Annotated in this window: 90 protein-coding genes and 2 pseudogenes (2 of these 92 cut by a window edge); 43 read left to right on the top strand and 49 right to left on the bottom strand. The window is 36.0% G+C overall.

Features of this window, described 5'->3' with window-relative positions:
- The 3 genes in view from ABD692_RS04760 to ABD692_RS04750 are tightly spaced (at most 8 nt apart) and all read left to right on the top strand, a layout consistent with a single transcriptional unit that may run on beyond the window.
- Positions 1 to 4,190: the 3' portion of a translocation/assembly module TamB domain-containing protein gene (locus ABD692_RS04760; RefSeq protein ID WP_344765390.1), read on the top strand. Its footprint begins 805 nt before the window's first position; 4,190 of the gene's 4,995 nt are visible here — the last part of the coding sequence; the start codon falls outside the window, past its left edge; the stop codon is at positions 4,188 to 4,190.
- Positions 4,174 to 6,489: a translocation and assembly module lipoprotein TamL gene (gene tamL / locus ABD692_RS04755; protein WP_344765389.1), complete on the top strand. Its 2,316-nt coding sequence runs from the start codon at positions 4,174 to 4,176 to the stop codon at positions 6,487 to 6,489. The genes ABD692_RS04760 and tamL overlap by 17 nt, the downstream gene beginning before the upstream one ends.
- Before the next feature lie 8 nt (positions 6,490 to 6,497).
- On the top strand, positions 6,498 to 7,514 hold the full coding sequence (locus ABD692_RS04750; RefSeq protein ID WP_316763393.1) for a YihY/virulence factor BrkB family protein: 1,017 nt from the start codon (positions 6,498 to 6,500) through the stop codon (positions 7,512 to 7,514).
- Positions 7,515 to 7,868: 354 nt separating this feature from the next.
- On the opposite strand, the gene ABD692_RS04745 is transcribed toward ABD692_RS04750, so the two are convergent.
- Positions 7,869 to 9,737 carry a DNA topoisomerase IV subunit B gene (locus ABD692_RS04745; protein ID WP_316763390.1) on the bottom strand — a complete coding sequence of 623 codons (1,869 nt, stop codon included), beginning with the start codon at positions 9,735 to 9,737 and terminating at the stop codon, positions 7,869 to 7,871.
- Positions 9,738 to 10,081: 344 nt separating this feature from the next.
- Between ABD692_RS04745 and ABD692_RS04740 the strand changes: the two genes are divergently transcribed.
- The 3 genes from ABD692_RS04740 to ABD692_RS04730 all read left to right on the top strand — a co-directional run bounded on the left by ABD692_RS04740 (position 10,082) and on the right by ABD692_RS04730 (position 14,628).
- Positions 10,082 to 11,419, top strand: a complete 1,338-nt coding sequence (locus ABD692_RS04740) for an APC family permease (RefSeq protein ID WP_344765385.1) — start codon at positions 10,082 to 10,084, stop codon at positions 11,417 to 11,419.
- Positions 11,420 to 11,783: 364 nt separating this feature from the next.
- Positions 11,784 to 13,121 carry an MFS transporter gene (locus ABD692_RS04735; protein ID WP_344765383.1) on the top strand — a complete coding sequence of 446 codons (1,338 nt, stop codon included), beginning with the start codon at positions 11,784 to 11,786 and terminating at the stop codon, positions 13,119 to 13,121.
- A gap of 202 nt (positions 13,122 to 13,323) precedes the next feature.
- Complete coding sequence (locus tag ABD692_RS04730) at positions 13,324 to 14,628, top strand: DEAD/DEAH box helicase (RefSeq protein ID WP_344765381.1); 1,305 nt, start codon at positions 13,324 to 13,326, stop codon at positions 14,626 to 14,628.
- 131 nt (positions 14,629 to 14,759) lie between these two features.
- Here the strand turns inward: ABD692_RS04730 and ABD692_RS04725 are convergent, their stop codons facing one another.
- From ABD692_RS04725 to ABD692_RS04690, 8 genes are all read right to left on the bottom strand, one after another.
- Positions 14,760 to 15,794: a DUF2157 domain-containing protein gene (locus tag ABD692_RS04725; protein WP_344765379.1), complete on the bottom strand. Its 1,035-nt coding sequence runs from the start codon at positions 15,792 to 15,794 to the stop codon at positions 14,760 to 14,762.
- Between the two features lie 101 nt (positions 15,795 to 15,895).
- Positions 15,896 to 18,109, bottom strand: coding sequence for a cation:proton antiporter domain-containing protein (locus ABD692_RS04720; RefSeq protein ID WP_344765377.1), 2,214 nt, complete (start codon positions 18,107 to 18,109; stop codon positions 15,896 to 15,898).
- 506 nt (positions 18,110 to 18,615) lie between these two features.
- Positions 18,616 to 19,614 (bottom strand): bifunctional riboflavin kinase/FAD synthetase, encoded by a 999-nt coding sequence (locus ABD692_RS04715; RefSeq protein WP_344765375.1) that lies wholly within the window; start codon positions 19,612 to 19,614, stop codon positions 18,616 to 18,618.
- Between the two features lie 166 nt (positions 19,615 to 19,780).
- Positions 19,781 to 20,641: a YitT family protein gene (locus tag ABD692_RS04710; RefSeq protein ID WP_316763371.1), complete on the bottom strand. Its 861-nt coding sequence runs from the start codon at positions 20,639 to 20,641 to the stop codon at positions 19,781 to 19,783.
- A complete protein-coding gene (gene truB / locus ABD692_RS04705) occupies positions 20,638 to 21,369 on the bottom strand; it encodes a tRNA pseudouridine(55) synthase TruB (RefSeq protein ID WP_344765373.1) in 732 nt (243 codons plus the stop codon). Before truB ends, ABD692_RS04710 begins: the two co-directional genes overlap by 4 nt.
- Before the next feature lie 26 nt (positions 21,370 to 21,395).
- Positions 21,396 to 22,190: an undecaprenyl-diphosphate phosphatase gene (locus ABD692_RS04700; RefSeq protein WP_344765371.1), complete on the bottom strand. Its 795-nt coding sequence runs from the start codon at positions 22,188 to 22,190 to the stop codon at positions 21,396 to 21,398.
- 79 nt (positions 22,191 to 22,269) lie between these two features.
- A complete protein-coding gene (locus tag ABD692_RS04695; protein WP_316763364.1) occupies positions 22,270 to 22,497 on the bottom strand; it encodes a DUF3098 domain-containing protein in 228 nt (75 codons plus the stop codon).
- Complete coding sequence (locus tag ABD692_RS04690; RefSeq protein WP_316763361.1) at positions 22,497 to 23,375, bottom strand: cell division protein FtsX; 879 nt, start codon at positions 23,373 to 23,375, stop codon at positions 22,497 to 22,499. Before ABD692_RS04690 ends, ABD692_RS04695 begins: the two co-directional genes overlap by 1 nt.
- Before the next feature lie 201 nt (positions 23,376 to 23,576).
- On the opposite strand from ABD692_RS04690, the gene ABD692_RS04685 reads away from it, so the two are divergent.
- The 3 genes from ABD692_RS04685 (at position 23,577) to ABD692_RS04675 (ending at position 28,770) form a co-directional block, all read left to right on the top strand.
- The gene (locus tag ABD692_RS04685) at positions 23,577 to 23,981 is read left to right on the top strand and encodes a hypothetical protein (RefSeq protein WP_316763359.1); all 405 of its coding nucleotides are present in this window, start codon (positions 23,577 to 23,579) and stop codon (positions 23,979 to 23,981) included.
- 344 nt (positions 23,982 to 24,325) lie between these two features.
- On the top strand, positions 24,326 to 27,112 hold the full coding sequence (gene leuS, locus ABD692_RS04680; RefSeq protein ID WP_344765366.1) for a leucine--tRNA ligase: 2,787 nt from the start codon (positions 24,326 to 24,328) through the stop codon (positions 27,110 to 27,112).
- Positions 27,113 to 27,276: 164 nt separating this feature from the next.
- Positions 27,277 to 28,770 (top strand): NAD(P)H-hydrate dehydratase, encoded by a 1,494-nt coding sequence (locus ABD692_RS04675; RefSeq protein WP_344765364.1) that lies wholly within the window; start codon positions 27,277 to 27,279, stop codon positions 28,768 to 28,770.
- A gap of 150 nt (positions 28,771 to 28,920) precedes the next feature.
- Here ABD692_RS04675 and ABD692_RS04670 read toward each other — a convergent pair whose 3' ends face one another.
- The 4 genes from ABD692_RS04670 to ABD692_RS04655 form a co-directional block, all read right to left on the bottom strand.
- The gene (locus tag ABD692_RS04670; RefSeq protein ID WP_344765362.1) at positions 28,921 to 29,781 is read right to left on the bottom strand and encodes an anti-sigma factor; all 861 of its coding nucleotides are present in this window, start codon (positions 29,779 to 29,781) and stop codon (positions 28,921 to 28,923) included.
- A 2-nt stretch (positions 29,782 to 29,783) separates the two neighbouring features.
- Positions 29,784 to 30,335, bottom strand: a complete 552-nt coding sequence (locus ABD692_RS04665; RefSeq protein WP_316763353.1) for an RNA polymerase sigma factor — start codon at positions 30,333 to 30,335, stop codon at positions 29,784 to 29,786.
- A 128-nt stretch (positions 30,336 to 30,463) separates the two neighbouring features.
- The gene (lipA, locus tag ABD692_RS04660) at positions 30,464 to 31,357 is read right to left on the bottom strand and encodes a lipoyl synthase (protein ID WP_344765358.1); all 894 of its coding nucleotides are present in this window, start codon (positions 31,355 to 31,357) and stop codon (positions 30,464 to 30,466) included.
- A 269-nt stretch (positions 31,358 to 31,626) separates the two neighbouring features.
- Positions 31,627 to 32,922 carry a hypothetical protein gene (locus tag ABD692_RS04655; protein WP_344765356.1) on the bottom strand — a complete coding sequence of 432 codons (1,296 nt, stop codon included), beginning with the start codon at positions 32,920 to 32,922 and terminating at the stop codon, positions 31,627 to 31,629.
- A 389-nt stretch (positions 32,923 to 33,311) separates the two neighbouring features.
- On the opposite strand from ABD692_RS04655, the gene ABD692_RS04650 reads away from it, so the two are divergent.
- Positions 33,312 to 34,820: a malate:quinone oxidoreductase gene (locus ABD692_RS04650; protein WP_316763346.1), complete on the top strand. Its 1,509-nt coding sequence runs from the start codon at positions 33,312 to 33,314 to the stop codon at positions 34,818 to 34,820.
- A gap of 71 nt (positions 34,821 to 34,891) precedes the next feature.
- On the opposite strand, the gene ytxJ is transcribed toward ABD692_RS04650, so the two are convergent.
- The 6 genes from ytxJ to ABD692_RS04620 all read right to left on the bottom strand — a co-directional run bounded on the left by ytxJ (position 34,892) and on the right by ABD692_RS04620 (position 40,034).
- Entirely contained in the window at positions 34,892 to 35,254 is a 363-nt protein-coding gene (ytxJ, locus tag ABD692_RS04645; protein WP_344765354.1) for a bacillithiol system redox-active protein YtxJ, read from the bottom strand.
- A gap of 59 nt (positions 35,255 to 35,313) precedes the next feature.
- Entirely contained in the window at positions 35,314 to 35,436 is a 123-nt protein-coding gene (locus ABD692_RS04640; RefSeq protein WP_255352363.1) for a hypothetical protein, read from the bottom strand.
- 52 nt (positions 35,437 to 35,488) lie between these two features.
- Positions 35,489 to 35,980 (bottom strand): 6,7-dimethyl-8-ribityllumazine synthase, encoded by a 492-nt coding sequence (gene ribH / locus ABD692_RS04635; RefSeq protein WP_344765351.1) that lies wholly within the window; start codon positions 35,978 to 35,980, stop codon positions 35,489 to 35,491.
- Between the two features lie 64 nt (positions 35,981 to 36,044).
- Positions 36,045 to 36,719, bottom strand: a complete 675-nt coding sequence (locus ABD692_RS04630; protein ID WP_344765349.1) for a LytR/AlgR family response regulator transcription factor — start codon at positions 36,717 to 36,719, stop codon at positions 36,045 to 36,047.
- Between the two features lie 277 nt (positions 36,720 to 36,996).
- Positions 36,997 to 38,496, bottom strand: a complete 1,500-nt coding sequence (locus tag ABD692_RS04625; RefSeq protein WP_344765347.1) for a S41 family peptidase — start codon at positions 38,494 to 38,496, stop codon at positions 36,997 to 36,999.
- 38 nt (positions 38,497 to 38,534) lie between these two features.
- Positions 38,535 to 40,034 (bottom strand): sensor histidine kinase, encoded by a 1,500-nt coding sequence (locus tag ABD692_RS04620; RefSeq protein ID WP_344765346.1) that lies wholly within the window; start codon positions 40,032 to 40,034, stop codon positions 38,535 to 38,537.
- Between the two features lie 238 nt (positions 40,035 to 40,272).
- Between ABD692_RS04620 and ABD692_RS04615 the strand changes: the two genes are divergently transcribed.
- The 3 genes from ABD692_RS04615 to ABD692_RS04605 all read left to right on the top strand — a co-directional run bounded on the left by ABD692_RS04615 (position 40,273) and on the right by ABD692_RS04605 (position 43,534).
- Positions 40,273 to 40,620 carry an arsenate reductase gene (locus ABD692_RS04615; protein ID WP_316763328.1) on the top strand — a complete coding sequence of 116 codons (348 nt, stop codon included), beginning with the start codon at positions 40,273 to 40,275 and terminating at the stop codon, positions 40,618 to 40,620.
- Positions 40,621 to 40,688: 68 nt separating this feature from the next.
- The gene (locus tag ABD692_RS04610; RefSeq protein WP_344765343.1) at positions 40,689 to 41,429 is read left to right on the top strand and encodes a hypothetical protein; all 741 of its coding nucleotides are present in this window, start codon (positions 40,689 to 40,691) and stop codon (positions 41,427 to 41,429) included.
- A gap of 104 nt (positions 41,430 to 41,533) precedes the next feature.
- The gene (locus tag ABD692_RS04605; protein ID WP_316763323.1) at positions 41,534 to 43,534 is read left to right on the top strand and encodes a M1 family metallopeptidase; all 2,001 of its coding nucleotides are present in this window, start codon (positions 41,534 to 41,536) and stop codon (positions 43,532 to 43,534) included.
- Between the two features lie 152 nt (positions 43,535 to 43,686).
- Here the strand turns inward: ABD692_RS04605 and ABD692_RS04600 are convergent, their stop codons facing one another.
- From ABD692_RS04600 to ABD692_RS04565, 9 genes are all read right to left on the bottom strand, one after another.
- Positions 43,687 to 45,438 (bottom strand): ATP-binding protein, encoded by a 1,752-nt coding sequence (locus ABD692_RS04600; protein WP_344765341.1) that lies wholly within the window; start codon positions 45,436 to 45,438, stop codon positions 43,687 to 43,689.
- A 78-nt stretch (positions 45,439 to 45,516) separates the two neighbouring features.
- Entirely contained in the window at positions 45,517 to 46,635 is a 1,119-nt protein-coding gene (locus ABD692_RS04595) for a sensor protein KdpD (RefSeq protein ID WP_344765339.1), read from the bottom strand.
- Positions 46,636 to 46,729: 94 nt separating this feature from the next.
- Complete coding sequence (locus tag ABD692_RS04590) at positions 46,730 to 47,800, bottom strand: porin (RefSeq protein WP_344765337.1); 1,071 nt, start codon at positions 47,798 to 47,800, stop codon at positions 46,730 to 46,732.
- Positions 47,801 to 47,983: 183 nt separating this feature from the next.
- Positions 47,984 to 48,544, bottom strand: coding sequence for a K(+)-transporting ATPase subunit C (locus ABD692_RS04585; RefSeq protein ID WP_316763313.1), 561 nt, complete (start codon positions 48,542 to 48,544; stop codon positions 47,984 to 47,986).
- A gap of 167 nt (positions 48,545 to 48,711) precedes the next feature.
- The gene (kdpB, locus tag ABD692_RS04580) at positions 48,712 to 50,739 is read right to left on the bottom strand and encodes a potassium-transporting ATPase subunit KdpB (protein ID WP_344765334.1); all 2,028 of its coding nucleotides are present in this window, start codon (positions 50,737 to 50,739) and stop codon (positions 48,712 to 48,714) included.
- A 124-nt stretch (positions 50,740 to 50,863) separates the two neighbouring features.
- On the bottom strand, positions 50,864 to 52,582 hold the full coding sequence (gene kdpA / locus ABD692_RS04575; protein ID WP_316763307.1) for a potassium-transporting ATPase subunit KdpA: 1,719 nt from the start codon (positions 52,580 to 52,582) through the stop codon (positions 50,864 to 50,866).
- A 68-nt stretch (positions 52,583 to 52,650) separates the two neighbouring features.
- On the bottom strand, positions 52,651 to 52,728 hold the full coding sequence (gene kdpF / locus ABD692_RS20925) for a K(+)-transporting ATPase subunit F (protein ID WP_410478693.1): 78 nt from the start codon (positions 52,726 to 52,728) through the stop codon (positions 52,651 to 52,653).
- Positions 52,729 to 53,072: 344 nt separating this feature from the next.
- A complete protein-coding gene (locus ABD692_RS04570; RefSeq protein WP_344765331.1) occupies positions 53,073 to 54,653 on the bottom strand; it encodes a M1 family metallopeptidase in 1,581 nt (526 codons plus the stop codon).
- A 66-nt stretch (positions 54,654 to 54,719) separates the two neighbouring features.
- Positions 54,720 to 56,057 (bottom strand): sigma-54-dependent transcriptional regulator, encoded by a 1,338-nt coding sequence (locus tag ABD692_RS04565; protein ID WP_344765330.1) that lies wholly within the window; start codon positions 56,055 to 56,057, stop codon positions 54,720 to 54,722.
- 273 nt (positions 56,058 to 56,330) lie between these two features.
- Here ABD692_RS04565 and ABD692_RS04560 point away from each other — a divergent pair, with 273 nt between their 5' ends.
- The 7 genes from ABD692_RS04560 (at position 56,331) to ABD692_RS04530 (ending at position 63,943) form a co-directional block, all read left to right on the top strand.
- Positions 56,331 to 56,945 (top strand): N-acetyltransferase, encoded by a 615-nt coding sequence (locus ABD692_RS04560; protein WP_344765328.1) that lies wholly within the window; start codon positions 56,331 to 56,333, stop codon positions 56,943 to 56,945.
- 5 nt (positions 56,946 to 56,950) lie between these two features.
- Entirely contained in the window at positions 56,951 to 58,060 is a 1,110-nt protein-coding gene (locus ABD692_RS04555; protein ID WP_344765326.1) for a M20/M25/M40 family metallo-hydrolase, read from the top strand.
- A gap of 76 nt (positions 58,061 to 58,136) precedes the next feature.
- Complete coding sequence (locus tag ABD692_RS04550; RefSeq protein ID WP_344765324.1) at positions 58,137 to 60,605, top strand: PIG-L family deacetylase; 2,469 nt, start codon at positions 58,137 to 58,139, stop codon at positions 60,603 to 60,605.
- Between the two features lie 101 nt (positions 60,606 to 60,706).
- Complete coding sequence (locus tag ABD692_RS04545) at positions 60,707 to 62,398, top strand: sodium:solute symporter family protein (RefSeq protein WP_344765322.1); 1,692 nt, start codon at positions 60,707 to 60,709, stop codon at positions 62,396 to 62,398.
- 35 nt (positions 62,399 to 62,433) lie between these two features.
- On the top strand, positions 62,434 to 62,964 hold the full coding sequence (locus ABD692_RS04540; RefSeq protein ID WP_316763288.1) for a DUF2911 domain-containing protein: 531 nt from the start codon (positions 62,434 to 62,436) through the stop codon (positions 62,962 to 62,964).
- 234 nt (positions 62,965 to 63,198) lie between these two features.
- Complete coding sequence (locus ABD692_RS04535; protein ID WP_316763285.1) at positions 63,199 to 63,390, top strand: hypothetical protein; 192 nt, start codon at positions 63,199 to 63,201, stop codon at positions 63,388 to 63,390.
- Positions 63,391 to 63,748: 358 nt separating this feature from the next.
- Entirely contained in the window at positions 63,749 to 63,943 is a 195-nt protein-coding gene (locus ABD692_RS04530) for a hypothetical protein (RefSeq protein ID WP_344765318.1), read from the top strand.
- 189 nt (positions 63,944 to 64,132) lie between these two features.
- Here the strand turns inward: ABD692_RS04530 and ABD692_RS04525 are convergent, their stop codons facing one another.
- Together ABD692_RS04525 and ABD692_RS04520 are read right to left on the bottom strand one after the other, a co-directional pair.
- Positions 64,133 to 64,510 carry a DUF779 domain-containing protein gene (locus tag ABD692_RS04525; protein WP_344765316.1) on the bottom strand — a complete coding sequence of 126 codons (378 nt, stop codon included), beginning with the start codon at positions 64,508 to 64,510 and terminating at the stop codon, positions 64,133 to 64,135.
- Between the two features lie 64 nt (positions 64,511 to 64,574).
- On the bottom strand, positions 64,575 to 66,080 hold the full coding sequence (locus ABD692_RS04520) for an aldehyde dehydrogenase family protein (protein WP_344765314.1): 1,506 nt from the start codon (positions 66,078 to 66,080) through the stop codon (positions 64,575 to 64,577).
- A gap of 154 nt (positions 66,081 to 66,234) precedes the next feature.
- On the opposite strand from ABD692_RS04520, the gene ABD692_RS04515 reads away from it, so the two are divergent.
- Positions 66,235 to 67,161, top strand: a complete 927-nt coding sequence (locus ABD692_RS04515; RefSeq protein WP_344765312.1) for an AraC family transcriptional regulator — start codon at positions 66,235 to 66,237, stop codon at positions 67,159 to 67,161.
- Here ABD692_RS04515 and ABD692_RS04510 read toward each other — a convergent pair.
- Positions 67,153 to 68,253 (bottom strand): DNA alkylation repair protein, encoded by a 1,101-nt coding sequence (locus ABD692_RS04510; RefSeq protein WP_344765310.1) that lies wholly within the window; start codon positions 68,251 to 68,253, stop codon positions 67,153 to 67,155. The two genes, ABD692_RS04515 and ABD692_RS04510, sit on opposite strands and share 9 nt — an antisense overlap.
- A 98-nt stretch (positions 68,254 to 68,351) precedes the next feature.
- Here ABD692_RS04510 and ABD692_RS04505 point away from each other — a divergent pair, with 98 nt between their 5' ends.
- Complete coding sequence (locus ABD692_RS04505) at positions 68,352 to 69,209, top strand: NAD(P)-dependent oxidoreductase (RefSeq protein ID WP_344765308.1); 858 nt, start codon at positions 68,352 to 68,354, stop codon at positions 69,207 to 69,209.
- 289 nt (positions 69,210 to 69,498) lie between these two features.
- Here the strand turns inward: ABD692_RS04505 and ABD692_RS04500 are convergent, their stop codons facing one another.
- Positions 69,499 to 70,866: a hypothetical protein gene (locus ABD692_RS04500; RefSeq protein ID WP_316763262.1), complete on the bottom strand. Its 1,368-nt coding sequence runs from the start codon at positions 70,864 to 70,866 to the stop codon at positions 69,499 to 69,501.
- Positions 70,867 to 70,956: 90 nt separating this feature from the next.
- A complete protein-coding gene (locus tag ABD692_RS04495; protein WP_316763259.1) occupies positions 70,957 to 71,979 on the bottom strand; it encodes a glycosyltransferase family A protein in 1,023 nt (340 codons plus the stop codon).
- Between the two features lie 130 nt (positions 71,980 to 72,109).
- Here ABD692_RS04495 and ABD692_RS04490 point away from each other — a divergent pair, with 130 nt between their 5' ends.
- From ABD692_RS04490 to ABD692_RS04475, 4 genes are all read left to right on the top strand, one after another.
- Positions 72,110 to 72,502: a BlaI/MecI/CopY family transcriptional regulator gene (locus tag ABD692_RS04490; RefSeq protein ID WP_344765305.1), complete on the top strand. Its 393-nt coding sequence runs from the start codon at positions 72,110 to 72,112 to the stop codon at positions 72,500 to 72,502.
- A gap of 28 nt (positions 72,503 to 72,530) precedes the next feature.
- Positions 72,531 to 74,480 carry a M56 family metallopeptidase gene (locus ABD692_RS04485; protein WP_344765303.1) on the top strand — a complete coding sequence of 650 codons (1,950 nt, stop codon included), beginning with the start codon at positions 72,531 to 72,533 and terminating at the stop codon, positions 74,478 to 74,480.
- A 37-nt stretch (positions 74,481 to 74,517) separates the two neighbouring features.
- On the top strand, positions 74,518 to 76,971 hold the full coding sequence (locus ABD692_RS04480) for a TonB-dependent receptor (RefSeq protein WP_344765301.1): 2,454 nt from the start codon (positions 74,518 to 74,520) through the stop codon (positions 76,969 to 76,971).
- 354 nt (positions 76,972 to 77,325) lie between these two features.
- Positions 77,326 to 77,649 carry a hypothetical protein gene (locus ABD692_RS04475; RefSeq protein ID WP_344765299.1) on the top strand — a complete coding sequence of 108 codons (324 nt, stop codon included), beginning with the start codon at positions 77,326 to 77,328 and terminating at the stop codon, positions 77,647 to 77,649.
- Positions 77,650 to 77,663: 14 nt separating this feature from the next.
- Here ABD692_RS04475 and ABD692_RS04470 read toward each other — a convergent pair whose 3' ends face one another.
- Both ABD692_RS04470 and ABD692_RS04465 read right to left on the bottom strand, forming a co-directional pair.
- Entirely contained in the window at positions 77,664 to 80,210 is a 2,547-nt protein-coding gene (locus ABD692_RS04470) for an ABC transporter permease (protein WP_344765297.1), read from the bottom strand.
- Positions 80,203 to 80,892, bottom strand: a complete 690-nt coding sequence (locus tag ABD692_RS04465; protein ID WP_344765295.1) for an ABC transporter ATP-binding protein — start codon at positions 80,890 to 80,892, stop codon at positions 80,203 to 80,205. Before ABD692_RS04465 ends, ABD692_RS04470 begins: the two co-directional genes overlap by 8 nt.
- A gap of 104 nt (positions 80,893 to 80,996) precedes the next feature.
- Here ABD692_RS04465 and ABD692_RS04460 point away from each other — a divergent pair, with 104 nt between their 5' ends.
- A complete protein-coding gene (locus tag ABD692_RS04460) occupies positions 80,997 to 81,677 on the top strand; it encodes an arylesterase (protein WP_344765293.1) in 681 nt (226 codons plus the stop codon).
- Positions 81,678 to 81,756: 79 nt separating this feature from the next.
- Here ABD692_RS04460 and ABD692_RS04455 read toward each other — a convergent pair whose 3' ends face one another.
- Positions 81,757 to 82,947 (bottom strand): glycosyltransferase family 87 protein, encoded by a 1,191-nt coding sequence (locus ABD692_RS04455; protein ID WP_344765291.1) that lies wholly within the window; start codon positions 82,945 to 82,947, stop codon positions 81,757 to 81,759.
- Between the two features lie 273 nt (positions 82,948 to 83,220).
- Here ABD692_RS04455 and ABD692_RS04450 point away from each other — a divergent pair, with 273 nt between their 5' ends.
- Positions 83,221 to 84,423 (top strand): GAF domain-containing sensor histidine kinase, encoded by a 1,203-nt coding sequence (locus ABD692_RS04450; RefSeq protein ID WP_344765289.1) that lies wholly within the window; start codon positions 83,221 to 83,223, stop codon positions 84,421 to 84,423.
- Positions 84,424 to 84,432: 9 nt separating this feature from the next.
- On the opposite strand, the gene ABD692_RS04445 is transcribed toward ABD692_RS04450, so the two are convergent.
- The 4 genes from ABD692_RS04445 to ABD692_RS04430 all read right to left on the bottom strand — a co-directional run bounded on the left by ABD692_RS04445 (position 84,433) and on the right by ABD692_RS04430 (position 88,735).
- Complete coding sequence (locus ABD692_RS04445) at positions 84,433 to 85,722, bottom strand: gluconate:H+ symporter (protein ID WP_344765287.1); 1,290 nt, start codon at positions 85,720 to 85,722, stop codon at positions 84,433 to 84,435.
- Between the two features lie 2 nt (positions 85,723 to 85,724).
- Entirely contained in the window at positions 85,725 to 87,215 is a 1,491-nt protein-coding gene (locus ABD692_RS04440) for a gluconokinase (protein WP_344765285.1), read from the bottom strand.
- 64 nt (positions 87,216 to 87,279) lie between these two features.
- The gene (locus ABD692_RS04435; RefSeq protein WP_344765283.1) at positions 87,280 to 88,386 is read right to left on the bottom strand and encodes a fatty acid desaturase family protein; all 1,107 of its coding nucleotides are present in this window, start codon (positions 88,384 to 88,386) and stop codon (positions 87,280 to 87,282) included.
- Between the two features lie 139 nt (positions 88,387 to 88,525).
- Positions 88,526 to 88,735, bottom strand: coding sequence for a hypothetical protein (locus ABD692_RS04430; protein ID WP_316763222.1), 210 nt, complete (start codon positions 88,733 to 88,735; stop codon positions 88,526 to 88,528).
- A gap of 251 nt (positions 88,736 to 88,986) precedes the next feature.
- On the opposite strand from ABD692_RS04430, the gene ABD692_RS04425 reads away from it, so the two are divergent.
- The 4 genes from ABD692_RS04425 to ABD692_RS04410 all read left to right on the top strand — a co-directional run bounded on the left by ABD692_RS04425 (position 88,987) and on the right by ABD692_RS04410 (position 92,150).
- Positions 88,987 to 89,448, top strand: a complete 462-nt coding sequence (locus tag ABD692_RS04425; RefSeq protein WP_344765280.1) for a PA2169 family four-helix-bundle protein — start codon at positions 88,987 to 88,989, stop codon at positions 89,446 to 89,448.
- A 284-nt stretch (positions 89,449 to 89,732) separates the two neighbouring features.
- Entirely contained in the window at positions 89,733 to 90,959 is a 1,227-nt protein-coding gene (locus ABD692_RS04420; protein WP_344765278.1) for a cation:proton antiporter, read from the top strand.
- 595 nt (positions 90,960 to 91,554) lie between these two features.
- Positions 91,555 to 91,800 carry a DUF3253 domain-containing protein gene (locus tag ABD692_RS04415; protein ID WP_344765276.1) on the top strand — a complete coding sequence of 82 codons (246 nt, stop codon included), beginning with the start codon at positions 91,555 to 91,557 and terminating at the stop codon, positions 91,798 to 91,800.
- A gap of 140 nt (positions 91,801 to 91,940) precedes the next feature.
- The gene (locus ABD692_RS04410; RefSeq protein ID WP_316763213.1) at positions 91,941 to 92,150 is read left to right on the top strand and encodes a YtxH domain-containing protein; all 210 of its coding nucleotides are present in this window, start codon (positions 91,941 to 91,943) and stop codon (positions 92,148 to 92,150) included.
- Between the two features lie 287 nt (positions 92,151 to 92,437).
- Here the strand turns inward: ABD692_RS04410 and ABD692_RS04405 are convergent, their stop codons facing one another.
- Complete coding sequence (locus tag ABD692_RS04405; protein ID WP_344765271.1) at positions 92,438 to 93,745, bottom strand: peptidoglycan DD-metalloendopeptidase family protein; 1,308 nt, start codon at positions 93,743 to 93,745, stop codon at positions 92,438 to 92,440.
- A gap of 564 nt (positions 93,746 to 94,309) precedes the next feature.
- Here ABD692_RS04405 and ABD692_RS04400 point away from each other — a divergent pair.
- Positions 94,310 to 94,840, top strand: coding sequence for a hypothetical protein (locus ABD692_RS04400; RefSeq protein ID WP_344765269.1), 531 nt, complete (start codon positions 94,310 to 94,312; stop codon positions 94,838 to 94,840).
- Positions 94,841 to 94,937: 97 nt separating this feature from the next.
- Here the strand turns inward: ABD692_RS04400 and ABD692_RS04395 are convergent, their stop codons facing one another.
- The 8 genes and pseudogenes from ABD692_RS04395 to ABD692_RS04360 all read right to left on the bottom strand — a co-directional run bounded on the left by ABD692_RS04395 (position 94,938) and on the right by ABD692_RS04360 (position 100,074).
- Entirely contained in the window at positions 94,938 to 95,483 is a 546-nt protein-coding gene (locus ABD692_RS04395; RefSeq protein WP_344765267.1) for a M949_RS01915 family surface polysaccharide biosynthesis protein, read from the bottom strand.
- Positions 95,484 to 96,062: 579 nt separating this feature from the next.
- Positions 96,063 to 96,479, bottom strand: coding sequence for a VOC family protein (locus tag ABD692_RS04390; protein ID WP_344765266.1), 417 nt, complete (start codon positions 96,477 to 96,479; stop codon positions 96,063 to 96,065).
- A gap of 34 nt (positions 96,480 to 96,513) precedes the next feature.
- Positions 96,514 to 97,337, bottom strand: a pseudogene (gene arsB / locus ABD692_RS04385) (ACR3 family arsenite efflux transporter).
- Between the two features lie 233 nt (positions 97,338 to 97,570).
- Positions 97,571 to 97,990, bottom strand: coding sequence for an arsenate reductase ArsC (locus ABD692_RS04380; RefSeq protein ID WP_344765264.1), 420 nt, complete (start codon positions 97,988 to 97,990; stop codon positions 97,571 to 97,573).
- A gap of 11 nt (positions 97,991 to 98,001) precedes the next feature.
- Positions 98,002 to 98,370, bottom strand: a pseudogene (locus ABD692_RS04375) (GNAT family N-acetyltransferase); the annotation flags it as partial.
- A 126-nt stretch (positions 98,371 to 98,496) separates the two neighbouring features.
- A complete protein-coding gene (locus ABD692_RS04370; protein ID WP_344765262.1) occupies positions 98,497 to 98,964 on the bottom strand; it encodes a DUF6428 family protein in 468 nt (155 codons plus the stop codon).
- Between the two features lie 54 nt (positions 98,965 to 99,018).
- Entirely contained in the window at positions 99,019 to 99,348 is a 330-nt protein-coding gene (locus ABD692_RS04365) for an ArsR/SmtB family transcription factor (RefSeq protein ID WP_344765260.1), read from the bottom strand.
- A gap of 558 nt (positions 99,349 to 99,906) precedes the next feature.
- Positions 99,907 to 100,074 carry a hypothetical protein gene (locus ABD692_RS04360; RefSeq protein WP_344765258.1) on the bottom strand — a complete coding sequence of 56 codons (168 nt, stop codon included), beginning with the start codon at positions 100,072 to 100,074 and terminating at the stop codon, positions 99,907 to 99,909.
- A 693-nt stretch (positions 100,075 to 100,767) separates the two neighbouring features.
- Here ABD692_RS04360 and ABD692_RS04355 point away from each other — a divergent pair.
- From ABD692_RS04355 to ABD692_RS04310, 10 genes are all read left to right on the top strand, one after another.
- Positions 100,768 to 102,111 (top strand): sugar MFS transporter, encoded by a 1,344-nt coding sequence (locus ABD692_RS04355; RefSeq protein WP_344765257.1) that lies wholly within the window; start codon positions 100,768 to 100,770, stop codon positions 102,109 to 102,111.
- Between the two features lie 224 nt (positions 102,112 to 102,335).
- A complete protein-coding gene (locus ABD692_RS04350) occupies positions 102,336 to 105,464 on the top strand; it encodes a SusC/RagA family TonB-linked outer membrane protein (RefSeq protein WP_344765255.1) in 3,129 nt (1,042 codons plus the stop codon).
- Between the two features lie 20 nt (positions 105,465 to 105,484).
- Complete coding sequence (locus ABD692_RS04345; protein ID WP_344765254.1) at positions 105,485 to 107,065, top strand: RagB/SusD family nutrient uptake outer membrane protein; 1,581 nt, start codon at positions 105,485 to 105,487, stop codon at positions 107,063 to 107,065.
- Between the two features lie 129 nt (positions 107,066 to 107,194).
- Positions 107,195 to 107,833 carry a carbohydrate-binding family 9-like protein gene (locus ABD692_RS04340; RefSeq protein ID WP_344765252.1) on the top strand — a complete coding sequence of 213 codons (639 nt, stop codon included), beginning with the start codon at positions 107,195 to 107,197 and terminating at the stop codon, positions 107,831 to 107,833.
- 44 nt (positions 107,834 to 107,877) lie between these two features.
- Entirely contained in the window at positions 107,878 to 109,077 is a 1,200-nt protein-coding gene (gene nagA, locus ABD692_RS04335) for an N-acetylglucosamine-6-phosphate deacetylase (protein WP_344765250.1), read from the top strand.
- A gap of 10 nt (positions 109,078 to 109,087) precedes the next feature.
- A complete protein-coding gene (locus ABD692_RS04330; protein WP_344765248.1) occupies positions 109,088 to 109,855 on the top strand; it encodes a 6-phosphogluconolactonase in 768 nt (255 codons plus the stop codon).
- Positions 109,856 to 109,913: 58 nt separating this feature from the next.
- Complete coding sequence (locus tag ABD692_RS04325; protein ID WP_344765247.1) at positions 109,914 to 110,729, top strand: phytanoyl-CoA dioxygenase family protein; 816 nt, start codon at positions 109,914 to 109,916, stop codon at positions 110,727 to 110,729.
- Between the two features lie 3 nt (positions 110,730 to 110,732).
- Positions 110,733 to 111,566, top strand: coding sequence for a sugar phosphate isomerase/epimerase (locus tag ABD692_RS04320; protein ID WP_344765246.1), 834 nt, complete (start codon positions 110,733 to 110,735; stop codon positions 111,564 to 111,566).
- A gap of 10 nt (positions 111,567 to 111,576) precedes the next feature.
- Positions 111,577 to 114,444, top strand: a complete 2,868-nt coding sequence (locus ABD692_RS04315; protein ID WP_344765244.1) for a glycosyl hydrolase — start codon at positions 111,577 to 111,579, stop codon at positions 114,442 to 114,444.
- Positions 114,445 to 114,460: 16 nt separating this feature from the next.
- Positions 114,461 to 115,343, top strand: partial view of a glycoside hydrolase family 28 protein gene (locus tag ABD692_RS04310; protein WP_344765243.1) — the 5' portion only. The gene runs 584 nt beyond the window's last position; the window shows 883 of its 1,467 coding nt (coding positions 1-883); its start codon is at positions 114,461 to 114,463; its stop codon lies beyond the right edge, outside the window.

The following is a 115,343-nucleotide window of genomic DNA, read 5'->3' as shown; positions in this document are numbered from 1 at the left end:
CAAATGTTAATGAACTGGGTTTGGTTAATTTAAAAGTCGATTTAACAAATAGCAAATATACTGTAGATGATGCAAAGTTGAATAAATCGAACATTCTATTCGCTTTTAAACCAGCTCCAAGTAACGATTTAAAGAAAGTTAAAGATACTGTAGTTGTAGAAAAATCGCCTTTAGGTTTACTCATTAAAAACATCAGCCTTGCAGAAAATAATGTACAGTTTGATAATTTAGGTGCAAAGCCCGCTCCAAAGGGAATGGATTTTAATCACCTAAAAATTACTAATTTAACCTTTGGGGCAGCCGATGTTAATTATAGCGCAGCTGGAATTACAGCAAACGTTAAAAATGGATCGCTAAAAGAAAAAAGTGGTTTTGCGTTAAATGAGCTAAAAGGAAATGCCATTTATAATGATAAACAGATAAAGCTGAGCAATTTCGTTTTAAAAACACCTAATACAACAATAGAAAACGCAACGGAGTTAAATTTTACTTCTATGGAAGATTTAACAAAACATCCTGAGCGGGTAAAAATGGCCTTGAGCTTAAAAAACACAACTATTGGCTTAAAGGATGCAGGTTATTTCAGTAGTGCTATCCCAGCAAATTACCGTAATGAAAAAATTAAAATAAATGCAGAGGTAAATGGATATTTAAACAATTTAAACATTCCTCGCTTGCAAGTAAGTGGATTGAAAAATACACAAATTGATATCAGCGGAACAGCTAAAGGCTTGCCGGATATTAATAAAACTTTTCTCGATCTAAATATCAAAAAACTATATGTAACTAAGAGTGATATTTTGGTTGCTGTACCTAAAAAGTCGTTGCCACCATCAATCGAATTGCCAAATGTAATTAATGCAAAAGGTAATTTCAAAGGTTCAATGACTGATTTTAACACCAATTTAAATATTCAGACGGATATGGGCGGTGCGATTTTAGTTGCAGGAATGAAAGGTGCAAAGGGTAAAGAAAGTTACAAAGCAGATATCAATTTAAACAATTTTAATGTTGGCCGATTGTTAAAAATGCAGCCAAAGCTTGGTCGTGTTTCGGTAAAAGCTAATGTTGAAGGAACTGGCCTTGATCCTAAAAAGATAAATGCAAAGTTTAACGCAAAAGTTTTAAGCGCATATTACAATAAATACACTTACCGAAATTTAAATGTTGCTGGTACTTATGCCAATCAAAATGTTTCGATAAAAAGTAGCATGCCAGATAGCAACGCCAATTTTGCTTTAGATGCAAAAGTAAGCTTAGCAGGGAAATACCCTTCGGTTAAAGCCGATTTGAATCTGAAACAGGTTAACCTGCAGGCGTTAAATTTCAGTCCGACAGTATTAAGTGCTGCTGGTATTGTAAAAGTTGATTTGAAAACTGCAGATGCAGATTATTTAAACGGAACAGTTGATATCACGGGTTTACAAGTGGTTAAAGATGCACAAAAAATAGATGTTGATACAATTTCCGTTTTTGCAAAAACAACTGAAACAACAAATGAGCTTACGTTAAAATCAGAAATTCTTTCGGCTAAAATTGACGGAAAATATCAGTTAACGAAAGTGAGCAATGCAATTATTAATGAGATTAATAAATATTATGCTTTTGGAGAGGTCACAAAAATCCCCGATCAACGATTGAGATTTGCTGTACAGATTTATGATTCCAAATTATTAAAACGATTTGTGCCAGAGCTAACAGTGTTTAAGCCTTCTCAATTTTATGGCTTAATTGATACACAAAAAGATAGCCTGCAGATTAAGGGAAATTTCCCACAAATCGTTTATGGCGATTTCAAGGTAGATACAACTGTACTTAACATTAATAATGATAATAATAAATTAGCGTACGGTTTAACTGTAAAAGCATTGCAAAGTCCGTCTATTGCTCTATTTAATACCGAAATTAGTGGTGATGCCGCAAATAATTTATTAGGTGTAAATATCTTTCTTCGAGATAGACAGCGTAAAGATAAATACGTAATTGGTGGAAATTTTCAATCTATAAATAAAGATTTCAAGTTTACTTTAGATCCACAGAAACTACTTTTAGATTATCAAAAATGGGTAGTATCTCCAGATAATTATATTCAGTTTGGCGCATCGGGCATATTGGTTAATCAATTCCAAATTAGCAATAGCGGGCAATCTTTATCAATAAATAGTAACCCAACGCAACCAAACGCACCTTTGGCGGTCGAGTTTAAAGACTTTCAATTAGAAACTTTAACCAAATTTGCCGAAACGGATACAACTTTAGTTGGCGGTCGTTTAAACGGAACGGCTAATGTTAAAGATCTAGCTTCTACACCGAAATTCGAAGCTAACTTAACTATAGATCAGTTACGCTATCAAAAAGATGAGCTTGGAACCTTACGTTTAGCGGTAAATAATAACACACAAAATGCATTTGAAGTGAATGTTGCTTTAAGTGGCGTACATGAATTACGTGCTAATGGATTTTACTATACTGCACCTCAAAGCGCTTTAGATTTAACTGTTAATATTGATAAAATTGAGATGAAAAACATCGAAAGCTTATCACAAGGTCAATTAAAAAATGGAAGTGGAACCTTAACTGGTGCACTTACAGTAAAGGGTGCTTTAACTGCTCCAAAAATATTGGGCGATGTTACCTTCAATAATGCAGGAATCAATGTTGCTTATGTAAACTCGTACCTACGCATGCCAAACGAAAAAATTTCGTTTACCAACGAAGGCATAAGCTTTAATAACTTCACCATACTAGATTCACTTAATCAAAAAGCAACCATCAACGGAAAAGTATTAACAACCGATTTTAAAAATTACCGTTTTGCACTTGATATCCGCACAAATAATTTCAGGGCTATCAATTCTACTGCTGCTGATAACGATATGATTTATGGCACAGTGTTTTTAACCAGTAATATTAAGGTTCGCGGTGATTTAAACCAACCCGATGTTAATATGGATATCACCATAAACAAGGGAACAAAGTTTTTCTTCGCTTTGCCAGCAAATGATCCAGCAATTATCGATCAGGAAGGAATTGTTCAGTTTATCGATGCTGATGCACCACCATTTAATGGCCAAAAAGCGTTGAAAGTAGATAGTATAAGTAAATCTCCAATAAAGGGAATAAATTTGGTAGCTGCAATAAAAATTGACCCAGAAGCGGAGTTAAATGTCGTTGTTGATCCTGCCAATGGCGATGCTTTAAACATTAAAGGTGATGCGGATTTAAATGCGACAATGGACGCCAGCGGAAAAATAAGCTTGACTGGTAGATATGAAGTTATTGACGGTTCTTACAACTTATCTGTTGGTCCGCTTGGTAAAAAAGCGTTTAGAATTGTTAAAGGTAGTACCATTATTTGGACCGGCGAACCTACGGCAGCTAATGTAAATTTAAGCGCAATGTACGAGGTGAATGCTGCACCAATTGATTTATTAAATCAGCCAGATCTTTATGAAGCTAGAACGAAATTACCATTCCAAGTATATTTAATGATGAAAGGCGAATTATTGAAACCAATCATCTCCTTTAAAATAGATTTGCCAGAAAATGAACGTAACGCTTTAGGCGGACAGGTTTACACCAAATTAATTAATGTAAATCGCGATGAAAGTGAGTTAAATAAGCAGGTTTTTGCTTTGTTAGCCCTAAATAGATTTATTGCGAACAACCCTTTCGAAAGTTTAGCTGGAGGTGGCGGCGGAGTATCTACGCTTGCCCGTTCAAGTGTGAGTAAACTGTTAACAGAGCAATTAAATAACTTAACATCAGATTTAATTCAAGGTGTAGATTTAAACTTTGGCGTAAATTCATCTGAAGATTACTCGACTGGCTCTATGCAACAAAAGACAGATCTGGAGATTGGTTTATCTAAAAAGTTATTGAACGACAGATTAACGGTTACAGTTGGAAGTTCGTTCGCTTTAGAAGGACCGCAAGCGCCTGGGGAAAAATCGACAGATATTGCAGGTAATGTAAACGTTGAATACGCATTATCTGCAGACGGAAGATATCGTTTAAGGGCTTACAGGCGTAATCAAAACGACGTTATTGTTCAGGGGCAAATTATTGAAACTGGCTTAGGTTTCACATTGGTTGTTGATTATAACAAATTCAGAGAAATATTCCAGAAAAAACGTAATAGAAGAACGAGAAACATTGAACAGAAAGCACAAGATGAAAAAACTAATTAGACCTATTTTATTTGTATTGGCCTGTTTAGTTTATGCAGGTTGCAGTAGTACGAAATCCTTAAAACCTGGGCAAATTTTATACACAGGGGCTGAAGTAAAAATCAACCCAGATACTTCGGGCAAAATTGACGACGAAAAACAAGTTAAAGCCGATTTAGAGAGCAAAACGCGTCCGCGGCCTAATAAATCTTTTCTTGGAATTAAATTTAAGTTGGGGATTTATAACTTAGCCGGCGAACCAACAAAACCGAAAGGTCTTAGAAATTGGATTAGAAAACAAGGAGAGCCACCTGTATTATTAAGCGAAGTAAAACTTAAATACAATAATGACGTGCTCAAAAGTTATTTGCTTAGCGAAGGATATTTGCAAGCTGCTGTAACTGGCGACACAGTTGTGAAAGACAAAAAAGGTAAAGCAATTTATACCGCAGTTACTGGGGAAAGATATAAAATCAATAAAATCACTTTTCCACCAGATTCTGGTGTGCTGACTAAAATTATCAACGAAAATAAAAACAAAACTTTATTAAAAGTTGGCGATTATTATGACTTGGATGTTTACAAGAATGAACGTGTTAGAATCGATAATGATTTAAAGGAAAATGGATATTTTTATTTCAGTCCTGATTATTTGATTATGCAGGTGGATAGTACAATAGGCAAAAATCTGGTTAATGTTACAGTTAAGGTTAAAGATATTGCTCCTGATGCAGGATTAAAACCTTACACAATTAAAAACATTAATATTTATCCGAATTATACGTTAAGACGCGACACTGTACTTCGTAGGTTAAAACCTCTGGAGTATCACGATTTTAATATTTACGATGATAGAAATACCTTCAAACCAAGGTTATTTGATCGATTGGTTTTCTTTCAGAAAGGAGAAAATTATAACCGTAAAGATCATAATCAGTCATTAAACAGGATGGTAAATATTGGTGCTTTTCAAGATGTAAGAGCAGAATTTTTACCTGTTGATAGTTTCAAGAATAATCAACTCGATTTAAATATTTACTTAACACCATTAAAGAAAAACTCGCTTACTTTTTCAGTTACTGGAACCAGCAAATCGAATAACTTTGTAGGCTCGGAGGTTAAAGTAACGCAAACAACCAGAAACCTTTTTAGAGGTGCAGAACAATTGGATGTGAGTGTAAGTGGTGGTTTTGAAACCCAGACCAGAGGAACTTCATTGGGTAGAAATTCGCTTTCATTAACGGCTGAGGGTAAGTTAACTTTCCCAAGATTTATTGTTCCTTTTTACAAGCCTAACAGTACAACTGCATTCATTCCTAAAACTATTGCTTCGTTATCATATCAAATGTTGAATCGTGGCTCGGAATATACTTTGCACGCCTTTAAAGGTGAGTTTGGCTATAATTTTAAAGAGAATGCTTACAAGGAACATAATTTCAATCCTATATCAGTTAGTTATATCTCAACAGGCTTTCCTTCAACAAAAATACGAGATAGTTTATATGAGGTTAATCCACTATTGAGAACAACTTTGGAGAACCAGTTTATTATTGGTAGTAATTACAACTTTACTTACACCAACCAAATGGAAACTAATCGCAGAAATAACACTTTTTTCTACGGCGCAGTAGAAACTGGAGGAAATTTATGGGGTGCTTTTGTTCCAAAAGATGATGAAGGTAAACGTTCAATTTTTAATGTACCACTCTCGCAATTTGTACGATTTGAGGCTGATTTAAGAGACTATTATAAAGTTAATAAAAATGTAACCTGGGCCAATCGCTTAAACATCGGTTATGGATATGCTTATGGAAATAGTACTTCATTACCATTTGTAAGGCAGTTTTTTGCTGGAGGAAGTAATGATATCAGGGCATTTCCTGCCAGAACTTTAGGCCCTGGAACTTATAAAGTACCAGATGATGCTGTCTTTGCAGATCAAGGCGGAGATATTAAATTAATGTTGAATTCGGAATTAAGGTTTAAATTAGTTAGCGTACTGTATGGTGCACTATTTGTAGATGCAGGTAACGTTTGGTTACGTAAAGAAGATACCGGTATTCCTGGTACAACGAATACTGGCAGACCAGGTTCAGAGTTTAAACTAAAAAATGCATTGAATGAATTAGCAGTAGGTACTGGCGCTGGTTTACGTGTAGATGCAACCATATTTGTGGTTAGGTTAGATGTAGCGTTTCCAGTTCGTAAACCATATTTACCAGAAGGACAGCGATGGGTGTTTGACAGTATTGCTTTTGGCAACAAAGATTGGAGAAGAGAAAATTTAATCTTCAATATCGGTATAGGATACCCATTTTAAATTTATAGATGAAACTAATTCATAAGATTAAACATTTCTTTATTGCCCTTTACCATCTTTTTATTGCTGCAGGTAAAGGTTTTGCTGAAGATAGGGTGATGAAGCTCAGTGCGGCGCTGGCTTACTATACTATTTTTTCGTTAACCCCATTAATTATTATTGTACTATCTGCTGCAACTTTATTCTTTGGAGAAAGAATGAAAACCAGGGATAAGTTTTTTACAGAAATTACTGAGTTAGTTGGTAAAGATGCTGCAACTCAAATTCAAGGTTTTGTAGAACATGCTAATAAATCAGGTCAGTCCACAATAGGGCTAATTATTGGTATTGGAACATTAATTATTGGAGCTACGGCAATTTTCATCGAAATTCAAGATAGTATAAACTTAATATGGAAAGTAAAGGCAATGCCAAAAAAAGGGTGGCTAAAAATGCTTACCAATCGATTACTTTCCTTCTCACTAATTGTTTCAATGGGCTTTTTACTATTAGTTTCACTTGTTATAAATAGTGTTGTGGTAGGTTTAGGCGATAAATTGGTGTCTTTACTTTCAGAAAGCAAAATAGATGATGTCATACCTGTTGCTAACGACACAATGGCATTACTTATTTATATTTTAAATAATGTGATCACTGTTGCTGCGGTAACTGCGGTGTTTACAATAATTTTTAAGGTTCTTCCTGATGTAAACATCAAGTGGAAGTCGGCAATAATAGGCGCGCTTTTTACCGCATTGTTATTTGGTTTGGGTAAGTATTTGATAGGAATTTATATAGAAAAAGGTAGTACAGTTTCAGCATTTGGAGCCGCAGGTTCAATAATTGTAATTTTACTTTGGATATATTATACTTCAGTAATTTTATATTTCGGGGCAGAATTTACACAGGCGTATGCAGAAAAATACGACGGTGGAATTACCCCAAGCAAATATGCAGTGTTCACCAAAATAACAATTGTAGAGAAAAACGTAGATGTTTTGCCTCCACAGCACCCAGAGGATACAGTTAATGCACCAAAAAGCTAAAAAATAATAATTTAGAAGATGTTTCCCTTTAAACGTTATTATTTCTTAGCTCAGAAACGCAAGCTTTTTTCTAAAAGTTTCTTCTCAGGAAAAGCGTTATAAATTCGTTCAAATCTAATTCTGAATAAATCTTGCGATCTTCTTGCATAACATCTATGGCAACACCTATAATGAGGATGATATTTTAAAAGTATTTTTTATTCTTATTTTTCAACCTATCTCTATTCCTTCCGTTTCTGGTATTTGAATGCCTTTTAAAAATAATATTGTAAACATTGCCACCTAACATACTAAAGGTGTGAGGTGAATTAATATGTGCTCAATTAATTTTTGCAATTACATCAACGCTTGTTTTTATGCTACTTCATCAATAATTTTAGGTTCTTCGGCTACCTGATCTTTTTCCACTCGTAGATTTCTGATAATGTGTTGCTGTCTATCTGGAGTATTTTTTCCCATATAATATTCAAGCAAACTTTTTATAGTCTGGTCTTTTAAAATAACTGGGTCTAGCCTGATATCTTTACCAATAAACAAACCAAATTCATCAGGCGAGATTTCTCCCAAACCTTTAAAACGGGTGATTTCTGGTTTATTACCTAATTTTTCAATAGCATTTCGGCGCTCTTCATCGCTATAACAATAAATGGTTTCTTTTTTATTTCGAACCCTAAATAATGGGGTTTGTAAAATGTAAACGTGCCCTGCTTTTACTAAATCAGGGAAAAATTGAAGGAAGAAAGTCATCATTAATAAACGAATGTGCATACCATCCACATCGGCATCTGTGGCGATAACAATGTTATTGTAGTGTAAACCTTCTAAACCATCTTCAATGTTTAAAGCATGTTGTAAAAGATTAAATTCCTCGTTCTCGTAAACTACTTTTTTGGTTAGCTCGTAACAGTTAAGTGGTTTACCTTTTAAGCTAAAAACAGCTTGGCAATCTACATCACGAGATTTCGTAATCGAACCCGATGCCGAATCTCCCTCGGTAATAAATAAAGTGGTTTCGTAACGTTTTTCATGTGTAGTGTTAAAATGAACTTTACAATCGCGAAGTTTTTTATTATGCAACGATGCTTTTTTTGCTCTGTCATTGGCTAGCTTTTTAATACCAGCAATGTCTTTTCTTTCTCTTTCTGATTGGTTAATGCGTTTCAACAATGCATCAGCAACATCTGGATTTTTGTGCAGATAATCATCCAGTTCCTTTTTCACGAAATCGTTAATAAACGTAGCAACTGATGGTCCTTCTGGTCCCATATTTTGCGAACCTAATTTAGTTTTCGTTTGCGATTCGAAAACAGGTTCTTGTACACGCACAGAAATTGCAGCAATAATTGATGAGCGAACATCCGATGCATCGAATTCCTTCTTGAAAAATTCGCGAACCGTTTTTACAACCGCTGCACGAAATGCCGCCTGGTGTGTTCCGCCTTGAGTTGTATGTTGTCCGTTTACAAACGAGTGGTAATCTTCTCCATACTGCTGACCATGTGTCATTGCAATCTCGATATCATTACCAATCATGTGGATAATTGGGTAACGAATTTCTTCTGGTTTATTAAATTTAGAAAGCAAATCGTATAAACCTTTTTCCGAGAAGTATTTTTGGTTGTTAAAATTTACCGTTAATCCAGTATTTAAGAAAACATAGTTCCAAACCATACTTTCTACAAAATCAGGAATGTAGTGATAGTTTCTAAAAATTGTTTCATCAGGATAAAAAGTAATAGCAGTACCATTACGCTGAGTGGTATCAATTATTGGTTGTTCGGTTACAATTTCGCCCTTAGAAAATTCTACTTTTTTAGTTTTTCCATCTCGATAAGATTGAACAACAAAATTTGTAGATAAAGCATTTACCGCCTTTGTACCTACGCCGTTTAAACCAACTGATTTTTGGAAGGCATTACTATCGTATTTACCACCAGTATTTATTTTACTTACACAATCTATAACCTTACCCAAAGGTATGCCTCGACCATAATCGCGGATGTTTACCTTTTGCTCGGAAACTGTAATTTCGATGGTTTTTCCTGTGCCCATCACAAACTCATCAATAGAGTTATCTACAATTTCTTTTAACAAAACATAAATTCCATCGTCTTGCGCAGAGCCATCACCAAGCTTACCGATATACATACCAGGGCGTAGTCGAATGTGCTCTTTCCAATCTAATGAGCGAATACTGTCGTCGTTATAAATTACTTCTGCCATAAATTTTAATTATTTATCAGGTCGATTGAACTTTACGCAATACAAAGTAGCAAGGCCGAGGGATTTTCGGAACGAGCTTTAACATTCAACATAACAAGTTTTTAGGAATGATTTGATATCGAAATTTGGTTTATGATTATTCAAATATCGAGTAGCAAAATTTATTTACAATAATAGATTTATTCTTTGAGGCTAGCAAATGAAAATTTCAACAAAAGGAGACGAAAAATGTACGAGGTAAGGTGGATGGCCTGTAAACTTAAATTCTATTTCTATCGTACATCTTCCATCAGACATCATCCATAAATTCCTTATCTTCACCCCATTATTTATAATCCATTTTAATGCAACCAAAAAAGCAACTTTCGCTCTTCGATTTATCCATGATTGTGGTTAGTTTAGTCATTGGCATGGGTATTTTTCGTACGCCAGTGAATGTAGCCGCAAAAGCGCAAATACCTGAATTGTTTTATTTGGCTTGGTTTATTGGAGGTTTTGTAGCTTTTTGCGGAGCACTTACTTATGCCGAAATTGGGTCACGATATCCAGTAACGGGTGGTTACTACAAAATTTTCTCAGCAGCCTATCATCCATCAATTGCTTTCGCCATTAATTGTATAGTAATTATTTCGAGTGCAGCTTCAGTTGCAGCTATATCTATCATAGGAGCAGAGTATTTAGGCAAAATAGTTTTACCAGTTAATATGCAAACCGATGCTTATCGAGTTGCAATAGCCATAACTACTATTTTGGTTTTCTATTTAATTAATTTACTCGGTTTAAAAGCCAGCGCTAAAACCCAAAATGTATTAACCATTGTAAAAATCGGCTTAATTTTATTGCTTATTTGTGCGGTGTTTTTCGGCTCACAATCCGAAACGGTTACACCTGTTTTTAAAACTAACAATGGCAATTTGCCAAACTGGTCTGATTATGGAAAAGCATTAGGTTTATGCCTTATAGCCGTTTCCTTCTCCTACGCTGGTTATGCGCAAACGATAAATTTTGGCGGCGAAGTTAAAGAAGCAAAAAAGGTAATTCCTCGTTCTATTATTATCGGTTTAACCATAATTGTTATTCTTTATTTAGTACTCAACTACGTTTATGTTAAAGTTATAGGTTTCGAAGAATTAAAAACAGCAGAAAGTATTGCTGCTATTTTAGCTTCAAAAATTTTTGGTCCAGCAGGGTTTAAAATGCTATCCGTAATTATATTCGTTTCGGTTATGGGTTATGTAAACGTAAATTTGTTGAGCAACCCGAGGGCCATGTTTGCTATGGGGGAAGAAGGAGCTTTGCCGAAAATCTTTAGCAAAATGAATAAAAAAACAGAGGTAATTACCGTAAGCTTAACTGTTTTTACTTTAGTTGCTGTGGTTATCATTTTCTACGCTAAAACATTCGATAAAATTTTAAATTATACAATCTTTTTAGAAAGCATTAGTATGGCAAGTTCGGCAGCTACCATTTTTATACTGCGGAAACGTACCTCACATCTCGATATAAAAACAATTTACACGGTGCCACTGTATCCTGTTTTACCAATTATATTTATTGCAGCCTATACTTTTGTTGCTTTAAGTATTTATGCTGATGATCCAAATGCTGCGTTAAATGGCTTATATATCTTCATCGGCTTTTTGGCTATTTATTTTATCAGTAGATTATTTAGCAAGAAATAATTATCTAATTTGAAAAGCAATTTTAGTGCTTATCGGTTTCGATAGCCCCGCTATTCGCTAAAAATAGGGATGTACCGCTGCTATCGGGTTTAAATAACCTAAAGCATTGCACCGTAAAACCTAAAAATAGGTTAGGAGTGGAGCATTTTTCACTGCAACCAGTGGCATAGCTTTCTGAAGCAGTTTTTTGAATTGGAAGCAACCTTTTTGATTTTGGCATTTTGTGTTAAATTGTAGCAGCAGATCAGTAAAATAAAACTGATTTGAATGATCATGAAGCGCAGCGAAATAAAATGTAAAGCAGGACTGATTTAACCAATAAAAAATAGGAACTTGCTTTACCTAATGAAATTTAAAAATCTTAATGAATAAAGCACTCTCAGGGAAACAAAAAATTGCTTACGCGGCTGGAATGATGGGCTGGAGTATTATGACGAATATTATAATCGTAATGCTCCCTTATTTCTATTTACCGCCAAATAATTCGGGGTTATCGCCTTTGGTGCCACAATTACTGCTATTTGGTGCTTTTAATCTTTTATCTATTATTGCCGCATCGGGTAGATTAATTGATGCTGTTTACGACCCGTTTATTGCCTCGGTTAGCGATAGAAGTACGAACCCGAAGGGTAGGAGATTTCCGATAATGAAATGGGCAATTTTACCTGCGGTAGTTTTTTGCTGTTTGGTTTTTCATCCTTGGGTAAAAGGCGAAAGTGTAAATAATGCCTGGTGGCTAACTGCGGTTTTGGCTGGATTTTTCATCTCGGTTACTACTTATATTATCCCATACAATGCACTGCTTGCCGAGTTAACAAATACAGCCGAAGAAAAAGTAAAGCTTTCTACTTTACAGCAGGTGGGTTTTGTTTTGGGTATGATTTTAGGTGCTTTAATTAACAATTTTGCAGATTTGATACAAAGCGGTTTTCATGTAGCGAGCCGTTTCGAAGCATTGCAATACACCATTATTGCTTTAAGTGTTTTCTCTGGTTTGGTAATGATTTTGCCAATTCTGTTTATTAACGAACGAGAATATGTAAATAGCAAACCATCTCATATTCCGCTTTTGGCGGCCATTAAAAGCACTTTTAGAAACTCGAATTTTAAATATTACCTAATTTCAGATTTTACTTACTATACGGCATTAAGTATTATGTCGAGTGGTTTATTATATTTTGTAACGGTTCTACTTGGTTTACCAGATTCTGACGGTGGAAAATTTATGGGTTTAATGGTTTTACTATCTCTATTATTTTATCCATTTATTAACTATGGCTCGAAAAGGTTTGGAAAGAAAAAACTGGTTTTGTTTGCATTCGGAATTTTGAGTTTAATTTTTGTAACCATTTTCTTTTTAGGTAAACTTCCCTTTGCACCTGCAAATCAGATGTATATTTTGGTTGTTTTTGCTTCTTTTCCGTTAGCGGCCTTAGGTATTTTGCCTAACGCTATTCTTGCCGATATTGCACAAAAAGATACGATAGAGAGTGGCGAAAACCACGAGGGTATGTTCTTTGCTGTCAAATATTTATTTGTAAAACTAGGGCAAACCATAGGTATTGCAGTTTTTGCAATGTTAACAATTTATGGTAAAGATCCAGGAAATGATTATGGTTTAAGGCTGAACGGAATTGTCGGTTTCTCGCTTTGCATTGTAGCATTGTTATTTTTTAGTCGCTTTAAAGAAGAAAATAACTGATGGTTTTAATTGTGAGATAAGTTGTATTCGTCTTGCAAAAGTTTAGATTTACGCCATCTACTTTACATTTTTACATCTTCCATATTTTATTTGTATCTTTGCGGCGAAGCAGAATTTCTTTATCATTTAAAGCAATCCGCAAGTTAGTCCTTCAATAAATGATTGTTCTAGCTTCTTCGATAAATATTACATAGAAACATACATGTTATTCAAAGAATTAAACCTCATTGAGCCAATTTTAAAGGCGCTTGAGAAAGAAGGTTATACACAACCTACACCTATACAGGAGCAATCCATCCCAACAATATTAAAAGGAAAAGATTTATTAGGCTGCGCACAAACAGGAACAGGTAAAACTGCTGCTTTTGCCATCCCGATGTTGCAATTATTGCACGAAAAGCATATTAATACTAAAGCAACTAAAAACATTAAAGCTTTAGTTTTAACCCCAACACGCGAACTTGCCATTCAAATTGAAGAAAGTTTTAAAGCTTACGGAAGTAACTTAAACTTACGTCGTTTGGTAATTTTTGGTGGCGTAAATCAACACTCGCAAGTTGAAGCTTTAAGAAAAGGCGTAGATATTTTAGTTGCTACTCCTGGTCGATTATTAGATTTAATGAACCAGGGTTTTATTAGCTTAAGCACCATCGAACTTTTTGTTTTGGATGAGGCTGATAGAATGCTGGATATGGGTTTTATCCACGATGTGAAAAAAGTGGTTGCTAAATTACCTGCTAAACGCCAAACATTATTTTTCTCGGCAACTATGCCAGATGAAATTCAAAAGTTAGCCAACACAATTTTATCGAGCCCAACTAAGGTAGAAGTAACACCGATTTCTTCTACTGCTGAAACTATCGTTCAATCTGTTTATTTTGTTGATAAACCAGATAAAAAGAAGTTGTTAATTCATCTTTTGGAAGATAAAAAAATTGAAACCGCTTTAGTTTTTACCCGTACTAAACATGGTGCAGATCGAATTGTGAAAGATTTAGCGCATGCTGGAATTAAGTCTGCCGCTATTCACGGAAATAAATCGCAAAATGCTCGTCAACGTGCTTTAACTGACTTCAAAGATAGAAAAATTCGTGTTTTAGTAGCTACTGATATTGCTGCTCGTGGCATTGATATCGATCAGTTATCACATGTTTTCAATTTTGAATTACCAAACATTCCTGAATCTTATGTACACAGGATTGGCCGTACTGGTCGTGCTGGTGCAAATGGTATAGCCATTTCTTTCTGCGATGCTGAGGAAAACGAATATTTGTTAGATATTCAGAAACTGATTAAAATTACTTTGCCTGTTGTTGATGATCATCCTTATCCATTAACTTGGGAGAGTATGCTAGCTAAGAACCAGGTTAAGCGGAAACCACAAGCGCAATCGAAAGGTGGAGGCGGTGGAGCTAAAAGAGGCGGTGGCGATGGTAACATGAGTGGTAAACCTCGTAACGCCAGCAATAATCGTCGTTTTGGTGGAAACAGAAAAAAGAGAGATTAAAAAGGCTGGAGCATTTTAAGCAAATGCTAATACATAAGCTTAGAATATATAATAAAACCCCTAATTGTAACAGTTAGGGGTTTCTTTTTTATATTTTGTTTATCAAAAATGCCAATGAATATTTAATGAAATTATTTCAAAAATTCTACATTCCAAATTTTTTCTGCTTTTCGGCCAATGAGCCAGAACGAGGCTGCAAGCACAGAAAAGAATAAAGCTTTATGCCAGCTATCCCAGAAATATTCAAAATATCGGGTGTATAAATTGATGAACAAAAAAGTAATTCCAAATTCTCTGGCAATATCATCGTTGTATTTTAAGCCAAATGCGGTGCTTGCAACACAAACCGTGGCAGATATTAAAGCCCAGTAGAACAGGCTTAATTGCCTAACTGAATACCATTCTTCTAAACTTGCAAAGTTGCCAAAAACAGATAAAGCCCAAAGTGCAATAAAAAGGTAAACCATTCCAGCTATGTAGGTAACTTGAAAGAAATTTTTCGTTTTAGTATTTACCTTCATCAGAAGAGAAGCTGCCGTTAAAATCACTCCAAATACTACGAATCGAAGTGGATAATTCATGCCAAGAAAATAATAATTCCACCGGCTTAAATAGCCGGTTTCCGTACCAAACCAAGCACCAAGAGAAATGAGGGCAAAAATCCAAATCAATCTTGAATTAAAAATATAGCCTAAAATACCATAAATGAAAACTGAAATTAAAATCAGAATGGAGAAGTTTCCTGAGCCATTATCTAAAGACTTGCCGAAATAAGCAATGGCATTTGCGGTTAAAAGAATGGCAGAAAATACAATAGCTTCGTTGCTAAATTTTAAATGACCAAGATTTTTCTTCCGTCGAAAACCCAAAATGTAAAGCCAGGCAGCTAAACCACCCGATACGATTGCAATAACAATATTTGGCGTGTTATAAACCTGCTTTAAGTAATTAAGAATGGTGTTATCTATCAATAAAGAACCTAATGCAATAAAACCGCAAGCTAATGCAACCCAAAATGCATATTGTGCTAAGCGAAGCCAATCGAAATTTTTGGCCTCATAACTTTTACGTAGCTTAGTACTTGTTTCTTCGTTAATCAAGCCATCGTTTTGCCACTGCTCAATTATATCATCAAGAAATTCGCTCTTTTCTCTGTCTACTTTCATAAGTTAGGTTATAAACGAAGATAACTTTTTTAGTCGGAAGTGAGAAAGATTGAGGCGCGGCGATATGGCTTGTAAAAACTTCTAACGCCCCACCTCAGATTTTAAATTACTTCCTTAATTTTTTTATTGTTGCCTACAATCCAAATTACATCACCATTATCAAAAACAAAATCAGATGAAGGATTTAGAATTCTATCGGCTCCGCGTTCTATCCCCACAATCAATGCTTGTGCTTTTTCTCTAATTCCAGCATTTCGAATACTTAAACCATATACAGGAGATTCGAGGTTCACAACTATCTTTTGCAAAGTCATTTCCTTATCTGGAAAACTTTTCTCCGATTCTGTTTCAGGTAAATCAACTTCCAAGATCGCTTTTACCATTGCAAGCTGATCATCTGCGCCAATAAGTAATAATTTATCATTTGGGTATAGACGTTCTTCTCTGCCAGGAGTTGGAATGGAGTTTCTGCCACGTTCAATCATAGCAATGTTAACACCATACTTTTCTCTAATCATTAACTCAGTTAGCGTTTTTCCAACCACTTCCGATTCTGGAGAAACCGTAAGTTCTGTTAAATGTGTATCCCAAGGTAAAATATCTGGTGTCTGATTTTCACGGGCATTTAAATTGAGCATAAATCTACGTTCCAGTTTATCATAAAACGACTGAAGTTTTCGAGAGAAAATTATCATTCCGAAAACAATTAATCCAAGCGCAATTCCAGCGGCGACCCAGGTATCGAAAAATTCATACATCAGGAAGCCAACAAAGAAGATACCCAGGGCAACTCTAAAAGCTTCAATGGCAATTAACGGCCCACGCGTGTACTTTTTGTTAAGCCAAAGATGCGAATAGGCCGTTCTTTGTATCCTGCGAATTGATAATGCCCATAAGAAAGGAGCCATTAATATAAATGAAACAACCAAACTAATCACCATTGATTTTATCCCGTTTACAACATTTTCTGCAATGAATGGCTGTATGTATCTGGATGCCAGAAAAATTACGGAAACGATAATAACAGAATGTATAATGGTATTGAATGCATAACTGCGTAGTAAAATTTTCCAGTCACTTAATGTCGTTATTCCTGCTGTACTGCTGCTGTATCGCTCAATCCCGTCTAACCATTTTTTTGGTAATATTCGCGTAAGAAAATTATAAAATGGTTCGGAAAGCTTGATCAGGTAGGGTGTTGTAAAAGTAGTTATTGCCGAAGCCGCTACCGCGATTGGGTATAGAAATTCACTCGTTACTTTTAGCGTTAAACCTAAGGTTGCAATGATAAAAGAGAATTCGCCAATCTGCGCTAAACTCATACCAGTTTGTACGGATGTTTTTAAAGGCTGGCCCGATAATAATGCGCCCATAGAAGAACTGAATAATTTCCCTAATATGGTTGCAAGTGTTACCACAACGATTGGCAGTGCATAATCTAGTAAAATACTCGGATCAATTAACATGCCCACCGAAACGAAGAAAACTGCAGCAAATAAATCTTTGACGGATTTGGTTAAGTGTTCTATTTTTTCTGCCTGTGTTGTTTCTGCTAAAATAGAACCCATTATGAATGCGCCTAAAGCAGGAGAGAAGCCAACTTTTACAGCCAGTAAAACCATTATTAAACAAAGTGCTAATGAAACAACGAGCATGGTTTCGTCGTTCATTAATTTTCTGGTGGCTTTTAAGAAACTTGGAATTAAAAATATACCTCCCAAAAACCAAAGTACCAGAAAAAATGCAAGCTTTAGTATAGAAATTAGCATTTCGCTACCCGCAAATTGCTGACTAACAGCTACTGTTGAAAGTAAAACCAGAAGTAATATCGCGACCAAATCTTCAACAATAAGTACCCCGAAAACCAAGCCTGCAAATTTCTTATGTTTTACACCTAATTCTTCGAATGCCCTAATGATAATTGTTGTCGAGGATACAGAAAGGATACCACCAAGGAAGATACTGTCCATAGTTTTCCAACCCATTAACTTACCTGCTGCAAAGCCAATAAGCAGCATGAAAACAACTTCTACAACAGCCGTAATTGATGCTGAACCACCAACTTTAACAAGTTTTTTAAAACTGAATTCAAGTCCTAGGCTGAATAGGAGGAATATAACTCCAATTTCGCCCCAAATATTTATACTTTTTGTATCGGTAACCGAAGGAAAGAAATCAAGATGTGGTCCAACCATCAGGCCAGCTAGAATATAGCCTAAAACCAATGGTTGTTTTATTTTTTTAAATATAAGTGTTGTTATTCCTGCTGCTGCAAGAATTAATCCTAAATCGGCAATTAGATCTGGTAAATGCATGTGTAAAACTGAGTATTGAGTAATTAAAATTTTTCAGTCAGGTTTTAAAAGCCTAACATTTGGAAAAATCTGCATCGCTGCAGTTAAAAATTAAATTACTTACCAAAAAACATGTTTTGGATAGAGCATTTTAAACAGGCACCAATAGCTAAATCTTATTGTATTGATTATAACTTTGGTATTGTTGATTTTATTTGCTGAGAGAAAAAATGCTAAAACAGCGAACAGAATAAAACAACATGTTACTGTTTTTAGCTTTGAAATTGTAATAAAGTCTTTCTCTAAACTTTCTTGATCTTGCTGAAGATGAAAGATAATTTTGGCATTCTTTTTACTCGAAACAAAGGTTTCTTTTAATTTGCTTTTTAAATTGGTTATTTCTTTTTTTGAGGTTGCGTAACCAGAAAAAGAAATAGAAACCAGAAAAAAGAATATTATGTAAAAAAGCCTCATTGCCGCTAATATAGCGAAAATGAGGCTTTTTTGAAAGTTAAAAAAACTTTAAACTATTTTTCTAAAGAAGCAAAATAGTTTAAAGTGGCTTCTTTATCTTTTTGTAGCTGAACGGTGAGCGCTTCTAAACCTGTAAATTTAACGTCGTGACGTAGGAATTTTAAAAAATTCATTTTAATATCCTGTCCGTAAATTTCGCGGTTAAAATCAAAAATATTCACTTCGATATTTCTGGTCATGCCGTTTATGGTTGGGCGTTGACCAATGTAAGCCATCCCTTTAAAAGTTAAAGGTTTAAGATTAACAGTTGGATTTTCAGAAGTCGTTTTTGAATCTGTAACTGTTAAATCTGAATTCATTTCTACCGTTACAGCATAAATTCCATCGCCAGGGATTAGCTTGTAAGTTTCTTCGACAAAAATATTGGCGGTTGGAAAACCAATGGTCCGGCCAATTTTATCGCCTTTAATTACTCTGCCGAAAATAGAAAAAGGATAGCCTAAATAATCAGCTGCTAAGCTAACATCGCCAGCTAAAAGTGCCTGTCGGATTTTGGTAGAACTTACGGCAACATCGTGGATATCCTGCTCCATGATTTCTTCGACAGTGAAACCAAAATGCAATCCTGCGGTTTTTAAATCGGCTAAATTCCCTGAGCGATCTTTACCAAAACGATGGTCGTAACCGATAATGATATGTTTGGTACCAATGTTATTTACCAAAGTATTTTTAATATAATCATCTGGTAGCTGGTTAGAAAAATCGCGGGTAAAAGGCGTTATAATTAAATGATCGACACCCAGACTTTTTAAAATTTCTGCCTTTTCATTTATGGTGTTTATCATTTTTAAATCCTGGTTTTCAGGATCAATAATCATCCTTGGATGAGGGAAAAAAGTTAGGATTACACTTTCGCCGCCATCTGTTTTGGCTTTTTCTACCAGTTGTTTAATTATTTTCTGATGTCCAAAGTGTACGCCATCGAAAGTGCCAATGGTTACAATGGCGTTATCGAGCTTAGTGAATTCGGATAGGTTGTGATATATTTTCAATGGAACAATCTTTTTTTTACGATGGGTTTTGCATGAGGGATGGAAGCGGTATCATTTTTTGTTTATCCATAGATAAGCTTAGGACGGCATAGACAAAAAATATTTAGCGTACAGCCCGACCCCTTGCGTAGCTTGGGGGCATGCCCAAATTTATTTTAATAATTTATTAATGTAAAGCATGGCGCTTAACCACACCACCTTTTAAATCGGCAATTTGTTGTTGTATAACAAAAGCATCTGCATCAATTTGTCTTATTGCAGTTTGCAGTTTGCTCATTTCTAATTTAGTAACAACTGTAAAAATAATATCGATATCTTTTTTCTCTCCGTAACCACCTTCTCCTTTATAAATGGTTACGCCACGTTTCATTTCCCCAATAATAAAGCCTTTTATAGCTTCCTGATGTTCGGAAATTATGGTTACGCCCGTGTATTGTTCTATGCCGTTTACAATAAAATCGATGGTGTAAGACGCGGATAAATAGGTTAAAATTGCATAAAGTGCCGTTTCTATATTTAGAAAATAAGCTGCAAATGCAAAAATGATGATGTTTAAAATTAAAATGATGTTTCCAACGGTAAGAATACTGTTCTTACTGATGTAGAGCGCTAAGACTTCTGTACCATCGATTACACAACCGCCACGCATGGCCAAGCCAATTCCACCGCCTAGAAATAAGCCGCCAAAAAAAGCAATTAATAACCGATCGTGTGTAATGGGTTGAAACGGGAAAATTATTAAAGCAATAGAAAGCGCTGCAATGGCAATTGCCGTTTTAATGGCGAAAGTTTTGCCAATTTGGCGATAACCCAAAATAACAAATGGAATATTTATAATAACGATTAGGTAAGATAAATTCCATTTGGTTAAGGTGCTTATTAAAAGTGAAATACCTGTGACCCCACCATCAATGAATTCGTTTGGCATTAAAAAGCTTTTTAAACCAAAACAAGCAGAGGTTACACCCGCTGCAATTAAAAGAATCTCTTTTATAAAACGGGTATTCTTGTTTCTGATGTTGTTCATACTTCGGTTTCTGCTTTAGCTTCTTCTTTCTTACTACGAATATAATTAACAAGTTCTAAAACCTCAAACGCATCAGATAGCAAAAAACTACCGCTGCGGGTGCGGGTTAGTTTCGAAAGATAAGCACCATTATTTAATGCCTTGCCGAAATCGGAAACTAAAGAACGAATGTACGTTCCCTTACTACAAACAATTCTAAAATCTATTTCTGGTAATTCTATTCTGGTAATTTCGAATTCTGGAACTGTTACAAAGCGCTTGCGTAATTCTACTTCTTCGCCTAAACGAGCTTTAACGTATAAACGTTCTCCATTTATTTTAACTGCAGAATGTGCTGGTGGATATTGTTCGATATCACCCGTAAATTGAGCAGTTGAAGCGTAAATTTGTTCATTGCTAATTTGGTTGATGTCGAAAGTTTTGTCAACCTCAGTTTCCATATCGAAAGATGGGGTAGTGGCACCTAAAACCATAGTGCCAGTATATTCTTTTTCTTCGGCCTGAAAGGTATCTATTCGCTTGGTAAGCTTGCCTGTGCAAATAATAAGCAGTCCTGTAGCCAGTGGATCTAACGTACCAGCGTGGCCAACTTTTAATTTTAGTGGTTTTAGAGAATTACGAATTTTACCAACCACATCAAAGGAAGTCCATTTGTATGGTTTGTTAATTAATAATAGTTCGCCTTCTGCGAAATTGAACTCTTTAAATTTTGAATTTTCTGTACTCACAAATCTTTTTTGCGCAAAGATACTGATTATATAATTTGCATACTGTGACCAGTAAGCAACAAGATTATAATTACCAGGCCAGCAATAATTCTGTACCAGCCAAACATTTTAAAGCCATGTTTATTTAAATAACCAATAAAGCTTTTAATGGCAAGTAAGGCAACAACAAAAGCAATAACATTACCAATAATTAAAAGATTTGTTTGCTCTGGCGTAATGGTGTGCCCTTCTTTATAAAAATCGTAAAGCTTTTTGGCTGTTGCTGCAAACATTGTGGGTACAGCTAAAAAGAATGAAAATTCTGCGGCAACTTTTCGGCTTAACTTCTGTGACATACCGCCAACAATAGTAGCTCCCGAACGAGAAACACCAGGAATCATAGCTATACATTGAAAGAAACCAATTTTTAAAGCGGTAAGATAGCTAATATCTTCTTCCTCGTTTACGGTTGGGTTGTTAAACCATTTATCTACAAATAATAAAATAACACCACCAACTAAAAGTGAAATACCTACGGCCATCGGACTTTCTAAAAGCTCATCTATTTTCTTGCTTAATAACAGGCCAAATACTGCTGCTGGAATAAAAGCAACCAAAAGTTTAATGTAAAAATTTATCGATTTAAAAAACCTTTTGAAATACAAAACTACTACAGAAAGTATGGCGCCTAATTGAATCGCAATGGTAAATAGTTTAACAAAAGGATCACTTGCAATACCCATAAAAGATGAGGCAATAATCATATGTCCTGTACTTGATACAGGTAAAAACTCGGTTAATCCCTCAATAATTGCAAGGATAATGGCTTCGAAAGAATTCATGTTTTTTTAGAAGAGTAAAAACGAAGAAAACGCTTAGTTAAAAAAATAAGCGTTTTCTGATCGTTCTGTTAGGATGAAATTATTTTTTAAGAATGGCGTAAATACCGAAGGCAAAGCCTAAAAGCACAACTAATGGCGCTAATAAAGTTCTTCTGAAATCGTAAATATCGCCTGTGGTTCCCATCATTAAAATGAAACCGACTGCTACAATTGCGATACTAATTAACAGTAACTGATAGTTCTTTTTGGTAAAAACCAATTCGCTTTTAACTTCCTTTGTAATCGGACTTGTTTTTTTTTCTGCCATTATCTATAAAGATTGTAAGATTTTAAACGTAAATATCTGCTCACTGCAAACCATGTACTAATGCCTGTAATAAAAATACCAACAATTACTAAACCGATAAACACTAAACCGAACTCCCTGTAATTATTAAGTATAATAATTTCTGGAACTTCTTTACGAGCATAAATCAATGTTGCCAATAAAATAATAATTGCAATAAATGCGGCAATTAAACCATGTAATGCAGCAAATAATAAGAAAGGACGCCTAATAAAGTTTTTCGTTGCACCAACAAGCTGCATACTTTTAATTAAAAACCTTTGTGAGTAGATTGCTAATCTTATAGTGTTGTTAATCAGTGCTATAGAAATTACCAGCAACAGTGCTGCAAATGCTAAGATTACTAAGCCAATGGTATTTATGTTTTTATTTACCATATCGATTAAAGAACTCTGGTAAACTACCTCTTTAACAACTGGATTTTTAGCAATTTTTAATTTTAACGCATCTATGCCCTTGTTGTTAGCATAATCTGCTTTTAAATACACATCGAAAGTAGATGTTAACGGATTGTAACCTAAGAAATTAACAAAGTCTTCGCCTAAATCCTGAGTTAAATTTCTTGCTGCAAGCTCTTTATTTACATATTGAGTTTGTTTTACAGCAGCTTCGGAATTCAATTCTTTTTGGAAAGCTAAGATATCGGCTTCCTTCGCACCTTCGTCAACAATAATATTTAAAACGATATTTTCTTTAACGTAGTTAGATAGGTTTTTGGCATGTACAAGTACCAACCCAAGCAGTCCTAGCATTAATAAAACCAAAGCAATACTTATAATAGTAGAGATATATACGGTTTTGGTTTTCTTAGATGCATCACTTACTTCGAATTCTTCCATGTATTTTATTTTTGTTTCTGCGAAAATATAAATTATACCTGATAAACACCAATATTAGGCATTGTTAAATGAACATTAACGCCTAAACTGAATATTTAGTTTGCCATATAATTGGGTATTTAATTTACAGATTTTTATAAAACCGTACCAAATTTCGATAAATCACGTTAATTATAGAAACTGAAACTAAAAATCACCTAAATGAAAAAACAAGTTACAATTCTGAGCCTTTTCCTTATCGTTAGTGCTACATTATTTTCGTGCAAAAAAGATACAACATCTGTAAAGTCTCGTATTATTGGAAAATGGACTGTAAATAAAATCGTGGTAAGCGGAAATACAAACGAATTACTTAATGGTACCTTTAACTATACAGCCAATGATTATTTAGATTTTAAGGCAAATAATGATGACCAGGTAGAGCTGAGTTTAACAAATCAGCGTACAATCGGGAGTTTTGTTACCTCTTTAGGTAACGAATTTAACCTGGTTTTTCCCGAAGGAACTTCTTACTGTAACATATCAACACTTAGTGCAACGCAACTTCAATTTACAGCTAAAATCGATAAAACTAATATTGTTAAAGTTTACACCTTAACCCGATAAAAATCTTAATCCCCCGATTATTTGCTTTGCGCCATTGGTTTTTATAATCAATGGCGCATTTTTTTTGTAAAAATAATATGAAAAGGTTCTTTCAGTTTTTCATCGGAAGGTGCAGTCGGGCTGTACGCTAAATCTTTTTGTTATCGTAATCTCGATATTGTCGAAGGGATGAACAAAAAAGTATATCGCTTCCATCCCGTTTATAAACGTTGGCTTGTTCACAAAAATTAAAATACCAACAGAGTAAAAATCTGTGTTTCGTTGGTAAAAAAGCGATGAAAATTATGTTTCACTAAACCCCTTAATTTCCGTAATTTTGCCCCTTTAAAAAATTAAAACTTGCAATGGATTACCAATTCAAAGAAATAGAACAAAAGTGGCAGAAATTTTGGGCCGATAATCAAACATTTAAAGCCGAAAGTAACTCTGAAAAACCAAAATATTATGTGTTAGATATGTTTCCATACCCATCGGGAGCAGGTTTACACGTTGGTCATCCACTGGGTTACATTGCATCCGATATTTTTTCAAGATACAAGCGCCTTAAAGGTTTTAACGTTTTGCATCCAATGGGTTACGATTCTTTCGGTTTACCTGCAGAGCAATACGCTATACAAACGGGTCAACACCCAGCAATTACAACCGAAGCTAACATTGCAACTTACCGTCGTCAGTTAGATCAAATTGGTTTTTCTTTCGATTGGAGTCGCGAAGTTCGCACCAGTGAACCATCTTATTACAAATGGACGCAATGGATCTTCATGCAACTTTTTAATTCATGGTATAACATCGAAAACGATAAAGCAGAAGATATTTCTACCTTAATTGAGAAATTTAATGCATCGGGTTCTGCAGATGTGAAAGCGGTTTGCGATGAAGATGTGAAATCATTTTTACCAAGCGATTGGGCAACTTTTACCGAAGAAGAAAAACAAGAGGAATTATTAAAATATCGTTTAACTTATCTACGCGAAAGTACAGTAAACTGGTGCCCAGCTTTAGGAACTGTTTTGGCTAACGATGAAATTAAGGATGGTTTTTCTGAGCGTGGCGGTTTCCCTGTTGAGCAAAAGAAAATGATGCAATGGAGCATGAGAATTACCGCTTATGCCGATCGGCTTTTACAAGGTTTGGATACCATCGACTGGCCAGAGCCAATAAAAGAAATGCAACGCAACTGGATAGGGAAGAGTGTTGGTGCGAGTGTAAAATTCCAGGTTGAAGGCAACGATAAACAAATTGAAGTTTTTACTACCCGCGTAGATACCATTTTTGGTGTATCTTATTTGGTTTTAGCACCAGAACACGAATGGGTTGCCGAACTAACAACAGCAGAACAAAAACAAGATATACAGAATTACATCTCTCAAACTAAAAAGAAATCGGAATTAGACCGCATGGCGGACACAAAAACCGTTTCTGGAGCATTTACTGGTACTTATGTAATTAATCCTGTTAGTGGCGAACGCGTTCAACTGTGGATTGCCGATTACGTACTTGCAGGTTATGGAACAGGAGCGGTAATGGGTGTACCTAGTGGCGATCAACGCGATTGGTTATTTGCAACGCATTTCAATTTACCAATTATCCAGATTTTGGATGCTCAGCAAGATATCGAAACACAAGCAGACCCAACCAAAGAAGGTAAATATATTAACTCTGGTTTTATCAATGGATTAACTTATAAAGAGGCTGTTCCGTTTTTAAATAACTGGTTAGAAGAAAAGAAAGCTGGTAAAGCTAAGGTTAACTTCCGCCAACGCGACGCGATTTTCGGTCGCCAACGTTATTGGGGAGAACCAATTCCAGTTTACTTTAAAGATGGTTTGCCATATTTGGTAAAAGAAGAAGAATTGCCTCTAATCTTACCAGAAATTGATAAGTATTTACCAACTGAAACTGGAGAACCACCTTTAGCAAGAGCCGAAAACTGGACACCAAAAGATGGCGACCATTACGAATTGAGCACAATGCCAGGTTGGGCTGGAAGTAGTTGGTACTGGTACCGTTATATGGATGCGAATAATAACAATGATTTTGCATCAAAAGAAGCTATTGAGTACTGGAAAGCAGTAGATTTATATATTGGTGGCTCTGAACACGCAACTGGTCACTTATTATACAGCCGTTTCTGGAATAAATTTTTGAAGGATTTAGGTTACACCAAAGAAGAAGAACCTTTCAAAAAATTAATTAACCAGGGGATGATTCAGGGTAGGAGTAATTTCGTTTATCGTATTAATGATGAAAACGGAAAGCCTACGAATACTTATGTTTCGGCTGGATTAAGAAAAGATTATAAAACTACAGCTTTGCATGTTGATGTAAACATTGTAGAAAACGATACGCTTGATTTAAATAAATTCAAAACCTGGAGAGAAGAATATTCAAACGCTGAATTTATTCTTGAAGGTGGAAAATACATCTGTGGTGTTGAAGTAGAAAAAATGTCGAAATCAAAATTCAACGTGGTTAATCCAGATGATTTGATTGAGCGTTATGGAGCCGATACTTTGCGTATGTACGAGATGTTCTTAGGTCCCTTGGAGCAAAGCAAACCTTGGAATACCAATGGTATTGAAGGTGTGTTTAAGTTCTTGCGTAAATTCTGGAGATTGTTCCACAACGAAGCCTGGGAATTCACCGTTTCTGATGCAGAACCCACAAAAGCAGAACTAAAATCATTGCACAAAATCATCAAAAAAGTTCAGGATGATATTGAGCGTTTCTCGTTTAATACTTCTGTTTCCAGTTTCATGATTGCCGTTAATGAATTAACGGATTTAAAATCAAACAAACGCAGTATTTTGCAAGATATGGTGGTGATTTTATCGCCTTACGCACCACACATTTGCGAAGAACTTTGGATTCAGTTAGGTAATGAAGCAGGAACCTTATCTTATGCAGAATTCCCAATTTTTAATCCTGAACATTTGGTCGAAGATGAATTTGCTTATCCAGTTTCTGTAAATGGTAAAATGAAAATGAACTTAAATTTGAGTTTAACTTTAGCGCAACCAGAAGTAGAAGCAATTTTACTGGCAAACGAGCAATTTCAAAAATTCTTGGATGGTAAAGCGCCTAAGAAAATCATCTTTGTAAAAGGAAAAATTATTAACGTAGTTATTTAATCTGAAAGGATAGATACCAAAGCGGAAAGCGCTTTACAGGATTTTATACAAGAAACCCCCGAGTTACTTATGCAGTAGCTTGGGGGTTTTGTTTTAGTCATCTTTATTGATCGAAAACCTTGCGGATCACTTTTTTGTTTTACCTAAAACCTTATCTTAGTTAAATGCAAACACTGCTTACTTCTACTCAAATGCGACTTGCCGATGAATTTACCATCGCAAATAAGCCAATTGCTTCTATAGATTTAATGGAAACAGCGGCAAGGGCATTTGTTAAAGTTTTTCTGCGAAACGAATTCGATACCAACAAAAGCGTAGCTATTTTCTGCGGAAAAGGTAATAATGGTGGCGATGGTTTGGCAATTGCCCATCTTCTGCTTAATAACGGTTACGAAAATATTAAGGTTTATGTAATTAATTTCAGTAAAAAGAAAAGTGCCGATTTTGCCATAAACTTACAGCGATTAGATGAATCAAGATGTAAGAAAGTGGTAATTGATCGAGCTACTGATTTCAAAAATATTAAAGCAGATATAATTATTGATGCCATTTTGGGATCGGGCTTGAATAAGGCTTTGGAGGGTGAATACGCAGAATTAGTAAAGCAAATTAATAACCTTAATAAAAAAGTTTATTCGGTTGATGTACCCACAGGTTTTTTTGCAGAGGGTAGGTTAACTGCAGATTATAATGGTATAGTTGCCTATAAAACTATTTGTTTTCAAAGGCCAAAAATCAGCTTTTTTTTTCCTGAAAGTAAGTTGGCCACCAAAAGTTACGAAGTTGTTGAAATTGGATTAGATGAAGACTTTGTTCAAAAGCAGGAATCAGAATTTTATCTGGTTGAAAAAAAGGATATTGAAAAAATATTAAAACCAAGAGAAAATTTTAGCCATAAAGGCACTTATGGGCACGCATTAATTATTGCAGGTAATTCCAATACAATGGGTGCGGCTTTACTTTCGAGTATGGCTTGTTTACATACTGGAGCAGGTTTAACAACTGCATGTATCCCGCAAAGCGGATTAATTGCCCTAAATGCAACTTTGCCAGAAGTTATGGCTTTACCCAGAGATGAGTACACTCGAATAGAAAATCCCACAAAATATCAAGCGATTGCTATTGGACCAGGTTTAGGTATTTCGGCAGAGCATGAACGATTACTGGAGAGCTTATTTGCAGCAAATTTGCCTTTAATTATTGATGCTGATGCCTTAAATATTTTATCTGAAAGGCCAGACTTAATTGAGAAAATTCCTGAACAATCTATTTTAACCCCACACATGAAAGAGTTTGATAGATTATTTGGCGAACATTCGAACTGGTGGGATCGGTTACAAACAGCAAAAAACCAATCGGTAAGACTAAAAATAGTTATCGTCCTTAAAAATCAGTACACCTTCGTTTGTAGTCCAAATGGTAAAGTTTACATCAATCCAACTGGTAACCCTGCAATGGCGCAAGGTGGAATGGGCGATGTTTTAACTGGTATAATCGCAGCATTTGTTGCACAAAAATATTCTTCGTTGAATGCTGCAATCCTAGCTTGCTTCGTGCATGGGCAAACAGGCGACCAATTAGCTGATGATAAATTTGTGGTAACTGCTTCGCAAGTGGCTAAAGAAATTTCTGGAGTGATTAAGACAATGGTGCCTTAATTTTAAGGTGAGTAGGACAAAAATTTGGTATCATCAAAATGAATCGATTTTTGCAAATGATATTTATGTTTTGATCTTTAAAAACGCATCAAAATAAAAAATCCTGATCGTTTTAATTATCAGGATTTGTATTTTAAAGTCTTGTATATTTTAAACGCCACCCATTACGGTTAGTTTTTCCATTGTTGGATTAACACTTCCGCCCATAGGCTCCAATGTTACTGCAAAGGCTTGTGCTTCTTGTATGGTTTGCATTTTCAAGAGAGCCTCGTTCGATGTTGAATCTGCCTTACCAAAAACACCCAAACTAACTGGTTTACCATTTACCAAAGCCCAAAGTTGATATTCGTGTTCTGCATCGGCTTTTGGTAAGTCCATAGCCACATAGTTAATTAAAACACTTTTATCCTTTTTGTTCCAATAAACATTCATTTTAGATTTAGGGCTAATTGCCTGGCCTTGCATCCTAATAGTTGCCCATTCTTTGCTATCTGCCATTTCAGCCATATTATTCAAACCCTTATTGTCATATTCTAATTTGCTAACTACACCAGCAAATTTCTGCTTATCAAGATTTAAACTTGCAATCTGCGAATGCGCATCATTTAACTTGTTATAAGTAATAAATAAAGCTGCAACACTCATCACTAATAAGGCTACACAAGCAACCAAAGCATAACGTAAAGTTCTTACTTTACCGTCACTTCCATCTAAGCGTATAATTTTAGGCTCTTCTGTATAAACAGGTTGGTTAGAAACAACTTCTTCCTGTTCCTCAAGTTCACTAAAACCTAACTTTTCAAATAATCTTGTTTCTACATCTGCAGATGGTTCTACAGCATTTTGCATAGCATATTGCTCCATAGCCTGCTCAATTGCATCTATTTCAGCTCTTACTTCTGCGTAGCGAGCAGCCATTTCTTCGACCTGCAACGTCTCTTCAGATGATAAATCACCTAAAACGTACAACTCAAGTACTCCAGATTCGATATATGCTTTTAAATTTTCCACGCTCAATTAAAGTTCCTTCTCAATTCTATAATAGCCAGTCGAATTCGGGTTTTAACCGTTCCTAAAGGCAAATCTAATTTCTCTGCGGCTTCTACATGCGTAAAGCCCTTGTAATAAACTAAATCTAGAACCGACTGTAAGTCTGGTTTAAGGTTTTGTACAAGTTGTTTAACACCAAGTATATCGGGGTTAAAAGTTACCTTGTTTTGTTCATCAACGAAACTTACGTTATTTTCTATATCTTGGTTTTTGAGTGAGTTCTTGAAATCTTTGGATCGAAGTTTATCAATTGAAAGATTACGGGCAATATTCATCATCCAGGTAAATAAACGACCTTTAGTATTATCATACTGCGATGCAGATTGCCATATTTTTACAAAAGTTTCTTGTAAAACATCTTCAGCCAACTCTGTATGTGTTATAATTCGGGAGATAACACCATATAAAGCAGACGAATACATGCTATATAACGTTTTTAATACCGCTTGATCTTTCGATTGCAATGCTAAAACGAGTTCAGGCTCTGTTAAGGTTGATTTTTTTAATGCAGTCACTATTGGTTACTAAGATACAATACTCAACAACAAAACCAAAAAAATGTTTTAGCGATACATTCTTAATTGGAGTTCGAATTTTTGTAAAATGAAAAAATACTTAATTTTCTATTATAGAATAAAGAAATTTATGCAATTCCTTCAATCGGGAAAAGATGTTTTTCTGCATGATACGAGGAACGAACCAATGGCCCGCTTTCTACATATTTTAATCCTTTAGCCAAACCAACTTCTTTATACATTGCAAAAGTATCTGGATGGATCCAATCTACAACGGGATGGTGATTGCGTGTAGGTTGTAAATACTGACCTAAAGTTAAAATGTGAACGCCATTAGCAACCAAATCATCCATTGCTTCGAAAATATCTTCTTCGGTTTCGCCTAAGCCAAGCATAATACCTGTTTTAGTTCTCAAACCAAATTCTGAAATCCTTTTCAAAGCCTCTAAACTTCTATCATACTTTGCCTGAATTCTAACCTGTCTGGTTAAGCGTTTAACCGTTTCCATGTTATGAGAAACCACCTCTGGTCTTTCATCTAGCACCCTGTATAAATTATCCCACTGCCCTTTAAAATCAGGAATTAAAGTTTCTAAAGTTGTAATCGGACTTTCTCTACGGATTGCTTGCAAAGTTTCAGCCCAAATAATCGAACCACCATCTTTTAAATCATCACGATCTACTGAAGTAATTACGCAATGTTTTACACCCATCAATCTTACCGAATCTGCTATCCGATTAGGCTCATCAACATCTACAGCTAATGGGCGACCAGTTGCTACTGCACAAAACGAGCAACTACGTGTACAAATGTTGCCTAAAATCATGAAAGTTGCTGTACCTGCACCCCAACATTCGCCCATATTCGGACAATTTCCACTCTCGCAAATGGTATGAAGTTTATGTGTATCAACTAAACTGCGAACTTGCGCATACTCTTTTCCAACAGGCAATTTTACACGTAACCAATCTGGTTTACGCTTAACTTCAGTTACAGCAGGTACTACAGGTAAATCAATCATGATGCAAAGTTAAGGATTAGGATTGAAATGTTGTAACGATGAAATGTTTGAAGGTTGTAATAATAACGATTGCTACATTAAAAATCACTTGGAAAGATACTGAAAGAGGAAATATTGAAGGTTCGGTCCGTTTTTACGCTGTACCTCCGATAAAGTCTGTGCAAACTAGCAAGCTAACAACAAAAAAAGCTTGTTCAAAGGCTTAAATCGGGGTATGCCGCTTCAATACGGTTTAACTGGCACAAGCTAGTACACTAATTTAAGTGTTCTTACCAAACTGATTTTGCTTTTTTTAACAACTCACTTCCTTTTTTTGTTATTTCGTTTTTGCCATTTTCAATCGTAGAGGGTTGAGTATATCGGCTTACAGAATTCGACATTACTTTAAATTTATTAATACCAGCAAAAATTTCTTTTGTATGCGGAACATTATTTTCTTGCATAACTTTCTCCCAATCAATTTTTGCTAAAACCGAAATCATATATTTCGATACTAATTTAGCCATAAAAGCTTTATCGTAAACACCTTTCAAAGCCTCGTCAGATTCTCTTTCTTTCACATAATCTATTGTTTGTTGAATCGCTTCGCGTTCATTATCCGAAAACAATGGACTTGTTATTAGTTTTTCTAATGCTGGTATTGCCTTTTCAGGATTTTCTCTTTTTAGGTTTAAATAAGCGTCAACAATCCAAACCAACTCATTTTGAAGGCCAAGTTTGTTCATATCCTTTACAAACAAATCAAAATCTTCTAACGAACGCTCTTCATCAATCTTTCGCTCCATCCGCATCCGATCGAAACCTCTAAACAGATAATTCATTCCATGAAATGCAGTGTGCGTTTGCTCATCGCTTAAATTTCTCCAGCCAAAAAAAGCTTTTGTGTAGGGTAGCGGAATTTTCTCGTTTTTATCTAACCATTTAATGTTACGAGATAGTCCATCTTCAGAAAGATAAAATAGATTATTTCCAAAAAACAAAAAACCACGAACAAACTCCAGCAAAGTTTTAATTTCTGAGTCTTTTAAAAGTTCTGGTTGAGTTTTGGAACATTCGTATAAGGCAAAGGGTTGGCCTAAATCTCTGGTGGTTAAAACGGCCATACTTAAAATGGCATGTTCTATATTTTGATAACGAACTTTTTCTTTTGGGTCAACAGTTTTTAAATCTATTTTCGGAGCACCGTAAAGCACATTAAAACCTTCAATTATTCCAGGGAAAACATCTTCGTCAGTTTCTTTTACTAAATTTTTAACTTTTCTATAGTCACTATAAAGCTGCAAGGCCTCAACAACTGAAATACTTTTTTTATTAGTATCTAACTGATGCATTGTCGCTAAAATATTTTGAGTTTTTGATGAAAATTTTTGGTATTCAGCCATGTTTGTGTCTAAAACAGCATTTGAACGAACGGCGATTTTAGCGAATTTGTAGAAAATAATTTTATCGTAATTGATGTTTTCTTCAAGTTTTTGCTTGTCGAGCGCCAGTAAAACTTCGTCTGTTTTTTCGTTCGAACAGGCCGAAAATAAAATCGCACAGATCAATAAAACTAAATTTTTCATCTTTAAAACATAATTAATGAAGCAAAGGCTCCAAGCTATAATTAATAAAAATATACTTTTTGAGTGGGATGTTTTTGTTAGATGATTATTCGTTGCTAATATCTAATTTTTTGCAGTACTTATTCTATTATTCGTTGCAAATAGCCTGTTGTTCTATTAATCCAGTTCTAAAAAAAGGTGCAATAATTACTAAACTCAATGTTTCTAATATCATCTTAATGAAGATTTAATAATTTCAACTTAAAATTTGACCTTTTGGATTAGATTTTGCTAATTAGTTCTATCAGAATTAAACAAAAATACATTTTTTAGCAATTTTTTAGTTTTCATATGCGAAAATTCGTTTCATGTTTAAAATCATTCTAAATTTGTAACTCCTTTGATATAAGATGACAAAAAAGAAAAAGACAGTTGGTAAAACTGACGCAGATGTAATTTTAATTGGTGCTGGGATAATGAGTGCAACCCTCGGCGTTTTACTTAAAGAATTAGAACCAAATTTAAGCATAGAAATTTACGAACGCCTTGATATTGCAGCAGCAGAAAGTTCTGATGCATGGAATAACGCAGGTACAGGACACTCTGCTTTTTGTGAACTAAATTACACCCCCGAGAAAAAAGATGGAACAGTAGAAACAACGAAGGCGGTACAAATTGCCGAACATTTCGAGGTTTCCAAACAGTTTTGGGCTTATCTAATCGAAAAAGGATTGATCTCAAATCCTGAAAATTTTATCAGGAAAATCCCCCATATGAGTTTTGTTTGGGGTAAAAAGAATTCAGAATATCTTAAAAAACGTTTTGAGGCATTAACTAAATGTGATTTGTTTAGCGATATGCAATTTACAGAAGATGCAGAAACCATAAATACCTGGGCGCCATTAATTATGGAAGGCCGTAAAAAAGGCGAAAAGGTTGCTGCAACAAAAATGGATTTGGGGACGGATGTAAATTTTGGTTCGCTAACTCGCGATATGTTTAATTATTTAAAGGAACAAAGCAATGTTAGTCTCTTTTTTAATCACGAAATTCGTGATTTGAAAAAAAATAAAGATGGCAACTGGATTATAAAAGTTAAAGATTTAGAAAGCGGCGATAAACGTAAAAGAGTAGCCAAATTTGTTTTCATTGGTGCTGGTGGCGGCTCTCTTCCGTTGTTAGAGAAATCAGATATTCCCGAAGGAAAAGGTTTTGGTGGTTTCCCAGTAAGCGGGCAATGGTTAAAATGTACAAACGAAGAAATTATTGCCAAACACCATGCGAAGGTTTATGGTAAGGCTTCAGTTGGTGCGCCGCCAATGTCTGTACCTCATTTGGATACCAGAATGATTAACGGTAAACAAGCTTTGCTATTCGGACCATACGCTGGTTTTTCTACCAAATTTTTAAAAAATGGTTCATTTTTAGATTTACCTAAATCGATCAAGTTTAATAACATTCGCCCGATGATTTCGGCTGGACTTCATAATCTTGATTTAACAAAATATCTGATTGAACAAGTTAGACAATCGCCAGAAGACAGATTAGAGGCGTTGAAAGAATATTTACCAAAAGCCGAATTAAAAGATTGGGAATTGGAATATGCTGGTCAGCGTGTGCAGGTTATTAAAAAGGACGAGAAAAAAGGCGGTATTTTAGAATTCGGAACAGAAGTTGTAAGTGCAGGAGATGGTTCGATTGCCGCGTTATTAGGCGCTTCGCCTGGTGCTTCTACTGCCGTTTCGATTATGATTGAGCTATTAAACCGTTGTTTTGAAGCAGATTTAGCTACACCAGAATGGCAGGCAAAAATTAAAGAAATGATTCCAACTTATGGAAAAGCTTTAGCACAGGATGCAGAACTTTGTAAAGCAACCAGAAGCAGAACATCTAAAATATTAAAAATAGAAAAAGATTAATATTTATTTCAGTTATAAAAGGAAAGGTCATGATTCTCATCATGACCTTTCCTTCTTAACCGTATTTTTTATTAAGCAGCAATTACTTCAGCAACTTCTTCTGCAGAAATATCACTATGTGATGATTCTAAAACACAATCGCCATTTTTGATTAATAAAATTTGAGGTGATTGATGTGCTACCTGAAAAATTTCTGCAATTCGATTCGAAATATCGCGATAGCTGATTAAATCTAAAAAGTACAATTTTGTATCAGCTGGAATAACATCCCAGTCAAATTCAAAATTTTTTTTCGCCATCAAACTAATTGAACAACGTGTACTGTGCTTAAAAATAAGACTAAAACCATCTGCGTTTTTAATCTCATCAAGCTGTTCTATTGAAGTTAAGTTAACCCAAGCCATGATTTTATAAAATTGTTTTATAGGTAACATAAACAAAAATATAAAGTTCTGTAAATGACCTAAAAATGAAAATTCTTTGTTTGAAGATTTTAGTTTCTTCTACGTTTACCTTCAGGATACGAGCTGTACGCTGGGCAAAGTTTAGAAGAGCAAGACTCTAAAATTGTAATGGTGCAAAACACCGCCAATAACAAAATGGCTACTTTTTTCATTCAGATTTTGATTTTAAAGTCCTAATGTACAAATAATTATTAATACGCAATATTAAATGTTCGCAGAAAAATCGGCCATTTTAATTGCTGTAATCGCTGCTTCATCTCCTTTATTGCCATGTTTACCACCAGCACGGTCTTGAGCCTGTTCCAAATTATTAGTAGTTAAAACGCCAAAAATAACTGGTTTACTATATTTAATGCCAACATTTGTAACACCTTGAGCAACAGCATCACAAATAAAATCGAAATGTTTTGTATCGCCTTGAATTACGCAACCTAAACATATTACTGCATCAATATCACTTCTCTTGCTCAGCAAAATTTCGGCTCCACCTGTTAATTCAAAACTTCCAGGTACGGGCAAAGAAACAATATTATCAGCTAAAACCCCGTTTTCTAAAAGCGTTTTTAAAGCACCATTATATAAGGCACCTGTAATTTCCGCATTCCATTCGGCCACAATAATTCCGAATTTATAGTTTGCCCCATTAGGAATCGTTGTGTGAGAAAAATCAGATAGATTTTTTAATTGACTTGACATATGGCAAAGATACTGCTATGTACCGAATGTTAAAAGAGGATAATGTTTAAATGTTGTAAGTTTATCAAACCAACTGTATGTTTCCATAAGTGGCGCCAATTGGTATAATTTTTTCTCCAATCCAAATTTGGCTGCGGTCGAATTTATATATTTTACTTTTTGCAACAATAAAAGCCCTGTGGCAACGAATAAAATCAGCTTTGGGCAATAGTTCTGCCAAATCATTTATGGTAATTCTCGAACTTAACAACTTATCCGTTAGTTGAATTTGCGTATAATTTCCAGAAGCTTCGATATACAGGATATCATTCAACTCAACCTTGATCTGTTCGTAGCCATCTTTAACAAAAATATATTCCGATTTAGCATCTTGTTTATTATTTCTGAAGTTAAAGAGTTCATTTGCTTTATTGCAAGCTTTTAAAAATCGCGAAAGCGAAAAAGGTTTTAAAAGATAATCAACAGCATCGAGCTCGAAACTTTGTACAGCGTGTTCGGTATAAGCAGTTGTAAAAATCACCATCGGTGGGTTACTTAAACTTTTCAAAAAATCAATTCCGCTAATATCTGGCATTTTTATGTCGAGAAATATTAAATCAACCTTGTTGTGCTGTAAATAAGTAATTGCCTCAAAAGCGTTTGTAAAAGCTGCATTTAATTCAACAAAAGGCACTTTCGATGCGTGAGACCGAATAATATCTAAGGCTATGGGTTCATCATCTATCGCGATTGCAATCATTTTTAAAGATACTATTAGATTTATACTCTTTTAAATTTCCTTTCTAAAATTGTTTTTCAGAAGCGCAAATTTTGTAATTCTTGGCAGATTATGGTCCCGCCAATAATACAATCTTTTGGTTAAAGTTTTCTGCTGAATTAAAGTTCTGCTGCCAAAAGTATTTCCATTTATGTAGGGGCTATTGCACAATGTTTTTTTGCTTTCGGCCAATCACGCCATTATTTATAAAACCGACTAAATCAAATAGTTCAAATTGTGATACAAACGATATCTGGAACTATTTCTGTTTTATTATTTCTATCAATTTCTCAAGTTGATAATCTTCCTTCAAGAAAATCTGGTTTAAGCTTCTTTCAATAACAATATCAGGTTCTGTACCAATGCCATCCAATATTTTTCCTTTTTTTTGAAAAGATACCATTGTACTTATTTTTCCACGTAATCCTGAATTTGGTAATTCAAAATTTTCGCTATTTCCACTCGAACCATCAGTATTAACCCCAACTATTTTGATATTGGGTAATCCTTTAAATACAGAAACAAGAACGGAAGCAGCACTAAAAGTCCTTTCGTTGGCCAGTATATAAATAGGCTTATTGTAATGAAATTTATTTTTGGTTAACTTCTTACCAGTAAGTATATAATAATGGTATTGGCTAAATTTCTTACTGTCCAAATCGTACATTGGTTTAAATGAAACCATAAACTTGTCGATTGCTTCCTGTTCTTTATAACCTAATTCGTCTTTCGAAAATAAAAACCTACTATGTAAACCTTTTTTTAATTCTTCGCTTAGCGGTAATTTTGCTCGTTGTTTTGTTGCGTTAACAACATAAATAGAGTCGGGATGGATAAAGTAGCCTGCTAATTCTTGAATTAAATCACGAGTTCCGCCACCATTATCTCTTACATCTATAATTAGAGCATCACTTTGCTTTGCCCTGGTCATAAAATTATCTAAGTATTCAAAAAATACAGGACAACTCTCTTTCTCGATCATGTCAGAAATTTTGATGTATCCTATACTGTTCTCCAGCGTAAAAAACTTTTCTATGATTGATTTATCGTTGAATTGTTCTTCTTTTAAACCAAATGCATTATTGTAAAATCGCTCGTCCCAATACTTTGCTTTTTGTTTTGCTTTTACTAACTCCATAATTACTTCTTTATCAATACCTTCATCATTAGTCAGTTTTAATGAAATTGGATTTGGTAATTCTAAGCCTAAAGTATTAAAAATCAATTCAATATCTCTTAACTCTCTAACTGCATTAGTAAAATATGAAGCTTTTGGTGCGAGTATTTCTGCGGGAAGAACCTGCGATAGTAACTTTTCTATCGGTATATTATTAATAGATTTAAGATAAGGGAATTCTGAATTCCAAAATTGATATTGTTTTTTTTCTGCTATATAGTTAACAACCAAGATTTTGCTCTGGTATGGCGAGAATGCAATCGGAAAATAAAGAGAATCACGTAATTCATAATCCTTTATGTAAGCATGTCTATCTCCAATTTTCCCTACGGTTTTAGATAAAAACAATCCAAAATCATATTTAGTAAATTGCTTTTTATCTAATTTCTCTAAAAATTCCTCAAAATCTTTTTGGTATTTGTATCCGTTCAATCCCTGGTACGAAGATTTGTTTTGAAGCACTTCGTTAAGTAAGGCCAAGTCGTTTTTAATATCACTTTTCGTTAAATATTCTATTTCGTTTTGAGCATAGCAAGACCATGAGAATATTGTTGCTAAAATTAATATTATGTGTGTTTTCATTACCAGAAGGTGCTTTCATTCAAGGTTAAAGGCCTAATCTAATCCAGTTGTATGGTTAAATGAACAAAGAATTCTTTAGCGCTTTCGCGGATAATTAATTCGTGTTTGCCATGGTAAAGGTGTAACAAACGTTGCCTTACATTTTCTAAACCGATGCCACTTTTTAATTTTTCAGGATCGTTATCGGCCTTTAAGTGAATGCTATTGTGTACATCGAAGTACAGCGTTTTTTCTTTAGTTTGAAGTGTAATTTTAATATGCGATGCTTGTTGCAAGCTAATTCCATGCTTAAAAGCATTTTCTACAAATGGAATAAGCAACATTGGTGTAATTTGCAGGTTGTTTAACTGCTCGTCTATTTGTGTTTCAATTTTTATATCGGCAGAGCGTGATGTACGAAGCTTCTGTAAATCGATGTAATTATTTAGATATTCTACTTCTCTGGTTAGTGAAATTTTATCCTGCATATTTTCATGCAACATAAAACGCATCATATCGCCAAGTTTTTGTATGCCTTCGCCTGTTCTTTCTGCATTTTCTTGCAACGCTGTACCAAATAAGGTGTTTAATGCATTAAATAAAAAATGCGGATTAATTTGCGATTGCAAAAAGCTAAGACTTGCATCTGATTTACCTAATTTGGTTTTTAGTGCTGTAATTTCTGTGCTACTGGCAAGCCTGTGTTTATAAAGATACCAGGATAAAGGCACGCTAATAATTAATTGGGTTGGCATGTGGAACATGCAAACAACAAAAAACATTTCTATTCGCCACACAAATAGGGTTGATATTAATCCCAATGGAACAGCTAATAAGATGGATATAAAAAATATTTGCCAGAAATAAACTTTGAAGGGCTTTCCCTCAGCCTGATTTTCTGGCAGAAGTTTATAAATAGAATATATAACAATGCCAATCGTCGAAAAAATAACTAAAGTCCAGCAAATGCTAATTTCAATTCCCGACCTGGTTGTGATCCATAAAAGTAAACCTACAAACCAAAAGGCAAGACCGAAACCTACGTCAACCTTAATTTGAGTATTGCGATCGGTACTTTTATCTTTATTGTCGCTTAAAAAACTTGCAAAAGCTTTTAGTAAGCCATAAGCCGAAATAATAACAATAGACCAAATGCTGTAAACAAAACCTTTAAAAAACAAATCGTTATAACCGTCTTGTAAATCATCATTCTGAACCAAAATGTAAGCTTCGCTGTAAGTTTTGCAAACACTAAAAACTAAGCCACCAAATAAAAATAAACCCAAAAGTAAAAAGCTATTGGCCACAACATTTTGCTTTTTAATAAATGCAGGGATTATGCAAAAGTTTATGGCTAAAAAACTAAGGTATAAAATCGAAAAACGGAAAATTTCGGGGATTAAGTAGTTAGAAATGTAAGAAAATTCTAACTGTTGAGCTTTAAAACTATGACTTGGGCGCCCTCCATTATCTGCACCAGAAATTATTAAAATTATAATTAAAACGTAGAGGCAAGTTGAAACCCAGAATTCTATCTTTTGTAAATCTTTATTGTTCATTTTGTTTAGTTTGATACTGCAATTTTACTTAGCCGCCACTAAATTATCTTTAAAATGTGACGGATGCTTAAATAAATGTGACGAATTACAGTATGGCTGGATATTTTCGAAGATTTAGGTTCATCACATAATTATAAATTATGCTCTTATTCAAGATTCAATTAATCAAAATTCAAAACGACTGCTTACATTTGAATCGAAAAACAAATGCTTAAAAATTTAACATACAATAATCAAAATGACAGTTTACGGAATTCCAAATTGCAATACAGTTAAAAAATCTATCGATTGGTTAAAAGCAAATCAAATAGATTACGAGTTTCACGATTTTAAGAAAAAAGGAATTACTGCACAGAAACTGAATGAATGGTGTAAAGTTTTCGGTTGGGAAACTGTTTTAAACCGTAAGGGTTTAACCTGGAAAAAATTATCGAAAGAGGAGCAATCTGCTATCGATAATCAGGAGAAGGCGATTGCTTATATGATTGAAAATACAAGCGCTATTAAACGCCCGATTGTAGAAAAAAATGGTCAGGCTATTTTAATTTCTTTCGATGAAAACCGTTATGCTGAAACACTTGGCTAATCTTGTTGTTTTAATGTTAAACTTTGTTAAATGATGCTTTTCGCATTTAAACTAATCTATTTTTGAATATGTATAAGCTGATCATAATTTTATTACTTGCCCTTCCTTTCGGAGCGCTTGCTCAAACGGTAACTACTGGTGCCGTTTATGATTTTTCGAAAAAATCAACCTCATTACCTGGTGTTACTGTAAGAAATTTAAGCAGCAAAAAAATAACCAGTACTAACGCTGCTGGGAAATTTACAATCGGTGCAAATAATGGCGATTTACTAGAGTTTTCGCTGGTGGGCTATCGTACAGATACGCTTTATTTAACCAATCTTTTGGGAAAAACGGTTTACATGGTTGACAGAGTTAATGCCTTGAATGATGTGAACATTCAAGGGGTAAAAATGAATAAATCAATTACTTCTCCCGATCCGATGGCTGAAAAATATAGTTTATTGAATACTGGTGGAAATCTGGAGCGTAAAAAAATGACGGATAAAGTTGGAGGCTTGAATTTAAATCTAGGCTATGGTAAATATAGAAGACAGCAAAGAAAAGAAGCCGAATTGGAAGAACGAGATAAATATTTAGCGGAGATAGATAATAATTTTAACGAAAAAACAATTAATAACCTTATTAAGTTGGAAGGAGAGGATCTTAAAAACTTCATGATCATTTACCGTCCTTCTTTTTTGAAAATACAAGAAGAAAGGCCATTTAGATATTCTTTTTACATTGTTCAAAGCTATCATGCCTGGTTAAAACTTTCTCCGAAAGAAAGAAAGCTGCAAGATTTACCTGCTTTAAAAAAGACAAATTAATTATAATTTTTTAGGCGCTTAACTGTTTGTAAAGTAACAATATAAGCACAAATAAATCTGCACGGGCTTATTTTTTATATTTGCCGCCGAATAAAAACTTCAACATGAATATCAGAATAAACAAACTAATCGCTTTGTGCTTGGTTGGTTGTGCATTTGCATTTACTGCTTCAGCACAGCAAGCGGCAACAACAGCTACGGCACCACTTGCAACCAATTATAGCTCATCAGAAGCATTTGGACCATTATTTTACACGCAAAATGGTAACGAATTTCGTTCAGCAAACGGCGCTCCAGGTGCTAAATACTGGCAAAATAGGGTAGATTATAATATTACCGCGAGCTTAGATGAAACTAAAAATACGGTTAGCGGAACAGTAACCATCACTTATAAAAATAATAGCCCTGATAAACTACCTTACTTATGGTTGCAATTAGATCAAAACACATTTAAGGAAAATTCTCGTGGTGCTCAAATTACGCCAAGCCGTAGTCGTTACGGTGCGCAAGGCGAAAAATTTGATGGTGGTTATAAAATTAACAACATCAGCGTATCGCAAAAAGCGGCTGCAGTTAAATTTACATCAATTGTAGAAGATACACGTATGCAAATCCGTTTAAACCAGCCGATGGCAGCCAATGGCGATGTTGTAACCGTAAAAATGGATTATTCATATATTGTACCTAAAGAAGGCTCGGATAGAACAGGTCACTTAACTACTCAAAATGGTGAAATTTTCGCCATTGCACAATGGTTTCCACGTATGTGCGTGTACGATGATGTTTTAGGATGGAATACTTTACCTTATTGGGGTGGTGGAGAGTTTTATTGCGAGTATGGCGATATTACTTACGCAATTACGGCACCTGCAACACATATTGTGATGGGTTCTGGTGAATTGTTAAATCCGCAGGAAGTTTTTACGGCCGAGCAATTGAAAAGATGGAATGCTGCAAAACTAAGTGATGCAACCGTTCATATCCGTTCGGCAGAAGAAGTTACAGATCCTAAATCTCGTCCTGCAAAAGATAAATTAACCTGGAAATTTAAAATTGCAAACGCCAGGGATGCGGCTTGGGCTTCATCAAAATCTTTTGTTTTGGATGCAGCAAAAATAAATTTCCCAAGTGGAAGAAAAGGTTTAGCCGTTTCTGCTCAACCAATCGAAAGCAATGGTAAAGATGGTTATGGCAGAGGTGTAGAATATGTAAAATCGACAATAGAATATTATTCAACAAAATGGTTCGAATATCCTTATCCAATGGCTGTAAATGTTGCTACTAATGTTGGTGGAATGGAATATCCAGGTATTGTTTTTTGTGGATGGAAAGCTAAAAATGGTTCTGCATGGGGTGTAATCGATCATGAATTTGGCCACAGTTGGTTCCCAATGATCGTTGGTTCAAACGAGCGTAAATACGGTTGGATGGATGAAGGTTTTAATACTTTTATCAATGGTTTATCTGGTCAGAATTTTAACAATGGCGAATATAAACCACGCATAACCGATATGAACCGTGTAGGCAAATCAGCAATTGGCAATCCTGCTTTAGACAATATTATGCTAATGCCAGATGGTATGCAAGAAAGAAATATTGGTGTTAACTTATACAGTAAGCCAGGATGGGGTTTAAATATTTTAAGAGATCAGATTTTGGGCGAAGACAGATTCGATTATGCTTTCCGTCAATACATTAAAAACTGGGCCTTTAAACATCCAACGCCTTTCGATTTTTTCCGTTCGATGGAAAATGGTGCAGGTGAAGATTTAGCATGGTTCTGGAGAAGCTGGTTTATAAATAACTGGAAAATGGATCAGGCCGTTGCAGGTGTTGAAGCGGTAAAAGTTGATGGAAACATTTCAAGCTACAACATCAGAGTTAACAATCTTGAAAAAATGCCAATGCCAATTATCCTTCAAGTTAAGACGAAAAGCGGTAAAACCGATATCGTAAAAGTTCCTGTTGATGTGTGGATGAAAAACGCAACCTGGTTGGTGCGTTATCCTACAACCGAAGAAGTAGTTTCGGTAGTTTTAGATCCAAATAAAGTATTACCGGATTCTAATCCTGATAATAATACCTGGACAGCTCCAGCAAATTAATTGAATTATAATTACATTGAAAAGTCCTTAATCGGTTAGATTAGGGACTTTTTTAGTTACAGTATGGTTTCGTTTATTTTTAATGTGTTTTTGGAGTGAGAATTAGATTATCCTATCGCTCATAATTAATCTGCTATAATTTGTTGTTAAAATTACTCAGCAATAGGTAAGTTGAAATAAAACTTGCTGCCTTCTCCAATTGCACTTTGTACTCCGATTTTTCCATCTTCGGCTTCGATAAAATCTTTAGAAATTGCCAAACCTAAACCCGAACCCGATTTGTTTTGCCCATCTGTTGGTACTTGGAAATACCTTTCGAACAATCGTTTTTGGTATTTTTCATCAATACCTTTTCCAAAATCCTGAACTGAAAACTGAACAAATTTATCTTGCTGAACAACATTAATTTTTACTGTCGATTTTTCTGAGCTGTAGCGTAAAGCATTTGATAGAAAATTAACTAGTACCCAAGCGGTTTTCTGAATATCAGCATTAACCTTCGGTAGATTTTTATCGCAATTTAATTCAAGCTGAATTGATTTCTGTTCTGCCTGAAACTTAACCGCATCTATTGCGTATTGTACAATATCTTCGGGTTTAGTAATGGCGAAAGTAAGTTTTAAATTCCCAGTTTCCACCTGAGATAAATCGAGCAACTCGCTGGTAATTTTTAGGAGTCTGTCGCTATCTTCTTTAATGTGCGTTAACAGCTGACTTTGCTCTTCATTCATATTACCAACCCGTTCATCACTTAAGAGTTTTAAACTCATTTTTATCGATGAAAGAGGCGTTTTTAATTCGTGGGAAACAGTGGCAATGAAGTTGGTTTTCGCCTCATCCAACTCCTTAAACTGCGTAATGTTTTTTAATACATAAACACTTCCAGCCGATTTTGAAGATTCGAATAAAGTTTTGTCTTCAAGTGTTTCGTAATTCGGAATGATGATTTCACGATTCTCCAACAAAAAGTACGATTCCTTCTCGTCAGCATAAATTTTGAGCGTTTTATCTTCCGTTTCTGGTTCGATAATTCTATTTAAAAGCTCATTCTTTTTTATCAATTCTTTAACATTCTGTCCGATAACTTTCTCATCGTCGAGATTCATCAGCTTTGCTGCCAAATGATTTAAAAACAGAATTTCGCCCTTCTCATTTAAACCAATAATGGCGTCTTGCATTTGTGCAATAATGGCTTCAATTCGCAATTTCTCGGACTTTATTTTAGATAAATTACTGTTTTCCCATTCATTTAATTTAACAACCATTCCATTAAAAGAAGTCGCAAGTTCAGTAAACTCATCATCATTTTCAAAGTTTAGCCTTTGCTTGTAGTTTTTCTTGCTGATTTGTTTAATGGCTGAACTGAATTCGGCTAGTGGGTTAGCTACAAAACCTGGAAAATTAACAATGAACGTAAACAAGATCATAAAACTAAGGGTAGCGGCAATCATGATGTATAAATTTGCTCTTCCTGATGCTTCATTCGCCATTTCATTTTTGGAGTAAATGGCTTTCATGTTGACTTCTTCAATGTTTTGAAGCGAAGAGCGAACACTTTTAATGTCGGTTTCTCTAATCGCCTTTGCAGATGAATTTTGAAGTGCTCGATAAGCTATTTCAAGTTGCTGAAAGGCTGCCTTTTCTCCAGTTTCGGTTAGGTTTTGTGCTTCGTTTTTTAAGTTTAGCTCAAAAATTTTTGCCGTTTCTGCGTTTAACGGAAATGAATTTTCATCAACCACGTTTCGCATGGCTGAAACATATTTCAACGATTTGTAATTGTCTTTCAGAATAACTTTCGATTTGTCTGAAAGTTCATTCAAAAAGAAGAGCGCAATTAGGCCGAAAGATAGGACGATTATAAAGAGAAACCCGAATCCGAGGCGGAGCTTGGTTTTTATTTTCATGATGATGTTGTGTTAGAATTGTTGTCACATTGAGCTTGTCGAAATGTTCTTCGGCAAGCTCAGCATGACATTTTGAAATTACGATAGTACTACCAAATCGATTTCTTTTGCGGCTAAATTACGCAACAATTGATTAAAAATTGCCGTTCGCATAATCACTTGAAAAATAGTTAAATGCGGCTTGCCGATACAAATCGTTGTAATTTCTTTTTCTGTTGCCATGTTAATAATGGTTTGGGTAATTTGATTGCTTTTAACTTTAATGAGCTCGGCACCTAATTCGGTTGCTAGCTTGAAGTGATTAATCAAATGTCGTTGTTTATCGAGCTTTATTTTATCGAAACTTTCGGCATCACTTTGTACATATAAAACAATCCACGGAGAGCGATAATACGATGCCAATCGGGCAGTTTTTCTAATCACAACGCCTGCGGTTTCAACATTGGATGATATACATGCTAAAAACCTTTCTGGACGTAATTTTATGGATTTCGGTATCTCTGTCTGGATTTTTCGCTCCACCTGATGCACAACTTCCTTCAAAGCCAATTCCCTTAATTGCAGAATTTTATCCGCCTGAAAGAAGTTTTGTAAAGCCCTTTCAATTTTTGTCCTATCGTATATTTTTCCTTCCTTCAATCGGGTTACCAATTCATCGGCTGTTAAATCGATGTTTACAATTTCATCGGCAATTTCAAGAATTTTATCTGGAATCCGTTCGGTAACCTTAATGCCTGTAATGTGTTCAATTTCTTCGTTTATGCTTTCTAAATGCTGAATGTTAACGGCCGATATCACACTAATTCCAGCCTCCAATAAATCAAAAACATCTTGCCAACGCTTCTCATTTTTACTGCCTTCGGCATTGGTATGTGCCAATTCATCAACCACGACTATTTCGGGATGGCGATTTAAAATACTTTGCAAATCCATTTCATCAATTTCCTTACCTCGGTAGAAAATATTTTTTCGTGAAATTAAAGGTAAACCAGCAACCAACGCTTCAGTTTCTGCTCTTTTGTGGGTTTCTACATAACCAATGCAAATATCGATTCCGTTACGCAAAAGCGCATGAGATTCTTGCAGCATGCGGTAGGTTTTGCCCACGCCAGCGCTCATCCCAATGTAGATTTTGAGTTTTCCTCGCCTCGATTTTTTAATGAGATTGAGGAAGTTTTTAACTGAATCGTCTTTCATGTTATATGTAAAATGGATGATGCAGAATGTAGTAAGTAAAATGTATGATGGAACTTTGCACATCATCCATTTGACATCTTCCCTTATCCATCAATTAAAATGCTACCGCTATACTTGCTGTTAAAGTTGTATTCGCATTCAAAGCGCTATTTTCTCTTGTAAAAATTTTATCCTTGCTATCATATGTTTTACCTTCTAAACGGATAATTGCGTTTGAAATTGGCGAATAATCAAGGTTTAAGGAATAGCCTTTTGTTTTGAAACCATTTGGCGTTCCTGTTGAAATAAAAATACCATTTTTATCTTCATAATATTCGAATCTACCAGCAACGGCCCATTTCGGAGCGAACTTATATTGAGCAATTGCGACAGGTGATAGAATTTCATTTTTCTCGCTGCTGCCTTTAACTTTTTGCTGCGTTCCATAATCGAAACCAAGGGTTATACCAAATTCGTTTGTGAGTTGAAATACACTATAAATATTGTGGTATAATCGGTTCACGCGTACAGAATCTGCACCTTCAGTTCCTAAATAATTGCTGTAATTTACCGTGATTTTATCAGTTGGTTTCCAGGCTAATTGTAAACCGCCAGCGGGTTTGTTATTGCCATCTACACGGGTAATTCTTTGCCATCCATTTAGGTAGAGTAGGGTCGCTGTTAATTTTCCATCTTTTGTGCCATAGGTAATTTTTGCTCCAGATTCATAATATGGTGTATTTTCTGATGCGATATTTCGGGTTAATACCCAGCAATCTTTAGAAATTGCCCCTTCAAAACCAATGTGCGATGAAAAAATACCAGCATCTATCCAAAGATTTTCTGATTTGGAAAGTTTAACACCTGCATTTGCTTCAAAAATATTCTTTAAGACGCCAGGCTCAGCGGCTAAGTTCGCGTTGGCATAAGTTCCAGCCATTACGGCCAAATTCGCACGGATTGAACCACTATCATAAGCCGCTTTGATGAAACCTAAATTTAAGTTTACTTCGTTCGCACGGTTGTGAGAATAAATAAAGCCTGGGCGATTATGGTCAGCGGGTTTATTGAAATCGTAGCCGTAATAAGTTTCTAAATAACCAGAGAATTTTACTTTTGGCTCTTCTTGAGCGAATGCGGTTAAGCTTGCTGTTAATGTTGTTATAATTGTGATTAGTTTTTTCATGATGTTATTAATGTTTGTTATTCTGAGGAACAAAGAATCTGCAAACGATTAGTAGTACTAGGTTTTCTGTAGAAACTTCGGTTAGGACGGTGTCATTGTGAGGCACCAAGCAACCCTACAACGATCGCTATAATACCAAAAGCATTAAGATTGCTTCATACCTCGCAGTGACGACTTATCGAATTACAAATTATCAAGTGCTAAATTCAGTTTCAATACATTTACTGATGATGGTCCAAATAAACCCATTAATGGTTTTAAAGTATTCATCGCTACTAATTCTTTAACTTTCTGTTCGTTAATTTTACGGGCTTTTGCCACTCTTGTAATTTGAATTGCCGCACCTTGCTCAGAAATATTTGGGTCTAAACCACTTCCTGAAGCGGTAACCATATCGGCAGGAATTTCAGATTTTTTTAACCCTGGGTTGTATTTCAAAAGGGTATCAATTCTCGATTGAACCTCTTTTAGATAATCTGGATTGGATGGGCCTTTGTTAGAACCAGCAGAACCTGCTGCATTGTAGCCAACAGCCGATGGACGACCCCAGAAATATTCAGGTTTGTTGAACGATTGACCTAGTAATTCGTAGCCGACGGTTTTTCCGTTTCTAGTGATTTTTTCTCCACTACCTTTTCCGTTAGAAAGTTTGCTTGCTAATGCGATGCTAATCGGGTAGATGATGCATAATAGTACGATTAAAACTAAGGTTAAGCGTATCGATTGTATGATGTATTTTTTCATGATGATATTTTAATTTTGTCATTTTGAGCCTGTCGAAGAATCTTAATTTGCTTTTCAACAGGCTCAACCTGACATTTAAGTCTATGAAGGATTTATTCTTTCCATTTTTTTATTCTGAGCTTGTCGAAGAACCTATTCATATTTCGATAACTCAATTTGAAGTTCATTTAAACAAACAACCCAATTACTAAATCAATTAATTTGATGCCGATAAATGGAGCGACAACACCTCCGATGCCATAAATAAATAAGTTTCTACGTAGTAAAGCAGTAGCGCCAATCGGTTTATAAGCCACACCTTTTAACGCCAGCGGAATTAAAATGGGAATGATAATCGCATTGAAAATAACCGCAGACATAATTGCACTTTCTGGCGTATGTAAACCCATAATATTTAAACTTTGCAAAGCTGGAATAGATGCAATAAACAATGCAGGAACGATTGCGAAATACTTAGCCACATCATTCGCGATGGAGAAAGTAGTAAGCGTACCACGGGTAATTAAAAGTTGCTTCCCGATTTCTACAATCTCAATTAATTTGGTTGGGTCGTTATCCAAATCAACCATGTTGCCTGCCTCTTTTGCAGCCTGCGTTCCGCTGTTCATAGCCACGCCAACATCTGCCTGGGCAAGTGCAGGGGCATCATTTGTCCCATCGCCCATCATGGCAACCAGTTTTCCTAAAGCCTGCTCATCTTTAATGTAATTCATTTTATCCTCAGGTTTTGCTTCGGCGATAAAATCATCTACACCTGCTTTTTCGGCAATGTATTTAGCGGTTAAAGGATTATCGCCAGTTACCATTACAGTTTTTACACCCATTTTTCTTAAGCGTTCGAACCGTTCGCTAATACCTGGTTTAATAATATCCTGTAACTCGATCACGCCTAGAGCTTTTTCATTTTCTGAAACCACTAAAGGTGTTCCGCCATTCGTTGCAATGGATTTTACAAGGTCTGCAATATCTGATGGGAAAATATTTCCAGCTTTTTCAACGATATTTCTGATGGAATCAAAAGCACCTTTCCTAATGCGCCTTCCATCGGCCGTATCCAATCCGCTCGAACGGGTTTCAGCTGTAAATTTGATAAATGTGGAACCTTGTGGCGTTCCTGAATTTTTGAAACCTTGTTCAGACGCTAATTCAATAATTGATTTTCCTTCTGGCGTTTCATCCGCTAAAGAACTCAACACGCAAGCATCGGTAAAATCTTTAATAATTACGCCTGCGGTGGGGTAGAAGTTGGTTGCCTTACGGTTTCCGATGGTTATCGTTCCAGTTTTATCCAAAAGTAAAACATCAATATCGCCAGCAGTTTCTACCGCCTTACCCGATTTGGTAATCACGTTTGCTCTTAAAGCTCGGTCCATTCCAGCGATACCAATGGCCGATAATAAACCGCCAATAGTTGTCGGGATTAAACAAACGAAAAGTGAAATTAAAGCCGCGATGGTAATCGGTGTGTTGGCGTAATCAGCAAATGGTTTCAACGTAACGCAAACGATAATGAAAACCAAAGTAAAACTGGCTAAAAGGATGGTTAGAGCAATTTCGTTAGGTGTTTTTTGACGAGAAGCCCCTTCAACCAAAGCAATCATTTTATCTAAAAAGCTTTCGCCAGGAGCAGTACTCACTTGCACTTTTATCTCATCTGATAAAACTTTTGTTCCGCCAGTTACCGAAGATTTATCGCCACCAGATTCGCGAATGACTGGAGCAGATTCGCCCGTAATCGCCGATTCATCTATGGTTGCAATACCTTCGACAATCTCTCCATCTGTTGGAATGGTATCACCAGTTTCGCAAACAAAAACATCGCCTTTTTTTAATTGATTTGACGAACGGATTTCAATCGTTCCATTAGCTAAAAGTAGTTTCGCAGGCGTTTCTTCTCTCGTTTTACGTAAACTATCTGCTTGCGCTTTACCTCTTGCTTCGGCTATTGCTTCTGCGAAATTGGCAAACAAAACCGTTAACAAAAGCACTAAAAAGATGAAGAAATTATACAAAGGAGAACCTTGCCCGCTGTTGCTAAAAGAGTACACGGTAACGTAAGCCATTACCAAAGTACCAATTTCAACGGTAAACATTACAGGGTTGCGAACCATTACCCGTGGGTCGAGTTTGATGAAAGATTGTTTTAATGCAGTTTGCACCAAAGCGGGTTCGAATAATTTATTATTGGGTTTCATTTCTATTTTTAATTAAGTGATTTCACAGATTAAAATGATTTCACAGATTTTTATCTTGCAATTTGTCATGCTGAGCTTGTCGAAGCACCGAATCATTTCGACAGGCTCAATGTGACAGCTGTATCTATTTGAGCATTGAAAAGTATTCCGCCAGCGGCCCCAAAGCCAACGCTGGAAAGTACGATAGTGCATTAAGTACTAAAATCACAGCAAAAGTCATGAGTGCAAAGGTTTTGGTATCCGTTTTTAAGGTTCCTGCAGACTCTGGAATGAATTTTTTAGCGCCTAATAAACCTGCAATAGCAACCGGACCAATGATTGGCAAGAAGCGACCTAAGAAAATAATCACACCGGTAAGCACATTCCAGAATACATTGTTATCGCCTAAACCTTCAAAGCCAGAGCCATTGTTCGCATTTGAAGAAGTGACTTCGTAAAGCATTTCTGAAAAACCATGGAAACCAGGATTATTTAACCAGTTTTTAGGTTGGGTAGCCCAGGCTGCATCGCCATGATTGGTAAATACATAACTTGCAATAGCCGTTCCCGCTAAAATTAAAAACGGACTTAACAAAGTGATAATGGCGGCGATTTTAATTTCCCTGGCTTCAACCTTATGACCTAAAAACTCAGGCGTTCTGCCCACCATTAAGCCCGAAATAAATACAGCGATAATCAGATAGATGAAATAATTTAATAAACCAACGCCGCAACCGCCGTAAATGGCGTTTATCATCATGGCCAATAATTGCCATAAGCCTGTTAATGGCATGGTGCTATCATGCATTCCGTTTACCGAACCTGTAGAAATTACTGTGGTTAATGTACTCCAGTATGCTGTGGCAGCTGGTCCGAGGCGTACTTCTTTACCTTCCATTGCACCAGTAGTTTGCGATATGCCCATTTTGGCCAAAGCAGGATTCCCACCTAATTCTGAAGTTAAGGTCGGAATCATCAGCATAAATAAACCGATTGTCATTACCCCGAATATTGTCCAGGCTAATTTCCTTCTACGGATGAAATACCCGAAAGCAATAACCATCGCCATTGGAATAATGGTTTGCGCAATGATTTCAACCATGTTGGTCAAGTAACTTGGGTTTTCGAATGGATGAGCAGAATTTGCACCAAAATACCCACCACCATTCGTTCCCAAGTGTTTTATAGCAATCATTTGTGCTGCAGGGCCTCGAGAAACATTTACGGTATCACCCTGAAGAGAAATAAATTGGTCTTTCGCATCATAACTGGCTGGCGTACCACTAAAAGTTAAAATCAATGCGACAATAATTGATAAAGGCAACAACAAACGAGTCATTGCTTTTACAAAAAACTCCCAGAAGTTGCCCAACTGTGTAGCTGTTTTATCTCTGAAAGCTTTAAAAAACACCACAGCTGCTGCAATACCTGTTGCTGCGCTCACAAATTGCAGAAACATGAGTACAAATTGCAACGTTAAATAACTCACGCCGCTCTCGCCCGAGTAATGTTGCAAGTTGCAATTGGCAACAAAGCTAATGATGGTGTTAAAAGCTAGGTCTGGTGTCATTCCAGGGTTTCCGTCAGGATTTAAAGGCAACTTATCCTGAAAGATCAATACAAAAAAGCCATAAATCAACCATAAAATATTGATGGTTAACAAAGCTTTTAAATGTTGTTTCCAGTTCATCTGCTCCTTAATATTGATGCCTGAAAGTTTATAAATTACTTTCTCAAGCGGTTTTAAAAAGTCAGTCCAAACTTTTTCCCCTGCAAAAACCTTTGCCAAATATTTACCCAAAGGGATGGCGATGATTAAGGTGAGCAGGAATGTGGCGATAATGCCTGTTAATTCAGTGTTCATTTTTTTTGTTTTTTACAAATGATTGTCGTTGTGCTTAATGTTTCGACAAGCTCAACATGACAACTGCGTTAAAATTTTTCTGGTTTAATCAACACGTAAATCATATAGATAAATACGGCGATTGCGATGATTAATAGTGCTAACATTTTTTTTAGATTTTTTCGAACCAATCGATAGATCGGTAAGTTGCCCAACAGAGCAGGATTAGGATTAGAAACAGGATTATGATCATAACTTATTGATTTATGAAATGCCTATTGCCAACTCTTGTGCCGATGAAAATTTGGTTTTCGTAAAATATTGTTTTACAGTGTTTTGATTGGTTTCTAGTGCTGAATCAAAATTTTGGACAAAAAAAAACCTTTCCATTTTGGAAAGGTTTTTATCGTTTTGGGATGAAGTGTTAAATTGTATTCGAAAAGTTTGGCGGCTTTTCTTTTCGCCTTAAGCTTTGGTCTTTCAGCTTTAATCTTTATTTTTTTCTGCTCCTTTAAAACTTCCCTTTCTGATTTAACAATTCAAAATACTTATCTAAATTAACCCCTAAAGATTTTTCAAAAGAAGCTTTGAAATCGGCAGGTGTAGGGTGTTTGTTTTTCCATTCACTAAAATATGCCTGAAATGCTTTATCAAACTTTTCCTGACCAATCTGTGATTCTAGGATATAAAGCCATAAAGCGGTCTTAGCATAAGAAATCAAACCATATTCTTCTGAAGTTTTAAAATCAGCAGCTGGGGTATCGATAGCCGATTCCATCGGAACATTAGTTAAAGCACCGTAAATGCTAGCCAAAAACTTATCTGCTGGTAATTCTTTAATTTTCGCTGGAATGGCATCACCAAAAATAGAATTCGATCTGTATTTTTCAGCTTCGTATCTAAACTGGTAAAAAGTATTAAAACCTTCATCTTGCCATGTATGCATTCTTTCGTTATTACCCAACATACTCATAAACCAATTGTGACCAACTTCATGTGTAATTACGCCATCTAAAGTTTCTTTTTTTGCATCTGGACTTGTAATCAACGTAATCGTTGGATATTCCATACCGCCACTCGAATTATTTTTAGGTCCTTCAATAGCCTGTACAACTGGGTATTCGTACTCGCCAATCCACTGACTATACTTCTTCGTCGCATCTTTTATGTAATCAATGCTGTTTACCCAAAGCGTATTTTTTTTGTTGTGATAATAACTAAAAGCATCAACCACTTTTCCTGAAGCCAGCTTTACCGTATCGTATTGAATAACCAAATCTTTATCAGCAAACCAAGCAAAATCAGGTACATTATTTATCGAATAAGTTAATTTTTTAGTGTCAGATTTATTTACTGGAGCATACAGCGTAGGTTTACCTGCTCTCGTTGATGTATTTTTTGCGCCAATGGTTTTGTATGCACGAAGTTCATCAGCATTTTGCAAAACGCCCGTTGCACCAACAACGTAAGAAGATGGAAGCGTGATGTTCACTTTATAATCTGCATATTCGCTGTAAAACTCGCCCATGTCCAAGTATGGAAATTCATGCCAGCCGTCTTTATCAAAAACGGCTGGTTTCGGGTACCATTGAGTAACCATAAATTCGGTTTCAGCATAGCCAGAACGAGAAAAATAACTAGGCAGTTTCACATTAAAATCAGTCGAAATCGTGATAGAGTCGCCAGGTTTTAAAGCCGTTGGAAGTAGAACTTTCACAATATCAATATATTGAGGATTCGGGTGAGCTTCTGTTTTAGCAGTTTTGCCATCAACCTTAAAATTTAAACCATCAATACTTCCATACGCAACATTTTTAAGTTTTTCCTTACGGGAAGTATCATTTCTAATCTGCTGAAATAATGCCGTCGATTCGTTTTTGTAGGCGTTTGGCCAGATGTGAAACCAGATAAATTCTAAACTTGATGGGGAATTATTCTTATAAACAATCGTTTCAGCACATTTAAGTGATTTGTCTTTATCGTTTAAAGTGACATCAATATTATAAGTTAAGTGCTGTTGAAAATAATTTTGCTGTGCAAAAATTGAAATTGAAATAAGGGATAGTAAAATGGTTAGAAAACTCTTCTGCATATTTAATTTTTCTGTAAAATAATTATTTCGCCTAATTGGCATTATATTTAAACGGATTTTTTAAGATTAAATTTCTGTAATTCCGTATTCCTCTATTTTTCGGTAGAGCGTTGTCAAGCCAATTCCCAATAATCTAGAAGTTTCAGTCTTGTTGCCTTTAGTATGAATTAAAACCTTTTGAATGTGTTGTTTTTCAACTTGCTGAAGATTGTAATTATTTTCTAAAGGTGTAAACTCGAAAAATTCTGGTGGCAAAGCCGATTTAATCAACTGATTTCCATCTGATAAAATAACCAAACGCTCAATTACATTTTTAAGCTCACGGATATTGCCTTTCCAATGATGTGCAGTTAAAATCGATAATATATTGTCATCAATTTTAAGTGCTGATCGGTTTACCTTATCAGAAAATTCTTTTAGATAATGTTTTGCCAAAGCTGGAATATCACCTTTTCTATCGCGTAGGGGAGGTAAAATAATGCTAAAAACCGAAAGTCTGTAATACAAATCAGAACGGAACTTTCCGCTAGTTGCATCAGCTTTTAAATCTTTATTTGTAGCGGCCAAAATACGCACATTAACCTGTTGTGTATGGGTATCGCCAACTTTAATAAAACTCTGATTTTCTAAAACCCGCAACAGTTTTGCCTGTAAATCGAGATTCATTTCCCCAATTTCATCCAAAAATAAAGTGCCGCCGTTCGCTTCCTCCAGTAATCCTTTTTTATCTTTATTGGCGCCAGTAAATGCGCCAGCCTTGTAACCAAAAAGCTCACTTTCTAATAATTCAGGACTAAAACCACTGCAATTTAAAGCTACAAAAGGCTTTAATGCTCTGGGACTTTCGTAATGAATGGATTGTGCAAAAACTTCTTTGCCTGTCCCAGTTTCGCCTAAAAGTAAAACTGTGGTATCGGTTTGGCTTACTCTTTTAGCTAAATCTATCGCTTCTTTTAGAGCTTTTGATTGGCCGATAATGGTGCTGAAACTATGTTTGCCCGTAATTTTATGTTCTAAATCGAAAACTCTTTGTTGCAGGTTGGCTTTTTCCATTGCTTTGTATAGCAGCGGAATAATTTTATCGTTGTCATCGCCTTTAACCAAGTAATCGAAAGCACCGTTTTTAATGGCTAAAACACCATCTGCAATTGTTCCGTAAGCGGTAAGGTTAATAATTTCAACAAATGGCTTAATTGCTTTAATGTCTTTAACCATTGCAACGCCGTTTACATCGGGTAGTTTTACATCACTAATTACCAGACTAACGTCATTGTTTTTAAGAAGTTTAATCCCTTCTTTACCTGTATTGGCCTGTAATGTTTTAAATCCTTCAAGCTCTACAATCCTCGAAAGTAAACTGCAAATCTTCTTTTCATCATCAATGATGAGTACAATCCCATTCATAGGTTTCAATTATCACGCAATATTAAGGATAAAAATTTCTAAAAATAAAAAGGAAAATCAATGCCTGCTGCCGATGTTCATCATTAAACATTTCTTCAAAATTTAAAAGCTTTCCATAATGAAAATTAGATTTCCAATATGGAAGTGTTTTTTAAACTAAATAATGATTTACATTTTTTCTTTATCCTTCTTAAGGTGTTTTAAAGCATTTTTAGGTATAAACTTCTGCTGCAGGCATTTGGTTTGATATACTGCTGCCGAAATTTTATAAAAATGAATAATCAATTAATATTTGTTCGCATTGCAACTGCCGAAGATGCAGTTTATGCAGATGAGATTATAAAGGAAACAGAAAGTTCGGCGATTGCCCGTGGTTCTGGAATTTCTAAAAGAAGCATTGAGTCGGTAGTTGAAAAGATGATTAACGGTAAAGCTGTTATTGCCTTAAGCTCCTCGGCCGAATGGGTTGGTTTCTCTTATCTCGAAACTTGGGAAAATGGCAGTTTCGTGTCAAATTCTGGACTTATCGTAGCGCCTAAATTCAGAAATTCTGGCGTTGCAAAATGCATTAAAAATCGTGTTTTTCGATTGTCTCGCCGCATTTATCCGAAAGCAAAAATATTCAGTATCACCTCTGGCACTGCAATTATGAAAATGAATAGTGCGCTTGGTTTTGAACCCGTAACCTTTGAAGAGATTACCCATGATTTCAAATTCTGGGAAGGCTGCAAAAGCTGTATTAACTATGATATTCTTCAACGCAAGAAAAATTGTAACTGCTTGTGCACTGCTATGCTTTACAATCCCGAAAACCATCGCCAGGAAGATTCAGCTATCCAAAAAAATGAAAAGTTTAATTCAGACGCCTCATTACAAACCTTAAACTAAAAAAAATGAATACCATAACCGAAAAACAAGGCTTAAAATACCCAGATTTGAACCAACTATACAACGAAGCGATATCGCTTTTAAGTAAACTAATCTCTTTACCATCTCTTAGTGGAGCCGAGGAAGAAACAGCAGCTGAAATTGAAAATTTCTTTATAAGTCATGGCATTAACACCATTCGTAAACACAACAATATTTGGTGCTACAATAAATTTTATTCAGCTGCAAAGCCCACCATATTATTAAATTCCCATCATGATACTGTTAAGCCCAATGAACAATATACCTTAAATCCATTCGTACCGATTATCGAAAATGAGAAGATTTATGGTCTAGGAAGTAATGATGCTGGTGCATCTTTGGTTTCGTTAATAGCTGTTTTTACATATTTCTGGCAACGGGAAGACTTACCATTTAATCTTTGTTTAGCTGCCACCGCTGAGGAAGAAAATTCGGGAGAGCATGGTATAAAAAGTATTATGAACGATTTCGAACCAATTGCTTTTGCAATTGTTGGAGAGCCTACAGGGATGCAAATGGCCATTGCAGAGAAGGGCTCGATGGTAATTGATTGCATTTCTAAAGGGCGTTCTGGTCATGCAGCCAGAGAAGAAGGCGATAATGCGATATATAAAGCGATAAAAGATATTGAATGGTTTTCGCACTATAATTTTCCAATAGAGGATAATTTGCCTCAACCCGTAAAAATGACGGTTACGCAGATTAATGCAGGTTTGCAGCATAATATTGTTCCAGGCGAATGTAGTTTTACTGTTGATATCAGATTCGACCATAATTATACCCCAAGGGAAATTTTGAATACCATTATTAATCACACCATGTGCACATTTAACGTCCGAGCGAATATTTTAAGCCCATCAAATATTGATTTATTGCATCCATTGGTGGTTAGCGGCTTAAGTTTGGGCAGGAAAACCTACCTTTCGCCAACAAGTTCCGACCAGGGTTGGTTAGATATGCCTTCTGTAAAAATGGGCCCTGGCGAATCTGCCCGGTCACATACAGCTAATGAATTTGTTTTGATTGAAGAAATTGAAGAAGGAATTACCATCTACATTCGTTTGTTAGAATCTGTTTTTAACAAAACGACATAATTTATGTACCTTTTTCGTTTCCGAACGCTTGAAATAAAACCTTTTTAAGCATATTTGATGCAACAAAGCAAATAGTATGTTTAAAGTAATTAGTGCCATTCTTACGTTTGGCTTTTTTTCTATTGCAAGTTCAGCTCAACAGGTTAGACCAGCAAAATCTTCAGAAATTTATCGTGACTTAAAAACGCTTAAACATATCCCAAAAGTTCTATATCTGGCTGCTCATCCCGATGATGAGAATACGGGCTTACTTTCTTGGTTAATAAACGAGCAAAATGTAGAAACTGGGTATTTATCTTTAACAAGAGGTGATGGGGGACAAAATCTTTTAGGTACGGAGCAAGGCGCAGCTTTAGGTTTAATCAGAACTCACGAACTTTTAGAGGCGAGAAAACTTGATGGTGCACAGCAATTTTTTACCCGTGCAATAGATTTTGGCTTTTCTAAAAATACAGACGATACTTTTAAACAGTGGGATGCAGATAGTATAACTGCTGATGTAGTTTGGGTGATCAGAAAATTCCGTCCTGATGTGATTATTTGTCGTTTTCCACCAACTGCTGCGGCTGGGCATGGGCAACACGCTGCATCTGCAGTAGTGGCCGAAAAAGCTTTTAAGTTGGCGGGTGATAAAAATGCTTTCCCAAGCCAGTTAAAATATGTTGATGTTTGGCAACCTAAAAGATTACTTTGGAATACGTTTAGATTTGGTGCTACAAATACCACATCAGAAAGCCAGTTAAAGGTAAATGTGGGCCAATATGATGCTCAATTAGGAATGGGCTATGGCGAATTGGCGGGTTTAAGCAGAAGCTTACATAAAAGTCAGGGTGCGGGAACGCAGTCTGTAGCGGGTTTAAGAACAGAGTATTTTTCTCCAGTTTTGGGCGATGTGGCCAAAATTTCGTTGTTCGATAGAATTCCAATGAATTGGTCGGATAAAGGGGTAGGCGATATTGATGAGTTGATTGATATTGTGCTCTTATCTTTCGATTACAATCATCCTGATAAGAGTTTACATAGTTTGTTAATGCTCCGCAAAAGAATAGCTGCGCTGCAAGATGTAAACTTGAGAAAAGATAAACTTGCAGTCATTGATAAAATTATTTTAAGCTGCACAGGTTTTATGGGGGAGGTTGTTACCAACCAAGCTGAAGCCATTGCTGGTAACAGTTATAATTTCCGCCTGAACGTGATTTCAAGGTCATCCGAACCTGTAATACTAGAACAAGTAAACTGGATTAATCAAACCGATAATTTGAATAGAAGAGTTTCTGGCGATTCTTTGTTAACGATAGAACGTAAAATTCAAATCCCTGCAAATTCATCAATAACGGAGCCTTACTGGCTAGAGAAACAAGCTAAAAATGCGGCTACTTTTAGTGTAGCCAACGATACTTTAATTGGTTTAGCTGAGAATGAATCTGCGCTTAATGTTTCCTTGTTGCTTAAAATTGAAAACGAGAAATTTACAGTTAAGTTGCCACTTTCTTTTAAGAAACTAGACCCAGTAAAAGGAGATGTGGTAGAGCAACTTAGAATTGTACCAGCATTAGATTTAAGCTTTATAGAGCCTGTTTATTTTGCTAAAGAAAAAGAGGCATTGTCGGTTACAATGCGTTTAAAAGCCAACAAAAATATTAATTATGGTAAAGTGAGTTTCAAAATCGGTAATACCGAAATCAAATCCTTTACTGGAATTAACCTGGCTGAAAATACAGTAACCATTAAAAGTTTTCTGATACCTGCTGAAGATTTAGCCAAAATAAAAACTAGTCAAAATAAATTAGAAGCGGTTTTTTCATCAGAAAGCAATGAGTTTAACAAAGGACAAGTATTAATTCAATACCCACATTTACCATCATTACAATATTTTGTACCAGCGACAACCTGGTTAATAAAAGGTGATGTAAAAGTATTGGCTAAAAGAATTGGCTATATTCAAGGTGCTGGAGATTTAATTCCCGGATTTTTAAGACAGGCAGGTTTGCAAGTTGATGTTTTGAATGAAGCTGACATTTTAAATCCGACCAAATTGGCTTCTTACGATGCTGTTGTAACTGGCGTTCGTGTAATCAATACCGAAAAGAGAATCAAAAACTGGCAAACGGCTTTAAAAACTTACGTAGAAAATGGCGGTACTATTGTTATGCAATACAACACCACGCAAGATATGGCTTTGCAGGATTTTGGAATTTACCCTTTCAACATCGGTGGCAAAAGGGTTACCGAAGAAAATGCTACAGTTAAATTTTTAGTGCCAAATCACAAACTTTTAAACTATCCAAATAAAATTACAGCCGAAGATTTTAGTAATTGGGTGCAGGAACGCGGCGCTTATTTCCCAGATAAATGGGATGATCAATACGAGCCACTTTTTGAAATGAATGATGCAGGAGAAGAACCGCTCAAAGGCTCAACATTATACGCGAAATACGGAAAAGGTAATTTTATTTATACGCCATTAGCATTTTTCCGTCAATTACCAGCGGGTAATGTAGGTGCGGCAAGGTTGTTTTTTAACTTCATATCGGCTGGCAAATAAATGAAAAATCAGCTCAAAAATTGGAACACCTGGTACGTTTTACTTGCGTTGGCTTTACTATTTCAAATCGTGTTTTATTACCTGTTTACTAAATTTTGGGCATGAGTAATATCGATTGGTTTGTTCTCGTTTTCACCCTTTTTGCTGTTGTTGCTTACGGCGTTTTTATTGGCCGCGGGCAAAAAAGCAATGAATCTTATTTAAAAGCAGATAGCAAAATGCCATGGTACATTGTACTGTTGGGTATTATGGCTACGCAAGCTAGTGCAATTACCTTTCTATCTGCGCCTGGGCAGGCTTACACCGATGGTATGCGTTTCGTACAGTATTATTTTGGTTTGCCTTTGGCGATGATTGTAATTTGCATAACCTTTATTCCAATATTTCAGCGATTAAACGTTTATACTGCTTATGAATATCTGGAAAATCGTTTCGATAAGAAAACAAGAGTGCTCACGTCCCTGCTTTTCCTTTTTTCTCGTGGATTGTCGACTGGAATTAGCATTTATGCACCAAGTATTATTTTATCAAGTGTTTTAAACTGGAACATTTATTTAACTAATATTTTAACTGGCGGAATACTTTTAATTTATACCTACGTAGGTGGGGCTAAAGCCATTGCACATACGCAGAAGCTGCAGTTTTTAATTATTTTAGGAACCATGGCCTTTGCAGGTTATCTGCTCGTTCAAAATATGCCAAACGGAATTGGTTTTAAAGATGCCTTATACCTTGCAGGAAAATCTGGAAAGCTAAATGTAATCACTACAAATTTCGATTGGAAAGATAAATACAATATTTGGAGTGGAATATTTGGTGGTTTTTTTCTGGCGCTTTCTTACTTCGGAACAGACCAAAGTCAGGTGGGGAGATACATTACGGCCAAAGATAATACCAATGCCAAAATGGGGTTGTTGCTAAACGGTTTGGTTAAAATACCGATGCAGTTTGCCATCCTTTTAATTGGAGCATTACTTTTTGCATTTTTCTCGCTAAAACCAGCCCCGATCTACTTTAACGAACGTTCTTATCAATATTTAAAAGAAACCAAGCCAGCGCAGGCGGCTGTTTTCGAACAGGAACACCAGGCTTTGCAACTAAGGTTTAATAAAGAATCGAAAGAAATTCTGGCAAAAAAAGAAAATCATTCATCTTCATTAAATCAATCAATTGAAAGTTTTAAAGCCACACAAAAAGAAGTTGCGGCATTGCATGGCAAAGTAGAGGAGGCGATTAATAGTTCAAATTACAATGCCGAAAAAACCGACACCAATTACATTTTTCTTTATTTTGTTAAAAATACACTTCCCGTTGGGATGATTGGTTTACTTTTCGCGGTCATATTTCTGGCCAGTTGGGGCTCTATTTCTGCGGCCTTAAATTCGTTGGCATCGAGTTCTTTAAAGGATGTTCATTTAATTTTCAATAAGAATAAACCCGATGATGAACTCGAACTTAGATATAGCAGACTACATACACTTGCGTGGGGAATTTTCTCTATTGCAGTTGCTATGTTTGCTACGCAAATGGGTTCGCTTATCGAGGCTGTAAATGTTTTAGGTTCTTTATTTTATGGGCCAATTTTAGGTATTTTTCTGGTTGCTTTCTATTTCAAAAAAATAAAGGGACCAAATGTTTTTATTTCAGCCATACTATCAGAAATAGCTGTTATTACCGTTTATAAATTGGATATCGTTTCATTCCTTTGGCTAAACATTATTGGCGCAGTTGCAGTAATAATTTTTTCGACAATTGGATTATTATTTTATCCTGCTAAAGAATTAGATTCGTAAGATTTAAACAACAAATTCAAATAAGAAATAATACTATGAGAACAATTACAAAATCTATTGCATTGCTATTTACAGCAGTTACAATTTCGGTAAGTGCTTTTGCACAGGAAGCTAAAAAACCTGCGGCTCCACCGGCAAGTCCAGCGGCAACAGCAACTGGCAAAGTTAAAGATGCAACAATCACAATTGCTTACAGCAGCCCATCAGTAAAAGGACGTAAAATTTGGGGTGGACTTGAAAAATACGATGCAGTTTGGCGTGCAGGAGCAAATGAAGCAACAACTTTCGAAACAGATAAAAACATTACTGTTCAAGGTAAAGCTTTACCAGCAGGTAAATACAGTTTTTTCTTAATCCCTAAAGAAAGTGGAACGTGGACTGCTATTTTTAACAAAGAACCAAAACAGTGGGGTGCTTACAAATATGAAGAGGCTAAAGATGCTTTACGTGTAGATGTAAAAGTTAAAGCTTTAAAGGCAACGCAAGAAACTTTAGTTTATAGAGTTAATAAAGGTGGTTTTACAATGGATTGGGATAAAGTTTCAGTTCCAGTAGCTATAAAATAATTTCAATTCTTTTGAAAGGAAAATCCCGATTTATCGGGATTTTTTTTTGCCTGAATTTTTCCCCAATTTCTATGGCGTAATTTTTAATGATTTTATTGGTTTTCATAAAAGTAAAGGCTAAATCGATACTATAAACTATAAAATTGTAACTTCTGAGTAAAAAACTATTTTTCTTTCAATAACAAAAACCTTATTTAATTAACCGTGTTATTTAATTGTATAAAACATTAAGTCATGGCACCTTTGAAAATAGAGCAAATCGAGAATGATACGCTAACTCACAAAAACAATTTAGAAACGGAAGAACATCTACCTTTGGAAATGCATCCTGAAGCTTACAAGGTTAAGGGGCCTTTACCAGAAAAAATGAAATCTGTTTCTGCTTCATTGCGTAATTATGCGCACGGCCTGTATGGTTTACTATAGTAAATCTCAGCTCGGCTTTGATTTGAGATAGCAGACCATCAATGAATAGTATTTAGCCACCATGAATTTTCATGGTGGTTTTTTTGTTTTTTTTGTGATTTTTCGAAATACACATATGATCAGTGTATCAGAAACTTAAATCAATTTTTGTGTTTTTGAGCATAAGAATTATCGCAGTTATTTACGCATTGTCTGTTCCTTTGTATCAATAAAACCAAAGAAGCTAATTAATTGAAAATGTTATTAGCTATTGCTCTAAAAATATTCCACTTGGTGGGGGGGAGAAAGTAAGGTAGAGCGTGGAATGTATTAGGGCAATAATTAAAGTATTCAAAACAGGTAAAAACTAATGATTAAAATGTCTGCTTATTCTGAAAATGAAGGAACACGTTATTATGGTGATGCTACAAACGTTTACCTTAAAGTAAAAGAAGCGGAGATTTTAATACCGAATTTATTTGTTCAAAAAAGTAAAGAATTAAATCACAGTTTCGAAATTTTTGGATTAGAACAATTTGCCGATAGTAATTTATACATTTTTTCGTTGGGGTAAAGAAGTTTACAAAGCAAGAAAATATAAAAATAACTGGACTCCAGAGGGACTTGAAGAAGGTATTATTATTTTATTGATGACCGAAGAAACAATAAATAGCGATTGGAAAACTTATAAAGGCTATATAACCCAAGTATCAGCATAGAAATACCAGATACGGTTTACCCTTCTAAATTTAGCAGAGATTTTTTAAACTTCTTCCTCGGTAATTAAAGGTTCTAAATCTTTAAGTTCGTTATCGGTAAATAATCTAGAATCAATAAAAAAGCCAACATCCAGTGTCGATTCTAAAGAAAAACTTGCGGCTCTACCTTCCATCGCATCTAAGGTAAGTTGGGTGTGTTTCCAATACTCAAACTGATCGCCTGCCATATAAAACTTACAACCTTCTATTTCGCCGATACAAACATCATTCGAGCCAATTAGAAAACCACCTTTTTCGAAACAGTGCGGATAAGAGCCTTCGCAACAACCACCACTTTGATGAAACATTAATGGTCCGTATTCAGTCTGAAGTTTTTTTATAACCTCAGCTGCTTTTTCAGTTACTAATATTCTTTTAGTCATGTTTTTTAAATTTAAATATTTAAAGTAGGATATCACAATCGTGATATCCCTAATAAACCCAGACCTAAAAGAAACCTAATTTATTTTTATCGTAAGAAATTAACATGTTTTTAGTACTGCGATAATGGTCTAACATCATTTTATGATTCTCACGACCAAAGCCAGATTTTTTGTAACCACCGAACGGTGCATGTGCAGGATAAGCGTGGTATTGGTTAACCCAAACACGGCCCGCCTGAATCGCTCTTGGAACTTGATAAAGCTCGTGTGCATCTCTCGTCCAAACACCTGCACCTAAACCATACAGCGTATCATTTGCGATTTCTATTGCTTCATCAACAGTTTTAAAAGTAGTTACACAAACAACAGGCCCAAAAATTTCTTCCTGGAAAACCCTCATTTTGTTGTGCCCTTTTAAAATGGTTGGTTCGATATAATAGCCAGTAGATAAATCACCTTCCAGTTTATTTGCTTCGCCACCAACTAATACTTCTGCGCCTTCTTCTTTGCCTATTTTTAAGTAAGAAAGTATTTTTTGATACTGCTCGTTCGAAGTTTGTGCACCCATCATGCCTGTTCTATCCAACGGATGTAGGGTTTTAATAGCTTTAGTGCGCTCAATTACTTTAGCAATAAATTTATCGTAAATACTCTCCTGGATTAGTAAACGAGAAGGGCAAGTACAAATCTCTCCTTGATTTAAAGCAAACATTACAGCACCTTCTATGGCTTTGTCAAAAAATTCATCATCCGCATCGGCAACAGATTCAAAGAAAATATTCGGCGATTTACCGCCCAGTTCCATCGTAGAGGGAATAATATTTTCTGCTGCGTATTGCATAATTAATCTCCCCGATGTTGTACTTCCAGTAAAGGCAACTTTCGAAATTCTTGATGAAGTAGCTAAAGGCTTACCCACTTCGATACCATAGCCGTTAACAATATTTAGCACACCTGGAGGCAATAAATCGCCTATTAATTCCATTAAAATAATAATTGACACTGGAGTTTGCTCAGCGGGTTTTACAACGGTACAGCAGCCAGCAGCCAGGGCAGGTGCAATTTTCCAGGTTGCCATAAGTAAAGGAAAATTCCATGGTATAATTTGAGCCACTACACCGATTGGTTCGTGTAAAGCAATACTTACGGTATGCTCGTCATGTTCAGAGATACTTCCCTCATCGCCTCTTATTACGCCAGCAAAATACCTGAAGTGATCAACAACTAAAGGTAAGTCAGCAGCTAATGTTTCGCGGACAGCTTTTCCATTATCAATGGTTTCTACCGTAGCTAAATATTCTAAATTATCTTCGATTTTTTGAGCGATTTTTAATAAGATGTTACTGCGGTAAGTAGGTGCACTTTTGCTCCAGGTTTTGAAAGCCTCATGTGCGGCATCGAGCGCAAGCTCTACGTCTTCTTTGCTTGATCGGGCAGCTTTTGTGAATACTTTTCCATCGATAGGAGAAATGTTATCGAAGTAAACTCCCTTTACTGGCGCTACAAATTTACCGCCTATAAAATTATCGTAATGGGTTTTAAAGCTAGGTTTGCTTATTAAATTTTCCATGATTATGAGATTTGGTTAATACAAACCTAAGGCCAAAGGCCAGCCGATAGATAGTGAAATCGTAGCAAGTGATAGCATTATTGTTTCAGACTTTGTAACCTTGTTGAAATAGACTTATATTTGAATATCAAGTAAATAATCTAACCAGATTGATATGCAACATATATTAGATACCGTTAGCTTAAGCAAAACGGAAAGTTTACAAACGCTTGTTGAAAACAGAACATCTTATACTTTAGAACGCTGTGAATTGAACGTTTTTGAAACTTATACCCGCTCTTATATGGTTCCATTAACTTTTAACGATTTTGTAATTACAAGTATGCTAAGGGGAAAGAAGGTTATGCATTTGTTTGATAAGCAAGGTTTTGAATATAATCCAGGTCAAACCGTAATTGTTCCTGCATCGGTTACAATGAAAATAGATTTTCCAGAAGCAACAGATCAAAATCCAACACAATGCATTGCGTTAGCTATTGATCAGGATCAGATAAAAAAAACAATAAATTATTTAAACGAGTTTTTTCCGAAAGAAGGAACGGTAGATAAATGGGTGCTGAACTATGATCAATACCATTTTCAAAATAATCAGGAAATTGCCTATCTGATTAACAAGGTTGTTAAAATTTGTTCGGAGAAATCGGTTGAGAAAGATGTGCTAGCCGATTTAACATTAAAAGAATTGCTGGTTAGGATTATGCAGAGCCAGAATTTATATGCGTTGAATAATGCGCCCGATAATATTAACCAAAATCCAATGGCTTATATTATCGATTACATTAAATCAAATCTGAATGAAAAAATAAATATTGATGGTTTAACCGATAAGGCTTGTATGAGCCGTGCAACTTTTTATCGACTTTTTAAGAGAGAGCTGGGTATTAGTCCGAACGATTTTATTTTAACAGAAAAGATTAGCAAAGCCAAAGAATTGCTTGCAAACCCAGCAGCTAAAATTACTTCGGTGAGTTATGAACTTGGTTTTAGCGATGCCAATTATTTTATTCGAGCATTTAAAAAACTCGAAGGTATTACACCAGGAACTTATCAAGCTAAAATTCTAAGTTCTGTTTTACACTAATTCAAAAATTGAAATGTCTTTTTCTATTCCGTTAATAATGATAGAAATTTGGTGTTTGCCCAAGTAAAACTTTCTGGTTGTTATCAATACAAATTTCTGTTTACGGTTAACATCAATTTTCGTTCCTGGTGGATAAGGTCTTTCAGAAACTTTAAATACTTTTTTAGCAAGTTGGCCATTTTGTTTCATATAGTAAATGGCATATTCTAATCTTACTTTTTGCTCGGTTTCGTTTGTGTTTTCAATAGAAAAGGAAAACTCTAAATTCGCTCCGATTTTAACTTCTGGTGTTAAAACTTTAAAATCTGATAAATGAATTCCCTTATCATCTAAACCATAATGTTTTAAAATTTCTGCATGACCTTGTTTTAAAAGGGTTCGACTGCCATGTTTTACAATTGCATCGGTTTCTTTGCTCAATCCCGACCATCGGCTTGCTAGATCCAAAACTATTGAAGGGTGGTCTTTCGCAATATCGTTAATACTATTTGCTACACTTCTTCTTACATATTCAGAGTCATCACACTTTAGGTTTTCTAATATTGGCAGTATTGATGATGGATCTTTCTTTAAAAACGGAATTCCCATTGCCCAAGGTAAGCGTGGTCGGCTTCCTTCGCTGGCCAATCTCCTCACTTTGTGGTTTTCGTGTTTCGACCATTTCTGCATTTCGCTAATCATATCCAGTTCGTATTTTAAAATAAAAGGACGAACCGCGAACTCACAGCTGGTGAATTGTGTAGTGAATTCCAACGCCTTAACCGAATTTTTAAAATCGTTTAAACCATAGGTTTCGATGTAATCGGGAATGAACATATAAGGCAAAGAATCTTCGCCAATTCTTTCCATTCTTAACTGTGCAATTATTTTTTCAATCAGTTTTACGCTTTCTGCATAATCGGCAGGCATAAAATTATTTAAAACTCTTGTTGTATGCTTCATTCTTTCCTTTAGTTCCTTCGCATCAAATTCGGGAACATAAATTAGTCTGATGAATTTTTGTTCGTCAAAAGCAGGAATAGTTTTCGCTAAAACTGACGATAATTTGTCGTAAAATAAAGGAGAATAAAGGTCTTTTAGAAGGTAACTCATACATCAAAATTGAAACACAAATTAAATGATAATTTTTAGCGCTTAATAAAAAGCTTTTGCACATTTTGATTACGATTCAGATTACTGATATTTGCCTTATGCAGAACTTAAAAATAGGGTGGATTGGTCTTGGTAAAATGGGCATTCCAATGGCAGAACAATTAATTAACGCAGGATATGCACTTAGTGTTTACAACCGAAGTAAAGATAAAGAAGCCAGTTTAAAGGCAAGAGGTGTAGAAGTTGCCTCAACGCCATCATCTTTATTAGCCGAATGCGATTTGGTATTTCTAATGGTGTCTGACGATGAAGCTGTAAAACAGATTTTTACTGCTGAAAATGGATTGTTTGCCAATGAATCTACAGGAAAAATCATCGTTAATATGAGTACGGTTTCGCCAGGTATTAGTAAAGAAATGGCCGCTTTGTGCGTAAGGAAAGGAAATGCTTATCTCGATGCGCCCGTATCAGGAAGTGTTAAGCAAGCTGAAACTGGCACATTGGTAATTATGGTTGGTGGTGAAGAAAATGCCTTTGAAAAAGTAAAACCTGTTTTTGAGAAATTAGGTAAGCTTTCGATGCGGGTAGGAGATAATGGCGCAGGAAATAGCGCAAAACTGGCAATAAACTCTTTATTGGCGTTGCATGCACAGGGTTTAGCCGAAACTGTTCTTTTTGCGCAGGCTAATCAAATTAATACCGAAGATTTATTAACCCTGATTGGTAACAGTGCAATAGGTAATATTTTTGGTAAAATTAAAGGCGACGCCATTGTTGCAGATAATTATTCAGCAGCATTTGCGCTTAAACATATTGTAAAAGATTTAAAATTAGCTAAAGCAGAAGGGCTTTCTGCCCCGTTGGCCAATGCGGCTTTAGCAACATTTCAAAATGCCGAAAATAAATATGGCAATGAAGATATTATAGCGGTTTTAAAAGCTTTAAAAGAAAAATAAGAGCATTTAACGACACATTTTAACAATACATCGATTCATTAGAAATTGCTAAGCATAAAGTTTTTTACTTAGTACTAGTAAATCGATGTATTATGAAAAATATGTTCGCAACACTTTTGTGTCATCACGAATATCAAGATGTTTTTTCAACTAAAATTATCAAATTTAGTATCTTAAAGTACGCTTATTTCAACAAGTATGTTTGCCTTAAATGTGGAAAAGAAAAGTATGTTCCTGCTAAGGAGCAAGAATTTTTTACACTTTAATACCAGCGATCGAAAGTTAGAATCTACATTTTCATTAATGCAGGGTATATTCTAAAGAAAATCTGACCGCCAATTGGGTTCTTTCCGTAAAGCGGGTTTAATGCATTGTTAGTGTTGTATAATGAAGCCTGAGCACCAAGAGCTCCTTTAAATTTTTTCAGATTTAATACATCGTAATTTAAGCCGAGAGTTAATGCATTTACGCCAAAAAGGTTAGTGCCGTAAATATTCTCGTTTAAATTTAATTCCTCAGTCGATTTCTGAACCCATTCATACCGACTATAAGCCGAAAGTTTTTTTACGCGATAAGCTGCCTCGAGCAAAGCTGCATTTTCGCCTTCATGTCCTTTGGTTTTATTTAATCCCCACAAAACTGTAGCATTAAAATTTTGCTCATCGCCAAGCGGTAAGGCATAAATTGCCGAAGCAATGGTTCGCTCTACGTTTTCGTTTGAATGTAAACTTTCTGGGCTTTTAATCCATCCATGAGAAACCTGTAACGCCCAGTTTTTATTTGGATTATAAGATAATCGAGCAGAATAAGAATCAAATCTTGGTTTATCAAAGTCGAAACGGTTTTCATCAGGCTCTCTACCAGTAAATGATGAAGCTTCGACCTTAAATTTGTCATATCTGAAGCCAATGGTTGCCACCCCAAAGGTAATGTGTGTCCCGTCATTCCAGTGGTGCGAAATAGGTGCATCTGGATTAGCCAAAGCCGAAGGACGGTGCATAAAAGCTACCGAACCCAAAGCAGGCTCGCCTGGGTAACCTAGGTAGAAAGTAAGATCAGTTTTTTTAGAAAAGGAATAAGTATAGGCAACCGAAAGTTCGGAAAATAGATCATGAGGATGTTGTCGGTCGACCAAAGGATTTCCTTTCCAGCTTTCGCCAGTTTGAAAAAGTAGGGGATAACCGTTTCCGCCTTCAGTAAAACGATCTAAAGATAACATGGCGCCAAAATGAAATAGTCCTTTTTCGCCAACTTTACGTTGCCCCATAGCCATAAACCAGTTCGGGGCATCAAATTTTTCGCCACCTCTACTGCCTTTACTGCCGATATCCTGCTTGGTGTAACGTAATGCAACGTTTCCATGTAACATGTACATCCACTTTTTTGAATGAAGCATTAAGCCATACATCGGAGCAGCATCGGGCAACCACGAGGTGCCAGAACCATTTCTGCTCATAGGAAGATTTAAAGAGTAAGCATGACTCATCGGGGTGACCGTGTTCATGTTGTGCATCGAATGGTCTGTGCTTTTTATTGTGGTATCAGCTTTGCCTTTTAAGGTATCTTTTTGCGCAGACATGTGCATTTCATGTTGCGCTTTTGCTGTAAAAGAACCTACAAGAGATAAAAGCAATAATGATTTAAACGCCTTATTCATAATTTCAGTTTGTATGGGTAAATAAACTGACGCAAACTTCGAAGATATTAGGGTTTAAACTTTATACCATTTTAGTAAAGATTTATATAATTATAAAGGTGGTAATTTATAATCCCAAAAACTGCTGCGTAAAACCCATTTCCTAATCTGCTCATCATTTTTAAATTCATTTTGATGAAAGTTGTAACCAGCCTTATTTTGAATGTCAAGAAGTTTTTTCATCTCTTTAACTTCTTTGGGAATAGCTTTGCTTTTGATTGATTTTAGCGAAATCTTTAGAAGATAATAATATGGCCAGATTTTATCTTTCAAAACCTGTAACAATGATTTATTAACGGTATTTTGGGTAAAAGAAATTCTGAGATCGGTAAAAGAATTAGAAACTCCTTCATAAAATGCTCTTTTCTTGAAATATTCGATTGTTAAACGACCTTTGGATACTAAATGTTTTAAAGAAAGATATGGAGAATAAACGGCCTTAAGATTATTTTCTGCTGCTTTCATCGTCAGTCCTGTCTCTCCATCTCCCTGATATTTTTGAAGTGAGTCAGGGATACAATCAGGGTGAAAGCCGTTAAGTTGCAGTGCCGTTTCTTTTCTAACACAGAAATTTAAGCCAAACACCAAATTTGGATCGATAATTAATTTTTGATCACCCAAATCTAACAAACTTAGCCAGAAACAATATTTGCCCTGATTAATATGAACCCAAAAATAATCTAACCAGTAAGGAGGCGTAACTTCATATTCTGGCAAACATGGGCCAGTTGCAAAATGTACCTCTGCGTCTGTGCTAAAAACATCAAAAACTCCCTGAATATATTTATCGTTTAATTCGACATCATCGTCCAAAAAGCAAAGAATTTTTCCTGTTGATAATTCAATTCCTTTGTGGCGACCAGTTAATAAACCAGGCTCATCATCGTAAAAATAAATTAAATTATTTACAGACTCATTAAATGATTCGCATACTTTTTTTGTAGAATCGGTTGAGCCATTATCAACAACAATAACTTCGAAATCGGTATCTGTAATTTGACTTTCAATACTTAGTAAAGTTCGGGCAAGCATAGTTGCCCTATTTAAAGTTGGGATTATAAGCGATATTTTCACAAGAGATTAATTTTGATATAGTAGATGATTTTGCTCTAAATATAGGTCAATTATCTAATAATGTGCAAGCTGTAAAAAAAAAAATAATCATAATATTTGTTTCGTACGAAAACTATCGTACCTTTGGTTCATGAAAAGTATTAAATCCGAAAATATTTTGCCCGAACCAACTAAAGCCGAGCTAGAAATTCTACAGGTTTTATGGGAATTCGGACCATCTACTGTTCGCTTCGTTAATGACAAATTAAACGAGCAACGTGAGGTAAATTATACTTCTACCTTAAAACAAATGCAAATCCTTACTGAAAAAGGAATTTTAAAACGCGACGAAAGCCAGATGAAACACATCTATATACCAGTAGAAGCCGAGTCGAAAACTAAAGATCAATTACTTGATAGGTTTGTTAACACGCTTTACAAAGGATCGGCCTCATCCTTAGTAATGCAATTATTGGGTAACCAAAAAACTTCGAAAGAAGATATTGAAGAAATAAAAAGATTACTAGATAAGCTAGAAAATTAAAAATATAAATCCTTAAACGAACCACATTATGGAATTTAATTTAACAAGATTTTTGCCTTCAAACTGGCTTCATGCTTTCGGGGCAACCTTATTTCACTCATTATGGCTGGGTATATTGTTATCGCTATTAGTTGCGCTAATTATGTTTTCTACCCGTAAAGCAGCTGCTTCATTAAGATATAATCTATTAACTGGTAGTTTACTTTTATTCGTTATAGCAACAACAGTTATTTTTTGTAAATCTTTAGGGCTTCAGGATGGTGCAACAGATACAAACTTAATTGTAGCAACTGCCAATGAGCCTGCCCAAATATCTCCATCGGTAGCTGTTTTGCAAGATAACATGCTTTCGGGCGTAAATAATTTATTAGAAGTTTGGAATGCCTACGCAGCGCAAATTGTACTGGTTTGGTTTTTAATAATCTGCGCTAAAAGTATTCAGCTTTTTGTTGGCTTAAATGGTGTTTATCATCTCCGTAGTACTAAAGTATATGCGGCAGGTAACCGATGGGATGAAAAAATAGGTGTACTGGCAAACAGGATGGGTGTTAAACAAACCGTAAGCTTACTGCAATCAGGTATTGCTCAGGTGCCAATGGCAGTTGGTTACTTTAAGCCGCTGGTTTTAATTCCTTTGGGTTTGTTAAATGGTTTATCCGATTCGGAGGTTGAAGCCATTCTTTGCCACGAACTGGCACATATCAAACGAAGAGATTATCTTATAAATTTACTCCAGAGCTTTGTTGAAATTGTGTTCTTTTTCAATCCAGCGGTGTTATGGGTTTCAAAATTAATTAGAAATGAACGAGAAAACTGTTGCGATGATTTAGCCGTTTTGCACATGGATGATAAAAGGAATTATGTAAAAGCTCTAATTACCTGTCAGGAATTTCAGTTAAACCCACCAAGATTTGCAATGGCTATAACGGGGAAAAAAAACCATCTTTTTCAGCGCATCAGCCGTATGTTATTCGATACTAAAACCACTTTAAATAAAATGGAAAAAACAATATTAACTATCGCACTGGTATCTGTTGTAATAGGTTCTGCCGCATTTAAAAACGTTACTGAATCAAATAGAAAGCCTATTTCAATTACATCAGCCATATTACAAGAACAAAACTTTCAGGATACACTAAAAAAGAAGGCGGCGATACAAAAAGCCAAAAAAGAAAAAAGTGTAGCCAAAAAAGATGTTAATATAGATCAGCTAAGCATGGAGGATGAGATAAATTTAAAGCAAGAGCAACAAGCTAATGCAATTAAGGCTGAAATGGATGCTAAAGAACAAGACGAGAGGTATAAACAAGAACAAAAAAGATACGATGCTGATCAGAAACGCTATAACGCTGACCAGGTTAGATACAAAAACGAACAAAAGCGATATAACGCTGAACAGAAACGTTATGATTTAGAGGCTAAAAAATATCAGGCAGAATCTGATAAATATCAACAGCAGGCAAAACGGTACAATGCAAACGAAAACTATAGTAACGATGCCAATAGGAATTTTAATACTCTTCCACCAACAACACCTATTCCACCTGTTCCTTTGAGTCCTGTAACCGCAACACCAATGGATCCAATAACGCCGATAACGCCTGTTATTCCAATTAATGCATCTTTGACAGTTTTAAATCCTGTTCATGTAGCGCTACCGCCTGCCGTATCTATTCCAAAATCTAATAATCAAAATCGAAGCAATTCTAAAACTACAAGTAAAACAGGTACACAAAGAACGGTTGAATCGGTAACCAGTACCGATGCCGACGAGCATGATTATAAAAATATAATTAAAGATTTGCTTAAAGATGGAATTATCAAAAATGATAAAAAACTATCTTACAAACTCGATAAAAACAGTTTAATAATCAACGATGTCAGGCAAAACGAAAGCTATCATCAAAAGTATAAAAACAAATATTTGCAAAGAGAGAATACCGCTTTACTTTACAAGTATGAAACTAATTCGAACTAAGTAAAGCTGGCTTAATCTAAAATTCTTTCTCGCATTTATGAAATCAAAAAAACTGGCTTTTTTAGCCTTATGGATATGTATTGCCTTTAATTTTGCTCAGGCACAGCAGCCTGGAACAAAAATTTACGGTCGCATTTTAGATCATGCTACCAATAAATTAGAATTTGCCACAGTTGCCCTTTATAACTCTAAAGATTCCACTCTACTAAAAACAAGTTTTAGCGAAGCTGATGGAAGCTTTAGTTTCAATGGAATTAATTATGGCAAATACCAGTTGCGTATTTCATCAATGGGTTATTCGGTTTATAGAAGTCAGCTTATCGATTTAAGTGCTTCAAATTCTGAGGTAAATTTGAACAATATTAAGCTTATTGGAACGGAAACCAATCTAAATGAAGTTAATGTAAGTGGTAAAAAAGCTTTCGTGGAGCAAAAAATCGATAGAATGGTGGTTAATGTTGATGCACTTATATCGAATGCAGGAACCACGGCTTTAGATGTGCTTTCTAAATCACCAGGTGTAAATGTCGATCAAAATGGAGCAATTAGTCTTAAGGGTAAAAGTGGTGTAAATATATTTATTGATGATAAACCAACTTATCTTTCTGGTTCAGATTTAGAAAGCTACCTGCGTTCGCTCCCATCTTCCTCATTAGAACAAATTGAATTGATGACAAATCCTCCTGCCAAATATGATGCAGCTGGAAACGCGGGTGTAATTAATATTAAAACCAAAAAGAATAAAGTAGCAGGCTTTAATGGCGGGATTAACCTAAGCATTAACCAAGGCCAGTTAACGCGCTCGAATAACAGCGCCAATTTTAACTACCGCAAAAACAAAATAAATGTATTTGGTAATTTAAGCTACAACCTTAACAACAGCTTTACCGATTTAGATTTAAACCGAACGTATAAAAATGCCGATAATTCGCCTAAATATTTCTTTAACCAAAACTCCTATTTCAGAAGGCATGGAAATACCTTTAATGCCAAAGCAGGTGTAGATTTTTATCAAAATGAAAAAACAACCTGGGGTTTTGTATTTACTGGCATGAGCCGTGTTTCAGAACAGGTAAATAATAATACCAGTAATTTGCTAAATGCCGTAAAGCAACCCGATTCTATAATTAAAGCTATAAATACCGATAACATCAACTATAAAAATGCGGCCTTTAATTTAAATTACAGGCATAAATTTGGAAAAGAAGCTGGAGATATTACATTCGATGCCGATTATTTAACCTATAAAAATCAAACCGATCAACATTATTTTAACTATAGCTATTTTCCGAATATGCAGCTTAAGTCGGAGGATTTACTGACAGGCGATTTACCTTCGAATATTGATATTTATACTGCTAAAACTGATTATACAAAACCGATTAACAAATTTTGGAAACTCGAAGCGGGATTAAAAACCAGTTATACCAAAACCAATAATGGAGCAAATTACCTTTATACGGCAAACAATAAAACTGTTGTCGATTACGATAAAACCAACCAGTTTGTATATAAGGAAAACATAAACGCCGCTTATATCAATATGAGCATGGATGGTAAAAAACTATCTTTACAGGCGGGGCTAAGGTTCGAAACTACAGTTTCCGACGGGCACCAACTTGGCAATTTTGTTAAACCCGATTCTGCTTTTAAACGAACTTATAATGGCTTCTTTCCCACCGTTTATCTTTCTTATAAATTAGATACTGCTGCTAACAATCAAGTTGGTTTAAATTATGGCCGCCGTATAGATAGACCTTATTATCAGGATTTAAACCCATTTTATTCTCCGTTAGATAAGTTTACTTATTATGTTGGTAATCCATTTTTGCGACCTGCCTTTACCCAAAGTGTAGAGCTTTCTCATACTTTTAAAAGTAAAGTTACTACAACACTTGGCTACAGCTGGATAAAGGATGATGTAAGCGAAACCATTGAAATAATTAACGGAACTTATTATAGCAGGCCTGCTAATATTGGTAAGGGAACTGTTAAAAATATTTCAGTAAATGCCGATTTAAACTTAAGCAAATGGTTAAGCACGCATATATACATGGAGTTTGCTAGCATTGTATCTAAAACTGATTTTTACACTGGTTATCTCGTTACCCGCGGAAGTTATTTCCGAACCAACCCAAATCTTCAGTTTAAAATAAGTCCAACCTGGAATGCCGAAGCTAATTTTCGCTACCAAACTAAATTCTCTAGTGTACAATTTCTAATTGGAGAAGTACACGAGTTCGGTGCAGCTGTACAGAAAAAACTATCTCCAAAAAGCACCTTAAAACTATCGGCTTCTGATGTTTTTTGTAATAGGGTATTTGTTGGCGTGATTAATAATCTTGCGGCAACCGAAGCAAATTGGACAAACCGCCAAGATTCGAGAAGTTTTATTTTAAGCTATAGTTATCGTTTTGGTAAAGCTTTTTCTACCCCTGCAAAACACGAATCTTCTGGTGCCGATGCAGAGAAGAATAGAGTGAAGAATTAAATATTTGTTGGTCTTCACTGTTTACATAATTGTTTAAGTTATTCAATTCAATCTAGAACAAGTATTTCTTCTATTCTAGATCGAATTGAATTTGAAGCATAATTTTAGTTTCGAAATTAATTTTTCAGCTTTAATCTTTTCTCCTCGAATTCTTCTCTTTAACCTTCCTATCTAATAAGCCGTTTATTTTAAGTAAATTTGGAAAAATCACAATAAGGTCGCATTCTCCCGACCAAAAAATTAAATCTGATAGGGCGGCAAACAGCTTGCTTTTTTAACACAAGATTTTCTTTAAAAATCAGGATTAAACAAAAGCATGGGCTATAAATTCGAAGCCTGTGGTTAATTATCATTATGGAAAATCAAACAATAGAATTTCAGGCAAAAATGTATGCCTTTGCTTTAAACAGCGCAACGAAAGAACACGGCTTCAAAAAAGACGAAAACTGGAAATTGACGATAGCCAATGCGCAAGAGAAAGCAGAAATTGAGCAAAAGTATTACCCTACAGTTTCTACACAAATCGAAGCTGCGTTTTTAACTAGATTATCAGAAATGGTTAAGGTCGTATTAAATCGTACGCCTGCTTTCGCTGCAGAACCAATTAACGATTTAGGCATAAAACACGATAACTCGGAATATATTATTGCTTACAATCCAATTAGGGTTCATCGTTAAAAAAGATGAACCTTCTAGTTTCCTTCGTTTCTTAATATTTGTAGTGGTGGTTTGTTTAAAATACTTCTACTGCTTAATACGCCTGTAATTACAACCAATAAAACCACGCCGCCAAATAACAGAAGCGTTGGTAAAAGTGGTGGAACAAATGAAGCATCGAAACTAAATCTGGCCAAAGCCCAGCTGCCACTTAAAGCAAGTATTAATCCAGCAGCTGCGGCGAAAAGTCCTAAGAAAAAGTATTCTATTGCATTTATAGCCAGAATCTGACTTCGGCTGGCACCCATCGTTCGTAGTAAAATACTTTCCTTAATGCGTTGGTTTTTACTCGTTAACACAGCCGATATTAAAACAATCCATCCAGTTATCATACTAAAGCCAGCCATAAACTGAATTACAAAGCTTATCTTTCCAAGTAACTCATCCAGAAGTTTTAATACAAGCCCCAAATCAATAACCGAAATATTTGCAAATTTACGAACCACAGCACCCTGAAAACTTGCTGATGTTTCGCTGTTTGGTACTCTGGTCATTAAAACATGAAATTGAGGTGCCTGCTCTAAAACACCAGATGGAAAAACGACCCTGAAATTGGTTTGCATCCTGCTCCAGTTTACCTCACGCAAACTGCCTACAACAGTAGGCAAAAGCATTCCTTGTACATTAAAAACAATCTTGTCATTCAGTTTTACCTTAATGCTTCTGGCGAAATTCTGATCCAGTGAAATGTAGACAACCTCGTTAGTACCACTTACTTTATTAATCCATTTACCGTCAACAATTTTCTCTGCTGCGGTTAAAGTATCCTGATAAGTTGCACGGATTTCATTTCTAAAAGCTCTTTTATTTGTACTATCAGCACCCGCTTTTTTGCCATTAATTTCCTCAATACGCATGGTAATTACTGGAACCTGATTCATCAGCGGTAACTTGTAAGATTTAGCAAGATTGTTAACCTCATTTTTTTGAGTGCCTTGAATATCAAATAAAACCATATTTGGCTGGCTCGAACCAGAAGAAAGTGTAACTCGTTTGATCAGGATGCCCTGCACAAAAAACAATGTACAGATAAATGCAGTAGATAAACCAATAGAAACCGTTAGCATTAATGTTTGATTATTGGGGCGGTATAAATTTGCGAAACCCTGACGCCACAAATAACTCAATGACGCAGGCATTAACTTGCGTACTAAAAACATTAATATGCCAGAGAAAGCCATTAACAATAGAAATGCTATAAAAATTCCTGCGGTAAAAGCCAGGGCTTGTATCCATCCCTTCATTTGAAGGTAAGTAAAGCCAACAATGAAAACCACCATCAACAAAAAAACTAACCCTTTAAGTAAGTCGAATTTTTTATTGCTGTTTCCTTCAAAGGTGGCCCGAATAGCATTAAGCGGAGAAATTCTTCTAACCGAAAGTAAAGAAGGTAATGCAAACAATACCGAGATAACCAGCCCCAATAACAGTCCCTGGCCAATAGCCGACCACGAAATTTGCATCGTAATTTCAATAGGCAGAAAATCCTTTAAAACTATCGGTAATAGAAACTGGATTAAAGTGCCTAGAACGGAACCGATTACAGCTGCAATCAGTCCGATAAAGGAAACCTGTATCAGATAAATTAAAAAGGCATCCCAAGCTTTTAAGCCCATGCAGCGTAGGGTTGCAATCGCCCCAAGTTTTTCTTGTATATAAACATGAATCGCACTGCCTACACCTACGCAACCAAGTAATAAAGCAATAAAACCAGTAAGCGCTAAAAAGCGGTTTAAATCTCTAAAAGAACGTCCTGTTTGCTCTTTGCGATCAGCAACCGTATCTAAATCCAAGCCTTCCTGATCTAGTTTAGGTTGAAGTTTTTTTATAGCCGCTTCCAAACCCGCAGGATTGTTGAACTTGTAATAATATTTGTAATTAATGCGACTTCCTGCTTTAACCAAACTTGTTCTATCGAGATACTTTAATGGAATATATACAATGGGTGCAACGCTCGATGAGATGCCTGTTTGGCCTGGTGCTTTGTCTAAAATACCCGCAATTTTAAAGCTTAAATCGCCAACATTAATAGAATCGCCAGTTTTTGCATTAAATTGAAGCATTAAAGTTTTATCAACTAAAGCTTCTCTGCCACTAAAGAAACTCTTTGCCGCAGAAGTGGGAGTAGTTTCAATAGAACCGTAGAAAGGATAATTTCCTTCAAGTGCTTTCATTTGTACCAAACGACTTCCGCCACCTTTTACAAAATAAACCATCGAAGCAAAAGTGTTTTCAGTAGCTCGTTCATCGCCAATAGTTTTAAGCATTTTTAGTCGCTCATTACTAACTGCTTTCCTGCTTTCTACAATTAAATCGGCACCAGTAAGTTCTTTAGCCTGCTTATCAATATCCCTTTGTAAATTATCTTTAAAAGAATAAACGGCAACTAAAGCGGCTATACCTAAAATGATCGAAGATATAAATAAAAGCAAACGAGAGCGGTTTTTACGACTATCCCGCCAGGCCATTTTAAAAAGCCACGAAAGTGGAACACTTTGCTTAGGAACAGAACTTTTAAACATAACTTGGATTTTCGTCAGCGATAATTAAGCCGCCTTTCATTTTAATAACACGACTGGTTCTGGCTGCCAACTCAGGGTCGTGGGTTACAATTACCAAAGTAGTACCTGCATCCTTATTTAAATCGAAAAGCAATTTGATAATCTTTTCACTGGTTTCAGCATCCAGGTTTCCTGTAGGCTCATCAGCAAATAAAAGGGTAGGTGTATTCGAAAATGCCCTCGCTAACGAAACTCTTTGCTGCTCTCCACCAGATAATTGTACAGGATAGTGATGACCTCTATCTGCCAAACCCACTTTATCTAACAATTCCATCGCATGTGCTCTTATATTTTTAGCTCCTCTCAACTCAAGTGGAACCATTACATTTTCTAAAGCAGTTAGAGTTGGTAATAACTGGAAGTTCTGAAAAATGAAGCCCACATAACGGTTTCGAACTGCTGCACGCTCGTCTTCTGATAAATGATCTAAAACAATACCATTAAGTTCAACTGTGCCCGAACTTGCTCGGTCTAAACCTGCACACAAACCAAGCAAGGTTGTTTTTCCACTCCCCGAAGGGCCCGTTATGGCCAAGGTAGAACCCGATGAAACAGAGCAGTTAATATTATTTAAAACAGTTAACTCGCGACCTGCACTTTGATATATTTTACTTACATTTCGAATGTTTAGTATGCTTTCCAATGGCTAAATAATTTAATTTTTTAGGTAATTTGCATTAAAACATAATGCAGCCTTATCCGTTAAAGATAATGGCTTTTTGATTTTAAGAGATAGAAAATATAGATATGTTACGAAAACGCTTGATGGCTTTAATTGTTTTGACAGGAATATTACAAGCCTGCTCAAATTCAGGTAATAAGGATAAACAAGGAGATGCAGATACTGCAAACACAACAATAGCACAAAGCACTAAGACAGTAAAAAATATCCTCTTTTTCGGTACAAGCTTAACGGCTGGTTATGGTTTAGATCCAAGCGAAGCTTATCCTGCATTAGTTCAAAATCGAATTGATTCTTTAAAATTACCTTATAAGGTAATTAATGGTGGTTTGAGTGGCGAAACATCAGCCGCAGGAAAAGGCAGAATAGATTGGTTGCTGAAGCAAAAAGTAGATATTTTCGTGCTCGAATTAGGTTCTAACGATGGGCTTAGAGGTGTGCCCGTTGCCGAAACTACTAAAAATCTGCAAAGTATTATTGATAGTGTAAAGGCTAAATATCCAGATGTTAAAATGATTATGGCTGGTATGCAAATGCCGCCAAGTATGGGTACTAAATACGCTGCCGACTTCAAAAATATGTTTCCAGAACTGGCAAAAAGGAATAATATGGCGTTAATTCCATTTCTTTTAGACAAGGTTGGAGGCATTCCAAAGCTCAACCAGGCCGATGGTATTCACCCGACTGCCGAAGGCGATAAAATTCTGGCAGAGAATGTGTGGGCAGTTCTAAAGCCTTTGTTATAAAATATTCTATAACCCTGTTGGTTCTATGCCTTCCCAACTGATATCATTTTAATCTAAATAAGCTTCAATTAAATGTTGTTTACGCAAGCATAGGCGTACTTATGTGTTCTTCCTTCTCGACAAATATGGCTTTGTATCGGTAAGCGTTGTACAAAACACGTATCCACACTAAAAAGTAAGGAAAGCTAAGCATCGATAACATAATGCGATGGCTCTTCGAAAATTCTGGAAAGAAAAGTAAAGGGAAATCGCAGGCTGTAATCAATAAAACAGGAAGCAGGATGTTTTTAAGCAATTTGTTTTTCTCTAGCACATACCAGATCCCGACACCCGCTATAGATATAATGAAAGTACAATCTTCTGCACCAGTGCTAAATAATACTGGAAATAATAAAGCAGAAGAAAGAATTAGAAGCTGAAACCTTTTCTTTTGATAAAACTTATAATTGATATAGGGAATGAGAAACATTAAAGCCCCAATAGCAATGCAAATAGAGTTCGTTAAATTTTGTGTTCGAAAAATCTCTCTGAAAAAGCCCATAATAGACATGTCTATACCAACGCCAGAAACATTTGTTGCATTTTTTTCCATTAAGGAAGCGAACCAATCAAAATAGGATTCTGTTACGAAAAGGGGAGAAGATAAAAGCATTGGTAGAGTGAAAAATACCAGCGCCCAAAAAAGTGAATATAAAATATAACGAGGCTTATCTTTACAAAAAAAGAAAAAAGCTAAACCAACGATACCATAGAGTTTAACGAAAACGCCCAGTACCATAAACATGGCTGAAAAGAACCCCTTCGACTTATTCAGCTGAGTATAATTTAATATAATCAATGCGCCTGCAGCAGCATTAAACTGTTGATTTAACATCGATTCGATTAAACAAGGGATGGCGATGTAGCAAAAAATTAGACGATCTTTTTGACTTACGGGTAAAGTTTGAACGGCTTTAAATAAAAAAACACAATTAAAAAGATTCCAGAAGAGTAAGCCAATAGAATTGGGCAGTGCTGCAAAAGGAGCAATAATTAAACTGAAAATAGGGCCATAATGATTTGCATCTTCATGAAAATCGGGATAGGCTGCATAAAAAGATTGCTGATGCAGGAGGTTTCTGAAAGTGTTTTCAAAAATCAGGTAGTTATTTAATCGATTGGTAACCCACGAGTCAATTACAAATATTAAAGTTACACAAATCCATAATATAAATACAAAGCGCTTATCTTCGTAAAACTTTGGGGCAAAATGATTAGTTTGGTTAGTCACAATAATGGGATGAATTGTAATATTATTATTACACAATAATAGGCCAAAAATTTAATATTCCAAATTTTGCAAATGAATTCTTTACTAAATTCTCATTCCTTTAAGTTGTAATGTTTTTACCTGCAAATTTGGTTTAGTGATTATATTTGATGGCTTAATTTAAGATCCTTTGTCAGCTAATCGTCGCAACATTAACCTATTTCGAAACTTCAATTTCTTTATCATAATCAAAAGTTATAAATTGGCTAACGCTCCCTTCAGAAAAAATAATTTATGACTTCTACGACAAATCACATTCGTCCTATGCCGACAAATGAAGCAGAGCGATTACTTGAATTATCGGAATTCGATCCCGACTTTACCGACCTCCAGAGTGATTTTGCAAATATTACAAGATTAGCAGCAAAAATTTCAGGGAGTAACATTTCATTAGTTAACCTTATCGATTCCTTTACGCAGTGGTCAGTTTCAAATTATGGTTTGGAATTAGATCAAATGCCGAGAGAAGAATCTATCTGTCAATATACTATTGCAGGAAACGATCATTTCGAAATCAGCGATCTTTCTCTAGATGTTCGTTCTAAAGATTTTTTTTATGTTAAAAGCCCACTAAACCTCAGATATTATTTCGGGGTACCGCTTAGGACGCCAGGCGGACATAACATTGGGGCACTATGTGTTTTAGATCAAACAGCAAAAACTTTAACTGTTGATAAAATTGAGCTTTTAAAGTTGTTAGCAAAGGAAGTGGTCGATAAGTTGATCAACCTCAAACTTTTGCAAAAAATAAGGCTTGAGCTCGATGAAGCTAAAAAGAATCAGCGGAAAGCAGCTCATGATATTCGCGGACCCCTGTCAGGCGTTACTGGAATTATAGATATTGTTCGTAGAAATGGTGATAAAAATCGATTTGAAGATTTAATGGATTACGTTTTTATGATAGATAAAAGTGCGAAGACTGTTCTAGAACTCACTGAAGAAATTTTATTGCAAGAGAAGGTTATTGCAGGAGATGCTTTTGATATCACTATTTTTAAAGATAAACTAGAAAAATTATATATGCCTCAGGCCAAGGCAAAAAATATTTTCTTTAAAGTTACCATGGGTTCAATGCATCAAGACGTCAGTTTCTCTAAAGAAAAATTAATGCAGATTGCAGGAAACCTGATCTCAAATGCGATAAAATTTAGTTCTGATTATGGAACGGTTACTGTAAAGTTAGAACTTGAAATTCCTGATAGACAAATGTTTTTGAAAATTAATGTTTCGGACAACGGGAATGGTTTGAAACAAGCCGCCATTGATAAGATAATGCTCGGCGAGCTGGAATCATCTGAAGGTACGTTTGGTGAACGTGGTTATGGTTTAGGCTTGCCAATGGTAATTGGTGATGTTAAAAGCTTAAAAGGTCAAATGGAAATTACATCCGAAGAGGGTTGGGGTACGAACTTTGAAATTACGATACCTTTATATTAGTTTAAGCTTTTAAACAAATTGATTAATCAATAGAACGCCTAATAAACCAAGCACAGAAACTATACTTTCCATCATAGTCCAGGTTTTAAAAGTTTGTTTTAAACTAAGGCCGAAGTACTCTTTAAACATCCAGAAACCTGTGTCATTAACATGAGAAAACATTAAACTGCCTGCTCCAACAGATAAAACCATTAATTCTGGCGATGCGCCAACTCCAATAAAGGGGAGAACAATTCCCGATGCCGTTAAAGCGGCAACAGTTGCAGAACCAAGTGTTACCCGAAGCGAGGCTGTAATAAGCCACGCCAGAAAAAGTGGCGATAAATTTAATCCTGCGGTAAGCGCCTTAACGGTTTCGCCAACACCGCTATCGACCAAAATTTGTTTGAATGCGCCACCAGCCGCTATAATCAAAATAATCATTGCGATACTTTTTACACCTTCAATACACGATTCCATTGTTTTTTCAATGGTTTTATCTTGAACGAAAATGGTAATAACAACTGCAATTAAAAGTGCTGCGGTTGGATCGGCCAAAAAGGTAAAAATGGGTTTTAAAGCATAAGGATTAGTAAAAGCTGTGCCAATGGTGCCCGCCATAATTAATAGAACAGGTAATAGTGCAGTGAAAAAGCTCTTTCCTGCATTAGGCAAATGCTCTTCTTCAATCAAAGTAAATCCAGTGTTAGATATTGAAATTTCTCGTTTTATAATTAATCGGGGGAAATAAACGCCAGCAATAATTGCGATTGGAATACTAAGCGCCAATCCGTAAATCAATGTTTTACCAATATTTGCATGAAAAATTGCGGCTAAGGCTACAGGACCAGGATGAGGAGGTAAAAAACCATGTGTAACCGATAAAGCGGCAGCCATAGGTATACCTATATATAATTTTGGTAAACCAGTGGCCGAAGCAACTGCAAATACGAGTGGTATTAAAACAACAAATCCTGCATTGTAAAAAAGTGGAATACCAACTAATAAGCCCGTTAAAAGTACTGCCCATTGAATGTTTTTCTGCCCGAACAGTTTAATCAGAATAAATACAATTTTTTTAGCCGAACCACTGTCCTCAATTAGTTTTCCCATCATTGCGCCTAATGCCAAAACCATTACCATACTACCTAAGGTACTGCCAATGCCATTACTTACCGCAGTCATTACTTTCGCTACAGGCATGCCTAAAAACAAGCCCGTAATAATGGCAACCAAAAGCAGTGCAATCATTGGATTTAGCTTTTTAATAATCATAATAAAAAGCAAAAGAATGCCGGCAAGCACAATTAATAAAGACATAATTACAAGTTGAGGTGATAAAGCTGATGCATCGTCTCTTTGAGATTACTGTACAGCTGTTTAAATATGGGGAAATTTCTTTGGTAAATTTGATGATTGCTCAAATTTGGCCAAATGATTTCTGCTGTTGTGTTTGTGGACGAAGGATATTGGTGACTAAGGCCAGTTGCTTTTGCTGCAAGATAAGCAGCGCCAACTGCGGAGGCGTCCTCCTCTAAAACGAGTACAATGCGCTTACCCGTTATATCAGCCAAAATTTGCATCCATATTTTTGAATGCACAAAACCACCACTAACATTTATCTGTGTAATCGGTTCAGTATGCTCTTCAACAGCTTTCATAACATCATTAAGCGAATAACAAATCCCCTCAATAACGGCTCTAGCCAAATGCTTCTGATTATGTTGCAGGTTAAGTCCAAAAAAGGTGCCGCAACTTTCACTATCCCACAAAGGTGCACGCTCGCCAGTTAAATAAGGCAAAAAAATTAAACCCTTGCTACCCGCTTCCGTGCCTTTTACATCTTCAAAAAGCTGTTCATAGTCTTCGCTTTTAAGCTCTGGCTTATTAAAAATGTTTCTTAGAAGCCATTGTAATGCTATACCGCCATTATTAACTGGCCCTCCGCATATAAAGGTTTTTTCGTCAAGAATGTAGTTAAAGGTCATTCCATCAGGATTAAATATTGGATTTGGGCTTGCCAAACGCAAAGCTCCGCTGGTACCAATGGTAATTGCTGCAATACCTTTTGCTGTAGCATCGCTGCCTAAATTTGCTAAACACCCATCGCTCGCACCAATTACAAACGTGCTATTTAAATTATTAAGCGATTTTTTTGAAGCATCGATCAATGCCGAACTTTGATAACTTGTTTGAACGGGTATCGATAAGTTTTCAGCAGTAATGCCTGCAAGTATCAAAGAATCTGTATTCCATGATAAACTATGAATATTAAATAAACCTGTGGCAGATGCAAGAGAATAATCTATTTTAAATGTTCCAAATAATTTGAACCAGATATATTCTTTTATCGAGATAAATTTCGAGCTTTTATGGAATAATTCTGTATCGTGTTTTTTTAGCCAAATGAGTTTGGTGATTGGCGACATGGAATGTATTGGCGTTCCAGTTGCCTGGTAAATAAGCTTTCCTTTTTCTGATGCTAAAAGATTTTTGGCTTCTTCCGTACTTCTGTTGTCGGCCCAGGTCATCATTGGGGCTAAAGGATTTCCTGCTTCATCTATAAGTATTAAACTATGCATGGCAGAACTTAAACCAATGCTCAAAGGGTCGGCATTTAAGTTACCCTTTAACTCATTTAAGCACTTGATAAAAGCATCCCATATTAATTCAGGATTTTGTTCGCTATAACCTGGTTTTGTAGTTTCCGTTGGATAGTAAAACTGGCTTACTGCTATCGGTTGATACTGTAAATTTAATGCAACGGCTTTTGTGCTGCCTGTTCCAATATCAACGCCGATTAAATATTTCATGCAATAGGTTTAAATTGCAATTTAGGCTTTTGAGTAGAAAAACGAAATATTATTTACGACAAGGCTAACGGTTTATAAGTGGGTCAATGCGATAAGTATCTCTGCCCAACTTTCTCAACATTCGATAATGAGAACTTAGTGCATCGCCAAAAGTTTTGTTTTCGATGTATGGTAAATTATATCTTAAAGCAGTTGCTTTTACAATTTTAGCGATAGCTGGATAATGTATATGGCAGACTTTAGGAAAAAGATGATGTTCAATTTGTCTGTTTAATCCTCCGCAAAAGAATGCGGCTATTTTACTGCTTCCTGCAAAATTTGCAGTCGTTCTCAACTGATGTTCTGCCCATGCTTCTTCAATATTACCCTGTTCATTTGGCTGTGGGAAATCAGTACCCTCTACCACATGTGCCAGTTGAAAAACCAACCCAAGTATAAGGCCTTGAGAAAGCTGCATAACTAAAAAACCTAATAGAAATTGCCACCATGGAATATCAATTACAAAAATTGGCAAGACAAGAAACAAAAAGTAGTAAATGGCTTTATTAAAAAAAAGGTTGAAGTAAGCAGATTTCGAGTGATTGTTCTTATGCTCTCCAATCTTCTTTTGGAAAAACTTTTTATAATCCTTGCGGAAAACCCAGGAAAGCATAGCAAAACTATAAAGAACAAAAGCATAAAAATGCTGGTAACGCTGAACTTTGTTAACAGTTTCCAATGGGGAAAAGCGAATCAAACCAGGAGCAACATCAATATCTTCATCATGCCCTGCAATATTGGTATAAGTGTGATGGACAATGTTATGGCAAATATTCCAGACATACGGACTTGCACCTAAAAGATTAAAAACATAACTAAAGCTGCTATTTACAGTATTATTTGGGGACAAAGATTTATGTATGGCATCGTGACAAATATTAAAGCCAACAAATGCACCAAATGCACCGAGTAACGATGCTAAGATTAACAAAATAGGCCAGCTAAACCCAGATAAAAGAATTACAAAATATAAAGCGATATAAATCGATAAAAAAAAGGCTGTTTTTAGCCACATGGCAAAATTGGCATGGGGAGAAATTTTCTCGGTTAAAAAATAATCATCAACCTCGCCACGTACTGCAGCATAGAATCCAGACCGGCCTGCGTTGCAGAATTTTAGTTTTTTGCTCATACTTTATTCATCTGTGTGGAGACACTGTTAATTTACAGATACTCTCGCGCAGATGCATTTAAGTATAGATACGGTAAAACCCAAATATAGGATTTAAAAACTGACTTTTAAATGATATTTCTGTTAAGCAATGTTAAAATTATCCTGTTGTTATTTTCCTCTTTGCCTTCTTAGCCTCCAAATTTTCATTTGTTAATAGGGTTGCTATTAACTCAAATTTTTCTGGCTGAGCAGCATATTCATCTAACATAATTTCCCATTTTTTTAATTCTGCCTGTGCGTGTTCAACTTCTGATTTTAATGATTCAATTTTATTTTGCAATAATTTGCTAATGTTTTGATTTGCCATACTGCAAAATTAAAGTGTTTTCCCTCGCGTTTTAAACGCTTTTTGTTATAAAATTGTAACTGCTTAGTTAACAGTTAGAAAAAATAATGGATTATTCGTTTTGCATGGATATTGCGATCATCAACTAACAGTATACAACCGAGATAACAAAGAATTGCTTATCTAAATGGCATTCCGTCAAAAGTGACGTAAATTAAATTGGGCGCAAACATTTCGTGAAAAAAAAGTGTTTTCATAATAAATATAAAACTATGGAAACTCAAGAAAACATCGTGCAGGTTTTAAATGATCTAATCGAGATTAATAATGATAGAGCGGATGGATTTGATCGTGCATCCTCAGACCTTCAGCCTGAAAATATTGATTTGAAGGCAATTTTCGAAAAATTTGCTTCTGATAGCAGAGAAAATTCGATACAACTTGCTGGCTTAGTTGGCAAAAATGGTGATAGTCCAGATGATGGCAACACCATACTTGGTACCCTTCATAGAGCATGGATTGATGTTAAAGCAAGTTTCGGCGGAAACGATCGACACAGTATATTGGCGGAGTGTGAACGCGGGGAGGACGCAATCAAAAAAGCGTATAGAGATGCATTGCAGCACAATGATCTTGGAACTGAAGTAAGAGAAGTTTTATTGAAACAACAGGATGGTGTTAGTACTGGTCACGATACGATTAAAGCATTAAGAGACGCCCAAAAAGCGCTTTAAGATAGATGCATTGTTAAATAAAAAGCCTGTTTCATGGATAAATCTATGAAATAGGCTTTTTCAATATAGACCTTATCAACGAAATAAATATTTTTTTAATGTTTTTAAATGAATAGCGATAAGCTTTCACTTAAGAAAAAGATTAATTTTTATTACAAGTCTTTCCTTTCGAGATTTAACCTCTGGCAGGAATAGTCAATGTATTTCAGCATGGACTTCGCTTAAATCCAATATGGAGAAACTAAAAGTCCAAATCTTTGTATTTAATTCATGCTAACCTTAACATGAATCAATATATCCTAATACTAATGCTGATCGGCTTGGCATCCTTCAGCATGTCTTGGATGCCAAAAATATCTTCCTATACAAGGATTTCTTATTCCATATTTTACGTTTTAATTGGACTCATAGTCTATAGTTTGTTTCCACAAGAACTTCCTGACCCTTTGCCCGCACATCATCCAGAAATTAGTTTGCATTTTACCGAGCTTGTAGTAATCATATCCTTGATGGGTGCAGGTATCAAAATTGACAGGCCCTTTTCCATAAAAAGCTGGGGTATTCCACTTAAACTGGTTACGATCACCATGATTTTAAGTATAGCTTTTAGCGTTTTTATTGGCTATTATTTTTTAAGTTTGGGATTAGCCTCTGCAATTCTTCTGGGGGCATGTTTAGCACCAACTGATCCAGTATTGGCAGCTGATGTTCAGGTAGCGCCGCCAAATGAAACAATTAAATCTGAAACAAGATTTTCATTAACTGCAGAGGCTGGTTTGAATGATGGCATGGCCTTTCCATTTGTTTGGCTTGCTATTACTGTAGGGCTTGTTACTACCACTAGTGCGCACGGATTAATTGGTCAATGGTTCACCTTTGACGTGGTATACCGCATTATAATTGGTCTCATTTCTGGCTATCTTCTAGGAAGGTTCATAGGATTTATTATTTTCAAATTGTCAAACAAATATGAACTCCTACAAACACGTGATGGACTAGTCGCGATTTCTGCCACATTGATTGTTTATAGCCTTACAGAGTTCATGAGCGGCTACGGATTTATAGCTGTTTTTATTTGTGCAATATCACTTCGTCATTATGAAAAGGGAAATGCTTACCATACCGAGTTACATTCCTTCAGTGATCAGATTGAACGGATGCTGGTTAGCGTGCTATTAATTTTGTTTGGTGGAATGCTCGCCAGGGGTATTTTAGCACCTTTGGATTGGAAAATGGCTGGTTTTGTACTATTTTTTATGTTTTTCATCCGACCTGTTTCTGGTCTTTTGACCCTGAGTGCCACAAAAATTTCTTTTCATGAAAAACTTGGAATCAGCTTTTTTGGCATAAGGGGGGTAGGGACTGTTTTTTACCTATCTTTCGCTTTCAGTGAATTTGATTTCAAATATCAAGATAGAATTTGGGCGATAGGTGCTTTCGCTATTTTATTGTCCATTATCATCCATGGATTCACAGCAACCAGGGTGATGAAAAAACTAACCAAGACTTAAGACATTCTGGGGATGTTTTGTTTATGCAATAAGCAATAACCTATTCAATAATTATTTGCTGCAATGTTTTGGGTTTTTAATTTCAGGGCGGATCTACTTGATCCTTCCCCATAATTAATATGAACGCCGAGTTCAAATTATTTTGAATTTCCCAATAATCAATTGATCATTTTTTTGATGGTTTAATTATCTTAAAATTTTGAAAGATTCAAGCAGTATAAGTTCCGCTTCTGATTAAGCAGACATTTATCGCGGACTAGAGAACAGTATGGGGTAGGATAAATTTTGAATTATTTAGACCCAGTTTTACAATTTCAAAGTGTCCTAACATACAAGTTTAGCCATCTCGGTGCAAACTCAGAATTGGTTAAACTGCTGCTTTGTGGTTATTAGACTAAATTGCTTATTGTGGTAAGGCGATATTTCTGTCTTAAAGAACAGAACTTATATCTATACTATTCTTACTTGAATTCCCACCGGATGGGGTTGTTACTTTAGTATATAAAACTATCGACTTGATGACAGACTAGAATTCAATAACAGATCTATAAGATAATATATAAAGCAATAATGATCTTAATTTGTTAATGACTGCATGAAGCCGTCATTAGATATACAAGCTGCCATTTTGCGTATAGCAACGCAGCGTGGCAGTCAAAAAAGTACCTGTCCATCTGAAATTGCTCGTATGCTCTTTCCCAATGATTGGCGAAACCATATGAAAGATGTGGTTAATGAAGCTATACAGTTGCATCATGACGGACGCGTGCTCATAACTCAAAAAAGCAAACCTGTTGATATCGATCATATCAAAGGTCCTGTTCGCATTAAGTTACTTTGACTTTCATCGCTATACATAAAATATTTATCTTTCGTTCATCATAAACTCTGGTGAAAAATTTTTGACTTTTTATTTTTTTATTGAAAATATATTTAGGTCTTAGCCTTAAAATAATCAAAACTAAACCTAGTCGAATTGTGTTGAATAGACATAAAAGATTTGAAGATATGGGGTTTATAAAAAATGCAATCGTTGGTATTGCGCTGTATGAGGGAATAAAGTATTTAACAAAAAAAAATGCACTCGGCATTTCAAAGTTAGATCAAATTAAAGAACAGGCTCCTGAATGGTTGGATAAAGCTAAGGAAGTGACTGCAGATATTAAGGATGGAAGAATTCCTCAAGTATAATATGCAATGAGTACCCGCGAAAGTGAATATTAACTCTTAAGCATTAATAGCTATTCTAAGATAGCTAAAGGTAGATTGGGCTTTTTTGAAATGCTGAATCCCTGAGCAACTGCATATTTGCTGGGAAATGGAGGTAATATGGGTTGGATTTATTTACCTAGTTTTTCAGTTTAGGGGCTGGTTTTTTTGATTATGTGCTCAAAAATTAACTCAACTTAGCTTGGGGTAGTTAACGGCGCACGAACGCAACTAGCCGAGATAGCCTAAATAAAATCTCTTCACCTGCACTACTGTTTTATCCATCCAAATCGGTCTTCATCAAGACTTATTAAATGAAAGCCTTCGAAACTTCCTAACAAGTTGACAATACTGGCTTGCTGTAAATTCATTTTTACTGCAGCAAGCGTATCGGGCTCATCATAGAGTTTGAGTTGTTTTGCTGAAAGTTTAAGCGTGCTAATAGGACTGGAAACTGAAATTAAATTGCTACTGTTTAAAAATCCAACAGCTCCATCGGGTAAAATGACTCTATAGCCGTTTCCTGATGCTGCACTTATCTTAACAATTGTACCTTTTGGTAAATCACGATTAGAATTTTGAGCAGATGTCCCTTTTAAAATCTGATCTGATTTGGTTCTTAAGGTTTTATTTAAATTAGATAGTGGTGCTGAAATGTTAGCAGGTACTTTAAGATTAGGATTTATGAATGGAAAAGGGTCAATTGCACCGCTGGATGAGTAAATGCCAAAGTGTAGATGAGTTGGTGTAGATTTTGCATTGCCAGTATTGCCCATTAATCCAAGGGTCTCACCCGCTAAAAACTCCTGCCCTTCAATTGCAATCTGCTCGTCCAGGTGTGCATAATACAAAGTATAATCTTTCCCTTTTGGTTTAAACCAAATTACCTTTCCACCAAGTTTATTTTCATTTACACGCGTTACCCGTCCATCACTGGTTGCAAGCACTGGGCTTCTGAAGGAACCAAAAATATCCACTCCCTCATGCTTACGTAAATTGTTTTCCCTTCCGTCGCCCCAATAACTCTTAATATTATTACCTCCTGTTTTGGTGGGGAATCCTAATGATGGGCCTGAAGTGATCTCCAACGTATATCCCCAGCTTTGAAGCAATTCAGGTTGTATCCTTAAAAGATAAGCGCCCGAATCTTTTATATCCAGTTCCAGAACAGAACCCAGCGTGTCAGCTGATGCAATATGATTTGAAATCTTAGTTTCTTTTATTTCCCAAACATCCAGGTAAATAGGGGATGTGTTTGCTGACTTTTTATCTAACGAAATAGATATTTTCTGACCTTTTACAGCCGCAAATTTGTAAAAATGAGATGGTGTTTTATCTGCTGGGAAATAACCTGTTTCTTTATATGGAATGCTAATATTGAGCGCTTTGTCGTTGCTTGTTAGGGATGAATTTATCCAGGAAAGTCCAAGATTAGATCTATCCAGGCCAGCTGCTATCAATTTTCTTTGATAAATTTCATGCGGAGAGGATGGTTTAAAGAGATTCATTGAGCCCGACTTACAGGAGTAAAGCATGGTTGTGTAAAGGCATACAGCTAGTATGGAATTTATCTTCATGTTTTTTTTAAAAGAGTGTGTAGAACAGGCAGTTTACAGAGCTATCTGATTACCATTAAATTAGTGCTTTTAGGGAACAACATAAATCTCAAGTTGTTGTTTTGTAATTAATCTGATAACAAATATGTGAAATCCGCAAAGGATTAATTGTTTCCGTGGAACAGCTCAACCTGCTTTTATCAGTATGAGATCTTCTTAATCCTTTGTACTTGCAATAAGGTATCTGCAGGTCTTGGTCACCTTAACCACAGCTGCTGCTACAAACAGAAATAAAGTGGGTGAGATGATAAACTACACTGGATTTTTTGGTGATCACTATTCGTTAAGTTAAATATCAAAAAGTCGAGGAAGAACACATTTGACAACTTTGTAAATCTCCAAGTTGCAGGCTACTTAGAATAGTACAGATGAAAAAAACCATTAAAGAAGATATGCTGTTGTTTGATATATGGAACTGAAGGTGATTGAATAATTTGTGGCTATTGCGCATCATTTTTTTTGTTCATAGTTGAACTATTTTTTGTCTGATGAATAGTGTTGGATTTTATATTTGAACTAAATAAAATGGAAATTGAATTATTGCGCAATTGGGTTAGGGAACAGCACGAAGGCCAAGTTATTCCTAAGAACGGCTACCCTTATTTCACTCATCTCTCCGCTGTTGCAGCCCTAGCAGGGGGAGTGGTTCGTTTGGGCGGTGAAATTGGTTTATGCCACGATCTTTTAGAGGATACTGAAGTAACTGCTGAAGCATTACGAGAAGCGCTTTTGTCATTTGGTTACTCCCATAAAGATTCGGAGATAATAACGACTTGCGTTGTAGAGCTTACCGATGTATACACAGCTTCTGCCTTTGGCGAATTGAAAAAAAACGAGCGAAAGCAGCTTGAAGCTGAAAGGTTAATAACCATCAGCAGCAGGGCGCAGAGCGTCAAATACGCAGATTTGATTGATAATATTGGATGGGTTTTAACCTTCGATAAGCGGGCAGCAAAAAAATATTTGAAGAAGAAATTAGCCCTCCTTAGAAGACTTAACAAAGGGGACCGAGGGCTATGGCTAATGGCAGTGAAATTGATTGAGGACAATCTATAATGTCAAAGTTGTCGCTGCAAAATTAATATAGAAAATCATTGATCAATAATATCTGCAGATCCTACCAAAGTCCTCTTTAATTCGAAATTTGTGTTTTCTAGCCGCTTTTTAACAGCACTCCCTGGCCTTTGCGAATGGCTTCCAAAAGTGAGTGTAGGTATTTCCTTATGGTCAAAGGAAGGACATTGATTTCCTTGTCCTGAATGAAATGCCTGCCTAAATCCATTTCGCTTTCAATTGCCCTGATCACATACTTTTTATTTTTATAAATCGTAATGATTTTTATTCTTTTGTAACCATTTCCATCTTTACTTCCATAAACAATGATTGGGTCAATTCGGTTGTCTCCATCTAAATCTTTAAACGAACAGTACTTGGTCCAAAACCAGATATTGGTCTCCTCATTTTCGCTTTTTCTCTCATCTTTAATAGACCAGTGGATGAGGTTTCCGCCATGGTCTGCCCGGAAGGCTATTGCTTCAATGCTATTATTTGTAGTGTCTTTATTTTTAATGTTGAAAATTTTTTCCAGAAAGGCTATTTGGTAGTCTCCGCTAGCATCACTTAAGCCATAGACCATGAAAATTTCCTTCGGATTAATCTCGAGTTGTTCAGCTACTTGCGCATGTTCGGATTTCATCATCCGATTACTGGTTTGGGAAAAGCTTAAAAAAGGTGAACAGGCTAGGAGAAGGGATATAAGGATTAGATGATTAAACCATCTGAATTTGGCAGTGCTCATTGCTGGGTAGGTGAAATTGTATTAATTATTAGTTCTTAGCGAGTGAAAGTCCACGTTTAATGTCTGGCAAATTTAAATTTTCAATACTTAGTTTCAGGGTTAATTTGAAGATAATTTTCTCTGATTTGTTTTTAGTGATAGATCAGCACTATCCCAGACTTTTCGGACATTCATACAAAATCACACAAATTGCTTGCATTAAATATATTTTGTTTTTGCTCGCCTAAAAAGTTCGCTATCGAAACTAAAGCGCTTTATACCGGTATTGAATTACTATGGAGAAATTTGAAAAAATAAAAGAACTGCTATCAGCAATTGAAGCTGATGCAGCAAAGTTTTTATGATGCTGAAAATGCTTCCGCTGGTACCAGGGTGCGTAGCTGTTGCACAACTAGTATTTACTGATTTATATCCATATTCAATAAAAAAGGTCAATTCTCAAGTCGAGAATTGACCTTTTTACTTAATGTTTTTAGTTGACTAACCTACTACTTCGTAAAAGGTGATAAGGTTTCCATAGAGATCCAATGTTGCCAGGTCGCGGTAGCCCCAATGCTGGTGCTCAACAACCGAATCCTCGCTGTGAAGCACCCCTTTTAGTTTATATTCCTGATAGAGTTCATCAATTCCCTCGACCTCGACCCTACAGCTTGCCATACTTGCGATGAAAGTTTCTGCTCCAGACCAGATAAGTGGTGAGAAAAGTGCCAGGCTCCTCAACTTCCAACTTTTGTCGCACGCCTGCCAAAGATGGATTTCAACACTTCCACCTACCAATATGGCAAAGCTTTCTTCTTGGTGGCGAGCAACAAAGCCCATTTTTGACTGGTAAAAGTCTAAAGCCTTTTTAATGCTGACAGCAGGGAGCGCTGGAACACTATTCTTGAAATTGACCATTCGTTTTTTATCCTATAACTTAAAGTTACTGAATTTAGTAGTACTTTTTGCGGAACCAGAACGCAAGATTAACGAGTGCAATCAACGCTGGAACTTCTACCAGTGGGCCGATCACTCCTGCAAATGCCTGACCAGAATTGATTCCGAATACAGCGATAGCAACAGCAATTGCAAGTTCAAAGTTGTTTCCCGTGGCCGTAAAGGCAATCGAGGTACTTCGTGAATAATCTGCGCCGAAGTATTTGCCCGCTAAGAAGCTGACCACAAACATAATGGAGAAGTAGATTACAAGAGGTATGGCAATGCGAACCACATCAATCGGTATCTGAACGATCAGGTTGCCCTTTAGGCTGAACATAATCAAGATGGTAAACAATAGCGCTATCAGCGTAATTGGTGATACGAGCGGTACAAACTTGTTCTGGAACCAATCTTCACCCTTCAGTTTGATCAGACAGTATCTACTGATAATGCCCATTGCAAACGGTAGACCCAAATAAATGCCCACGCTCTTGGCAATCTCGCCAATTGTAATATTTATCTCTAGGCTTTTAAGTCCAAAATATGGCGGAAGAACGGTAATAAAAACATAGGCAAAAACGCTGTACAACAATACCTGAAAGATGCTGTTCAAAGCGATCAGCCCTGCCGCATATTCACGGTTACCCTCTGCGAGTTCATTCCACACCACGACCATCGCAATACATCGGGCAAGTCCGATCAAAATCAGCCCCACCATATATTCGGGATAGTCCCTTAAAAAAGTTATTGCTAAAAAAACATGAGAAGCGGGCCGATGATCCAGTTGAGCACCAGTGAAACAGTAAGCACTTTTGTGTCCTTGAACACTTCGCCCATCTTTTCATATCTCACCTTTGCAAGCGGGGGATACATCATCAGGATCAGTCCGATGGCCAGTGGTATGTTCGTTGTTCCACTTGAAAAGGAATTGATAAAGTTCGATGATGTTGGTATGAAGTAGCCAATACCGACACCAATTGCCATCGCCAAGAATATCCAAAGGGTGAGGTAACGGTCAAGGAAACCCAGTTTTTTCCGCTTGATTATGGGTGCACAATTATTTGCAGACATCAGCGCTTTAAGTTTTCGCTAACAAAGTTTTGTGCGTACTTGCGGATCATCTCCCTTACCTCACGGAACTGCTCCATCACTTCTTCTTCTGTTCCGATAGCTTTGGCGGGATCGGGAAAGTTATAATGGAACTTTACTGCATTGGTGGGGAAATAGGGACAGCTTTCTTTTGCATTATCACAAACGGTGATCACGTAGTCGAAATCGATACCCATGTATTCATCAATGTTGTTGGAGGTATGTCCAAAAATGTCTATTCCATCCCTTTTCATTATCTCGATGGCCTTTGGATTTACACCATGTGTTTCTATTCCTGCGCTGTAGATTTCCGCCTTATCTCCTGCAAAGTATCTTAAATAACCTTCAGCAATCTGGCTCCTGCAACTGTTCCCTGTGCAGAGCACTAATACCTTTTTCATAAATTTTATTGTTAAATGATTGTTTTACTGCTTCTTTCCAAAAGCACCGTATCCCTCCAAACTTCGTTCTGCTTTCCAATTTTTTCTCTAACGCCGAGCGTCCTAAAGCCTGCTTTTTCATGGATGCGAAGGCTACCGGTGTTTTCGGGAAATATACCTGCCTGTAATGTCCATATTCCTTCTATCTCACTCAAGGCAACAAGTTCTTCTAAAAGTGCAAGCCCAATTCCCTTTCCAGATTGCTCGGGGTCAACATATACGCTAACTTCAGCTACCCCGGCATATACGCAACGTGAAGAAACGGGAGTCAATGCTGCCCATCCGATCAAACTTCCATTTTCTTCAGCAATAATCCTGCAAGTGCTAAGATGCGAGCTGTCCCATTCTTCCCAAGAGGGTGCGCTGTTCTAGAAAGTGGCATTGCCCGTTGCAATACCCTTTTCATAGATTAACTTAACCTGCTTCCAATCCGATGGCAATAGTTTTCTTATTTCCATAACAAAGGATTAACAGCAACCGCCACCAGGAGTACAACCGTTCGCCACACCAGCCAGATTGACCATTCCCTTTTTTGGTGTTTCTTCAACACCACAAGCTTCCCTAGCAAGGCAAGCTGTTTGTTTGGCAAGCAACAGGAAATTCGTTCCATCATAACCAAGATCATATTTTCCAATGGTTCCAGATTGGTATTCCACTTCGATTTCCAGGTCTTCCATGCCCAATACCTTTTCCGATAGAGAAATGATGTTCAGCAATTTTCCCGCTTTCAGGCGATGCTCGTAGTCATCTGCATCCCATAACTGGAAGTTTGCCACTTTCTCATGGCGCACCTTTCCTCCACAGTCGATGAAGTCTTTTGTGATGACACCTACTTCTGTTACATGGAAATGCTCTGGTACGGTTTCTCCGTTTTCTACTTGGAAATTAACTGATTCAGCTGCTGCCAAGACGGTTTTGATTTCTGATAGTCTCATATATTCTCCATTTATGTATCGTAATTTTGCGATAGATTCACTTAAAAAAAAGGGTCAACAACAGCCCTTGGGAGCTACATAGGATCCCATAAAATCTCCAAAGAGCTTTTGCAAAAGGCTCCACGTTTTCGGTTCTATGCAGTAGCAGACCTTCACCCCATCGATCGTTCCCTGTATGATACCCGCATTTTTCAGCTCTTTCAAATGCTGTGAGATCGTTGCCTGCGCAAGGCCCAGTTCTTCCACGAGGTCACCACATATACAAGCATTCGCAGAAATGATCTGTTGCAAAATCGCAATGCGTGCAGGATGTGCAATTGCCTTCAAAAGTGTTGAAAGCTCGTTCTGCTCCTGCGTGAATATTTCTGTCTTTGTAAGTCCCATAATTTTATATCGCAATATTACGATTGTAATTATTGATATACAAATAATCTATCGTTATTTTACGATATATTTATTTAAACAACTGACTATCAATTATATAATTTGTATTTTTGCTTATGCAAGGTAAGAAGAACTATCAGGAAAAGCTTTTCATCAGCTTTCAACTTTCAGACTATATCCCCGCAGATAATTTTTGCAGACGTTTAAAGGATATACTCGACCTCGACTTTGTTTACAGTGCAACGGATGTTTTCAGTTATAAATCTGCTTGGACTAAAATATTGTGTTAAATTAAAAACCAAGCGGTTTAATTGTGTCTAAATTCTTTAGGTTAAATATACATAACTTGATTTGAGGATCATTTAGCCATGGCCACTTCTAGTCGTGGCTTTCTGTATTAACTATGTTAGATATTGGTAAAGAATTGAAGTAAGCGGCTGCAAATCTAATTGGTCAGATAAAGTGTCAAGTTAAATATTGTTCGAACTCTGGGTTGCCAATACAACAAAGCCAAATATTTTGATGGCCCTGTCGTTAGCAATAATTTATAGTTAATAACTAACCTTTAGTCAGCTGTTTTGATAAAACTTTCTTCTTATAACTTTCCAGAAAGCTATTGACCATACCAGCGAAGAGCGTTTTTTTCTGGCGGGCATTTCCAATAAAATCTTGGTATCTCACAATAGCCTGTTTTAAACTAAATTCTTTTTTTAAGTCCTTTTCCATAATCTCTCCTTTTTAAATGGTACATCATCGAAACTCAACGAGTTCGGCTTATTGGCTAGAAGTCGAGTATCGATGGTTTTTACATACAGCAGCGTGTATGTTTTTGTATATCTGTTTGATAATAAATGTTTTATATTATATTAACGGAAATTTAGGCACTTTGTTTTACCCAAATGTTGTATATCGTTTCAAGTAGGGCTACAGCTCTAGGATGTACAATTCATAACTTTTATTACCTAATTCTTAAACTAAGAACTATAGATTCCCTTCTTCTAGCTCTCTTGGTTCCTGTTAATTTCATCCATAAGTGCCAGTTGGCTTTTTTGTATTAATACCCCTTTTTTGTCTTTGTTCAGCTAATGAGTCTTCACGGACATTTTGATCTTCCTTTAACAAGTATTTGCGTTAAACTTATTTGTATCTGAATCGTTAGAGAAAACAACATTAACTGTAGCTCAAATGCTATATGTTTTGTTCTAATCCAAATTACTTCTAAAAAAAATCTTTTAAACCTTTTGCTTTTTAAAACAAAAGTTTTTATATTCGTGTACGTTAACGGTCGTGTTTTTAAGTCAGTTAATGAAGACCAAATATAACTCCACAATAAAGCACAAATTTTTTTACAATAGTTACGTGTACGCACACTATTTGTGTTGTTTGTTTTAACTATTATTATTAATTATAAATAGGGTAATGAGAATAAGGAAAAATATAAATATTGTTGAAGTAGGAAGTTTAACCAAGAAACAAACTTTCATCTCTACTTTAATTTTAGGAGGACTGTTTTTTATTTTCGGTTTTGTAACTTGGGTAAACGCAATTTTAATTCCTTATTTTAAAATAGCCTGCGAGCTCACTCACTTCGAATCTTATTTAGTTGCTTTTGCATTCTATATTTCCTATTTCGTAATGTCTATTCCATCTTCATACTTATTAAAATCTGTTGGTTTTAAAAAGGGAATTATGTTTGGGCTTTGGATAATGGCGGCTGGTGTTTTTATTTTTATTCCTGCAGCGTTAACTAGAACGTATGGCATTTTTTTAATGGGGTTATTTACAATTGGCTGTGGTCTTGCCATACTGCAAACAGCGGCCAATCCTTACATAACCATATTAGGATCTATAGATAAAGCCGCAAAACGTATCAGCATAATGGGGATATGTAATAAAGCTGCGGGGTTAATTGCACCTTTAATATTTGCATCTGTCATATTTAAAGTAACTGATAGTGAGGTTTTAAGTCGAATTCACACAATGGGAGGGGCGGAGCGAAGTGCTTTTCTTGATGAGTTGGTACGAAGGGTTATTTTTCCTTATACAACTTTAGGTATCGTTTTAACCATTTCGGGTGGATTTATAAGGTATTCTCCGCTGCCGGAAATTAATACCGAAGAAGAAAATTCTGAACTCTCGGTTATCAACGCAGACAAAAAACATCTGTTTCACTTCCCGTATCTCATCCTAGGTGTTTTAGCCATATTTCTACACGTTGGAACTCAGGTAATCGCCATTGATACTGTTATAGGTTATGCAAATTCAATGGGAATCCAAATTTTAGAAGCTAAAGTTTTCCCATCATACACACTCTTCACTACAATTATTGGTTATGTATCTGGCATAATCCTGATCCCACGATATGTTTCACAAGTAAATGTATTGCGTGCTTGTACATTAATTGGTGCGGCGTTAACACTGCTAATTATTTATAGTCACGGCAGCTATATCATTTTAGGGCACAAAGCAGATATTTCTATTTGGTTCATCGTATCACTTGGTTTAGCTAATTCTCTGGTTTGGGCTGGGATTTGGCCACTTGCACTAAATAATTTAGGGCGGTTTACAAAAGTTGGCTCTTCAGTGTTAATTATGGCTTTGTGCGGAAGCGCCATTTTTCCTCTTTTATATGGCTATGTGGCCGATTTATACAATGAAAGAGCAGCTTATTGGATACTCTTTCCTTGCTATCTGTATTTAATGTTTTACGCATTTTACGGACATAGGATCACCTCATGGCGATTGATCAAAATTAATAAATAAATGCAGGGTTAATTTTCACCCTCTTGGAAGCACTAATTAGACTAACCAATAAACAATATAAACCAAACACTAAATCAAAAATGATAAAATGCAGCTAACTCACATCTAAAATTAAATAGGCCATTAATGCATAACTGGCATTAAGAAATAAGCCTGTTGCCAATAAATCAGGGCTTGAACCTGAATTAATACTAACTAACCATTCAATTCTTAAACGAAAAAAAATGAAAAAACAAATAATGCCAGCGGCATCCTATTTTTTCGACTTTTACAAGGTACTGAAGATCAAAAATTATTTTTTCCTTGCACCGCTACTATTAGTTTGTGCAAATGCATCAGCAAATAATTTAACAATTGTAAAAAATGCTGATTTAACTACATCCACCAAGTCGAATTTTAAACCATTAATCAAATCAATATTTGATGATGTTCAGATAAAAGGAACAGTAAAGGATGAAGGCGGGCCGATTCAGGGGGTTGTTGTAACCGTATTAGGAACTAAAATAAGTACTTATACTGACGCCAAAGGTTATTACCAATTAAGTGCACCAAAGGGCGCATTACTCAAGTTTTCTTATGTCGGTTTTACCGACCAAACTATAACAGTTTCGAACCAGACTGTTATAGATGTGCTAATGAAACCAGATAATGATAAGTATAATTTAAATGATGTAGTGGTAGTTGGTTACGGAACACAGAAACGCTCTGATATTACTGGATCAGTTAGCTCGGTACCAAAAGAAAGATTGTCGCAATTACCAGTAACCAATGTGCTTCATGCTATGGAAGGTGCTACAGCTGGTTTAAAAATTACACAAACATCTTCAGTGCCAGGAAGCTCGGCAGGTGTATTGGTTAGGGGAGTAAACTCTATAAATGCAAATACGGCACCTTTAACTGTAATTGATGGAGTACCTTTTAGCAATCTTGGTGGCTCGATGAATGATATCAATCCAAATGATATTGAATCAATTGAGATTTTGAAGGATGCTTCTGCTGTTGCTGTTTATGGAACAAGAGGTTCTAGTGGTGTAATTTTAATTACCACAAAAAGAGGTAAAACAGGAGAACCAACAATTCGCTACAGCGCGTACGCAGGACCAGAATTTCAAAATAAAACTTTAACACCTTTGAATGCGGAACAGTATGTTCAGAAATATCTTGATTTTTTAAAGCAAAGAAATCAAGCACCGACGGCTACACCTGTACCAAATCAATACGAAATTGAGAATTATACTGCGGGTAAAACAACCGATTGGATGAAGGAAATTTCTCAAAATGGATTTATTCAGGATCATAACCTTAGTATTTCTGGAGGAAGTGAGCGTATAAAATATTTTGTATCTGGTGCTTATCAAAAGCAAAAAGGTGTTTTAAAAGGTTACCAGTACAATCGTGCATCTTTCAGATCAAATTTGGATGCAAAACTAACAGACTGGTTAACAGCTGGAACATCTATATTTTTTGCAAATAATAATACAGATGGAGGAACCGTAAGGTATTCTGCAGCGATGCAAATGAGTCCTTATGGTCGTGAATATGAGGCAAACGGCGATTATACAATTTTTCCAATGTTCTCCGAAACCAATTTTAGAAATCCTTTACTTGGACTGAATTCTGACGTAATTAACAGAGATAAAAACCTAAATGGAATATTTTATGCAGAAGTAAAACCAACATTTATAAAAGGATTAAAGTACAGATTAAACGCAAATTACGCGTTTTTACCTTCGAGAACTAATACTTACAGTGGCGTTGATGCTGGAGATACATTTGGTGGCACCGCTGGACTTAGCAATGCCGAAACCAACAGCTGGATTGTTGAGAATATTCTTACTTACGATAAAAACTGGGGTGACCATCATTTAGATGTAACAGCGCTTTACAGTGCGCAGGAAAAACAATACACAACCAACGGCACAACTGGCAGAACATTTATTAATGATGATTTATCATTTAATAATATTGGCGGCGCAAGTGTAGTTACAGCAACTTCTTTTTATAGCCGAGAAGCATTGGTATCTCAAATGGGAAGAATAAATTATTCTTACAAGAGCAAATATTTGTTTACCGCAACAGCGAGAAGAGATGGATATTCAGCATTTGGATCTGGAACAAGCAAGTATGGCTTATTTCCTTCAGTTGCAATTGGATGGAATATATCTAATGAAAACTTCCTTAAAAATGTAAAGCAAATTGACAACATAAAATTTAGAGCATCTTATGGTACTTCAGGTAACCAGGCTGTAGGTGTTTATCAAACGATTACCACACAAGGCATAACTAAATATGTATATAATGGTGTAACTGCAATTGGCTTAGTTTCGAGCTCTTTACTTGCAAATGGAATCTTAGGTAACGTTAATTTAAACTGGGAGAGTACAAGAGGTAGCAACTTAGCCGTAGATTTTTCCCTTTTCAAAAACAGGATTAGTGGTACTATCGAAGCTTATCAAACCCGTACTAAAGATGTATTGTTAAGTCGCAGGCTGCCAACAATTAGTGGTTATTCTAGTATTTTCGACAATTTAGGAAGTGTAAAAAACAAAGGAATTGAGGTTACTTTGAGTACCATTAATATTAAAAAAGATGATTTTACATGGTCTAGTAATTTTAACTTCTCTGCCAACAGAAATAAAATTGTTTCTCTTTATGGAGATGATAAAGACGATATCGGAAACAAATGGTTTATAGGAAAACCCTTAAACGCAATTTATGATTATCAGTTGGCTGGTGTATGGCAGGTTGGTGAAGATCCATCAAAAGTAGATCCAGGTGCAGTACCAGGAAGTTTGAAATTTGTTGATATCAACGGCGATAATAGAATTACAGAAGCCGATAAAATTTATCAGGGAACAAGTTTACCAAAATGGACTGGTGGTATGAACAACACCTTCAGGTATAAAGCCCTTAGCTTAAGTGTGTTTATACAAACTTCGCAGGGTGCAAAAGTAAACAACCCACTATTAAACTTACAAACTTACGGCGGGCGTGTTAATATCCCTCAGGAAGTTTCTTACTGGACACCAGAGAATGGAAACAATACACAACCATCGTTAGTATTTACCAATCCAAGACTTTATGCATACCCAAGTAAGCAAAATTACACCCGCATAAAAGATATAACCATCAGTTATACTTTCAGTGAGAAAACCCTTAATGGACTTAAACTAGGTAGTTTAACTGCTTTTGCAAGTGGTAGAAACCTGCACACATTTACAGATTGGGTTGGACTTGATCCAGAATTAAGCGTAAATGCAACCCAGGCAGGCGCTGCTAATGCACCACTTAGTTATGGTATATATCCATTGGTATCAAGTTTCGTTTTTGGCCTAAATGTTACCCTACGTTAAAAAAATTAAAAGAAATAATCATGAGAAAATTAACTTTTTTAGTACTTATTTTTCCAGTGTTAGCCAGCTTTCTTTCCTGTAAAAAAAGCTTTCTGGATGAAAAATCTGATTCAGCTTACTCCCCTCTAACCACCTTTAAGAATGTTGCAGGTTTGGAGTCGGGTATTGCAGGTTTGCAAGCATCAGTTCGCGAACAGTACACCATGCAGGTTACCCAATCCTTACTGGCGGTTTTCCAGGTTGGAACCGATGTTGCTTTAAACGGTTTGGATGCTGGAGAGGCCGAGCCTTTTCAAAATTATGCACTACTAAATTCTGAAAGTCCTGCTGCACTAAATTATTGGAGCTGGTCGTACAAGGTGATAAATAATGCCAATCAAATTATAAAGGGCGCATCTGATAATACCAGCGTTTTAACTACGGCACAAAGAAATTTGTATCTGGCTGAAGCCAGATTTTATAGAGCTTATGCTTATAATTTTTTAGTAACTCTATGGGGATCAGTTCCTTTAATTGATCAACCTTTAGATGTTCCAAAAACTGATTTTGTACGTGCAAATCTGGAGAGTTTAAACACGCTGATTAATGATGATTTAATTTTCGCTAGTACAAATTTACCTGCAATTGATGCGGTATCGAAGCCAGGAAGAATAAGCAAAGAGGCTGCACAACAGCTACTTGCCGAGGCTTACTTAAGACAAGGTAAAAATGATCTTGCTGAGGTACAATGCTTAAATGTAATTAACAGCAAAAAGTTTTCAATTGTTAATACAAGATACGGCGTTAAAAAGGCACTTGCTGGCGATCCTTTTTCAGATATGTTCGTTGATGGTAACCTACGTCGCAGACAAGGAAATACCGAAGCCATCTGGGTTCAGGAAATGGAGTACAACCTTCCAGGAGGTTCTTCGAGCTTAGATCAGCATAGAAGGGTTTGGGTTCCTTACTATTCTAACGTTGCAGGACTTTTAGTGTGCGATTCCCTTGGTGGTCGTGGAATTGGCCGAATCCGTTTAAGTCCGTGGGTAATAAATGGATTATATAAAGGTAACGACATGCGTAACTCTAAATATAATATTCATCGCGATTACTATTACAACGATCCTAAAAATGCGAAATTTGGTCAAAAGGTAGTTCCATTGGCTGCCGATACACTCTACAAAATTGTTCCCTCTACAACTAAATGGAACCATTATCTTGATGCAGATCCAACGGGTAACGGTTCTTACAAAGATTTAATTATGATGCGCTTAGGCGAAACTTATCTTTTACTTGCTGAAGCTCAGTTTAAACAAACAAAACTAGCAGAAGCGGCCATCAGTATTAACGTGCTGAGAACTCGTGCAAACGCTGCTCAGGTAACCGCTTCGGATATTACACTCGATTTTATTTTAGATGAAAGGGTAAGAGAACTGATTGGTGAAGAAAATCGGAGAATGACTTTAGCTCGTACTGGCACATTGGTAGATCGATTGAAAAAACTGAATTTCAAAGACAATTCAACTGTTCAAGCGTATAATCAGTTATTACCAATTCCACAAAGTGAAATTGACCTGAATAAAGATGCCAAATTGGCTCAAAACCCAGGTTACATACGATAATAAACACATACAGGCAAAAAACACTGGTGGGGTTGATCAGTGCTTTTTTGCCCGCTCTCAAAAATTAACGTCTCTCAACTTTTAGAGGTTAGCTTACAATGAATTTGAAGAAAATAATTTTAATAAAAAATGCGGATACCAGCAATAGCCTCTATTAGCCAAAGCTCTGATATCCAAGAAGTATCAGAGCTATTAGACACATTGCCTCAACATCATATTAGTCATCAACCTTGGATTGAGTTTAAAAGTAATTGCCATACCAGTTTTGTTATTGCCCATTCTGGAGATGCAATTTTTTTAAAATATTATGTAAAAGAAGATATAATCAAATTGGCTACCCACCAAACAAATGGGCGGGTTCACAAAGATAATTGCGTAGAGTTTTTTGTTGCTTTCGAGTCACAGAAAAAATATTACAACATCGAAATCAACTGTGCGGGCGTTGCTTTAATAGGTTATGGCGAAGGAAGATTAAACCGAAAACTATTGGATGAAAAGTTGATAAACAAGATAAATGCACATATTAATATTCAAACAGCTCCACTAAATAGTGGCAATAAATATAGGTGGCAAGTTACGGTAATGCTGCCAATCGAAGTATTTGAAGAGAGTAATATTGGCAGTTTAAATCAAAAAAGTGGCTTAGGGAATTTTTTTAAATGTGGTGATGATTTACCGAACAAACATTTTTATGCCTGGAGTAATATTGAAGCTAAAAAACCTGATTTCCATTTGCCCCAATTCTTTGGAAAGCTTGAGTTTAGTTAAAAGTAGGCCGCAAGGTTTACTGAAGAAGAAATGAACATCTACATATGAAAAATATTAAAATAATTAATGGTCATATTATAACTCCGTACCGCATTATAAAGAACGGTACGCTGCTAATAAAGGATCAAAAAATAGAAGAGGTAAGTCAGGTTGATATTGAAACTAATGATTATGAGATTATCGATGCCAAAGGAAATTATATTGCTCCAGGTTTTATTGATATTCACATTCACGGCGGCGGTGGTTATGATTTTATGGATGGAACCGAAGAGGCTTATCTTAAAATTGCTCAAACTCATGCTAAATATGGAACAACGGCCATGGCGCCTACTACGTTAACCTGTTCTAAACAAGATTTGCTAAAAGCAATTGATTTGTACAAAAGCGCAATGCTTAAAAATACACAAGGTGCACAATTTATTGGTTTACATCTGGAGGGTCCATATTTTGCCCTCAATCAAAGCGGTGCACAAGATCCGAGATACATCCGAAACCCTGATATAGAAGAGTATAAAGAAATAATTGATTATGGGCAGGATATTATTAAACGCTGGAGTGTTGCACCCGAACTGCCAGGAGCAGTTGAAATGGGTAAATATCTAAAATCGAAAGGAATTATAGCGGCAATTGCCCATACAGATGCAATTTACGAAGAAGTTGTAGAAGCCGTTGAAAACGGTTACAGTTTAGCAACTCATCTTTATTCGGCAATGTCTGGGGTAAGTAGAAGAAATACTTATCGCTATGCTGGGGTAATAGAAAGCGCTTTTTTAATCAATTCAATGGATGTAGAGATTATTGCAGATGGGATACATCTTCCGCCGCCATTACTAAAGTTAGTTTATAAAATTAAAGGATCAGAGCGAATAGCGCTTATTACTGATGCAATGCGGGCAGCTGGAATGCCAGAAGGAGAAAGCGTTCTTGGAAACAAGGATACTGGCTTAAAGGTAATTGTAGAAAACGGCGTGGCTATAATGGCAGATAGATCTTCCTTTGCAGGAAGCGTTGCAACTGCCGATAGACTTGTTCGCACAATGGTAGAGCAGGCAGATATCTCTTTGTTAGAAGCAGTAAAGATGATTTCGAATGTACCTGCAACCATAATGGGCATTTCGGATACAAAAGGCAGCTTAACTGCGGGTAAAGATGCCGATGTATTAATTTTTGATGAAAAAATCAATATAAAGAAGACAATCATCAAAGGAGAAATAATTTATACAGCAATCGATTTTAATAACTAAGAAGAATTTAATGAAAGAATTTATAAAAAACCTGCTTACGGTAAAGATTTTTGAGAGCAGAAATTTGATGGGAGAAGCTGTGGCGAATGCCGTGAGTAGAAAAATAAATGAGCTTTTAAGCAAACAACATTTTGTAAACATAATTTTTGGAGCAGCGCCCTCTCAAAATGAATTTTTTCAGGCGCTTATCAAAAAAGATATAGAATGGTCTAGGTTAAATGCTTTTCATATGGATGAGTATATAGGTCTCGATGCAGATGCTCCGCAAGGGTTTGGTAATTTTTTAAAAGATCGCTTATTTACCAAAGTACCTTTCCATTCGGTTAATTATATCGATGGTAATGCTGCTGATTATAAAAAAGAATGTTTACGCTACACCGAATTGTTGAATAAATTTGAAACGGACATCGTGTGCCTTGGTATTGGAGAAAACACACATCTTGCTTTTAACGATCCGCATGTTGCTAATGTAAATGATCCATATTTTGTTAAAAGAGTAGATCTCGATCTACAGTGCCGAACACAGCAGGTAAATGATGGCTGCTTTAAAGAATTAGATGAGGTACCCACACATGCGCTAACCTTAACATTGCCCGCGTTGTTAAAAGCTCCTTACGCTTTTTGCACGGTGCCAGGAGAAAAAAAGGCAAAAGCCGTTCAGCTTACATTAACTCAGCACATAAGCGATGATTTGCCTTCTACCTTATTAAGAATTCATAAGCAGGCAGTTCTGTTTTTAGATGATCAAAGCAGCGCTTTACTCGATAATAAATTTTAATAACCTCGAACGAGCATTTGAGGTTTAATATTTTCTAACCAAAATAAACTCAACAGAAATGAATTGCGAATTAACAACCGAGCAAATAAACTTTTATCAATCTAATGGATTTATCGTTATCGAAGATTTTCTCTCTCCTGAGGAATTAGCCGAATGGCGTGAAGCGGTTACTGAAGCAGTAAAAGAAAGAAACGGACTTAAAATGCCTGGCAAAGAAGCTAAAATGGGTATGGATGATGGTATAAATAAAGATTCAGAGTATTTTTCTAAAGTTTTTGATCAGTTACTTAACCTTTGGCAAACCAACGATAAGGTTAAAAACATTATGTTGGATAAACGAATCGGAAAAATGGCGGCTCAGCTATCTGGTGCAAGTGGGATTAGGATTTGGCATGATCAGGCTTTATTCAAACGCCCTTGGGCAAACCCAACTTCCTGGCATCTTGATACACCATTTTGGTCTTTTTCTGATAGAAAAGCCTTATCGATTTGGGTTGCATTAGACGATGCAACACTTGAAAACGGCTGTTTATACTTCATACCTGCATCTTTTAAAGAAACCTCATTCGAAAATAAAGGTATTGGAAAAAACATGGACGGTATTTTCGAAGCTTATCCACAATTTGCTCAGGTCGTATCGGTATCAGCAAGTATGAAAGCAGGAAGCTGTTCTTTTCACAATGGTTTAACCATTCACGGCGCTGGTGCAAATATGAGCAGTGGCTATAGAAGGGCAATGACTTGTGCGTACATGCCTGATGGAAACACCTTTAACGGAGAACCCAATATTTTGCCAGAAAGTTATTTAAAAACGCTTAAGGTTGGAGATCTGCTGAATAGTGAAGAACAAAATCCGCTGATTTATCAGGATTAGCTTATGCATACAGATTTAAGATTTTTATCTCCCAGATGGGGATACGAAAATATTCCCTGGCGCAGCTTTTTAATGCAGGTAAAAGAAGCTTCATATTCTGGAATAGAATGGTTCCCATTTGCCGAATCGGGCAATTATAAAGAGGTTCTCGATTTGCTCAACCATTACGAATTGGATTACGCCATTGTAATGGCAGTTGTTAGGCCTTATCAAACCTTCGAACTGTATTTAACCCATCTGCAAGAAGACTTGATAAAACTAATAGAAATCGGTATCGGAATTAAAGCTCCATTGTTTATAAGCGCACAAACTGGTCGGGAGTTTTTCAACGATCATCAGATTCAGCAATGTCTGGAAGTATGCCAACAGATTCAGGATCAATTTAATATACCTGTATATCAGGAAACACATCGTAATAAATGGTCTTTTGCAGCACATCGGGTAGGAGAGATATTAATGAAAAACAACACTATTCGCTTAACGCTCGATGTTTCTCATTGGTTTTGTGTTTCTGAAAGTTATTTAGAAGATCAGCAGCTTGCCGTAAGTGAGGCAATTAAACATAGTTGCCATATTCATGCAAGAGTAGGGCATACCCAAGGGCCACAAGTTTGGGATCCCGCTGCAGAAGAGTACAAAGAGGCTTTAGAGGCCCACTTGAAAATTTGGGATAAATGGGTGGCCGATAGAAGAGAAAAAAATGAACCCATTTCGATTACCACAGAATTTGGGCCAGCTCCGTATCTTACAAAGGGAGATAGAACAATCTCTTCAACTGAGGAGCAATGGAGATTGAATATATGGATGAAAGATTTTTTGAAAAATAGATACAGTTAAAAGGAACAATATGAAGAGAAAATCTTTTTTGCAGCAGAGCGCTGTTTTTTCTGCGGCAAGTTTTTTAACGTTCAATAGCAATGCTTTTTCCAGATCTATTTTTAATGGTTTAGCCAGTTATGGAAATGATAATTTTTATCAGCTATTTAAAAATCCATCAAATATTTACCGACCATTTGTTCGTTGGTGGTGGAATGGAAATAAAATAGAAAGAGCAGAACTGGCCAGAGAACTTAAACTCTTAAAAGATGCAGGAATTGGTGGCGTAGAAATATGTCCGATTTCATTTCCTTCAAATACCGATAATATGGGCATTCGATCTGTTGAGTGGCTCAGTGAAGAATGGATAGATCTTTTGAAATTTACTTTAGAAGAGGCTAAAAGGCTGGATATGACCTGCGATCTTTTGGCTGGAACTGGATTTCCTTTCGGTGCTGAATTTTTAGAAGGCGAAGAACGTGCTCAGGTAGTGGTAGTTGCGGTTAAAAAACTGCAAGGTCCGTTAAAAACAGAAATATCTCTTTTTGATCTTTTAAAAGAGGCCGATCCAGCAACTTTAAGCCCTTATAGTGGTAGGAAACCAGAAATTTTAGAAGTAAACATTGTTCCCGATCCATTAATTAGCATAAATCAGATTAAAAACGTAACCTCGAAAATATCAGACAATGTACTAAAGGTTGATTTGCCCGAAGGTAAATTTGCAGTTCATGCATTGGTAAAGATCGATGGCTTTATGAAAGTAATACAGGGCGCTCCAGGCGGTAGCGGACCAGTATTAAATCATTATAATGAAAAAGCAGTTCAGAAATATTTAAACAAAATCACTGGATCTATTCAGGATAGAATCGGTCCCCTTGCAGGTTCTATTCGTTCTTTTTTTGTAGATAGTTTAGAAATGGAAGGCGCAAACTGGACTGGCGATATGCGCTTGGAATTTCAAAAACGTAGAGGATATGATCTGTATCCTTATTTACCATTTCTACTTTTTAAAACAGGCAGAATGGGAAATACAACCGACTTGAATTATAATGTGAAAACCAGTCCAGAAATGGAGCGCATGTTAAGCAGGATGAGGTACGATTTTGAATATACGAAAGCAGAACTCTTCAGAGAAAGGTTTTCGAACAATTTTAGTAAATGGTGCACTGATAATAAAATAAAATCGAGAGCACAAGCTTATGGTAGAGGTCATTTTCCTTTAGAAGGCAGTTTTGGAATCGACATACCAGAAGGTGAAACCTGGATGAAATATGGCATTGGGGAAGAAATATCTGAAAAAGACTTTACTAAATATCCCTGGCATCTTGGCCGAGGAAATACAATGATTAATAAGTATGTCTCATCCGCAGCTCATCTAAAAGGAAAAAAACTGGTTAGTTCTGAAGAGTTAACCAATACCGATATGGTGTTTAACGAATCTTTAGAGCTTTTTAAAATTGCAGGAGATCAAAGTACTATTTCAGGGATTACTCATCCCATTTTTCATGGATTTAATTATTCTCCAAAAAATGCAGCCTTTCCTGGTTGGATAACCTACGGCGGTTATTTTAACGAACAAAATACAATGTGGCCGTATTTTAAGCACTATACCGATTATAGGGCAAGGCAATCTGCATTATTACAACAGTGTACTTTTTTTGCTGATATAGCAATAATGGCACCTACTGGCGATATGTGGAGCGAAGTCGGCGCACAAATGGAACCATTCCCTTATAGGGTTACACCATCTTATCAATTGCTAATCTGGGAATCGATACACCAGAATGGAAATGCCTGTGATTATGTTTCTGAACAGATAATTGCAGATGCCGACTTTAAGAATGGCTGGATGAATTATGGCTCAAGAAAATATCATACGCTGTTCCTAATAGAGGTGAAGAGTATTTTACCTCAAACAGCAAAAAAAATATACGATTTTGTTAAAGCAGGAGGGCGGGTTTTTTGTATCGAAGCTTATCCTCAGCAATCTTTAGGATGGTTTAATCACAAGCAAAATGATCTGGAAGTACAAAAATGGATAACGGAATTAAAAAAATATCCTAAACAGTTTATATACTTAGCTAAGCCCGCATCTAATTTTAAAGATTGGTACAAAAGTGTACAAAACGATTACAATATTAAGCCCTACGTAAAAATTGCCGCTCCGAATACTTTTGTAACACAGGTAAGGTACCAGTCTGATGATGCTGAAGTTTTTATCATTAACAATTCGAGTAGTCACAATAGTATCGATTTCGATGCTACATTCTTGCCCGAAATTACAGACAAAAGGCAAGCCTGGATTTGGGATGCGGCAAATGGTAATAAATTTAAACTGAATTTAAAGGATAGAAATTTTAAAATAAAGCTCTTCCCGGCAGACTCCAAAATTATTGTTTTCAATCAGGATAAAGATGGTGAAAACTGGCAACCTGTCCCCGAGATACCCAACCATGCACTCAGCTTAAAATCTGCCTGGCAAATGAAACTTAAACATATGGACGGAACATCCCGAAACGAGGAAATGTTAAAGCTTACTGATTTAAAGGATATACCCCATCTTGTGCATTTCGCGGGTACGGTTTCTTATAAATATGTATTGGAATTATCGAATGCTACAGATTTCTCTTATCTGGATTTAGGAAAGGTAAGTGGCATTTCTACTCTCCTTGTAAATGGACAAACTTTAGATGTAAGCTGGTACGGACGCAGGGCTTATCTCATTAAAAACTTACTAAAGGCAGGTACTAATCAAATAGAAGTTAAAGTTACAACTGTAATGGTTAACTATATGAAATCACTAACTGAAAATGCTACAGCACAGTACTGGACAAACAATAAGGGAAAAGAACAACCACTTCAATCAATGGGCCTGATCGGTCCAGTAAATTTATTTTAAATAAAAACACAAAATTATGAAGCATCAAAAAACAATAATTTTAACCCTGTTTATTTTTATTCAATCATTAGCTGTATCAGCAAAAGATTATAAGGCATCTTTTTTTAATATTAAATCAGATGGCTTAACGATGAACACCAGATCCATTCAATTTGCTATAGATTACATCAATAAACAAGGAGGTGGTCGGCTGGTGTTTTATGTAGGCCGTTACCTTACAGGTTCTATTCACCTTAAATCAAATGTAACTTTGCAGCTCGAAGAAGGTGCAGTGCTATTGGGTTCAACCAATCCATTCGATTACGATAGAATCGGAAATACGGCTCTAATTCACGCCAGAGATTTAGAAAACGTTGGCATTACAGGCAAAGGTATGATTGATGGTCAGGGCAGAGCTTTGGCTAATAATTCTATACAATACGCAAACGCAGGCTTAATAGAAGATATTTTAAAATACGACCGTACCAGGGAATCGATCAGGCCGATGGTTATCTATTTCTATGGTTGCAAAAATGTGAATATTAAAGAGATAATGCTGCAAAATTCGGCTTGTTGGTTGCAAACTTACGAGCGTTGTAAAGAACTAGTTATCGACAGTATAACCGTTAATAATGTTGCTTTTTGGAATAGTGATGGCATTGATGTAGTGGATTGCGATAATGTGGTTATTACCAACAATAATATTAATGCGGCAGACGACGGGATTTGCCTAAAGTCGCACAACGAAAAATTCTATTGCAATAATATACTTATCGAAAATAACATCGTTAGAACCAGCGCAAATGGCATTAAATTAGGGACAGCTGGTAAGGGCGGTTTTAAAAACATAAAAATAATAAACAATACCGTGTACAATACTTACCGTTCGGCAATTGCTTTACAAAGTGTAGATGGTGGGT

Origin of the sequence: Pedobacter ginsengiterrae (genome assembly GCF_039537385.1) — a bacterium.
GTDB lineage: Bacteria > Bacteroidota > Bacteroidia > Sphingobacteriales > Sphingobacteriaceae > Pedobacter > Pedobacter ginsengiterrae.
Note: the sequence above shows the minus strand (reverse complement) of the source record. Positions and strands in the feature narration are given on the sequence as shown.

Coding starts and splice junctions, on each gene's coding strand:
- tamL (WP_344765389.1), top strand. CDS start 4,174: ATGAAAAAACTAATTAGACCTATTTTATTTGTATTGGCCTGTTTAGTT.
- ABD692_RS04750 (WP_316763393.1), top strand. CDS start 6,498: ATGAAACTAATTCATAAGATTAAACATTTCTTTATTGCCCTTTACCAT.
- ABD692_RS04745 (WP_316763390.1), bottom strand. CDS start 9,737: ATGGCAGAAGTAATTTATAACGACGACAGTATTCGCTCATTAGATTGG.
- ABD692_RS04740 (WP_344765385.1), top strand. CDS start 10,082: ATGCAACCAAAAAAGCAACTTTCGCTCTTCGATTTATCCATGATTGTG.
- ABD692_RS04735 (WP_344765383.1), top strand. CDS start 11,784: ATGAATAAAGCACTCTCAGGGAAACAAAAAATTGCTTACGCGGCTGGA.
- ABD692_RS04730 (WP_344765381.1), top strand. CDS start 13,324: ATGTTATTCAAAGAATTAAACCTCATTGAGCCAATTTTAAAGGCGCTT.
- ABD692_RS04725 (WP_344765379.1), bottom strand. CDS start 15,794: ATGAAAGTAGACAGAGAAAAGAGCGAATTTCTTGATGATATAATTGAG.
- ABD692_RS04720 (WP_344765377.1), bottom strand. CDS start 18,109: ATGCATTTACCAGATCTAATTGCCGATTTAGGATTAATTCTTGCAGCA.
- ABD692_RS04710 (WP_316763371.1), bottom strand. CDS start 20,641: ATGAACAACATCAGAAACAAGAATACCCGTTTTATAAAAGAGATTCTT.
- ABD692_RS04700 (WP_344765371.1), bottom strand. CDS start 22,190: ATGAATTCTTTCGAAGCCATTATCCTTGCAATTATTGAGGGATTAACC.
- ABD692_RS04695 (WP_316763364.1), bottom strand. CDS start 22,497: ATGGCAGAAAAAAAAACAAGTCCGATTACAAAGGAAGTTAAAAGCGAA.
- ABD692_RS04690 (WP_316763361.1), bottom strand. CDS start 23,375: ATGGAAGAATTCGAAGTAAGTGATGCATCTAAGAAAACCAAAACCGTA.
- ABD692_RS04685 (WP_316763359.1), top strand. CDS start 23,577: ATGAAAAAACAAGTTACAATTCTGAGCCTTTTCCTTATCGTTAGTGCT.
- leuS (WP_344765366.1), top strand. CDS start 24,326: ATGGATTACCAATTCAAAGAAATAGAACAAAAGTGGCAGAAATTTTGG.
- ABD692_RS04675 (WP_344765364.1), top strand. CDS start 27,277: ATGCAAACACTGCTTACTTCTACTCAAATGCGACTTGCCGATGAATTT.
- lipA (WP_344765358.1), bottom strand. CDS start 31,357: ATGATTGATTTACCTGTAGTACCTGCTGTAACTGAAGTTAAGCGTAAA.
- ABD692_RS04655 (WP_344765356.1), bottom strand. CDS start 32,922: ATGAAAAATTTAGTTTTATTGATCTGTGCGATTTTATTTTCGGCCTGT.
- ABD692_RS04650 (WP_316763346.1), top strand. CDS start 33,312: ATGACAAAAAAGAAAAAGACAGTTGGTAAAACTGACGCAGATGTAATT.
- ytxJ (WP_344765354.1), bottom strand. CDS start 35,254: ATGTTACCTATAAAACAATTTTATAAAATCATGGCTTGGGTTAACTTA.
- ABD692_RS04640 (WP_255352363.1), bottom strand. CDS start 35,436: ATGAAAAAAGTAGCCATTTTGTTATTGGCGGTGTTTTGCACCATTACA.
- ribH (WP_344765351.1), bottom strand. CDS start 35,980: ATGTCAAGTCAATTAAAAAATCTATCTGATTTTTCTCACACAACGATT.
- ABD692_RS04630 (WP_344765349.1), bottom strand. CDS start 36,719: ATGATTGCAATCGCGATAGATGATGAACCCATAGCCTTAGATATTATT.
- ABD692_RS04625 (WP_344765347.1), bottom strand. CDS start 38,496: ATGAAAACACACATAATATTAATTTTAGCAACAATATTCTCATGGTCT.
- ABD692_RS04620 (WP_344765346.1), bottom strand. CDS start 40,034: ATGAACAATAAAGATTTACAAAAGATAGAATTCTGGGTTTCAACTTGC.
- ABD692_RS04615 (WP_316763328.1), top strand. CDS start 40,273: ATGACAGTTTACGGAATTCCAAATTGCAATACAGTTAAAAAATCTATC.
- ABD692_RS04610 (WP_344765343.1), top strand. CDS start 40,689: ATGTATAAGCTGATCATAATTTTATTACTTGCCCTTCCTTTCGGAGCG.
- ABD692_RS04605 (WP_316763323.1), top strand. CDS start 41,534: ATGAATATCAGAATAAACAAACTAATCGCTTTGTGCTTGGTTGGTTGT.
- ABD692_RS04600 (WP_344765341.1), bottom strand. CDS start 45,438: ATGAAAATAAAAACCAAGCTCCGCCTCGGATTCGGGTTTCTCTTTATA.
- ABD692_RS04595 (WP_344765339.1), bottom strand. CDS start 46,635: ATGAAAGACGATTCAGTTAAAAACTTCCTCAATCTCATTAAAAAATCG.
- ABD692_RS04590 (WP_344765337.1), bottom strand. CDS start 47,800: ATGAAAAAACTAATCACAATTATAACAACATTAACAGCAAGCTTAACC.
- ABD692_RS04585 (WP_316763313.1), bottom strand. CDS start 48,544: ATGAAAAAATACATCATACAATCGATACGCTTAACCTTAGTTTTAATC.
- kdpB (WP_344765334.1), bottom strand. CDS start 50,739: ATGAAACCCAATAATAAATTATTCGAACCCGCTTTGGTGCAAACTGCA.
- kdpA (WP_316763307.1), bottom strand. CDS start 52,582: ATGAACACTGAATTAACAGGCATTATCGCCACATTCCTGCTCACCTTA.
- kdpF (WP_410478693.1), bottom strand. CDS start 52,728: ATGTTAGCACTATTAATCATCGCAATCGCCGTATTTATCTATATGATT.
- ABD692_RS04570 (WP_344765331.1), bottom strand. CDS start 54,653: ATGCAGAAGAGTTTTCTAACCATTTTACTATCCCTTATTTCAATTTCA.
- ABD692_RS04565 (WP_344765330.1), bottom strand. CDS start 56,057: ATGAATGGGATTGTACTCATCATTGATGATGAAAAGAAGATTTGCAGT.
- ABD692_RS04560 (WP_344765328.1), top strand. CDS start 56,331: ATGAATAATCAATTAATATTTGTTCGCATTGCAACTGCCGAAGATGCA.
- ABD692_RS04555 (WP_344765326.1), top strand. CDS start 56,951: ATGAATACCATAACCGAAAAACAAGGCTTAAAATACCCAGATTTGAAC.
- ABD692_RS04550 (WP_344765324.1), top strand. CDS start 58,137: ATGTTTAAAGTAATTAGTGCCATTCTTACGTTTGGCTTTTTTTCTATT.
- ABD692_RS04545 (WP_344765322.1), top strand. CDS start 60,707: ATGAGTAATATCGATTGGTTTGTTCTCGTTTTCACCCTTTTTGCTGTT.
- ABD692_RS04540 (WP_316763288.1), top strand. CDS start 62,434: ATGAGAACAATTACAAAATCTATTGCATTGCTATTTACAGCAGTTACA.
- ABD692_RS04535 (WP_316763285.1), top strand. CDS start 63,199: ATGGCACCTTTGAAAATAGAGCAAATCGAGAATGATACGCTAACTCAC.
- ABD692_RS04530 (WP_344765318.1), top strand. CDS start 63,749: ATGTCTGCTTATTCTGAAAATGAAGGAACACGTTATTATGGTGATGCT.
- ABD692_RS04525 (WP_344765316.1), bottom strand. CDS start 64,510: ATGACTAAAAGAATATTAGTAACTGAAAAAGCAGCTGAGGTTATAAAA.
- ABD692_RS04520 (WP_344765314.1), bottom strand. CDS start 66,080: ATGGAAAATTTAATAAGCAAACCTAGCTTTAAAACCCATTACGATAAT.
- ABD692_RS04515 (WP_344765312.1), top strand. CDS start 66,235: ATGCAACATATATTAGATACCGTTAGCTTAAGCAAAACGGAAAGTTTA.
- ABD692_RS04510 (WP_344765310.1), bottom strand. CDS start 68,253: ATGAGTTACCTTCTAAAAGACCTTTATTCTCCTTTATTTTACGACAAA.
- ABD692_RS04505 (WP_344765308.1), top strand. CDS start 68,352: ATGCAGAACTTAAAAATAGGGTGGATTGGTCTTGGTAAAATGGGCATT.
- ABD692_RS04500 (WP_316763262.1), bottom strand. CDS start 70,866: ATGAATAAGGCGTTTAAATCATTATTGCTTTTATCTCTTGTAGGTTCT.
- ABD692_RS04490 (WP_344765305.1), top strand. CDS start 72,110: ATGAAAAGTATTAAATCCGAAAATATTTTGCCCGAACCAACTAAAGCC.
- ABD692_RS04485 (WP_344765303.1), top strand. CDS start 72,531: ATGGAATTTAATTTAACAAGATTTTTGCCTTCAAACTGGCTTCATGCT.
- ABD692_RS04480 (WP_344765301.1), top strand. CDS start 74,518: ATGAAATCAAAAAAACTGGCTTTTTTAGCCTTATGGATATGTATTGCC.
- ABD692_RS04475 (WP_344765299.1), top strand. CDS start 77,326: ATGGAAAATCAAACAATAGAATTTCAGGCAAAAATGTATGCCTTTGCT.
- ABD692_RS04470 (WP_344765297.1), bottom strand. CDS start 80,210: ATGTTTAAAAGTTCTGTTCCTAAGCAAAGTGTTCCACTTTCGTGGCTT.
- ABD692_RS04460 (WP_344765293.1), top strand. CDS start 80,997: ATGTTACGAAAACGCTTGATGGCTTTAATTGTTTTGACAGGAATATTA.
- ABD692_RS04450 (WP_344765289.1), top strand. CDS start 83,221: ATGACTTCTACGACAAATCACATTCGTCCTATGCCGACAAATGAAGCA.
- ABD692_RS04445 (WP_344765287.1), bottom strand. CDS start 85,722: ATGTCTTTATTAATTGTGCTTGCCGGCATTCTTTTGCTTTTTATTATG.
- ABD692_RS04440 (WP_344765285.1), bottom strand. CDS start 87,215: ATGAAATATTTAATCGGCGTTGATATTGGAACAGGCAGCACAAAAGCC.
- ABD692_RS04435 (WP_344765283.1), bottom strand. CDS start 88,386: ATGAGCAAAAAACTAAAATTCTGCAACGCAGGCCGGTCTGGATTCTAT.
- ABD692_RS04430 (WP_316763222.1), bottom strand. CDS start 88,735: ATGGCAAATCAAAACATTAGCAAATTATTGCAAAATAAAATTGAATCA.
- ABD692_RS04425 (WP_344765280.1), top strand. CDS start 88,987: ATGGAAACTCAAGAAAACATCGTGCAGGTTTTAAATGATCTAATCGAG.
- ABD692_RS04420 (WP_344765278.1), top strand. CDS start 89,733: ATGAATCAATATATCCTAATACTAATGCTGATCGGCTTGGCATCCTTC.
- ABD692_RS04415 (WP_344765276.1), top strand. CDS start 91,555: ATGAAGCCGTCATTAGATATACAAGCTGCCATTTTGCGTATAGCAACG.
- ABD692_RS04405 (WP_344765271.1), bottom strand. CDS start 93,745: ATGAAGATAAATTCCATACTAGCTGTATGCCTTTACACAACCATGCTT.
- ABD692_RS04400 (WP_344765269.1), top strand. CDS start 94,310: ATGGAAATTGAATTATTGCGCAATTGGGTTAGGGAACAGCACGAAGGC.
- ABD692_RS04395 (WP_344765267.1), bottom strand. CDS start 95,483: ATGATGAAATCCGAACATGCGCAAGTAGCTGAACAACTCGAGATTAAT.
- ABD692_RS04390 (WP_344765266.1), bottom strand. CDS start 96,479: ATGGTCAATTTCAAGAATAGTGTTCCAGCGCTCCCTGCTGTCAGCATT.
- ABD692_RS04380 (WP_344765264.1), bottom strand. CDS start 97,990: ATGAAAAAGGTATTAGTGCTCTGCACAGGGAACAGTTGCAGGAGCCAG.
- ABD692_RS04370 (WP_344765262.1), bottom strand. CDS start 98,964: ATGAGACTATCAGAAATCAAAACCGTCTTGGCAGCAGCTGAATCAGTT.
- ABD692_RS04365 (WP_344765260.1), bottom strand. CDS start 99,348: ATGGGACTTACAAAGACAGAAATATTCACGCAGGAGCAGAACGAGCTT.
- ABD692_RS04360 (WP_344765258.1), bottom strand. CDS start 100,074: ATGGAAAAGGACTTAAAAAAAGAATTTAGTTTAAAACAGGCTATTGTG.
- ABD692_RS04355 (WP_344765257.1), top strand. CDS start 100,768: ATGAGAATAAGGAAAAATATAAATATTGTTGAAGTAGGAAGTTTAACC.
- ABD692_RS04350 (WP_344765255.1), top strand. CDS start 102,336: ATGAAAAAACAAATAATGCCAGCGGCATCCTATTTTTTCGACTTTTAC.
- ABD692_RS04345 (WP_344765254.1), top strand. CDS start 105,485: ATGAGAAAATTAACTTTTTTAGTACTTATTTTTCCAGTGTTAGCCAGC.
- ABD692_RS04340 (WP_344765252.1), top strand. CDS start 107,195: ATGCGGATACCAGCAATAGCCTCTATTAGCCAAAGCTCTGATATCCAA.
- nagA (WP_344765250.1), top strand. CDS start 107,878: ATGAAAAATATTAAAATAATTAATGGTCATATTATAACTCCGTACCGC.
- ABD692_RS04330 (WP_344765248.1), top strand. CDS start 109,088: ATGAAAGAATTTATAAAAAACCTGCTTACGGTAAAGATTTTTGAGAGC.
- ABD692_RS04325 (WP_344765247.1), top strand. CDS start 109,914: ATGAATTGCGAATTAACAACCGAGCAAATAAACTTTTATCAATCTAAT.
- ABD692_RS04320 (WP_344765246.1), top strand. CDS start 110,733: ATGCATACAGATTTAAGATTTTTATCTCCCAGATGGGGATACGAAAAT.
- ABD692_RS04315 (WP_344765244.1), top strand. CDS start 111,577: ATGAAGAGAAAATCTTTTTTGCAGCAGAGCGCTGTTTTTTCTGCGGCA.